Source organism: Desulfoluna sp. CLI2B, assembly GCF_056847375.1.
The window spans coordinates 514,214-629,556 of the sequence record NZ_CP186557.1 but is presented as its reverse complement, the minus strand read 5'-3'; the positions used below and the strand labels follow the sequence as shown (position 1 = coordinate 629,556).

The window sequence follows — 115,343 nt, the reverse complement described above, 5'->3', positions numbered from 1 at the left end:
GCTTCTGCTCCGCCAGCGCATCAACGACAGCGCCAGGGCCGTGATGCTCGCCTATGCCGTGGGCAGCGATCTTGACAACCTGGCCGCCCTCACCCCGGCTGTTCGCAAGGTGATCCACCCCGGGGATCCCAATGCCGTCCCCCCGGTGCCCCCTGTCCTGGAGAGCGACGACGAGTTCCGTCGGCGCCTCCAGATGGCCCCGGAGAGTTTTTCCGTGGCCGGGCCCGAAGGCGCCTATCTCTACACTGCCCTAAAGGTGCCCGGATGCCGGGACGCGTCCGTCACCAACCCCGGCCCCTGCAAGGTGGAGGTGACCGTCCTGGGCCGAGAGGGAGACGGCACCCCATCTGACGCAGTGGTTCAAGCGGTGGAAACGGCCCTTGCCGACGGCGACGTGCGGCCCTTGACCGACGAGGTCACCGTAAAAAAAGCAACCATTTTGCCCTACGCCATCCATGCCACGCTAGCCTTTTACGACGGACCGGACACCCAGGTGGCAACGGACGCAGCCCGGGATGCAGTGAAAAACTACGTGCAATCCCACCACCGGCTGGGAGACGGCATCACCCTCTCGGGTATCTATGCCGCCCTCCACCAGCCCGGGGTACGCAAGGTCACCTTGACGAGCCCCACAGCGGACATTCCTGCCCTCGCCCACCAGGCCGCCTACTGCACGAACCTGGAGGTAATCGCATGAGCATCCTGCCTCCCAACAGCACCCGGCTGGAACGGGCCCTGGACGCAGTGCTTGCTGCCCGGCTGGAGAGCCTGCCCGTGCCCACGGCCCACCTCTGGGACCCGGCCACGTGCTTAAAGGAAACCTTGCCCTGGTTGGCCTGGGCCCTGTCCGTGGACACCTGGGACCCTGCCTGGACCAAGGACCAGAAGCGACGGGTCATCCAAAACAGCCCGGCCCTCCACCGCACCAAGGGAACCCGACGTGCCGTGGAAGACGCCCTTTCTGCTTTGGGCTTCCGGGTGGAGGTGGAGGAGTGGTGGGAAAAGAACTCCGAGGAGAGTACCCCCGGCACCTTTGACCTCGTGGTGAAGGTACCCGCCGGATACGCCGTGGACACCGCCACCTACGATGAGGTGTCTGCCCTTGCCAACCGTGCCAAAAACGCGCGGAGCCAATTAGGAACCATTTCACTGATCCCCGAGGGCCTGACACAAAAGCCTCTGTTTTCGGCTGCCACGGCCTCGGGCATCGTCACCACAATCTATCCCTTGGGCCGCATCGGCTTGGGGGACGACGTCAGATAAAGGAGCATCATGTCAGATTTCTACACCCTGTGGACCGACGCTGGCCTGCAACAGATCGGCGCATCGGTTGCTCAGGATAAAAAATTCACCATGCCCACGGCGGTGGTGGGAGACGGTGGCGGCACCCCCGTGATCCCCACCAAGGGAATGACCGACCTTAAAAGCCCTGTATGGGAAGGCCCCATCTCCAGCATCACCCAAAGCCGTACAGACGCGAATACCTTTGTCTACGAGTTTGCCGTGCCCTCGGACGCGGGCCCCTTCACCGTCCGTGAGGTAGGCCTCAAGGACGAAACCGGCGCCCTCTGCATCGTCGGCAACTTTCCCGACACCCCAAAACCAGTGGCAGCAGACGGCTCTGTTCGGGACATGGTCATCCGCATTCCCGTCCATTTTGAAAACGCCGACAGCGTCAGCCTCACCGTGGACCCTCTAGTGGTGGCTAGCAACGGAGACGTGGACCGAAAAATCGCGGTTCACAACGAGCATGGGGAATCACACCGAGATATCCGGCAGGATCTTGCCGAAAAAACAGCACAGGCCACGGAAGACAATCGAGGCACGGCAGCCATTGCCTCCCAGGAGGAGGTGGATGCTGGCGAAGATGCGATAAAGATGGTTGTGCCTGAACGGCTTAAAGCGTGGTGGGAATCGGTAAGGACGTGGGGGAATATCAAAAACAAGCCGACAGTGTTTCCCCCCTCACCACACACCCACACACCAGACCAAGTGGGGTGTGGTGAGTTAAGAGGCTATGAAGCAGGAGATGAAATTATGCTCTCCTACGTGCCTAGCATCGAAGAAATGGACTCTCGTCGGTTGCTTGAGCGTAACGGCGCTTCGTTGCTCCGGTCTGACTATCCTGAATTATTTAAAAAAATAGGAACCATATATGGTTTCGCAGACTCAGACCATTTCAATTTACCGGATGACCGCGGCCTATTCCCACGCTTCTGGGACCATGGCGCAAATATTGACCCTGATATTGAGCAACGCCGTGATCGCGGTGATGGTGCTATTGGGGACCATGTTGGGACAATACAATATAGTATAAATAAGTCTCATATCCATGGTTTACCAACAGAGATGTCAGCAACTCCACAGTTAGGAAGTGAAGGCTGTTTTTGTGACACAGACCAAATTTGGAGACGTCGAACAGTTGTTAATAACGTAGCTTATGCTGAAAATGATTCTGTGCATGTCAACACAATGCATGATGGAAGAGGCGAATCAAGACCTATCAACAGAGTTAAATGGGGAGGTATTTTCTACTAATGTCTACGTTATATAACGCTCATCCAGAAACAGGCGAATACATGCAAGGGAATGAAACTCGACCAAACAAAAACCCCATGTATAACCCTGAAACACACAACCCGAATGACAAATACCTCTTCAACCCAAAAACCTCAACAATGATTCAACCCCTGACCACCCAAAAAAATGAAGTAAATGTCCTTCAAAACGGGACATGGGTAATTAAAAAAGATTTTCGAGGAGTCTCTTTTTGGAAAAAAGATGGCACCCACAACACCATCAAAAACATTGGTGAGCTCTTGCCTCCCGGGGTATTAACAACGCCCCCTTCATCGCATTTCCACCAAATCCACGACGGAACCGCCTGGATTGTCGACATACCCATGGTAGCCGAGTCAAGACGCCAGGAACGCGACACCAAGATTTCAGAGGCATACAGCCCCGCCATCCAACAACTCACACGCTGGATAGACAACAACCGGGAAGTCCCAGATGCCTTGGCTTACTACACCCAACAGCGGGACGCCTGGCATGCCTGGGCAGAGGCCCTGTGCGCCCTGCCGGACCAGCCCGGATTTCCCTGGCCCGAGGGTGAGGTACCCTGGCCGGAGCAGCCCCCCAGGCCGACCCCATACGATGCAACCAATAAAGGTTAACCGCCGGGTTACCGGCCCCCATTAGAGATATCAACACACAAGGAGACAAGCATTATGAGCGAAACATTCCTGCACGGCATCGAAACCATTGAAATCGACGACGGCACCCGGCCCATCCGCACTGTCAAGAGCGCGGTCATCGGCCTCATTGGCACGGCACCCGACGCCGACAATGCCCTTTTCCTGCCACGCCCGATCCCCGGCACGCCCAGGGCGGCAGCGCCCCTGGGGGACAAGGGCACCCTCAAGGCGGCCCTGGACGCCATCTTTGACCAGGCCGGTGCCATGGTGGTGGTGGTACGTGTGGACGAAGGCGCCGATGACGCAGCCACCCTCACCAATATCCTGGGCGATGCATCCACCGGCACCGGGGTCCATGCATTCCTGGCCGCGGAAAGCGTTGTCAAGGTAAGCCCCCGCCTCCTCTGCGCCCCCGGTTTTACCGGCACCCACACCGGAGATGATGCCAACCCCGTGGTGGCAGAGCTCCAGGGCCTGGCCGAAAAAATGCGGGCCGTGGTCATTGCCGACGGCCCCAACACAAACGCCACCGATGCCATCGCCTACCGGGAGACCCTGGGCAGCGATCGCGTGTTTGTGGTGGATCCCGGCGTCAAGGTGTGGGACCCCGCCACCAAGGCCAATGCGGTGCAGCCCGCTTCAGCCCGGGTTGCGGGCATGATCGCCAAGCGGGACGCGGAAAAAGGCTTCTGGTGGAGCCCCTCCAACCAGCCCGTCAACGGCATTGTGGGCACGGCGCGGCCCGTGGCCTTTCACATGAGCGACCCCGCCTCCGAGGCCAACCGCCTCAATGAGAAGTGCGTGGCCACCATCGTCCAGAAAAACGGCTACCGCCTCTGGGGCAACCGCACCACAGCCACCGACCCCATGTGGGCCTTCCTCTCCGTACGCCGCACCGCGGACATGATCTACGAGAGCATTGAAGAAGCCTTCCTCTGGGCCATGGACCGCCCCATGAGCGCCAACCTCGTTCTGGACATCCAGGAGAGCGTGGGCTCCTATCTCCGGCACCTCAAAGCCGTGGGCGCCATCCTGGGCGGCTCCTGCTGGCTCGACCCCGAGCTCAACAGCCAGGAACAGCTCATGGCGGGCAAGCTTTACCTCGACTTCGACATCGAACCCCCTGCACCCCTGGAGCACCTTACCTTCCGGGCCCACAGGGACAACGGGCACTACACCGAGCTGGTGAACCAGGTCCTTTCTGCCTCATAGCCAGGGGATATATCCCCTGGACCCCAGGTTCGCGAATGCTCCGTCCCTTCGCTTGTCGCGCCGTAGCCCATTGACGTTGAGCAGGTAACAATACCTTGCCATGGACGAAGGCGGATTCCTCAGGGACGTCACATTCGCTGACGGGCTTCGCCCGCGGAACATCACCGGTGGTGACATAACCGCGCAATCATCCATCACCCGACTCTGCCTGAATCAGATCGGGTCATAACCCCAACTCACACAGGCCCATCCCAACATCCCCGCAAAACGGGGCCGGGAGAGCCTTACCCAAACAAGGAGACACCTTATGTTGCCTAAAAAATTGAAAAATTTCACCGCCTTTGTGGACGGATCTCGGCTACGCAGGAAAGATTACCGACTGATTCGCCAAGCTCACCCTCAAAACCGAAGAGCTCCGCGCCGGCGGCATGGACGCCCCTGTTGAGGTGGACATGGGCATGGAAAAGCTCGAAGCCACCCTCACCTTTGGCGAGTACAGCGAAGCGATCTACAAAAAATTCGGCCTGGTGAACGGAAAAGCCGTGAGCCTTACCCTCCGTGGCGCTCGCCAGAACGATGAAAGTACTGATGAGATCATCATCAACCTCCAGGGCGGCTTCAAAGAGCTGGACGCAGGCTCCTGGAAAGCCGGGGACGATACCTCCCTCAAAGCCTCCGTGGCCCTTCGCTACTACAAACTCACCATCGCGGGCACAGTCCTCATCGAACTCGACGTGGAGAACATGGTCCGCAAAATCAACGGCGTGGACCAGCTCCTCGAACAGCGCCAGGCGTTGGGATTTAAGTAAATAATGTTAAACGCCTCCGGCGACCTTGCCGGGGGCCAACCTTTTGCCTGATTTATAAAAATCGGGTTTGCCAAACAGGTTTTACATATGGTGTCGGCTGTGCTGGTGAAACCGGCATACCCTGAACGGCAGCGCCCATGTATTCGTTTAAGGAGCGCCGCACCCAAAAAAAGCCGCACAGGAGTGCGGCGCTCCAACTACCTTGGCTCACCACGGGCCTTTTATGAATCCTGAAAAGCCGATGGCCGCCGGAGGACATCTCTCAAACCTGCGTCGGCCTCAATAAACACACGATTGAATCGACTCTATTTTTTTATAAGGAGACACCCATGAACACCACCACCCTCACCCTCACATTCCCCGTGACCCTCAACGGCATCGAAACCACGGCCCTTTCCATGAGACGTCCCAAGGTGCGGGACATGCTCATTGGAGAAAAAAAAGGCAAAAGCGACGCCGAGCGCGAAATCCACGTCTTTGCCAACCTCTGTGAAGTCACCCCGGACCTCATTCAGGAGCTGGACATGGCGGACTACGCCGAGCTCCAGAAAACCTACCAGGATTTTTTGTCCTAAGTCCGTCGGCAGCCAGAGCCCTCACCCTCGACATCGCCACCCACACAGGCTGGGGGTTGGGCGAGCTTCTGGAACTCGACGGCGAAGAGCTCCTGGCATGGCACCAGGCCCTGAGGGAAGCCCTGGAATAACGACTGGGCTTACAACAGCCTCCGGCGGCGAGGTGAGCCACCTCGAAAGCGGGTTGCCGTTGCGCTTTGTCCCTCGTTCCTCGGGCCAAAACGCAACGGCCTTCGGATCGGGCTTCGCCAAAAGCATGTTAACCCGGCAACTGAATACCCAACACAGGCCAACGTGAAATCGTTACACGACAGTCATGCGTCTAACCGCCGGGTTCATATAACTCGAAGCGATCTCCGGGCTAACCAAAGAAACCGACATAAACTTTACTGTTGGGCATGGGCGCAGGCCGTCAGCGAATGTGCAGGGGTGAGGAACGAACCCCGGAGCATTCGTGATCCTGGGCCTGCCCTGCTTACTGAGGAAAAACAGATGGAATCCACAGACACGCTCACGCTCCCCACGGGCACCTCGGCCGCACAGGCCATGGTGGCCGCAGGTGAAGCCGTGATTGATCAGATCAGCCGCGTTGGGCAAAGCCTTAAGGGGTTCTCCCTTGGCCTTTCCAGTACGCAAGGCGCCACCGGAAAGGCAAAAAAAAACATGCCGGGTGCCGCCCTTACGGCCACTCCCAAACAACCCAAAACGCCCGTGAGCGATGCCTTAAGCTCCCTGGCACCCATCATCACGGACCTGGGCAAGGCGGTGGCTCCCCTTCAAAAGACCGGAGAACTGGCACAGGAAGCCTGGGAAAAAGCCAAGGGCGGTGTAGGCTCGGCTTTCGCGGCCGTTAAGGCCCTCAAGGGAAATCCCAAAGACAACCAGACCAAAGCAGACACAAAGGCACCTGGAAAAGCCGCTAAAAAAAAACGGCAGAAAAAACCGGGGAAGGCAAAAAAAGAGGCCGGTGACGCAGACGGTCCAGCCAGGCCCGGCACAGCCCTTGAACGGGTCACAGCGGCGGCCTCCAAACTGGGATCGGCGTTTACGGACATCACGGAGAGCGCAGACACGGCGGTTGAAGCCTGGGACAGCGCAAACGAAGGCATGGACGCGGCGCAAAACGCTCTGGCATCCCTGCAAGAGGACTTGGGAGACTCCGGGGAAGCTCCTGACGGAAGCATCCTTCAAGGCATTCAAGCCACGGCAGGTTCCTTTCAATCAGCCCTGGGCTCCATCCAGGGGTTGGGCTCAGGAGAGCTCACCCTTCCGACGAGCCTTGCCCCCCTGACCACCGTGGTCACCGATTTCGGTGAAGGCCTGGAATCCCTCCAAGACAAAGCAGCCACCGCACAGGAGGCCTGGAACAGCGCCAAAGAAGGCGTGGATGCGGCCAAAAACGCATGGACGTCCCTGAAGCAGGGCTTTGGTAAAAAGCCCGCCAAGGACGGAGAGGATGCTGATAATACGGAAAACCAATCCGGCGCGCCTGGGTCCGTGTTCCAGGGCATCGGGACGGCGGCTTCATCCTTCCAGTCCGCCCTGGGTACTCTCAAGGGACTGGACACCGGTGACATCACCCTTCCAGCAAGCCTTGCCCCCCTTACCACCGTGGTCACTGATTTCGGTGAAGGCCTGGAATCCCTCCAAGACAAAGCAGCCACCGCACAGGAGGCCTGGAACAGCGCCAAAGAAGGCGTGGATGCGGCAAAAAACGCATGGGCATCCCTGAAGCAGGGCTTTGGTAAAAAGCCCGCCAAGGACGGAGAGGATGCTGAAAATACGGAAAACCAATCCGGCGCGCCTGGGTCCGTGTTCCAGGGCATCGGGACGGCTGCTTCATCCTTCCAGTCGCTCGGGCAATCCTCCAAGGGACTGGACACCGGTGACATCACCCTTCCGGCAAGCCTTGCCCCCCTCACCACGGTTGTCACCGATTTCAGCGAGGGGTTGGAATCCCTTCAGGAGAAAGCGGCAAGTGCCCAGGAAGCCTGGGACAGCGCCAAAGAGGGTGTGGACGCAGCGAAAAACTTGTGGGCTGGCCTGAAACAGGGACTTGGCGGATCGAAAAAGGGTGAAAAAAACGCTTCGGACAAGGCCGGTGGGAAAACCCAAAAAACACCCGGCGACCTCTTCCAAAGCGCCAAAAAAGCAACGGCCGCCTTTGAAACCACCCTCGGCCGCGTTGGCCAGATGGCACACATGGACCTCGGCCTCCCTGCCCAATTTGAACCCCTGCAATCGGTGCTCTCCAACGTGGGCAGCGGCATCGACGCCGTTCAGGAAAAAGCCGAAACCGCCAAGACCATCTGGGGAAACACCAAACAAGGGCTGGACATGGTGAAGACGGGTCTCACCACAATGTCCGGCATGGGCGGCCCCATCGGGGGCGTTGCCACCAAGCTCCTCTCCATGGGCTCGGGGGTCAAGGCCCTGGGGGGCACCTTCATCGGCTTTGCAGGCCGTGTGATCCCCATGATGGCCGGAGGCATCCGCGCCCTGTCCGCAGCTTTCATGGCCAACCCCATCGGCCTTGCCATCGCCGGGATCGCCATGGCAGCGGTGCTCATCATTAAGTTCTGGAAACCCCTGGGAGCGTTCTTCAAAGGGCTCTTTGGGGGCATTATGGGGTTAGTCAAAGGCGCCCTGGGCTGGCTCATGCCCACCTTCAAGGTCATCGGTGCTGTCTGGAAAACATTCTCAGGGCTTTTTTCCCGAAAAAAGAAATCCGAGAACGAGGAGCCCAAGGAGAAAGAGGCATCTCCCAAAGACAAAAAAAGCACTAAGGCTTCGAAAAAGACCAAACCGGGCACGGCCCTTGCCAAGAGCACCGGCGGAGCACGCGTCGGCAGTACCCCGAAACCGGGGAGCACGGCGCCCAAGCCCAAAACAGTTCAGAAGCCCAAGGGAAGCAAACGCAAAAATAAACCTGCAGTCCAAGACAAAAAGGCACAGGCCACCAGGAAAAAAAAAAAAAAACGGGACTCTGCCGGCGGCGGCCCCATCAACATCTATGTCTACGGCGCCGAAGGGCAATCCACACGGGAACTGGCCCGGGAGGTCCTGCGCCACCTGAAACGCGAACAGGCACGGAGGCTTTATGACTAAGAACCTGACCAAAGAGGAAAAAGAAGAGCAGCGCGTCAAAGAGCACCTGATGATGGCCCTGGGTGGCTACAAGTTTGCCGTGGACACGGCGGCCTATCAGGAACTCCGGCGCACTACCCCCTACACCTGGACCGAGAAGAGCCGAAGCGGACGACGACCGGCCCTGAAATTCACGGGCATGGGCAAGGAGACCATCGAGCTGTCCGGCACCATCTACCCCACCTACAAAGGAGGCCTGGGCCAGCTTGACGCCATGCGAAAAGAGGCAAAAAAAGGGAAACCCCTGCACCTGGCCGACGGATTTGGCAACACCCGAGGACGCTGGTGCATTGAAAGCATCGAAGAGACCCAGACCTTTTTTCTGCCCAACGGCATCCCGCGAAAACAGACCTTTCGCATGACCCTGTCCGCCTATGGAGACGACAAATGACCCATTACCAGACCAAGGACAACGACATGCTCGACGAAGTGGTGTACCGCTTCTACGGCACCACCTGCGGCACGGTGGAAGAGACCCTTGAAGCCAACCCCGGCCTTGCCGCCTGGGGCCCGAGGCTCCCTGCCGGGCTCACCGTAACCCTTCCGACCATCACCGGGCCCGTCACCGAGGCCCCCATCAGATTGTGGGAGTGATATGACACCGGACTACAGAATTGAAGCCAACGGCAAGGACATCACCGACACCGTCAAGGACCGGCTCATCTCCCTGGCCGTTCTGGACGAGGCCGGGCTGAGGTCCGACACCCTCGTTCTGGAACTGGATAACCGGGGCAACCGGGTGGTTCTTCCTTACACGGGGGCCCGCATCGAGGTGTGGCTGGGCTATGCGGAAAGCGGCATGGCGTCCATGGGCAGCTTCACCGCCGACGAACTCCGGGTGGAGGGCCCCGCCGAGACCCTCACCATTGTGGGCAACGCAGCTGACATGACCGAGAGCATCAAGGAGATCAAGGAGCGGTCCTGGCACGGAATCAGCCTGGGGGACCTGGTCCGTACCCTGGCCATGGAGCACGGCCTCAGCCCCCAGATCCACAGCAGCCTCGATAAAATCAATCTTGAGCATCTGGACCAAAACGAAAGCGATCTCCACCTTCTCAGCCGCCTGGCAGAACAATACGGAGCCATGACCAAAGCAGCCGCTGGGCGCCTTCTTTTCCTGCCCAGGGGAAAAGGAGCCACGGCCTCGGGGACGGCCATCCCTCCAGTGCGACTCACGGCAGAGAACCTCACCCGATGGTCCATGAGGCAGGTGGCCAGAAAGGTCTATCGCTCCACCCTGGCCTTCTGGCAGGACACGCATCGAGGGGCCAAGGGACACGCCCTGGTGGGTGCCGGGCATCCCCAGCGAGTGCTCACCGTGCCTGCCCCAACCTCCGAGGCCGCCTACACCAGGGCCCTGACCGCCCACCGCACAGGCCCGCAGCAGGAGACCACCCTCTCCCTGGAGTGCTCCGGCCGGTTCGACCTCATGGCCGGAACGCCCCTGGACCTGCGAGAGATCGGGCCGGGCATTGACGGCATGTGGGTGCTGGACCAGGTCACCCACACCCTGGACAGCACCGGGTACAACATAAGGGCCAGGGCGCGGCCCAAGGCGGCATGATGATGGGAATCAGGGATCCGGAATGACGCCCTTCGACCGGTGGAGAGGTTTTGTAACCATGTAGGATGGGCAAAGGTGGTGCCGTGACCATCGGGCACGGCATGCTCCTGGCACACCCGGCAACCGGAGAGGTGATTCCACGTATACCGATATGGGGTTCTCTCACGTCCCGATGGGATATGCATTAACGACACCGCTGGGATTTCGACCACACGATGGGCACGCTTCGCTTTGCCCATCCTACGAAGTGACGCCCTGCGACCGGTGGAGAGGTTTTGTAAACATGTAGGGTGGGCAGAGGTGGTGTCGTGCCCATGGGGCACGGCATGCCCCTGGTATACCCAGGAACCGGTGAGGGGACTCCACGTTTACCGATATGGGGTTCTCACGTCCCGGTGGGATATGCATTAACGGCACCGTTGGGATTTCGACCACACGATGGGCACGCTCCGCTTTGCCCATCCTACGAGGTGACGCCTGCGACCGGTGGAGAGGTTTTGTGAACAGGTAGGATGGGCAAAGGTGGTGCCGTGCCCATCGGGCACGGCATAAACCGAGCATACCCAGAAGCCGGTGAGGGAACTCCACGTATACCGATATAAGGTTACCACGTCCCGGTGGGATATGCATTAACGGCACCGTTGGGATTTCGACCCGACGATGGGCACGCTTCGCTTTGCCCATCCTACGAGGTAACGCCCTGTGACCGGTGGAGAGGTTTTGTGAACATGTAGGATGGGCAAAGGTGGTGCCGTGCCCATCGGGCACGGCGGTGCGGCGCTCCAAGACCTATGCCTCCCGGGGCTCGTCGTAGAATGTCTGGCTATCGAGGTCCTGCATGGTGCGGAGGGTGTAGGGGCCGTTTTTGGACTCTTCGAACCACTGTTCTGCCTTGGCACGGCAGGCGGGGCACACCCCGTTGGGGATGTGAACGCCGAAGAGGTGGTGGCCGGTGTCCGAGGAGGAGTCCACCTTGAGGGCGCCTTTGCACTCCCTGCACACGGTGATCTCATCAATCTGCATTTCATAGATCATGTCTGTGTCGTACATGATGTTGCGGCGACGGCTCACGGTCTTGTGGTTGCCCACGAGCTTGGCCTGCAGGGCCTCTCTCTGGCGCCAGGTGGAGAGGACGGCCTGACCGATCTGGCGCACCTGCCGGGTGACGTCGGGGGGCTGGGCAATGCGGGCGGCATCGAAACCCGGCTCTTTGATGCCGGTGTAGTCAAGGCCTGCAAGGGCCAGGATGATCCCGGTGTTGACATACGGGAGAGCCCCTTCGATGGAGTAGCCCCCTTCCAGAACGGCGATATCCGGGCTCAGCATGTCGGTGAGGTCGGCGTAGCCCCGGGCCGAAAAGTTCATGTTGGTGAGGGGATCGGAGAAGTGGTTGTCCTGGCCTGCGGAGTTGATGATGATCTCAGGCTTGAAATCCTCGAGGATGGGCATGACCACGTTTTCAACGGTCCAGAGGTACCCTTCGTCCGAGGTAAGGGGCGGCAGGGGAATGTTCACCGTGGTACCCAGGGCGTTGGGCCCGCCCAGCTCTTCGATGAAACCGGAGCCCGGATAGAGGGTCCGCCCGTCCTGATGAATGGATATAAACAGGGTGTCCGGGTCGTGCCAGAAGATGTCCTGGCTGCCGTCGCCGTGGTGGCAGTCCGTATCCACAACGGCCACGCGCCGCACCCCGTGCTTGGCCCTCAGGTACTCGATCATGATGGCTTCGATGTTGATGTTGCAAAAGCCCCGGTTGCCGTGGACCACCCGCATGGCATGGTGCCCGGGGGGACGCACCAGGGCAAAGCCTTTTTCCACGGCCCCTTCCATGACGGCCTTGGCCACGGTCACCGCTCCCCCTGCGCTGATGAGGTGAGATTCGGTGGTGACGCTCTCGATATCCGGAGCGCAGAAGTGCACCCGCCGGATGTCCTCATGGGTCACCAGGTCGGGCTTGAACTCGGTGATGCCCTCGATATCAAACAGCCCCTCTTCAAACACCTGGTCCTGGGTAGAGCCGCTCCTCCCGCTCCGGGTGGGTGGGATCGATGGCCCAGTCAAAGGCAGGAAAAAAGACCAACCCTGTTTTTCTGTCCGCTTTGATCATCATGCGTGTCCTTATAATATATGGACGGCTCGTAACGACGCCATCCTGCATCCTCAGTCCTTGCTACTCACCACCGGCTATATCGTACCCATCAATGAGCCCCGGCTTCACCTGGGCCCGCACCCGAATGTTCTTGCCCGTGGCGCGCATGTACGATGTTGAAGGCAATGCTCTCCACGATCTCGGTCTCCGGGCTTGCCGTACGGCTGCCTGCCTGGCGCGCCTTTTCCACCAGGAAATTCCTGGCCGTCTCTTCGGCATCATCCAGGGTGTAGTGATGGTCCATGGTTTTGGAGTAGTTCTCTTCGGGGATGAGGATCACCCCTTTTTCCGTATCGGCAAACAGAGTCACCTCGCAGGTGGTGCGGGCAAGAGCCGCCCCGATAGCGTTGGCGACGCCCCAGCGCGGAACGGGCCGCACGGCCTTGTCCGTACAGTCTGCAAGGTATCCGGAGAGGGCCTTGGCCGGGCCGCCGAGAAGAAGGATCTCCTCCGGGGCCACCCGGTACCCTTCCATCATCTCGTGGATGGTGTAGACCGGCTTGGCGTTGATCTCGGCCACGGCCTTGCGGGCATGATCCAGAATGGTGCGCCCCATGGTCTCCATGACCTTGCGGGCCGCATCCTCAGGGGAAAGACCCAAAGCCTCTCCCACGCGGCGCATCCCCTCCTCGGCCAGGGCAGGGTCCCCTTGGGTGCCGTCGGGGTCGAGGACCACCATGGCGTCCGTGGGGGTTGGCTCCGGACCGCCGAAGGCCATGGCAGGCCCAAGGCGCTGGGGTCCGATGATCACGGCCCCGTTGTCCACACGGACCTGACTGTCGCCGCCCAGGCCCACGGAGGTGCTCTTCAGGGAACGGATCAGGGTGCGCCAGGGTCCTACGGTGATGCCCAGGGGCTCCAGTACCGGAGCGCGCTTGACCAGGATGGCGATGTCCGTGGTGGTCCCCCCCACATCCAGAACCAAAGTGTCCACCGAATCCGAGGCCCAGGGAATGGATCCCATGACGCTTGCCGAAGGCCCGGACATCACCGACTCGCCGGGATGAATCATGGAGGTTTCCATCTCCATGGTGCCGCCGTCGGCTTTGAGGATATAGATGGGAATGTCGATGCCCTTTTCCTTGAGGCTGTCCCGGACGGACTCGTAGAAGCGCCGGTGAATGGCGTAGACCGATGCGTTTAAAAAGGTGGTGTGAATCCTGCGAGGAAAGTTAAGTTGCCCGGAGACGGTGTGGCCGGTGAAGACACGCTCGATCCCTTTTTTCATGAGGATCTCTTCCATGCGCTGCTCGTGGCCGGGGTTGCGGGTGGAAAATTTCCCCACCACCCCGACCGTTCGGATCCCTTTGGCAAGGAAGGCATCGGCAAGGGCCTCCACCGCGTCACGGTCCAGCCCCTCCACCACCCGCCCGCGATGATCCACAGACCCGGCAACGGTATGGTACTCCTCACAGCAACGGAACAGCATGGGGTCGAGGCCCGGCCCCCCCGCCACCACCATACCCACCGTTTCGAGTTTTCCAGTCACCACGGCGTTGGTGGTCAGGGTGGTGCTGAGCACGATGCGTTCCACCGATGCGGTGTCGGTGTCCCGGATCACGCTCTCCAGGCCGGAAAGGATGGATTCAAAAAGGTTCTCGGGGTCGGTGGGCACCTTGGTCTGCCGAATCAGCCCCTCCTTCCCGATAAGCACAACATCCGTGTGGGTTCCCCCCACATCCAGGCCGATAATCATGACTACCTCGTTTCTTTAGAAATTGGGGACTTCGGGGAGGCCAACGCCATTCGTGCCCACCCAGGCCGCTTGCCGAGCAGCGGCATCTAAGCGAACACAGGTGGGGTGGCCATGGTCCCAGGGTCTGAAATCACCGTACAGGGTCTACGGGTTCATCAGATCATGATGAGACGCAGCATCACCCGCAGGCATGGGCATCCATGGTATTGCGTCGGTGACGGAGCTCCCGGTAAGTCGAGCTGAATACTAACGTATCTATAGGAATATTCTTACGGTGTCAACACAGACTCAATCAATGATAAACCCTTGATTACGAACCATTTAGACTCGCACAGACAGAAGAGCCCTTGCCCCTGCGCGACAGTGCATATCTACCTCTGGCATCCTTGTGAAAGAACATGTTCCCCTTTTCCTCCCTGATTTTACAAAGCGCACAAACTATAAAAGCAAAAAGAACACCCAAACAGATCTGTGCTTCAATGATTTGATTTATCGATCAATAAGTTAGAAACCCAAGCACAGAGACCTTCCCCCGCCGCCCACACCTTATTTCGCACACAAATCAACTTTCCCCCTTTCTTTTTTCCATCATTTCCATTATCAGATAATAAAATATGTTTTATCCCGCAATCATTGATGCGCACACAAAAAACCCGATATCACAGAGCCTCCGACCTCTTCCGGCCAGGGCCCTCGGGTCTGAGCCGACGGCTCCGGCGCCCAATGAACCGGTTGTTTTCGATGGACCTACAATGCTTAACGGGGGTTATCATGTCTGTTGTAAAATGGGAGAAAAAGGACCGCACCGCCGTTGTCTGGATGGACAACGGCGCCAACACCCAGAACCTGGTTTTTGCCCAGGAACTGAACCGCTGCCTCGACGAGGCCATCGCCGATGAGGAGGTCACGGCCATCATCCTTACCTCCACGGACCCGAAATCCTTTTCTCAAGGGGTGGACGTCCAGTGGATGGGAGGCGCCTTTGCCGACGGAAAGCTCGATGACATCAAGGGCTTCATGTACGGCATGAACGATGTATTCACCAAGCTTCTGACCCTGCCGGTCCCCACCATCGCCGCCATCAACGGCCACGCCTTCGGCAACGGAGCCATCCTCTCCTGCGCCTGTGACTTCCGCTTCATGCGGGCCGACCGTGGCTATTTCTGCTTCCCCGAGGTGGACCTCGGCATCCCCTTCCTCCCGGGCATGCTCGCCTTCGTGAAAAAGGCCTTTGCCTTCGACCACTTCAACGACCTCTACCTCACGGGTCGCCGGGCCGGTGCACCCGAGCTCGCCGAGCGCAAGATGCTCGTCAAAGCCAGTGAGAACCCCGAGGCCCTCATGGAAGACGCCCTGGCCTTTGCCGCCACCTTCACCAAGAAGCGCGGTATCTTCAAGATCCACAAAGCGAGGAACCACAAGCAGATCCTCGACATCATGGAAGCCGAAGACAAAGAGGTCATCGAGTCCCTGGCCCTTTTCGTTACCGACTAGCCGACCACAGGAGCCGGCCCGTACAGGGCCGGCAACGCCATGCCCGTATCCATTTATACCCGCACATCCCGCATCGTCCTTGTCCTTTCCATTGCCGCCATCACCGTCTTGTCGCTGGTGCCGGTCCAGGGGAGCCTGGCCGTGAACATCTGGGACAAAGCCCAGCACGCCGGGGCCTATATCTACCTGGCCCTGCTGACGTGTGCCGCCACGCCGCTCCGGCGGCTCACCTGGCGTCACGCCGCCCTGCTCATGACCTACGGGATCTGCATCGAAGGTGCCCAGGCATTCCTTCCCTGGCGGAGTTTTTCCCTTTTGGACATGGTGGCCAACGCCTCGGGTATCGCCCTTGGCTGGGCCCTTTCGGCAGGCCTTCGCAGGGCGGGAGCACCGGGATTTGACCCCGAAAAAGAGCAAAGCCCCAACGGACGGAATTACCATCAATAATAGTGATGACTACCATCAAAAGCCCCCTCCCCTAAACACCCCATCCCACTCTGCGCATCCCCCCGGCCTGAAAGGCTTTTCAGCAACCCCTCCTTCCCATCGCCACCCCGGCGTTGATCGGAGAAGCCCCGCCCATCGAACCGCCCCGCTCGCAGTTCCCCGTCCCGAAGATCCCCTCTTCCCCTTTGAAATCATGCAACATACAGACACCGTTCCCCCGCGAAAGAGGTGTGCCGAAAACGTATCGCCGCTCCCTGCCGGGTGTGGGTATTTACTCGATATGTTTTGTTTATTCTTATTGACACGCTTTCATCTTTAAGAGTAGAAACACTATTGTCCTGAAAAGGACACTATGGTATAAATTTTTTCTTGGAATAGTTGTGAGCATAAGGTTTTCACGGATTATACCATTCATATAATGACTGATTTGCTCTTTTGTGTTGTGGGAGCACATCATCCTTTCCTGCCATAATCGACGGTAGAAACGACCAGTGGCTTGGGGCGGGAAAAATGACACGGAGGATAATGTAAGTATGGCTGAGGCAATCAAAATCGGCGGAGGCACCAGAAGTGCCTTCAAAGACAAGGTGATGGAGATCCTGCCCGAAGGTGGGAACCTCAACGCCTGTCTGACCTGCGGGCTCTGTGCCTCGGGCTGTCCGGCAACCGGACTGGCCGACATGGACCCCCGAAAGTTCCTGCGCATGGCGGCCCTGGGCATGGACGAAGAGATCGCGAAACACGACTGGGTTTGGATGTGCAGCATGTGCCAGCGCTGCGAGCGTATCTGCCCCATGGAGATCAACATCCCCCAACTGGTGTACAACGCGCGCAAGCTCACCCCGAGAGAAGAGCGACCCAAGGGTATCCTCGGCTCCTGTGACATGGCCGTAGCCAACGACACCTGCAGCGCCATGGGCTGTTCCCAGGAAGACTTCGAGTTCGTCTGCGAAGACGTCATCGACGAAGTCAAAGAGTCCCAGCCCATGTGGGAAGAGAAAGACCTCCAGGCCCCCATCGACAAGCAGGGCGCCGAGTTCTTCCTCAACCAGAACTCCCGTGAGCCCATGACCGAGCCCGAGGAGATGGTTCCCCTCTGGAAAATCCTCAACATCGTCGGCGCCGACTGGACCTACGGCAGCAAGGGCTGGGCCGGTGAGAACTACTGCATGTTCCTCTCCGATGACGAGAGCTGGAACAAACTCACCAGCACAAGCGCACAGAAGTGTAATGAATTGGGGTGCAAGACGTTCCTCAACACCGAATGAGGGCACGTTACCTTCTCAGTCCTGGCAGGACTGAAAAAATTCAACATCGAGCACAACTTCGAAGTCGAAAGCATCTACAACCTTTACGCCCAGTGGATCCGTGAGGGCAAGCTTCCCGTCAACTCCGACTGGAACAAAGAACTTGGCATCAAGTTCACCGTCCAGGATCCCTGCCAGATCATCCGTAAGTCCTATGGGGATGAAACGGCGGACAACCTGCGCTTTGTCGTTGAGTCCGTGGTCGGTAAAGAAAACTTCATCGACATGTACCCCAACAAGAGCAACAACTTCTGCTGCGGCGGCGGCGGTGGCTTCCTCCAGTCCGGCTACAAGGATGAGCGCCTCGCCTACGGCAAGATCAAAGATGCTCAGATCCAGAAAACCGGTGCCACATACTGCATCGCTGCCTGCCACAACTGCCACGCCCAGATCCATGAGCTGAGCGAGCACTACGGCGCGCACTACCACGTGGTTCACCTCTGGACCCTGATCTGCCTCTCCCTGGGCGTTCTTGCCCCCAACGAGAGAACCTACCTCGGCCCCGAGCTTCAGGACGTCAACGTTCCTGAATACATCGAGCCCGAGTTTTAATGGAGCCCCCTTTTAAGGGGAATCCGTTGCAGAGCCGATAATAAAAAGGCCGCCCGTTTCGGGCGGCCTTTTTTTATTTGGAAACCGCACAAACGCGCCCCACGCAGCCTCACACGGCCAAATCTCATCCATATACCCTTCACGCCTCCCATCCCCCCCCCCCCCCATACATAGGCCCTTCCATAATAAACGGCAAAAAAACCCACGAGACATAATCAAAGCCGAGTCCACCTGCAAGGGGAAGCGCCTCCTGCCATCACAGATCCGTGCCGATAGCCCCATCACCTTGCCCCACAAAAAAAGCTCCCCCTCCCGTGAACATAGACAAGGACACCACCACCCCCGGCCGGCACCGCTTGCACCCACGGACCGTTTTAGGCAACACGGCTTGCCGCCACAGGCCATCATGAGACCCTCGACGATTTCCGTATGATTTCCAGCTTCTGGTCAGCCAAAAATGCCGAAGAGCCAAGCCCTGCGGCTTTTTTTCCACTTTTTTATCAAAAACCCCTTGACCATTTGCTCCAAAATAGATTAAAAGCTTTTTGTCTCGACGCGGGATGGACACCATCCGCATCGAGTGCTAAATTAAAAATATGGCGATGTAGCTCAGTTGGTTAGAGCATGCGGCTCATATCCGCAGTGTCCGCGGTTCAATTCCGTGCATCGCTACCATTTATAGAGAAGCCGGTTAGTTTCCCCTCAAACTCTCCGGCTTCTTTTTTTAGAAAAATATGGCGATGTAGCTCAGTTGGTTAGAGCATGCGGCTCATATCCGCAGTGTCCGCGGTTCAATTCCGTGCATCGCTACCATAATTATAAAGAAGCCGGTGAGTTTCCCTCAAACTCTCCGGCTTTTTTTGTACCCGCCCCTTCACCCTGCCCACCACCGGTGGCCCCGGCGCGAAACGGCCCATCCCACGGCTTGATGCGCCCAGCGAATCCCCCCGGTTTACAGCTATTTCCCACTTCTTTCTTGAAATCAGCCCCAACCTTTATTAGTGTGGGGGCACACGACCCAGGCGATTTTAACCTTACCCACTGACATTGTTGAACAATCCGCTTTTACCACCATTAGGGCGTGATGATCACTATTTTCAGGATTTCAGTCACTCATGCGTATCGGTTTTAACCGCATCATTGAAGAGAAAATTCTAAAGGCCCAGGAAGACGGCAAACTCGATAATCTTCCCGGCCTCGGAAAGCCCCTGGAAATGGAAGATGACAGCCGGGTCCCCGAAGACCTGCGCCTTGCGCACAAGATCCTCAAAAACGCGGGCTGTGTTCCGCGGGAACTTGAAGACCATGTGGAGATCAGGCGCACGGAGGACCTGCTCCGGGAGAGCGACGACCTCTCGGAAACCTACCGTGCCATGAAGCGTCTCCGGCTGCTCAAGGCAAAACTCCTCCGCGACGGCCGCTCCCCGGCCATCTTCGATATCCCGGAAGCCTATCAAGAGGGCGTGCTCAACAGACTCAACAGAAAACAGAACGGTTAACGGGGCCACGGGCCCCTTTCAGGACAGATACACCATGAAGAAGTTGAACCTTGCAGTGATCTACGGAGGCACATCCCCCGAACGGGACGTCTCCCTTGTCAGCGGAAAAGAGGCCCTGGCCGCCTTGGACCAGGACCGATACACCATCCATGAGTACGACCCCAAGGACGGCCTTGACGCCCTTGTGCGTGACGCAGGAACCCTGGACGTCGCCCTCATCCTCCTCCACGGCTCCCCCGGGGAAGACGGCACCATCCAGGGCCTCCTCGACCTCTTGAAGATCCCCTACCAGGGTTCAGGCGTTCTGGGCAGCGCCATTGCCATGAACAAGGAGCTCTCCAAAAAGCTTTACCTCGACGCGGGGCTTCCCACACCCGAGGCCATCCAGGTCCGCAAGGGCGAGCCCTTTGACGCGGCAGCCACCGTGACAAAGCTCGGCCTGCCCCTCTTCGTCAAGCCTGCCTGCGGAGGCTCCAGCCTCGGCATGTTCCGGGTCTCTGAGGCCAATGAGCTGGCCGGAGCCGTCGCCAAGAGCCTTGCCTACGACGACACCGTGGTCGTGGAGGCCTTCATTGACGGACCCGAGGTCACCTGCGGCGTCCTCGGCAACGACGATCCCAAGGCCCTGCCCGTCATCGAGATCATTCCCGAAGGAGACAGCCCCTATTTCGACTACGAGGCCAAATACACCCCCGGTGCCACCACGGAGATCTGCCCGGCCCGCATCAGCGACGCCCTCACCGCCCGTGTCATGGACCTTGCCGAGCGTGCGCACCGCGCCCTTCACCTGAAGGGGTACAGCCGCACCGACATGATGATCAGAGGAGAGGACATCTTTCTCCTGGAGACCAACACCATCCCGGGGATGACCCGCACCAGCCTGCTGCCCCGGGCAGCCAAGGTCGCCGGTCTCTCCTTTTCCGCCCTCCTGGACCGGCTCATCGAGCTGGCCCTGGAGTCTAAGAACGGACAGCCGTAACAACGCCCAATTCATTTTAGGGAACGCATTGTCGTTTATTTAACCTGAGACATGAGAGGATATGGACATGAAGGTACTGGTTGTAGGCAGTGGAGGCCGAGAGCACTCCCTGGTCTGGAAGATCACCCAGAGCGCAAAGGTGGACGAGGTGTTCTGTGCACCTGGCAATGCGGGCATCGCCGACCTGGCGACCTGCGTCGACATTGCAGCGGACGATATCTCCGGGCTCCTGTCCTTTGCCCAGGATAACGAAATCGACTTTACCGTTGTGGGTCCTGAAGCCCCCCTTGCCGAGGGCATCGTGGACATCTTTGAGAAAAAAGGCCTGAAGGTATTCGGCGCTTCAAAAAAAGCCGCTCAGCTTGAAGCTAGCAAGGCCTTCTCCAAGAAAATCATGAACCGCTACGGCGTGCCCACAGCTACCGGGCGCAGCTTCACCTCTTATGAGCCCGCCGCCAAGTACATGGCCGAGTTCAACGGCAACGTTGTGGTTAAGGCCGACGGCCTGGCCGCAGGCAAGGGCGTCATCGTCTGCTCCACCCCCAAGGAGGCCGAGGCCGCCCTTAAAGAGATCATGCAGGACAAGGCCTTTGGCGAGGCCGGTGCCCGCGTGGTCATCGAAGAGCGCCTGGAGGGCGAAGAGGTCTCTTTCCTCGCCTTCACCGACGGCAAGACCGTCCTGCCCCTGCCCACCTCCCAGGACCACAAGCGCGCCTTTGACGGCGACAAGGGCCTCAACACCGGCGGCATGGGCGCTTACTCCCCGGCCCCCATCATCGACAAATTCATGCACGACAAGATCATGAAAGAGGTGATGATCCCCACCGTGGAAGGCATGGCCAAGGAGGGCATCCCCTTTAAAGGCGTGCTCTACGCAGGCCTCATGATCGACCGCGACCGCATCAAGGTGCTGGAGTTCAACGCCCGGTTCGGCGACCCCGAGTGCCAGCCCCTGATGATGCGCGTACAAAACGACATCATCGACCTCATGATGGCCACCACCGACGGAACCCTGGACCAGCACACCATCGACATCGATGAACGCGCCGCTGTCTGCGTGGTCATGGCCTCCGGCGGTTACCCCGGTGCCTACCGCAAGGGCAACGTCATCAAGGGCCTGGAAGAGGCCTCCTCCGCCAGGGACCTGGAAGTGTTCCACGCAGGGACGGCCCTTCGCGGCAACAAGGTGGTCACCTCCGGCGGCAGGGTCCTGGGCGTCACCGCCCTGGGCAGCGACGTCAAGCGAGCCATCAACAAAGCTTACAAGGCCGTGGACAAGATCTCCTGGACCAAGGCCTTCCACCGCACGGACATCGGCGGCCGCGCCATCGGCCACCTGGCCACCAAGCCCCGTGTGGGCATCATCATGGGCAGCGACTCCGACTACGAGACCATGAAGGGCGCCACCGAGATCCTCCGGAAATTCGGCGTGCCCTACGAGTTCATGGTGGCCTCGGCCCATCGCACCCCCTTTGTGGCCGCAGAATTCGCCATCAAGGCCCGTGAAAACGGCCTGGAGGTGATCATCGCCGCCGCCGGTCACGCCGCCCACTTGGCAGGCGTCATGGCCGCCCACACCACCCTGCCCGTCATCGGGGTGCCCGTGGACTCCTCGGCCCTCAACGGCATGGACGCCCTCCTTTCTACCGTGCAGATGCCTCCCGGCGTGCCCGTGGCCACCGTGGCCATCGGCAAGCCCGGCGCCAAAAACGCAGGCATCCTCGCCGTCCAGATCCTCTCCATCGGCGATCCGGTCATGGCCGACCTCATGGCCGAATACAAAAAAGACCTGGCCGCCGAAGTGGAAGCCAAGTCCGAAAGACTCAAGCAGAAGCTCAAGTTCGGATAAGTCGATCAAAAAGGCCTCCGGCACCTGCCGGAGGCCTTTTATCCGACCGTCTGCCCCACAGCATCACCTAATTCGTTGGAACACCTTCCCATGGGACCCTTCATTTCAGTCCAGACAGACCGCCCCGACCCGGAGATCCTGGCCAGGGCCGCCGACATCCTCACCGCAGGCGGCTGCGTGGTGATCCCCACCCTCTGCCTCTACGGCATGGCAGCCAACGCCTTTGACGAGGACGCCATACGAAACGTCTTCGCCATCAAAGAGCGCCCCCTGACCAACCCCATCCTCCTGCTCATCAAAGACCGGCAGGCCGTGGAGGAACTGGTCGCCGAGGTCCCCCCGGCCGCCGAAGCGCTCATGAAACACCTCTGGCCCGGCAAACTCACCCTGGTCTTCAAGGCCGCCCCCACCATCCCCGACCTCATCACCGCAGGAACCGGCAAGGTGGGCCTAAGGGTCCCCTCACACCCCGTTGCCCGCGCCGTGGCCCAGGCCGTCCCCTTCCCCGTCACCGGCACCAGCGCCAACATCTCCAAACAGGGAGGCATCGCCGATGTCCGAGACCTGGACCCGCGCATCGCCACCGGCGCCGATCTCGTCCTGGATGCAGGCCCCTTAAAGGGCGGCTCCGGCTCCACCGTGGTGGACGTCACCTGCACGCCCCCGAAAATCCTGCGACAGGGATCGACCCCGGCCGCCGCCATCCACGCTATTCTTGAAAAACTGCCCTCATTTTGATTGACAATCGAATCAAATTTACATAAAAAGCATTTCGTGTGCCGGAGTGGTGAAACTGGTAAACGCAGCGGACTCAAAATCCGCCGGGGGCGACCCCTTGTCGGTTCGATTCCGACCTCCGGTACCATAAGAATGCCAATACGATCCGCAGCATCTCAGGATGCTGCGGATTTTGTGTTTTAGGGCTTGGGATAACATTAGTGCCTTTCAAATAAATCCACACATTGGGCAACTCATCTAGGGTGCCTTTATACGACCCTGCTTTTTGGCCATGGTGACATTCTCCTTCCAGGAGGTTAATACCACAGCCAGGTCCACAGATAAATTTACACTCTCACGTCTTAATATTCTCATCATTGATAATTCAGCATTTGATATATATAGTTATCCGAAAAATGCTTGTCTACGGCAAAAAGCTGAGATTATTCCTCCACATTTAGTATTACAAACAGATTGAAAATCAGGAGAAAGAAGACATGACAGGTTTCGGACTTAAGGTCCTTGAATGTGACAAGACATCACACGCCGCCGCAATGGGAATCAACAAGGATGATTACATTATTTCTTTTAACGGTGAAATCATAAGCAATATTGAGTCATTAAAAGAAAAAATATCTACCAACGCAGATACAGACATCGTATATGAAATAATTAGAGACAACGAAAAACTTCAGATTAACGGAAAATCCAAACCACTTGGTGTAATACTTCAAAAACAACCCTTAAACCCCATTAAAACAGATCAAGCCACAGAAAAATTTGCACCAGAATATAAAACGGCACAAAACGTTTCAGAATTCATGTCAGGCATAGGCTGGATTGTTGCAGCGCTTGGCGGGATAGGGGCTTTTGTCTCTTTTTTTAGCGGGGTAATGCTTAGCATAATACCATGCCTTGGCCTATCTGTTTCCGGATTTTTTCTTGTTGCAGCTGGACAAATTATACGGGCAACCGTTGACAATGCCAATAGCACACGAGAGATTCTTAGCATTCTGAAAGAAAAAGCATAATCCCAACGTCAAGATCTACCGAGCGTAACCACAATGTATGAGGCCCCAAAAATCCTGAGACCGCTATTTTTATAGGGCATGGCGGTTAAGTTAAAAACACAATCGGTTCAATTCCGGCCCCCGGCACCACTAAATAAAAAATACTTCAAAAGCCTTATGCGAAAGCGTAAGGCTTTTTTTGTTTGATCTCACCTTATGCCCGGCAGGGCCGCCGGAGGCATTATTCTACTGAGCAATCACGATCTCACGCGGCTTGCCACTGGACGGCCTCGTCTGAGACAAAGCGGATGAACTCCTTCATTGCGGGTGTCAGCCATTTGTCTTTGTGATACGCGATCTTCAACTCGACGGGGTCGTGGGACTCCCAGGGCACATGCTTCAGCTCTCCGCGTGCCAGCTCGTCCTTGATCACAATGGTGGGCAAAAACGAGACGCCGATGTCGCAGAGCACGTACTTTTTGATCACCTCCACGCTGGCGGTTTCGATGACGTTGTCGGTTTGTATCCCCTTCTCTTCCAATAACCGCTGAAACACCTTCCGGTAGTTGCATCCCTTTTCCGTGTAGAGAATGACGTGTCTCTCTGAAGGCACGAGGTCGTCTGCCGGATACTGCCTGGGAAGAACGATGCTCATGGGTTCTTTGAGCAGCAGCTTTTTTGCAAGGTCGGGCTCCTCCACGTCCTGTTCCAAGAGCAACCCCAAGTCCAGGTCGCCCTCTTTGAGGGCGCGGCGCATCACCGGGCACAAGGTGTTCTGCATGATGATCTCTACCTTGGGGTATTGCGCTTTGTAGCGCTGCAAAACGGGCGAAAGCCGGTAGAGCATGGTGGATTCGGGAACGCCGATGCGAATGGAGCCCGAGGGCTCGTCTGTGTCATTTTTCAAGTTGCAGATGTCCTCGTAGCCGGCCAGCAGCACCAGGGAGTGGCGGTATACCTCGGCCCCAAAGGCGTTGAGCACCACCCGTTTGCCGAATCGATCGAAGACGGGTTGATCGTAATAGTCCTCAATGGCTTTCACATGGGAGGTGATGGAAGACTGGGCATAGTTGAGGGCCCGGGCGGCGTTGATAAAACTGCCCTGCTCTACGATGGCCTTCAGGGTCTGGAAATGTCGGATGTCCATAGGTCCCCCCTATAGAATGACAGGATAAAAAAGAGCCCCTATCCTTATCGGTTTTTCCGAACGTTTCAAGCGAAACATTCGTTTTTGAAGATACAGTGCCCTTTGGTAAGGTGGCGTCACTTTTTTGCGAAAGGAGGCACATGCCAAAGGAAAAAATGGGACCGCTGCAGTTGAGCGGGCTGATCACCGGAGCGGTGCTGGGATCGGGGGTCGTTGTACTTGTACCCATGGCCCAGGCAAGCCTGGGAAGCTGGTCGGTCACGGCCTGGCTCATCATGATGGCTCTGGGGGCTGTGTTTGCCGGGCTTTTTGCCAAGATGGCCTTGCACTATCCCGGCTCGGAGGGCGTGCCCATCGCCGTGCGCAAAGCCTTTGGGCAACGGGCCGGGCACCTGACCTCCGTCTATATGATGTGCGCGGTCTGTGTGGGGCCCGTTGCGGTGCTCATGACCGCAGCCGATGCCATGACGCGCACCTTTGGGTGGCCCCCCGATTCCCTGCCCGGCCTTTCCGCAGGGATGCTCCTTCTCTGCATGGTCCTGTTGATGAGACGGATCTCGGTTCTGGGGGGCGTAGCCCTTTCGGCCAGCCTGTGCATCGGCGTGATCCTCACAGCGGGAAGCCTTGCCACCATTGCCAAAACCCCGATGGCACCATGGCCGGATACTCCGTGCGATCTCTCCGCCATGGGGCGTACGCTGCTGGTTCTTTTCTGGGCCATCGTCGGATGGGAGGTGGTCGGCAACTACACCATGGACGTGAAAAACCCTAAACGAACGATTCCTCAAGCGACAATGATGGGGGTGGCGGGAATAAGCGGCATCTATCTTTTGGTGGCGTGGGCCGTGTTCACGTCATCAGCGAATCATCCTGTGGGAGAGAACGGCACCATGGTATCGGTGGCCCAGGTGGTACGGCCCCTTTTCGGGGTATCTGCCGAGGCTGTGGTCATGGTCGTGACATCCCTCCTCTGCATCTGCACGGTGCTTCTCATCGTTGGCGGGGTATCAAGGCTTGTGGCCACCCTGGCCCGGGAGGGGCACATGCCGGGATGGCTTTCCCGGTGCAATAAAAACGGGGTACCGGTGGCCGCTTTGGCCACCCTTTCCTGTTTTCATGGGGCGGATCTCCTTTTGCTCCATTTTAAATGGGTCTCTCTGGAACAACTCGTGGCGGTGGCAAACGTCTTTTTCCTGGCCAATTCCCTCATGGCCGTCGCAGCGGCCATTCGCCTTTTTCCCTCCATGGCCCTTCGCGTTCCCTGCCTCTTCCTTTTCACAGGATTCATCGCCTTGCTCTGCTTCTCAGCGATCTTGCCCCTCGTGGGACTGGCAGCCATCACGGTCTGTGTCGTATGCAACCATCCAAGCCCAATGGTGAAAAACGATGCCTCCGTCGGCGAGGTGAGCCAACTCGAAAGCTGATCGCCCTTGATTTTGATAAACCTGAATCGTAACACCCCATCAACCATGGTTTGCTGCAGCAACCTTGCAGCCAAACCCAATCAAGACACTGCCAACCACTTTTTCGATCACACTCTTTGAATGTTGGAACCGTTGCAACAAGATGGGATGGCTTAAAAAAACCGCCACGCCGGTGAACCACGCAACATGGGACAATGAGATGATCAGCCCGTAAACAAGTTGCATCCATATCGGCGTTTCAGGATGAACGACCTGTGTAAAAATACTCAAGAAAAAAATAGTGGTCTTGGGGTTCAGGGCATTTGTAACAAAACCGATTTTAAAGGCGGCCCCGTTAGACAATGCATTTCCAGCAGAAGGCTCATCCATGTCTATCAATTCTTTTGATGTAAGCGTCTTCCAACCCATGTAGATTAAATAGGCTGCGCCAACGTACTTGAGAACAGAAAACAGCACAATGGACCGTGAAATGATGAGGGCCAACCCGGCAATGGAATAGGTCACATGAATCCAGATGGCACAGCCGACCCCAAGAGCCGATAAAATACCTGCAGAGCGGCTGTGAAAAATACTGTTTCTTGTCACCATGACGAAATCTGCACCCGGGCTTATGGCCATGAACATGGCAATAACGCTCACCGAAATAAGTTCCGACAAATATGGCAGGGTTTCAATGCTTGCCATGTTCATAGTGCCTCCTGTTGATACAATCGTGCCTGAAGAGATAAAGAGGGCGCATGGGCCCCCTTTGGGTGATTTGGATTGGTATTGTAACCCAACCAACGTGGATATAATCACCAATTATTATGTCTTTATCAGGATAATTCAGGTATTATTACCGCCATGGATACCATTGACAGGAAAATTTTGCATGAGCTCAGACTCAATGCAAAAGTCACACATGCAGAGCTGGCAGATCGTGTGGGGCTCTCTGTTTCAAGTTGCCAGAGGCGCGTCAAGGCATTGGAAGAAAGGGGGGTTATCACCGGATACCAGGCCGTGATAAACCCGGAAGCCCTTTCTGAAGGGCTGGTGATCATCGTTGGATTGACCTTGGAGAGCCACACCCGAGAGGCACTCTATGACTTCCAGAAAGCCCTGGCCGAGGCCCCCGAAGTCAAGGAAATCTACCACCTCGCCGGCCAGTTCGATTTCTTCGCAAAGGTGGCGGTGAAAGATATCAACGCCTATGAAGACTTCCACCTCGATACCCTGGCCACCATTCCGGGCCTGGAACGGATCCATTCGTTCATGGTCATGTCCACGTTAAAAGCGCCTTAGTAAAGTTCCCTCCCTCCTGTATTCAGAAATCGCCTCCCCTCGTCCCCCCCCCACAACACCTGCAGCAAGTAAAAAAAACGTCGCGGCGATATTTCGTTACGCACTCTTGCTCCGGAGCCCTTCCATGGTGACCATACAGACTGACTGCGCCCGGCCAGACGGCCCGGAACAAGGCAGGATCCCGGCAATGAATACGAGGCAAAAGAGTGATAACGCCCCATAATTCTATACTCATTCGCAATTGACATTTTTCATTTTTCTTACTAAACAAGTACTACCAAACAGTCTCACCGTAACACACCTACCAAGCAGCCATTTTTGGAATCACACATCAAGCCAAAGCCGACCCTGTAGCGATACAGGTACGGAAAGCCACGGGTCTCGTGGGGAGACAGCCGGGTTGCCTTGAGCCAACCAAGGAGCAGCAACGATGCGAAAATTGTTAAAGGTGTTGTGCATGGCAGGTCTTATGGTTTTTCTCGGGATAAACGGGGCGTGGGCCTTTTCCATCGACTTTGAAAACGGGGTCGACGGCGCCAGGGTCCAAGGCATTGAAGGGATCGAGTTTTTAGATTTTTCGGGCAATGCGCCGATGTATGGCGACAGTCGCAAAGGGTATAACACCACCTCGGACGATCTCGGTTATGGGGATGGATTGTTCCACCACAACGGCAATATGTGGTTGTGGGCCGGCAGCGGAGCAGATGCCCGGGGCGTCAAGGTCGATTTTGCCAACGACAACGGCACCTGGTTCCAAACCGGCTACAGCTCCATGTCCGAGTTTTACATTGATGCCTACCTGACGGACGGGACCATGGTCACCGCCAAGGGCAACTCAAACACCGGCGGCCCCATGGATTTCTTGCGAATCGACGCAACAGACGGTACCTTCATCGATTATGTCGTGCTGCATGACAGCGGGAACATGTGGCTGGTGGACGACATGAGTGGCGATACCTCACTGGTGGCAAGCCCTGTGCCTGAGCCTTCCACCATACTCCTCCTGGGTTTCGGCCTTTGCGGCATCGCCGGGTTTCGCAGGAAAAAAAGCCATAAGCACTAAGCCATAAGGCCGGACCATCGATGGGTTGGCAATTCAACACCGATGCTCCGGCATATCAGGCATTGACGATACGCTCCGCAGCATCTCAGGATGCTGCGGATTTTTTGTCCTGAAGCCCTTCCCCCCCAAGACAGGATGCGGCCACCAGATCGTAAACGTCAGACACGGAAATGTCTTTCATGCAGCGGTTGTCGCGGCAGGCTTTCATGGCCTCGGTTTTGTAGCAGGGACTGCAGGGCAGGTTGGCCGAAATGATGTGTACGGTGTTGAACGGTCCCTGGTAAGGAGCGGTTTCACAGGCGGGCGTGGGACCGATAAGGGTAAACACCTCGGTGCCTGTGGCGGAGGCCACGTGGGCCGTTCCCGTGTCCGTGGCAACGAGCCCCACGGCCCCGTCGATCACCCCCACCAGGTCCACCACGGGTGTTTTGCCTACCAGGTCCACAACGCCTGCGGGAAAGGGCCTCAGTCGGTTAAAAAAATCGTCCTCGCCGCGGTTTCCCACAACCACCACCTGAATATCCCGACTCAGGGCATCAATCAGTTCCGCCCATGAGTCCTGCTCCCAGGCACGATGATTGACGTTTTTTTTGTGGTGATGGGAGTTGCTGGGGCTCACCACGAGATACCGATGGTCCAGTCCGTAAGTTGCTTTCACCTCCTCAACCGGGGTACCCACCAGAGAAGGCAAAGCGCGCCAAAGATGTTCGTCGTCGATGACATCACTGAAGATGCGTTTTAAGGCGTCCACCATGTGGATTCCCTTTGGAAAATGGGACTCCGTGCTGTGGAACCCCACCTTTTTCCCGGCACGAATCTTCTGCACCAACCCTTTGAACTGCTTTCCGCTGCCGAAATTTATGAGGAGATCGTAAGGGACCTTCCGGGAGGAGTTGACGACGTCGCGCTTTGCCGGATGGAGCCACACCGGCCATTTACAATGGTTCACCCCAAAAACCTTGTTCACCCGTTTGTCCAAAAAAAACAGGGCCCCGGGCCCGGACTTGCACACATAATCAATGCAGGTCCCCGGGCCGAACTGACGGGCCACCGCATCAATGACGCTGGTGGAACAGATCAAATCCCCAAGAGCACCGCATTGGATTACAAGAACGGTCTTCACACGCATTCGCCCTCCTCAAACTGGTCGTGGTGGCATTTTCTCAAAAGACAAAAATCAATTCCCGAAAAGATAACCGCTACGTACGACAGGCAACAAAAAGAGCTATTTCAGTTCGTAACACTACACACCCGCCGCACAGGCGGCAAGCCCCAAGTGAACCAACACAAAAAACGGCACCTGATTCCGTTGTGCTTCCGGCAGGTGTTTTTTTGAACGCCGCAGCACCATTCCGGTTACACGGCCTGCCCGTCCTCTTCTTTGCTCTGATGAGGGGGTATGATATCATTGAGCATCCAAGACACCGACAAATCATTTTTTCTGGAACCATCCGGCGTACCGCCCTTGGATATCCGTGCCATGCACCTGAAGCCACTGCCGACCGTTATCCCCCCTCCGTATTCGTCCTCAAGGCTCAGGTGGGCACACCATCCCCATCAAAAGCGAGGTTGCCATGAAACTGCAGGACAAACTGCACGCGTTAAAACAAGAGTTTGAGGCAAGCGCCCCCAAAGAGGCGTTGGAGATCATGCACCAGGCTACCCGGGACCTGGCGGCCTCCGATCTGTTGGACCGCATCCCCAAGGCGGGTATGCAGGCCCCTGCCTTTACCCTGTCCGAGGCCGCGGGACAGCCCGTGGACAGTCGAGACCTCCTGGCCCGGGGGCCCCTTGTGGTCACCTTTTACCGTGGAGCCTGGTGACCGTACTGCAACCTGGAGCTGGAAGCTCTGCAGGAAATCGTCCCGGCCCTGACCTCCCTGGGAGCCTCCCTGGTGGCTGTCTCCCCCCAGCAGGCAAAATTTTCCAAACCCCTGGCCAAGAAACTCGGGCTTACCTTCCCCATCCTGGCCGATCCCCAAAACACGGTGGCTTCGGCCTTTGGGCTGGTGCACAGGCTGCCCCTTCCACTCAGAGACATTTACCTGGGGTTCGGCATCGACGTGCCGCGGTTCAACGGCGATGACTCCTGGGAACTGCCCATTCCGGCCCGGTTCATTCTGGACCCCAGCGGAAAGGTCCTCAGCGCAGAAGCCCACCCGGACTACACCAGGCGTCCCGATCCCAGGGAGGTGATTTCCATCGTCTCCCCTGACGACTAACCCGGATAGTTCACGAGATTACGTTGGGACACAACGCGGGGGCACAGGCTTCAGCACCCCCGGGAGGAACACCATGAAACGACATGTAGAGACCCTTCTCTGGGGCCAGCCCATCACCGAGGGCGCGGGAGTCCGCCTTCACAGGGCCTTCGGATTCCTTGAAGCCCCCATGTTCGATCCGTTCCTGCTCCTGGACGACTTCCGGTCGGACAACCCTGAGGATTACACAAAGGGATTTCCCTGGCACCCCCACCGAGGTATCGAGACCATCACCTATGTGCTCAAAGGGGACGTGGAACACGGGGACAGCCTGGGAAACAGCGGCGTCATTTCAGACGGGGACGTGCAGTGGATGACCGCCGGGTCCGGCATCATCCATCAGGAGATGCCCCAGGGAGACGCCAGCGGTGCCATGCACGGCTTCCAGCTCTGGACCAACCTGCCCGCCTCCTACAAGATGATGCCACCCAGGTACCGTGAGTTCACGGCCGCCCGGATCCCCGAAACCCGGACCTCCGAAGGGTGCCGCGTCAAGGTCATCGCCGGGACCGCCGCAGGCATCTCAGGGCCGGTGACCGATGTGGTGACGGCACCGCTTTACATCGACTGCACCGTCCCCAGGGGCGCCTCATTCCGGCATGAGTCTCCCCAGGGCCACACAGCGCTGGTCTACGGTATTGAAGGAGCGGGGCGCATCGCAGGTACCGAGGTCCCGAGCCGGCACCTGGCCCACCTCTCCCCCGGAACGGACATTGAGGTGGAGGCACCGGACGAACCGTTCCGGTTCCTTCTCTTCATGGGCTGCCCCATCGGAGAGCCCGTGGCCTGGAAAGGCCCCATCGTCATGAACACACAGGAAGAGCTGGACCTGGCCTTTCTCGAGTACCGTAGCGGAACCTTCGTCAAGTTGTAAGCCAGGATGGCATGGGGTTACAGTGGCTGCACCGAGCTGTTTGCCTCCGGCGGGGTCCCCGGCCAGGAGAGGGTAAACCGGGCCCCGCCCAGGGGAGAGTCGTCCACCGTCACCGTGCCCTTATGGGCCACGGCAATACGCTTGACGATGGAGAGCCCCAGGCCGTAGCCCCCGGATTTCCTGTTGCGGCTGGTGTCCAGGCGGGCAAAGGGCTCAAAGATACGGACACGGTGGACTTCCGCAATGCCGGGGCCATCGTCGTCCACCAGAATGCGCACCATGCGATCCGTATTCACCACGGAGATACTCACCCGGGACGCGGCATGGCCCATGGCGTTTCGGATAAGGTTTCGCACGGCCCAAGCCATGTACTGGGGGTCGAACCACGACTCCAGGGGAACCTCCGGTACCTCCAGCTCAAGCCGTACCCCGTCGTTGGACTCCTCACAGGCAACGAGATAACGCAGCCAGGCGACCATGTCATGGGCCTCCGGCTCCACCCGACCGGTTTCCCGGTCGAACCGGGCATAGGTCAGCATCTCCTCCACCAAGGTCTCGATCTCTCCCACATCCCGTTCGATGCCGGAAAAGTAACGGTTCTGCTCCTCCTGCGTCTTGCCGGTCTTCACCATCTCCATGCCGAAACGGATCCGGGACAACGGGGTCCGCAGCTCATGGGAGACAGCGTTGGTCAGCTCCTTATGGGAGGCGATGAGGTTTTCGATCCGGTCGGCCATGGCGTTGAAGGTGAGCTTCAGGTGGGCCAGGCTTGAAAACCGGGAGGCCCTGGCCCGTGACGAGAAATCCCCCCGTCCGAAGGTCCGGGCCGCCTCTTCCAGCCTGGACAGATCCCTCCAGAGAAACAGCGACCAGACAAAAACAGGGATGGCAAGAATCACAAAAGCCACCACCACCATAAGAGACTCGATGAGCCTGATGTTCTCGGGCTCAGGCAACGGCCCCATGCACAGGCTGTACTGGCTGCCAGGAATCTTCTGCACCAGAATCTCCACATCTTCGTTGCCCGGAACGATCTGTCCTTCGTCATATGCCCCTCGATAGGCTTCGGGCAGGCGGACGGTTTTGTTTCGTTCCAGGGTGATGGGGTAATCAAAGGATTGGTTCAGCTCGTTAAGGAACCCCTGCCAGGAACTCTCGGGCATGGAGATAAGGTCTGCGACGATCAGGGAAAAAATCCCCCTGAACTCGGAGCGTTCCTCCTCGACTTCGGCCCCTTTCATCAAATGGTCGGCAATGGGGGTCAGCCCCAGGGCAATGGCAAGCAAAGAACAGACAATGAGCGCGTAGATGGTAAAGAAGATTCGTTTCACGGCAGCGGGCCTCCGTCCCCGCAGGTGGCACCATCAGCTTAGGGATTCTTCCCCCCAGGCGTCCGTCACAAAAAGATACCCGCTGCCCCACACCGTCTTGATGCGCTCCGGCTTTTCCGGGTTTTCTTCCAGCTTTCGTCGCAACCGGGAGATGCAGATGTCGATGGACCGATCGATGCCGTCATACTCCCGCCCTTTGAGTTCCCGGCTCAGGTCATCCCGGCTGAGGGTCTCCCCCCCGTGGGACGCAAGGACCCGGAGGGTGTCAAACTCCGTGGTGGAGAGCTTCACGTCCTGCCCGCAAAAGCTTACCGTCCGTGTACTCAGGTTAATCTCCAGCCCGCCGAAACGAAGATCCTTTGTGGCGCCCTTTGCCTCGGCCGAAGGGGGCGCCCCTTCGTACCTCCGGAACAGGGCGCGGATCCGTGCCAGGAGCACCCGGGGCTCCACCGGCTTCTTCACATAATCGTCGGCCCCCATCTCCAGGCCCGCCACCTGGTCCATGTCGTCTTCCCGTGCCGTGAGCATCAAAATAGGCCCCGGGTAGAGAGGCCTCACCTCGCGGCAGACAGACAGGCCGTCCAGACCGGGAAGCATCAGGTCGAGAATGACCAGGTCCGGTTGCGACGATGCGATGACGGAAACCGCCTCGTCACCGGCATGCACCTGGGTTACCGTGTACCCGTTCTGTCCGAGGTACTCACTGATCAACCCCGCCAGGGGAAGGTCGTCCTCCACGAGCAGCACCTCTTTGGCCCCCATTGTCCTCACATTGTCCTCCTATACATCATCCAAAAAAAACCTTTCGAAACCTCGTCTGTTGTGGGTCGAATCCAGCCCGCGCATGCTTACATCATCACTTATAGGGGATCAGGTCAAGGCGCGCCGGGGCTGATGCCTGCCTTGTATCCTCTGAGTCTATCATACGAAGCCGGACCCGGGGTGTACCTTTCCCGCGATCTCGGCAAGGCAGTCGATGAGAATCCAGGCCATGACCATGGTCACCACGGTGTGGCTCAAGAAATGGGCGCCTTTCATCATCTGGTAGCCCCCCATTACCCAGCCCAGGGCCATCCCCGCCCCCAGCCCGGCCATCTTTCGCCGCCTGTCCCCAAACAGGCGGGCCAGGGCCATGAGGGCAAAGCCCCCGGAGGCGTGGCCCGCCGGAAAACAGCGACCGGAATCACAGCGGGTGCAGGCCTCCGGATAGGGTTCAAAGGGTTTCACGTAGGGCCTGTCCCCTCCGTAACGCTCGATCTGGGACGGGCAATAGATGTTGGTCACATCCTTCATGGTGGCGATGGTCAGGGGGACCACGATAAGTGAGAGTATCACCGTCAACCACCGCTGCCTGACCCCGGGGCGTTCTTTGGCCACTCCGTCTTTCGTTCGAAAGGAGAGGCCGTACCGTGCCAGCAGGATCACCCCGAAGGCGATGATCATCCCCTTGATCCCTGTATAAAAAAGAAGGCGCGGGACAACGGCGTTGCGGTCCACCAGCCATGAGCCGGTCTCGAAATTGAACAGGCTGTCCTGGACCCAAAGGTCCAGGTCGGTCACTTCAAACAGGGCCAGGACCGCCACGAGCACCGCCGCACCCAGGGAAATGCGTCTTAGGAATCCCATTCCTGCTCCCCTGTGATACGCCGGGTCAACCCGTTTTTGTATAGCCAGGAGGCGGACTGATAGAAACTGATGGCGTCGGTGAGATCAGAGTCGTCAATGGCCGCACGCACCTGCTGTTTCGTCACCCGGTCGTACACATAGGCCTCGGTGCCCCCTTTGGGAAGCAGCACCGTAAGGCGATCCCCTTTCAGGTACCCCAGCTTCTGGTAGGTTCCCACAAAGGCGCGCTCCTCCTCGGGCTTCATGGCCAGGATGTCCTTGCCCAAAAACTTGCTGTCGTAATCCCAGTTCAACAAGGATAGAAGGGTCGGGGCCACGTCGATCTGGGAGCAGAGCTTGCTGACCCGCGCAGGCTCGATGGTCCTGGGGCTGTAAAGAATCAGGGGGATTTCATACTTGCGAAGGGGCAGGCTGGTCTTCCCGGCACTGCTGCCGCAATGGTCTGCCACAAAGACAAAGAGGGTGTCGTCGAACCAGGGCCTCTTGCGGGCCGCCTTCATGAACTCGCCCACGGCGTAATCCGTGTACTTCACCCCGCCTGCGCGCCCCGTCTTCACCGGAATGTCGATCTTGCCCTCCGGGTAGGTGTAGGGCCGGTGGTTGGAGGTGGTAAAGACAAAATTCATAAAGGGCTTGCCCGCGGCGTAAGAGGCATCGGCCTCCTTGAGGGAGCGGTTGAACAGATCCCCATCACAGACGCCCCAGACATTGGCAAAGGTTTTCTCCTCCTTGGACATATCGGTGCGATCCACAACCGAAAACCCGTTGTTGGCGTAGTAGTAGTTCATGTTGTCGAAATAGCCGTACCCGCCGTAGATCCACTTGGTGTCGTAGCCCCTTTCTTTAAAGAGGTACCCCAAAGAGAACATGCCCTCGTTGCCGGGGCGCTTCACGATGCTGCGGCCCGCCGTGGGCACCGTGGACAGGGTCAGGGCCTCCAGCCCCCTTACCGACCGGGTGCCCGTGGCGTAGAGGTTGTCGAAGAAAAGCCCCTCCCGCGCCAGCCTGTCCAGATTCGGAGTCAACCCCGCCCGGTTGCCGAAGATGCCCATGTACTCGGCGCTCATGCTCTCGATGGTCACAAGCATGATATTAAGCCGTTTTTCATCCCCGGGGTTGACCACCCTGCGGGTGATATCCTCGAGCGATTCGCTCAGATACTCCGCATTGTCGGTGGCCACCAGCTTCCGCAGGCGGGCGAGCATCTCGGTGGTGTCCCGCTGCTCGTAAAAACTGGCGTAATCCAGGTCATTGTTTCGAAAGGCCGCAAAGAGCTCGTACACCCCGTTTTTTGCCAGCTCGTTGTTAAACGTGTTCTCCGAAACACGGACCCTGGAGCTGTCCACCCCCAGAAAGCAGACCACCGGCACCATAAGGCACATGAACCCTGTTGCCGCACGGTGACGGAACGGGCACGGCGCCGCAAGGGCCCCCTTGAAAGCCCGGCTGCGGGCACAGAAAAAATAGATGAGTCCCGAGGGCACCAACAGGCCTGCCAGCATGGGATATACCGGGTAGGACTCCATGATGTTGCCGATGACCTCGGTGGTGTACACCAGGTAATCCACGGCAATAAAATTAAATCGCTTGCCGAACTCATCCCAGAAGAGCCATTCCGCCACCACCCCGTAGCAAAGGATATAAACACCCACAAAGAAAAAGAGGTGGACCACGGGCCGGTGAAACCGGTGCCGAAACACCCGGTCCGGGACGACCACGAAGTAGAGGACAACGGGAATAATAAAATAAAAGGCGGTGATGCCGTCAAAAACCAGGCCCACCCCATAGATGGCAACCAGCTGGTGAAACCCGAAGTCCACCTGGGAGGCGGAAAGGGTCATGAGAATCGTCCGGGTCACGGCGTTGACACCCAGAAAAACTCCGATGAAGAGGCCGAGCAGAGAAAAACGGTCGATGAACAAAGAGCGAACCCCTTGCCTCATCCGCTGAAACAACCCGGAACCATGGGATGGCGTCTGATTTGGTACAGAAGGATAATCGTTCATTTTTTGTGGCCTATGCGTCGTATGGAAGGTGTTTGGGAACACAAGCGATTCACGACTGTTTCCAAGGAGCCCCCTGCCGCCTTCAGCAGGTCGGTCATGCTGACGCATGACCACCCGGGCAGGGGTACGCTCCTTTGAAACGGTCATTCAACCCGATTTCTTCGGGTGTGTTCGCTGCAGGGACACCATGACGGATCAGGCCCTTTATGTCTGTTGGGGAAGTGTAACGGTCTGTTGCAAGCTGTGTGGCGGAACCGGTGGCAAGGGAAGCCCCACAGGCCAAGGTCCCCTTTTCACCGGCGGTTCGGCGTTTGTAGCAAAATGTACAGCTGGATCCCTCGCCCTTGAAATCAGCCCGGCCCCGGGCTACAGTCACCACACGATCCTGTTTTTCCCGACCCGAACCACCCATGAAAGGACCTTTGAAAGGCAAGCGCCATGACAGAAACAACACTCACCATCCCCGTCTCCGGCATTCACCTCAAAGCCGTGCTCCACATGCCAGACGCCGAGAACCCTCCGGTTGTCATCGGTTCCCACGGCCTCCTCTCCACCAAGGAGTCGGGGAAACAGCTTATCCTCGCCCGCTGCTGCAACGACTTCGGCGCCGCCTACCTGAGGCTGGACCACCGGGGGTGCGGTGAAAGCGAGGGTCGCTTCCTCGACACCACCCTCACCACCCGGGTGGAAGACCTCCTGGCCGCAGCCGAGGTCCTCCGGCACATGGGCCTTACCGACAACGGCCTGGCCCTTTTCGGCAGCAGCATGGGCGGGGCCACCTGCCTGGCAGCCTGGGAGCCCCTCGCAGGCCGCGGCTTTCCCCTCAAGGCCATGGTGAGCCTGGCCGCACCGGTCAACGGCACGGGAATCACCGAGGCGGCCATCTCCGCCCAGCAGGAGCTCCACGACGTGCCCCTCTCCTACTACAAGGAGAACATGGGCTTTGACATCACCGACGGCCTTGCCGGCATCCACCACATTCTCGTGGTTCACGGGGACTGCGACGAAATCGTCCCCGTGGACAACGCCCACAAAATCATGGCCGAAGCCGGAAACCCCAAGGAGCTCATCATCAACCCCGGCGGCGACCACCGCATGAGCGACGCCGACCACCAGGCCCGCTTCTTTCCCCGTGCCACTGCCTGGCTGAAAGCAGCGCTCCTGGAAACCTGAAACAAAAGGCTTAGACATGATGATCAAACGGATTCAGCAGGCGGCGCAAGCCAATGAGCACGGGCATGAGATGCTCTCCGAGGCGGAGGCCGGAATAATAGCCGATGAGGTGGGGCTGGCCGTGGGGAAGGTTTACGAGGCTGCCCTGGAGACGGGCATCTGGCCGGAGCGCTATGTGCGCAATGCGGGGAGTTTTACCTGCGACGAACAGAAGCAGCTCATGGGCAAGGTGGTGGCTGTGGCGGGGTGCGGCGGGCTTGGGGGGTACATCGCTCAGTTCCTGGCACGCATGGGGGTGGGAAGGCTCCTGCTCTTCGACCCCGATGTGTTCGAGGCCAGCAACCTGAACCGCCAGGTGTTTGCCACCGGGGAGACCCTGGGTTCAGGAAAAGCAGAGGCGGCCCGGGCAGCCCTGGCCGCCGTCAACCCCTCGGTATCGGTGACGGCCCACAGGCTGGACATCACGGGCGACGAAGCCCGCCCCCATCTCACCGGCGCAGACCTCATGGCCGACGGCCTGGACACCCTGGGGGACCGGGCCAGACTCTCGGAGCTGGCCCGGGGCCTGGGCATCCCCATGGTCCACGCCACCATCTCCGGGTTTGAGGCACGGGTCATGGTCCTCTGGCCCCATGGCCCCTCCTTTGGCGATCTCTTCGGGGCCGAGGCCGAATCCACAGCCGAAGCCGTTCTGGGCACACCGGCCGCCACCCCTGCGGTGGCAGCGGGCCTTCAATGCACTCAGATCATAGGGGCCCTTCTGGGTCACATCTCTTCGGGCCAGGCCACCATGGTGCACATGGACCTGATGTCCATGCGCTCCGAGGTGTTTCACTTCTGATCCGGCCCCGACCGGTTGACGGTGCGGGCAGGGCCGAGCCCAATTAAAAGGTGCAGAAAAGAGCGGTGCTCAGGTCAAAGAGGGTGATCTCGTCCGTGGAGCCCAGCCCGCGGCTGAACCCTGCCCCGCAGGTCAGCCCGAGATGATCCGTAAGGGGCACATCCACCCCCACCCCGAACCGGGCCACACCGCCTGTGCGGGAATCATCGGCTCCGGCGGCCACCTCGTCGGCCTCCAGCTTGAGAACCCCGATGCCTGCGGCAATGTACCCGGTGCTGTTGTCGCCCATGGAAGAGAGGTACCGCGCTCCTAAGGTAAGCATGGAGACCGAGGCGTCTCCGCGGGTCAGGTCGTTGTCCACCTCAAAATCAGAGGTCACGGCGCCGTAGATGTCCAGGTCCACGGACGGTGCCACACGGTACCCGACGTTGAGGTACCCTCCGGCACCGGCTTCCTGGCTCATGGAGTCGTAAAACAGGCTCGGGCCTGCGGAAATTCGAAAAGTGTGTCCCTCAGCGGCAAAGGCGCTCTGGCCCAGCAGCATGAGGACGGCTGTCATTGCAACAATCATTCGTTTCATCTTTAACATCCTTTAAACGTATCCAACCCCGTCAACGGGGTTTGTTGTCCGCTTGTGTCATCCCCGGGCAACATGCTCCGGGAACCAGTCATAAAAATCCCGCCCGTGCGGGAGCCTGAATACCGTCCTGCGGTGGTTCCGGGCGGTGGCGTCACCGCCGGAAATGCCGGGCACCGTGCCATCACGGCGGGTGGTCGATCCAGGCGTATATCGAATCCGAAAAAGAGTGGGCCTCCACGTTTTCACCTCTCCTGCCCTGCATGCGCTGTCCGGTCTGGCTCCGGCCCTCCGGAACTGTGAACTCACGCATTCTGGACACTCGTAAAAAAAGGCAATTTGTCAACTGCATTCAAGCTAACAATGAACTCCGGAAAATCAAGCGGTGCAGTCATACAACACGTCACAATCGACTGCAATAACAATACGCTGTACTGCTACAAAGAACAGCGTACAGGACATTGTACACGCGCCCCGATCCCTGTTAGGAAACACGGCCTGCACACGTTCCTTTGCCGGGAGAGCAACGCCCCGTAAGTCAAAAACCGGCCTCTCCTCCCGTCGCTGTGTCGCCCTCGCCAACGGACGAATGCCGAGGCGCCCCAGCGGCTTTAAAGCCCGCCTTTTTCCTGCCATGCGTTTTCCATAAACCGGGGTTTGCTGTTGCGAGCCGATGCAACGGCGTAGTATCATGGGTCATTGATTCAATGTAACACGTCCCGTCCATGTCGCTGCCATGCAGCCCATGCCGGACACTCTCCTTTCCGGGACTCCGCTTTCCCCTGCGCTCCTGCTTTTCAGGCTGGCCTCGTCCCTTTGACGCCTCCCTCTCCTGCCCCCGCTGCCCGCAGGTCCTTGCCCCGACTTTTCTCGCCCCTGCGATACCGCAGGCACGACCGGGACCGGTACATCTTGCGCAACGGCCCTGTGCAACGGGCCCCCGTCAAACCCTATCCAAAGGATACGGCTCATGAGACGAATTACCCTTTTATCTGCAGCCATTCTGGTAATGCTGGGGTCCACGGCCCTGGCAGAGAGCGGGCCTTCATTGAGGATATCCGCAGGCCCCACCATGCTCTTTGACCCATCAACCCAGGAGGCGGGCCTAGGCGGCCACGTGACCCTGGGGTACCAGGTGGCATCTGCCTGGGAAATTGAGCTCTACGGCGCAACCAGCGACCACTTTGAGATGGAAAACAACCTGACAAGGGGAGATGCATCTATCTCCCTGGTGACCCTGGGCGGGCGCTATCTCTCCTCCTTCAGCGGAAAAACCAGGGGCTTTATCGCCTTTGGGGCCGGGGTCATGGAAATTGAAGCCGAGGACGCGCCCTCCGGGGAGGACGACACCCAAAGCGGCGGAATCGGGCGGTTCGGGGTCGGCATCGACCACGCCTTCATCCCCAACCTGGGGGTCACCTTCGGCGCCGGGTTCAACCGGGGCTTCGGGGATACGGACGAGGTGGTTCTCTACGACCTGACCTTTTCTGTTTTCTGCGCGTTTTAAGCCCCCTGCCGGCTGACGCCCTCGACATGCACACCCTCTGACCCAGGAAGGCCCGACCGTGTCCCCCCACGGCCGGGCCTGACACACCTTTCTGCCCTCGCTATCAAATGCGGGAGCGCTGTCAGGGCACCCTTGCGCCTAAATAGTTCATATGCTAAACATACTTCTTTTCCTATACATCCCCCGAGCCAGCCCCACGTTCGTGCGCCCTGTCGCACAACCCGGTGCTCGCCCAGGGGGGCCACAGACAGGCCCGAACCGTCTTCGGTGACGCAGCCTGTGACGAGCCCAGCGAATCGATCCGCGAAATACCGGTGATGCCCGCTCACTGTTCGGGCTTCCCTATCGACACGAACCCAGAGCGACAAGCGCACTGACATACGTTCACTGAAAAGGCCCGACACATGACCCGTTTTGCCTCCTGCCTCTCGACCCTGCTTCTCGTCCTTTTTCTGTCCACCGCCCAATTCGCCTCAGCAGACGAAGACAGCGCCTCCCCCGACTTCGGCCCGGGGATCCTCAACATACGCTCCCAGTCCATCGCCCAGAGCTTCCGCCTGACCCTGCCCCTGCTTGTGCCCGGTGACATCCCCCGCGGCTGGCAGGTCTTCTCCCAGGCCACCTGGACCAATGTGTGGGCTGAAGACCCAACCTACCTCCTGGACTACGAAATGCTGGACACCACCCTTGGCTTCAGCTACGGCATCAGCGACCGCTTCGGGGTCTCGGTGGTCATGGACAGCAGGCGCTACTTCGGTGGGGAAATGGACGGGTTTATCCAGGGATTTCACGATTTGGCGGGAATCGGACAGAACGGCAGGGACAATTACAGCAAGGGCCGTTCCGCCATCACGCTCTTCGACCCTGCCACCGGAAACGTGGCGGAAGAGAGGTCCCCGGGGGACTTGAACAACACAGGGGTCAGCCTTTTACTCAACTACACCATGCTCCACAGCCACCCATTGCTGCCGGACGTCAACATCTACGGGGTGGCCCGGTACGCCTTTGAAACAGCAGATGTCATCTCACACGGAGACGAGGTGGACACAGGGGCAGGTCTTGGTTTCGCCAAGCAGGTGTTCTCCGGGATCCACGCTTACGGCATCCTCGGATACACCCTCTACGGCAGCCAGGAGGCGTCGGAAAAAGAGATCATCGACCTGAAAAGCTACCAGGTCACCGGCCTGTTTGCCCTTGCCTGGCAGGCCACCCCCAGGCTCAGCGCCGTGGGCCAGTACCTCTACTCCTCCTCGGTGGTGGAGAAAATCGGCGGGTTGAAGGAATCGTCCCACGAGGTCCACTTAGGGCTCAAGTACAAGGTCTCTCCCCGCACCGGCCTGAATGTCTCCCTTATCGAAAACATCATCACCATGGACAACAGCCCGGATTTCGGGCTTCATGTGGGCTGGTTCATGCGGCTGTGATCCCCGGGGCAGTGACAGGGGCAAAAAAGTCTGATTTGGCCTCTTTTTTGTCAATTCTGCCCCTTCCGCAAGCATGGTGCCTTTGCATATCATTCATTCTGGAATGGAGTCGTAAGCATTTGCCACCCCAGTGGTAACACACACCAGGGCAAGACATGTCAAAGGAGACACCATGGACATCTACGAACAACTTCGGCAACGACTGGCCACAAACCCTGTGGGTGCACCGCCCTCAGAGGCGTTTGATGAGATCCTGCGCATTTTGTTCACCCCCGATGAAGCAACACTGGCCCTGTCCCTCACCTTCCTCCCACAGCCCGTGGACCGGATTGCCGATAAAACAGGCCTATCAATGGAAACGGTTCGGGATACCTGTGAAACCATGGCAGACAAGGGCGTGATTTTCAGCCGCGAAAAAAAAGGAGACATGGGCTATTGCCTTCTCCCTGCAATTCCCGGCCTGTTTGAGTTCCCCTTCATGGGCGGCGGGGGCACCCCCATGCACGAGCGTCTGGGGACCCTGTGGGAGACCTACCACATGGAAAGCCAGGGCATGGAGTTCGCCTCAAGCCCGACGCCCCTGATGCGTGTCCTGCCCGTGGAAGAGTCGGTCACCGGCCACGACGAGGTCCTGCCCTATGAGGTCATTACCCGCATGATGGAGAAGAACCACACCTTTGCCCTGGCCGAATGCGCCTGCCGGGTCTCCAGAGGCGAGGAGGCCTGCGACAAACCCACCGATGTCTGCCTGCTCTTTGACGGCATGGCCCGCTTTCTCATCGACCGGAAGCACGCCCGGGAGATCACGCGGGAAGAGGCCCATGCCACCCTGCTCCGGGCTGAAGAGGCCGGCCTTGTACACACCACCAACAACAGCCAGGACCGCCTGAACCTCATCTGCAACTGCTGTGGATGCTGCTGCACCATTCTCACCTGCCGGACCAAGCTCGACGCCCCCCACCCCTTCTCCACCTCACAATGGTTTGCCCGGGTGGACGAAACCGAGTGCACGGGCTGCGGAATTTGTGCCGATGAGAGGTGCATGCTGGATGCCATCGACACCTCCGGGGACACCGCATCCATCGACGAGGAAAAATGCATCGGCTGCGGCCTGTGCGTCTCCTCCTGTCCCGCAGAGGCAATTGCCATGGAAAAACGGGCCACGCCCCCGCCGCTGCCCGAGACCGGCTCACAGCTGGGAAGCCAGGTCCTCATGGAAAAAGGTCGCCTTGAGGCGTTTATCGAAATGAATACCTGATCGAAAACACCCGGGCACGGGGCCAACGCATTTAAGAATCCAGTTGCCTCCGGCGGGTCGCTTTTTGAAAAAAGCTCCGCAAAAACGTTCCGGTGATCAAGGGGCTATGCAAATTTGCTGTGCCCCCCCAAAAAAAAGAACTTGTTAGTCAAACGTTTCAAAAGCTTGCCCTCCGGCAGGGCCGCCGGAGGCAAACATCGTCCCCTTCACCCAAAGGACTCCCATGGCACACATCACCCTGCTTGCCGCCACAGGCTGTGCGACCTCCTGCATCACCGGGGTCATTGACGCCCTGTCCATCGCCAACCGGTGGCAGGCCCTCTCCGGGGAAAACGGCTCCCACGGGCAGCCGCTTTTTCACTGGGACATTGTCTCCAGTAACGGGCTTACCGTGGAGGGAGAAAACAGGGTCCGCATCGAGCCGCACCGGGCCATGGACGATGTGACGGCAACCGATCTCATCCTCATCCCCGGATTCATTGCCCCCGCCCATGTCACCCAGAAGCCGCCTGCCGAACTGATCACCTGGATCCGGGACTGGCATACACGGGGCGCCACCATCGCCGCCACCTGCACGGGCTCTTTTCTCCTGGCGGAAACCGGCCTCCTTGACGGAAAGGAGGCCACCACCAACTGGGTCTTTGCGCGGTACTTCAAAAAGCGCTACCCCAACGTCAGGCTCCTGCCGGAGCGCCTTTTCACCAAAGACGACCGCCTGATCTGCACCGGGGCCACCTCCGCCTACATGGACCTTTGCATGTACCTGATCAAGACATTAGCGTGGAAAACTGCCACCTGTGCCAAGGGGCTGCTCCTGGACCCGAACCGGTCGAGTCAGTCCCCTTTTTTCATCTTCGACTACCACAAGGCCCATTCAGACCCCACGGTGCTCAAGGCCCAGGCCCTCATGGAAACCCACTACCCCCATCCCCTCTCCATGGAAGCCCTTGCCTCGGAGCTGGCCATCAGCCCGCGCCACTTTGTCCGACGGTTTAAAACCGCCACAGGGGAGACGCCCCTGGCCTACCTTCAGCGGATTCGCATCGAAGCGGCCAAACAGACCCTTGAAACCACCTCCGAGCCCATCGACGTCATCACCCGGCAGGTGGGCTACGAAGACACCAACTCCTTTCGCAAGCTCTTCAAGAAAAACACGGGGCTCTCCCCCAAAGAGTACAGGGACCGCTTCACGAGGCTTCGGAACTGACAGCCGGGGTCTCCTTCTCTCCGGTCATCCCGGCTTCGGCCATTCCTGAGGCAATCAGCCCACAGCACCCTTCGGGGTCTTCAAGGGGCAACAGGTGACCTGCCGACAGGTCTTCCAGAAAGACGCTCCCCGGGCTGACGCGCTGCCACTGAGCCCAGAGCGCCTCGGTAAAAAAGACCGAAGGCCTGGCCCGCAGGGCAACGCACGGCAGGTTGATTCCGGCGAGCTCTCCCATGACATTGGGGGGCTGGGTGTAGTTGTGGGCCTCCCACACCTTTGGAAAGGCCAGGGACCAGAGACCGTCTGCGGTTTCCGTGACACCGTGGGTGGCCATGGCCGCAAAGGCGTCATCCCCCAGGCCGCTGTACATCCGCTTTCCCCGGCAGTGGGCCAGGTAGGCGTCCCGGCTTTTCCAGGTATCGGTCTTTTTTAAGGTTCCTTTGGCTGGCTGGGTAAGGTTCATGGCGGCCTTGGGCAGGATGTTGGCAAGGAAAGCCAGGGTTCTGGAGAGCATGGCAGGCTCAATGAGAACCAACCCCTTGAACAGGTCGGGTCGCCTGGCCGCCGCCAGGATCGTGCAGGTGGCGCCCATGGAATGCCCCATGCCGATCACCGGGGCATCCACCGTCTGTTCCAGAAAGGAGATAAGATCGTCTGCGTACATCTGCCAGTCCCGCCGGACCGGAGGCGGCCCGACCTTGGGCCAGGTCGGTCGCAGGTCCAGGGTATGCAGGTTCACATGGCCGGTCAAACGGGCCAGCAACGGGGAGTAGACCCCCGTGGGAGGCCCGTCCGAGCGCGCGTCAAGGTGGGCCGTGGGGCCGGTGCCCCCGTGGTGGGTCCAGGTTGCGTTGGAAGGCAATGTCATGCGGGTCTCCATTGTTTGGTTACTGCCCCTCCCCCAAAGCCCCGCCGAAAACCGGAAGGGGCACTGCATTCCTGCCTCCGCCGGGGCTGTCAGGAGAGAACGTTCCAAAGGGGCTTAGCCCGGATATGTCACGCCTTGGGGCTGATATTCATGGTTATCTCGGCGGTGAATACCTCGATGCCTTCTGTATCCACGATGGAGACAGGCACCGTGATGTCGTTTTCCCCGCTCCAGTCAAGACCTGAGCCGTCTGCCACGGCTCGCAGGTCTGTCTTGGCCTTTTTGAGGTAACGGACGGACATCCCCACCGGAATCCATCGATGGGTCTCCGGAATGGAGACATCGGTCATGGTGCCCGCCACCAGTTCCGCGGCGTTGCACATGGCAATGGCGTGAACCGACCCCAGGTGGTTTTGCACCTTGGCCTGCTTTTTCACGGACACCTCGGCGTACCCCGGCCTCAAGTCCACGAACATGGGGTCGATGCTCCCGAAGTAGGGGGCAAACTGCACCACCCCGTCGGTGAAGGCTTTGTTTCCCATCTCATTGTACATCGTCAATGTTCCACTCATCATAACCTCCTCTCTCGTTGTCTGTGGCAAAAACTGCCCACCATTTATTTCACATGCGTACTATTTACTTCACATGTGAAATAAAAGTCAACCCAAGAGAAGGAGCCTGCCATGGGCTCCTTATGTTTGTCTCACATCAACACGCCTCAAGCCGGCAGGGCACAAAGCGGTGAAGCGGGGTACCGATGGGGTCCCGGTGGGAGCTCTTTGTCAGGTCGTTGACGTTGAACCCCGTGACCTGGCCGTTGTAGTTCAGGCCGAAACCGTGGGAGATCAGCGGCCTGCACATGAAGTTCATCTTGACCTCCAGCTCGCCCACGGCAGAGCCCGCCTCGGTGGTGACCCGCACGGAATCACCGTCGATCAGGCCAAGCGTCTCCGCCAGTGCAGGGCTTACGGCAATGGTGCAGCCGCGTTTTCCCTTGAGCCATTCGGGGTTGCGAAGCTGGGTATTCATGGTGGTCATGCGGTGGCGGCCCGCGTTGAGGACCAGGGGAAAGGCGTCGGTAAGGGCAAGGTCCCGGGCTTCGGTGTCGGCGTCAAGGGCCATGGCCTCGGCTTCCAGCTCGGCGATCACCAGCTCGATCTTGCCTGAAGGGGTCTTGACCTCGGCCAGGTTGCTCTCTGCATCCATGGTCCCCACCCAGAGCCCTTGGGGGGTGTCGAGGATCGTTTGAAAGATCCGGTCCCCCATGTCCATGCCGGTTTCAAACCCCAGGCGCGCGGCGTTTTTGCGAAATGCCTTGGGGGCCGTCATCATCATGCCCCAGAAACCGGCAAGGGCCGCACTGTCCCATGCTTCCCCCAGGGTCTTGCCCAGAATGAAGAGCATCTTGGGAAAATACTCGGGATGGGCCCCCACCCACGCCATGAGGGCGGCCCCAAAGGTCATGCGGTCCTTGTGGGCCGCCTTCATAACCTCTTCCGGAATCTCGGGGATGAGGCCCATCTTGTCGGCCAGGCGGGTGAAGATCTGGGAGGACTCCAGCTGGTCACCCTCGGGCTTGACCACGGGGCGGCGCATCTGAAAGTAGACGTTGGGAAAGCTCCAGGGGAAAAAGGTGCCGTCGTATGCTTCGTAAAAACTCCGGCAGGGAAGCACGTAATGGGCTTTTCGGGCGGTCTCGCTCATGACCATGTCGTGGACCACGAGAAGGTCCAGATGCTCGAAGGCCGTCTCCAGGGCCTTTGTATCGGGCCAGGAGCGCAAGGGGTTGCAGACGCTCACGATGGCGGCGCGGATCCGGTCCGGGTGGTCGGTAAGGATCTCTTCGGGCAGGGCGCAGGCGGGAAACGAGCCCGCGGCCGCAGGGGGCAGCCCGGAGACAGCGGTCTTCCACACCTTGGGGTTTCGCTCGTCCGCGTGGTAGCCCAGGGGCATGACCAGGCCGGGGATGATGTTGCCGCCCCTCTGGCCGAAGATCCCGCAGACGCAGCCCAGGATGTTGAGAAGGTAGGAGTTGAGGGTGCTGTGCCGTCCCATGAAAATCCCCAGGTCCGGGTGAAAGGCCCAACGCCTGGTGGTCATGAGCCAGCAGAGGTCAAAGACGGTGTCGTAGGAGAGCTCGCAGACGGTAAGGGCGGCCCGGGCGTCAAAGGCCTGGAACCAGGGTTTGACGGCATCCCACCCGTCGGTATGGGCCGAAAGGTAGGTCTCGTTTTCCCACCCCTGTTCCACAATGATGGCGACCATGGCCTTCACCAGCAGGGCGTCAGTGCCCGGCCTCAGGGCCAGGTGGATATCAGCGATGCGGGCGGTCTCTGATTTTCGGGGATCCACGGAGACCAGCAGGCAGTCCGGGTCTTTGCTGATGCCCTTGAGGACCAGGGGCGCCCGGGGCATCTGATGGCTCTCCATGCCGTTCCAGCCCCAGGCCACGAGCATCTCGGTTTCATGGTCGTCCGGACCGGTGAGAATATACTGCTTGCCGAACATCCGGCCCTGCACCCACCAGGTGCCGCTGAACTCCTGGCCCGCCGAGGTATAAAGGTTTTGGGAGCCCAGGCACTTCATCAGGCTCACCCCAAAGCCCGCCTCCATGTGGCCTCCCTGGGCGCTGGCCCCCATGTAGGCAAAGGACCTCGGCCCGTGGGCATCCACCGTGGCCGTGAGCTTCTCCGCGATCTCGGTCAAGGCCTGGTCCCAGGATACGGGAACAAACTCGCCCCCCACCTTTTTCAAGGGCTGGGTCAGCCGATCCGCCGGGTACTGGTGATACAAGACATTCATGCCCTTGCGGCAGGCATACCCCTGGCTGCGCGGGTTGTCCTTGTCCGGCCTCACCTTCACCATGCGGTTGCCCTCAACCAACACCTCCAACCCGCAGTTCTGCGCGCAAAGCACGCACCCTGTCTTGTGCCACGTCCCCATGATCGGCCTCCTTGATTGTCTGCTTAGTCTGAATCGCTGTTGTCCCTCCGGCGAGGGGGTGCCATGCAACGAAATACAAGCCGCGAAAACGAATAGGTCATGCATTGGGGAGGTGCCCCTTCACATGCGTTTCGCAAAGAATCGGGCTCTTGCCCCTTTTCCCCGGTCTTTCTTGGGAAAAAGGGCACCCCAAATGTACCCCCGGTGCACGCCGTCGAAAAGAGGCAGATACGACAAATAGCAGGCCATATCAGACAAGAAGGTCATCCTCCCCAGGGTCAACGCATGTAAACATTCAGTTGCCTCCGGCGGGTCGCTTTTTGAAAAAGCTCCGCAAAAATTTTCCGGTAATCGGTAATAAATAAAGAAGAGGAGCTATGCCCTGCAGGGACGCATCCTCAAAAAACAAAACCTGTGTGTCAAACGTTTGGGCCCCGGCAGGACAGGGCCATACGGAAATCGGGGCAGCCCGGGACCAGTTCGGGAGGTATGAAGGTGGAATCCTGCCGTAAACTGTTGTGATGTCCCGATGCTGCCCCGGTCGCTGCCGGAAGCGCGGTGCAAGGGCGCGCTCCCTGTCATGACCGGCCATGTTGGTGAGACATGCCCGGCCAAAGGGGGATCAGATGATCAGCCACTCCACGCCGAAGGAGATGTCCAGGGTCTCTTTCTCCATTTTAACGCCTTTTTCCGTGGTGTAGCTGTCGTAAAAATAGGGGGCCGCCGAAAGGCTGAAGGAGAGGGTGTCGCTGTGGCGGTACTTCACGCCTGCGGCCACGGTCTGGTACTCAAGCTTGGGGTTGACGTAGTAGTAGCCGGTTCGCTCCAGGTCGTCTTTGGGGTCGCATGTGATGTACCCCAGGCTCAGGGTCCACTTCGGGGTGGCGTCGTACTCCACCCCTGCGGCCACATAGTAACCGTTGCCCATGTTCTCCTCGGCGCCGCTCCGGTCGGCGTCCTTTTGCCATGCCACCACACCGTCGGCCGCCACTCGCCATCTCGGGGTAAGGCGATACATGACCCCCACAGCGGTCTGGGCGGGAAAATCAAGGCGCATCTTGGAGCCCTTGGAGGACCCGTTGAGCATGTTCAGGGCCCCCAGGAGCATGGGGTTGCCTTCAAAGGTGTCGATCTCATACTCCATCTTGGTCCGCATCTCGTGCCGCAGGGAGAGGGCCAGTCGATCCGTGGCTTTCCACGAGAGACCGAACACCGGAGCCGCCCCCGTGGCGTCCTGGGAGAGGTCCAGCACCTCCCTCCGTCAACCTCAACCTCCTGAATTCCGTAAAGCACGCGCACCCCGCCCGAAACAGCCAGGCTGTCGGAGAGCTGCCAGGAGACACCGGTTGTGAGCCCCGGCACCAGGTAGGTAAACTCCGTCTCCTTTTTCAGGATCGCGTCCAGTGGGTGACCGGGGATGAGGACAAAGCCGTCGTCATAGTCCACGATGCCAAGGCCGCCGAAGACGGCCGTTCCCAGGTACATGCCGAGGCGGCCTTTGCGGTAGACTGCGTTGGGAAGGGCAAGAAAGGAGGGGGTGGTGGTCTCGTAGGTGGTACCGTCGTAGGTATGCTGCCACTCTTTTAAGCAGGCTTTCACGGAAAGCCCCACATGAAAGCCATCTTGCAGCCAGGCCGTGCCGGCCGGGTTGTAAATGGCGGTATCCGAGGAGTCAAAACTGGCCGTACGGGCCGGCATCCGGGTAAAGTCGGCCGTGAGGCTCGACTGGTTGTCCACCATGCTTGCCACGGCAGAGGTCGTCATGAAAAAAACCGCCAGCACACCGCTTCCAACACGCAAAACAAAATCCTTCATACCTTCACGCTCCTTGAAATAGATGGGTTAACGCGCCACACAGAATCACTGTTTACTCACGTCAACCTATTTCAAGAACGATGCCAGCATTGAACACACTGAAAACATGACGCATTGGAAAGACTGGTTCTCAGGCCCTGCCAAATATGGCAACCCTTTCATCCCAAATATGGTGGATATCCAACATGATGGGGCTTGTTCAGGGCACTGTCGCATCCGGAGTGAAGGTTCCCGTCGTCTCTTCACGCCAGCGAATCCCGAAATCCACGCCGAGCTTTTTCATGCGGGCCCTCAGGGTATTGGGCTTGACCTGGAGGAGCTCGGCGGCGCCACCCCGTCCCTGGACCCTTCCGCCCGCTGCTTTCAGGGCCCTTTCCATGGCACGCCTTGTCACCACATCCAGGGGCTCCACGCGGAGCTTTTCCGCGGCCACAACCTCACAGGCATCCCCCACGGGAACCAGCCCGTCAAACAGGAGGCGCCCTCCGGGGCGAAGGATCATCTCCCGCTCCACCACATTTTGAAGCTCCCGCACATTGCCGGGCCAGTCATAGGCCACAAGCCGCCCCAAGGCGATATCGTCCACGGCGGCGGCCGCCGAGAGCTTCAGCTCCTGCTGCTTGACGCCCACAAAGTGGCGGACCAGGGCCGGGATGTCCCCTTTTCGCTGTCGCAGAGGGGGGACCGTGACCGGAAAGACATTAAGGCGAAACCAGAGGTCCTTGCGAAACGAGCCCTGTGCCACCATGGCCTCCAGGTCCCGGTGGGTGGCCGAGATCACGCGCACATCGACCTTTACCGGACGCACCCCTCCCACCCGTTCGATCTCCTGGTTCTGGAGCACCCGGAGAAGGCGAACCTGGGCCGCATGGGGAAGCTCGCCCACCTCATCAAGGAAAATCGTGCCCCCGCTGGCCCGCTCAAAGCGCCCCTTGTGGTCCTTGGTGGCCCCGGTAAAGGCGCCTTTCTCGTGTCCGAACAGCTCCGAGTCCAAGAGGCTGTCATGGATGGCCCCGCAGTTTACCTTGATAAAAGGACCGTCGCGTCGATCCGACGCGTTGTGGATGGCATTTGCCACGACCTCCTTGCCGACCCCGGTCTCCCCGAGGATCAGCACGGGGCTGTCGGTCCGGGCCACGCGGGCCGCCATACCCATGGCCTGCTTCAGCCCGCCCGTGGCACCGACCACCTCGCCGTCTGCATCGTCCCGGAGCTCGCATTGGAAAAACCGGCAGTCATCCCGCAAGGTCTCCTGATGCTCTAAAAGCACGAGGTGCTTTCGCCAATTGGCCATGGAAACGGAAAAGGGGGGCTGGAGAAGCGTGAGGAGTTCAATCTCCTGGTCGGAGAAGGTGACCGGCGCCGTGGAGGTCAGGATCAGGAGCCCCAGCAGCTCATCCCCCACGGTAAGGGTCATCAAAAGGCAGGACAAGTCGGGAATAAACCCGAAATGGCGACGGCAAAGGGTCTGGACAATGGGCTCTGCCGTGGAGAGGTCTTCGATGACCAGGACCGGCGGGCCGGTTTCCATGATCTCAAAGAGGCCGTCCCGCTCGGTTTTGGAGTAAACGGCCTCGTTCAAAAAGGGTATAAAGGGCTCGCCCTCCCGGTGGGAGGATGCCACCACCACGCCCCGCCCTTCGTCCTCCTTAAAATAGGAGACCGAAACGTGGTCAAAACGGATATGAGCCCTTGCGTACTCAAGGAAGGCGTCCAGGGCTTCCTGAATATCCAGGCTGCCGCAGATGCGCAGTGTCGCCTCGCGAAAAAATTGATTCTCGTCCACCGTTAAAACACACCTCCTCACACGAATTGTTCCACCCACACCCGTGGGACCCACGGATCATCGGTCTTTACCGTACAAAACCCGTGCCAGCAGCCGCCCGCGCGCCTGCACCGCCACGACTCCCGGTTTTAAGGCCACTCCCATATATCTCAGTTTTGCATGACAAATATGGGAGAACCACCATATATGGGAGCGCGTTTCAGGTGCGGGGTTTCAACGCCTTTCGATCCGCATCCCGCAGACCCCACAGAGAAAATGGACGGTAAAGCGCCCCTTTTCGTTTTCAAGGACCAGGGGCTCTGCCTGGTTCCCCCTGCCATTGCAGAGGCCCAGGGTTTCCCGGATGCAGTGGCGGGTCTCCATGACAGTGACCGCACCGTCCGGCTCCACGGCTTCAAAGGCGGGCTCCACGGAGGTTACCCCCCGTCGGGTGTAAAAGCTACGGGCCAGGGCATTGGCCACGTTGGCCTTGTAGGTGAGACGGGTCTCAGGAAAGGGCACCACGGGCCGGGCCGCCGGCTCTGAGTCCCGCACCGGAAGGGTATTGGCCTCGTCCAAGAGAAGGGCCACCACCTCGCGGCGCAGGCGGTTGATCTCGGAGACCGGGATGAACAACGGGGGAAGGTTGAGGGTGAGCCCACGAAGGTAAAAGGGGGTTCCTCCCAGCTTGGCAAGCTGGGTCTCCAGGGTCTTGCGTGCCTTCTCTTTGTCCCGGGCCGGGACCTGCTCCACACCGAACCAGTGGGTAACGCTGCGCCCGGTTTCATCGCCTGCGGCAATCCAGAGGCCGTCTTTGACCTCCTTGATGGACAGGTCCAGGGCAAGGCGCCGTTCGGCGCTCTCTTTTTCCAGGAGTTTCAGAAACGCATGGTCATAGTTGCGGTAGAGCACCGCCCCCTTGAACAGGCCGGTCTTGGCCACGGGCTGGCTGGGCCGGATAAGCCCTCCGTCCACACGGTTGGCCTTGATGCCCTTGAGGTTTCCCGATTGATCCAGAAAGCAGAGGCCGTCGCCGTTCACCACGGGAGTCCGCCCTTTGTCCGTTTTCAGGGTCACATGATCCTTTGCCACGTGCACCACGGTTCCCATGCGTTCCCCCATGGCCTTGGGCGTGTCCGGGGAGGCCACCTTTCCCCGTTTGCCCGAGAGATAATAGTCGGTCCCTCCGCGGAAAAAACTCTTCTCCGGGTTGGGGGTAAAATGGTGGGTCACCTTGCCGAAGGAGGCCCGGGTTGCCCCGGCACGACGCTCAAGCTCCCGGTCCAGGGCCTGTCGGTAATAGGCGGTGACATTTTTCACATAGTCCGCGGACTTGAGCCGCCCTTCGATTTTAAAGGAGGAGATGCCCGCATCCAGCATGGGCCCGATCTGGGCGGAACGGTCCATGTCCTTTAAGGAGAGAAGATGACGGCCTGTGCTGAGCACCTTGCCGGACGCCTCTTTCAGGTCCCAGGCAAGGCGGCAGGGCTGGCCGCAGGTTCCGCGGTTGGCGCTTCGCCCGCCCAGGGCGGCGCTCATCCAGCACTGACCGCTGAAGCTTACGCAGAGGGCACCGTGTACAAAGGCTTCCAGGGCAACCGTGGTGACGTCGGCGATGGCCCGGATCTCGGCCAGGGAGAGCTCCCGGGCGAGGATCACCCGATCGAACCCGGACTCTTCCAGGAGTCTTGCCCGCTCCGGGGTCCGGTTGTCGGTCTGGGTGGAGGCGTGCAGGGCAATGGGCGGCAGGTCCATCTCCAGAAAGGCCATGTCCTGGATGATGAGGGCGTCCACCCCGGCGTTCCAGAGGGCCACGGCCTGCTCCCGGGCAGCCTCCAGCTCCCCGTCAAAGAGCAGGGTGTTCATGGTGGCATGCACGGAAGCCCCGTAGAGGCGGGCGTGGGCGCACAGCGCCTCAATGTCGGCCAGGGTGTTTCCGGCGGCGGCCCGGGCACCGAATTTCGGGGCCCCGATATAGACCGCATCCGCGCCGTGGTTGATGGCTTCTTTGCCGCAGGCCAGATCACGGGCTGGGCTCAATAGTTCGATTCGTGTTTTATCCATGATACATCCTGAAAGGGTCAGACCATAAAAGGCCGAAGCCCAGAGCTTCGACCTTAATCTTATCTGTATACCAGATGCCGCGGGGTGGATTGCTGCACTTTTTATGGGCACTGCCCGCCGACCCGTTCCCTGATATCTTCGCATCTGTGTTCGCCGCCCATTTATGACTACCCCCATATTTCTTACCAAATAACTACACATTAAAAAAAGTCGACATGACAAACACAGCCACGCACTCATCTTAGCGCCCCCCAAACATTCCCCTAAGGACAAGGTTTCACGTCGAATACAGCCCTAAAAAAATCTCTACCCCTAACACGCCGTTATTTCATAACTCCATACCGACGCCTCAAAACAAGTCAATTTTTTCTCTCAAAACACGCGAAATCAGGTCGATATAAATAGTATCTTTTTTGACCATGAACATTCCGGAGAAACGCCATCGATGTTGAAACGAATGAAGTTAAGAGGAAAAATCGTCTTTCTTATCTCTCTCACAGCCTTTATCACCTTCAGTGTGTCCATTGCCGTCATGACGACAAAAACACACCGCATGGCAAAGGAGGACGCCCAAGCCAAGGGCACCGAGATGGCCTACCGCTACGCCAATGAGGTAAAAGTCATCCTGGAAGAGCCCATGGAAGGGTCCAAGGCCCTGGCCTACGCCTTCATGGGTATGAAAAAAGCGGGAAACATCCCGGACAGGGAGGTTCTGACCAACCTGCTCAAGGGGCTGGTGGAAAACGACGCCAACCTGGAAAGCCTCTGGGCCTGCTTTGAACCCGATGCCCTGGACGGTCGGGATGCCGAGTATGCGGGCTCCGCCCACCATGACGACACCGGCCGGTACATCCCCTACATCTTCCGCACCGGCGGAGCCCTCACCGTGGATCAACTCCGGGACTACATGATCCCGGAGACCAACAACTACTACGTCATTCCCCAGCGCACCGGCAGACCATACGTCACCCCGCCCACGGTCTACCACATTGGAGAGACGGGCATGGACGTGGTGCTCACCAGCATGGTGACCCCCATCAGGCACGGCGGACAAACCATCGGGGTCGTGGGCCTGGACATCGAACTCAAGGCTCTCTCGGACCTGGTCTCTGCCATCACGCCCTACGGCACGGGAAGCGCCGCCATCGTGGCCAACAACGGCACCTTTGCCGCCCACCCGGACAAAGAGCGCATCGGCAAGGCCATGGGGGAAGGGGACCAGTGGCGCAGCGCCATGGAAGCGGTGAAGGCCGGCAGGCCCTACACCTTCACCGACCACTCCGAGACCCTGGACACAGACACCCGGCAGATCCTCGTCCCCATTGAGGTCGGGACCACGGGCAGCCCCTGGTCGTTCCTCGTCACCCTGCCCATGGACAAGGTGATGGCAAACGCCCGAAGCATCCTCCTGACCAACATCACCATCGGACTCGTCTCCTTTCTTATTTTCGCCGCCGTGGCCTGGGCCATCGCCAACTCCATTGTGGCACGCATCAAGGAAAACGCCCTGATGATGAACGACATCGCCGAAGGCGAAGGGGACCTGACCAAACTCCTCCAGGTGCGATCCACAGACGAAATCGGGGAACTCTCCTCGGGCTTCAACCGCTTCATGGAAAAACTCCAGGTACTCATCCGGGATGTGGCCTCAGGGGTCGCCTCGGTGAGCGATGCCTCCACGGGCCTTTTGTCCATGTCCGAAGAGCTGGCCCAGAGCGCGGGGACCACCTCTTCCCGGACCACCCAGGTGGACCGGGCCACCCAGGACATGACCGACCGGATGGCGGGTGTGGCTGCCGCCATCGAACAGGCCTCTGCCAACATCGCCATGGTGGCCACGGCCACGGAGGAGATGTCCGCCACCATCGGCGAGATCGCCAAAAACACGGAAACAGCCCGGGGCATCTCCGCCACGGCCCTTGAACGCACCCACGGCACCTCCCAGGAGATGGAAGCCCTCCAAAGCGCTGCCGAAGAGATCGGCAAGGTGACAGAGACCATCACCGATATCTCCGAACAGACCAACCTCCTGGCCTTAAACGCCACCATTGAGGCGGCACGAGCCGGGGAAGCAGGCAAAGGGTTTGCCGTGGTGGCCCATGAGATCAAAGAGCTGGCGTCCCAGACCGCCGAGGCCACCCTGGGGATAAAATCCATTGTGGAAAGCGTCCAGTCCACGGCCACAACCTCCACCACCGGTATGCAGGAGATCACCACGGTCATCGGCGAAGTCAACGACATCGTCTCAACCATCGCAGGTGCCGTGGAAGAGCAATCCGCCGCCACCAGCGAAATTGCGGAGAACGTCAGCCAGGCCTCACAGGGTATTGCCGAGGTCAATGAAAACGCCGCCGGAATCAGCGCCATGGCCGGCGACATCGGCACAGCCGTTGTGGATGTCAACAAGGGGGCCGAAGGGGTGACCCACATTGGGGAATCCCTGCAGGCCAGCGCTGGGGACATGCGGGCCATGGCCGATCAGCTCGGCAGCCTGGTGGGGGTGTCTTAGGTGTCCTAAAAAAGCCGATGTCCACGGAGGCACCCAAGCATGACGGGGAGGCTGCGGTTCACGCCGCCTCCCCGCCTTGTTTCACGCCTTGCCCTTCATGGCCGCCATCACCTGTTTCTGAGCCTCCCTCTCCTCCCCTTTCAAATCAAAAAAACAACGCACACCCTTGGGATTAAAACAACCGTTGCAGGCCACGCAGGCGGCCTTGGACCGGTCCCCCAGCCGCCAGCGCTTCACAAGGCCCGGCTCCCGAATCAGGGGACGACACAGGGAAACGGCCTCAATGCCCTCGCCTGCCAAGGCAGCCTCAATGGCCTCAATGCGACGAAAGCCCCCCACACTGATCACCGGCGCCGACACTTCGGCCGCCAGCGCCTTCCCCGCTTCCAGGTGATAGGATTCATGCTTCATGGGCCTGCAGGGCGTCCAGGCCCCTGCAAAGGTTCCCCCGCTCAGTTCAATGGCATCGATGCCCCCGGCGTCCAGTTCCCTTGCCGCCACGAGCATTCCCCCAAAGGTCAACCCTTCCCCCTTTGTCTCGAAATCATCGCAGTTGAGCTTGGCCCAGACCGGGTAGGTTGAGCCGCAGACCCGCTTGATCTCCCGGAGGATATCCGAAAGGATGCGGGCGTTTTTCTCGGGGCTCCCTCCGTAGGCGTCTGTCCGCCGGTTGTACACAGGGCTCAAAAAGCGGCTCAACAGGTACCCGTGGGCAGCGTGGAGCTGGACCCCGTCAAACCCTGCGCTCTTTGCCCTCAAAGCGGCCTCTCCGAACTCCGCCACCAGGGTCTCGATCTGCCCTGCGGAAAAAGGTGTGGGCAGAATCCCGCTGACAGGGTCCACAACGGCCGACGGGGCAAACACCTCTCCGGAAGGGGCGTGATGCAGCTGTGATCCCACATGGGCCAGTTGCGCCACCACGCGACCGCCGTACCCATGCACGGCATCGGTCAGGGCCCTTAGCGCAGAAAGATCCGCGTGCGGGCCCATGGACACCGTCCGGGCAGAGGGGTTATCCGTAGAAGCAAAACAGACATAGCCCGTGATGATCAGCCCCACCTCCCCTTTGGCCAGGCCGGTGTACATCTCGGTCATGGCCGGGCTGACCCTGCCCCCGTCATCGGCCATGGATTCATAGGTGGCCGACCTGAACACCCTGTTTTTCACCTCGATACCGCCTATCGTTCCTTGTTGAAATACCTTCATGCTTATCGTCTCCTTTGTGTTTTCGGCCTTAACATTAGACCGGTCGTCTATTAATTAAACATAAAAAGCCTACGCCTGCCTTCTATGCGGGCTGACTCACACGCTTCGACGCAACAGGATACCTTGCCGCTAGGTGTCCATTATGGATTTAACCGCTCTGCCACAGGCAGTCCTGTAAATTTACAAGGCACAGATTTGACAAACAGCTCATACGATAACGTGTGAATGAATGTCGTTTTAAAGGCGGATGTGATTTGACCCGAGAAGCGAGGGGCAAAACGCATCCGCAACCAGCTTTCAAGGTGGCACACCTTGCCGCCGGAGGCAGGCTTTTCCTGCCCACTTTAACCATGAAAGGCATCGCTTTTATGCGCTTCATTCCTGTGAGGTGCCTTATGCCTTGGCGGGCCGAAACAGCTGGTCCAACAGGGCATCCATGACCCGGGGGAGATGCTCTGGGGCTCCGCCAATCTTCATCCCGAGGAGAGCCCCCTGCCAGGTGCTCCAGAAAATATCCGCAAGGGCCTGGGTGCTCAGTGTCTCCTCCCGGAACAGGTGCCGTCCTTGGGCCTCCTCGATCAAGGCCACCACCTGCTTCCGGAACATCTCGGTTCCGCGCTGCATGGCATCCCGGCAGGGGCCGTCCGCATCGCCAATCTCGGCGGCGAGGTTTCCCACAAGGCATCCCCTGAAGCCATGGGTTTGCGAGGCCCTCATAGAGAGCCCATACACACGGCGGAGCCCTTCCACGGGGTCGTCACCGGCAGCCTCCAGGCAGGCGTCCACCGACACCTTCATCCCCAGGCAGTATCGGACGACGACCTCCGCCACGAACTCTTCTTTGCTTTTGAAATAATTATAAAAAGACCCTTTGGGCACACGAGCTGTGTCCAGGATCCCCTTGAGGCCTGTCCCATGGTACCCGTGCTCCGCTATCATTGCCATGCCAAGCTCCAGCAGGGCCTCTCTGGTATGTTCGCTTTTTCGTGGTCGTGCCATATCTCCTTATTATGACCGATCGTCTACGAATGCAAGTTTTTTCCCGACCCCGCCTATCAGCCCTCATCTATTTTAGGGCTACCTAACTTTTTTCATATCAACCACACCTTTTCCCTTGACCGCACAACTTCATCTCTATATGATGTACCTCAAAAGATGAGCCACTCCCCCGGCTTCATCTTCAGGCCTCCCCGGCTTTTTCGTATCATCAAAAACAAACGGGGATGCCGTCCACATGGTAATCTCGAAGGCTCCCTATCCTTCGATTGATTATAGCCATTGCTTGGCAAATGCTTCCTTTCTCTCACCCAATAAAAAAGGCCCGCCACCCCGGCGGGCCTTTTTTATTCCAGCCGGCTTCCCTTGAGTCTTCATCTTCACGCCGTATAACCGAACCTGCATCACCGCACAAAAATCAAAGTGCGCACCGTAAAAAAGCAGGCCCGGAAAGGCGGTGGTCGTGGCAGGGAGGGTGGGCCGGAAGCCCGAGACGGTAGCATCCACAAAGCCTTGGTGTGGCCGCTCCGCTGCACCGGATACATCACGGGTCGAGTGCCCCGGAACCATGGTGGCAGCTTCTCCTTTTAGGCTTACCGAACTTTTTTCATATACATGATATTTTCTTCTTGACCCCAGATACATCTCCCTATAAGGTTGAGCACATCAGATGGGGCCATTCCCCCGGTCCTGACTGAAGGTTCCCCCAAACTGTCCAAAGAATCGGGGATGCCGATACTCCACATGATAATCCGTCGGAGGATTCCTATCCTCCGACAGATTATAGCCATAGCTTGGCAAACGCTTCCTTTCTCTCACCCAAATAAAAAAGGCCCGCCATCCCGGCGGGCCTTTTTTATTGCAGCCTGTCTCCCTTGCGTTTACATCTTCACGCCATAAAACCGGGAATACATCACCGGTACGAAAATCAGAGTGAGCACCGTGGAAAAAAGCAGGCCAAAGAGGATAGAGATGGCCATGGGCTCCCACATGATGCCGCCCCCCAGCCACAGGGGCAGCAGGCCCAGGGAGGTGGTGGCCGTGGTAAGCAGGATAGGCCGGAAGCGCTGGCAGGCGGCATCCACGATGGCCTGGGCCGGTTCCTTCTTCAGCTCCTCTTCTTCAATACGGATCCGGTCCAAAAGCACAATGGCATTGTTGATGACGATCCCCGCAAGGGAGATCACCCCCAGAAACGCCATGAACCCGAAATAGGAACCGGTAATGAGCATGCCGATGATGACCCCGATGAGCCCCAAGGGGATGGTCAGCAGAATGATCAGAGGCTTTTTAAGGGAGTTGAACTGCCAGATCAGCAGCAACACGATGATCACCCCGGACCAGGGAAGCTTTTCCACCACAGCGCCCATGGCATCGGAGCTGCCTTCGGCGTCGCCGCCCAGCTCGTAGTGGGTGCCTGCGGGCCACCCGGCGGAGGCCTCATCCAGCCAGGGGGTAATGGCTTTGAACACGGAGCTTGCCGTGGTGTCTCCCCTGACGTCGCAGGTGATGGTCTGGGTGACGTTCAGATCCCTTCTCAGGATCTTGCCGGACTGCCACTCGGTGGTGATCTCCGCCACCTGTGTGAGGGGGATGCTCTTGCCCGTGCTGCGGGAGGTGATGGAGAGGCCCTCGATCTCCTCCACGGAGAGGGTCCCTGAACGGTTCTCCCGCATGATGATGGGAATGGCGTCCTCCCCTTCCCGGTAGGATCCGGTGCTGGAGCCCGAGAGCTCCGTTTCCAGGGCCACGGCAATGTCCTGGTTGGTCAGGCCCGCCATCTGGGACTTGATGGGGTCCACCTTCACCACCAATTTTTTGGAGAGCAGGCCCCAGTCGTCGGAGATGTTGGTCGCCCCGGGGATCCTGGCCAGCTCCGCCTTCACGGTTTCGGCGATGCGGTAGAGGGTTTCGGCCTCCCTTCCGATGATACGGACTTCCACGGGGTCTGCCGAGCCGCCGCCGCTCACCAGCCGCGAGACCTTGTACTTGGCATCCGGCCAGGTGGCGAGGAAATAGGCCTCCAGGGCTTCGATCACCGGGGTGCTGGCCTCATCCGAGGTGGTGTTGATGAGGATATGGGCGTTGTTGGGACTGGCCTCCGGGGCCACGTATCCCAGGTCGTATTTCGGGGCGCCCTCCCCGGTGTAGGTGGACCAGCTCACCACCCCCTCCCCCTCGTTGCCGTCCGGTGCCATCTTCTCCTGAATGAAGTCGTTGACGCCCTGCACGACCTGCTGGGTCCTCTCGATGTCCGTGCCCATGGGAAGTTCCACGTTCACCGTCACCAGAGGCCGATCGCTGGGGGGCATAAAGACAAAGGGGATGAATCGAAACAGCCACATGCAGACCACGAAAATACCCACGATGCCCCCGATGGTCACCCAGGGACGCCTGAGGGAAAGCTCTAAGGCTGTTCGGTAGCGCCCGGCAAACCGGGTAAAGAGGCTCTCCTTCTCCCCTTCGGTTGAGACCCGGATGGCCTTGATGCACAGCAAGGCCACCATGGAGAGGGTGAGCAGCCAGGAGCAGATCAGGGCGATGGTGAGCACCACAAAGATCTGCCCCATGATCTCCCCCATCACCGACTCGGCCAGCCAGAAGGCCATGAAGGCCGCAGACGTGGTCAGCGAAGAGGTCAACAGGGGCACGGTAAGTTCCTTGGCCGAATCCACGGCCGCGTCCACCGGGGAGTCCCCCCCTTCCATCTTCACCATGATGGATTCACTCATGACAATGGCGTTGTCCACCAGCATGCCCAGGGCAATGATGAGGGAGGCCAGGGAGACCTTGTTGAGCCCCACCCCTGCAAAACTCATGAGAAGAAGGGTCGTCACCATGGTGGCCGGAATAAGGGATGCCACCACCAGACCGGTTCGCAGGCCCAGGAAGGCCAGCATGGTCAGCAGGACGATGACCACGGCCTGCACCAGGTTGCTGGTGAAATCGTTCACGGACTTTGCCACCACCGTGTCCTGGGAGGCCACCCGGAAAATCTCCACCCCGTAAGGGAGCTCCGCAAGCAGCTCGGCCACCTTGGCGTCCACCTGGCTGCCCAAAGAGAGGATATTGCCCCCTTTCATGAGGTTCACGCCGATGGCCAGGCCTTCCCGGCCGTTGATCTTGACGATACTCTCCCTGGGGTCGGTGTACCCCCGGGTGATATCCGCGATGTCCCCAAGCTTCAGGACACGCCCGCCGCTTGACGCCACCACGATTTCGGAGAGGTCCTCCAGGGACTGAAAGTTGCCGGTGGGCTCCAGGATGATGCGCCGCCCGTCGGCCAGGATGTCCCCTCCGGGAACCACGATGTTGGTGGCCGAGATGATCTCCTGGAGCGTGTTCTTGGAGAGCCCCACGGCGGCAAGCCGTTCATTGGAAAAGGAGACGTAGATCCGCTCCTCCTGGGCCCCCTGGATCTCCACCTTGGCCGAGGCCGGGAGCTTGATCAGCTCATCGCGCACGTCGTCTGCCAGGTCGCTGAGTTCCGCCGGGGTGTAGCCGTCGGCGATGATCCCCAGGATGATCCCGAACACGTCCCCCAGCTCGTCGTCCACCCGCACGTGGGACCCGTCGGGAAGCTCCGGCTCCACGGCCTCCACCTTGCGCCGGATGCGGTCGAAAATCGGCTGCAGGTCCGTGGTGGACTCCAGGAGGTTGATGTTGATGATGGAGATGCCGGTGCGGGACTCGCTGGTGATGTAATCCACCTCGGGGACTTCCTGCACGGCCTTTTCGATGCGGTCGCTGATAAGGTTCACCACCCGCTCGGGGGAGGCCCCGGGGTAGGTGGTGACCACGTTGATTGTCCGGATGAGGAACGGAGGCATATCATCCCGGGGAAGGCTCTTAAAAATAACGTAACCCCGGCAGAGCGACCAGAACGGTATACACCAGCACGCTGTTTTTAATGGCAAATCTTGTAATCATGGTCCATATCCTGCTGCCCGCGCCCAGTAGGGGGAGGGGCGGGCCAAGGGGTTAGTCGGAAAGCAGCTTCACTTTTTTGCCGTCGGTGGACCAGGATAGCCCGTTGTCACCACCTTCTCGCCGCCCTCAAGGCCGCTTAAAATCTCGAACCCGTGGGACATCATCCGGCCCACGGTTACCTGTTGCTTGGTCACCACGCCTTCCCCTTCCCCGGTCTTTTCAACGGTGTAGACGTAGTGGCCCGCGTAGTCCTTGGCCACGGCGTGGACCGGCACCATCAGGGCAGAGACCGCCCCTTCCCGCCCGAACCGGAAGACCACGGAAGCCGGCATGCCGGGCCGGATGTCCGCCCGGGGCCCTTCCATGACCAGGGTCACGGGGTAGGTGTGGGTCTCGGGGTCCGACTCAAAGGCCACCTCCGTGACCCGGCCGCCGAACTTTTTGTCCGGCATGGCGGGGTAGACGATGTCCGCGGTCTGGCCCTGGCTGATCTGGGCAATCCAGAGCTCTGGGATCCCCGCCTCCACCTCAATGGAGTCACCGGCCTGGACCACGGCCACCACCTGGCCGGAGGAGACGTTCTCATTGGCTTCCACCTCCCGGGCGGTGATGATGCCGTCCATGGGGGAGGCCAGGGTGTAGTAGGTCAGCTCCCGTTTCTGGAGCCGGACCGCACGCACGTCCACATCGTAGGCTGCCGACGCGTTGGCGTAGGTATCCCGGGCCTTTTCGTACTCACTGACCGGAACGTTGTTGTTCTCGTACAGGGCCTTTGTCCGCTGAAGGTTGGATTTGGCGTTGTCGCTCTGGATGCGGGATTTTTCCAGATCCACCAGGGCCTTTTCCAAGTTGAGCCTGGCATCCCTGTTTCTGCAAGAATGGCGCGGACTCCGTTGACCCGGTCCCCCACCCCGGCCTGCAGGGTCTCTATCTTGCCCCCGGTACGAAAGCTCATGCGCACCACGTCCCCGGCCTTGGTGATGCCGGAAAACCGCCGCTCCAGGTGGGTGGGAATCGGCGCCACCTCACGGTACTTCACCGCCCGGATCACTTCGGGTTCCTGCTGCTTATCGCCGCCGCAGCCGGTCATCGCGACCAAAAGCCCCGCAGCCACACCACATACGGCCTTCTTTTTCCATCCCATAAGGTCATCTCCCATGCTCACAGCCTCTCTGGCTGCAGGTCCTGATGATATATTCTGTGTTGATACGCAATGCCTGATCACTGATCGAACAAGGCCCGAATTCGCCCGGCAAAGGCTTCCGTCTCCGCAGGATCGGAGACCAGGGTCATTTTGCCCACGGTACGCTCAAGCTTCAAAAGCGCCCTCACCTGCTCGTAAATGGCGTTGGTGGCCTCAAGATCCGCCGTCAACGACGAGTTCTGGGCCTCCACCAGGTCGGTGAGGGAGGCCTTCCCCTTGGCGTAGGAGTCGGCGATGAGGTCCAGGCTTTTTTTGGCGTACTCGGCCGACCTCACGGCCTGTTCCCGGTTCACATAGCGTGTGATGGTGTCCAGAAGGGCCACCCGCACGGCAAGTTCGATCTCTTTTTCGGCCTTTCGCCTCTTCTCTTCCAGCTGGGCCAGTGTCAGCCGCTCCCTGGCAAGCTCCACACGATTCTCCCCCCCGGAAAACAGGGTCCAGGTGAGCTGGACCGAGGCGTCCCATCGTTCTTCATGGTAAAAAAGGGTGTCATCGGACCCGGCGCCCCCGCGATCCATATCCCGGACCCAGGTGCCTGCCGCGCTCACCGTGGGGACCCAGTTCTTTCTGGACAGCACCCCCGCACGGGTCTGCACCGCAGAAATATTGCTGGAAAGGGCCGCCAGCTCCGGGGCATTCTCGATGGCCTCCGCCACCAGAAACTCCAGGTACATTTCAAACCCCTCGGTGTTGTTCAGCCGCCCCTCGACACTTCTCACCAGATAGCTTCCGGCCATAAAATTATCCAGGCCGGCATCCAGGGCCCGGGTCTTCTGGTCGATGGGAACCCCCATGATAAGGTTCAGGTTCCGTGACGCCACATTGACATTGGACCGCGCCGTGAACAGCGAGGCCCTGGCCGTTGCCAGGCGGCTCTCCCAGCTGAACACGTCACCGGAGCCTGCGTACCCGGCCTCTTCGCGCTGCTTGGCGATGACAAGGTTTTTCCGGATAAGGGCCAGGTTGTCCATCTGGACCTTCTCTTCGGTGCGCGCCTTGAGAAGATCGGTGAAGGCCACAGTGGTGTCGAACACCGTATCCAGGACCAGGGCATGCCTGCTGTCCTGTTCGGCGGCCAGCAGGTCCTTCTGGCTGGAGATGTTGCCGATGGCCTCGTCGGAATAAATCAGCTGCTCCACCACGGCGCTGCCCGAGGTGGTGCGCTCGGCCTGGGTGTTGTTGGAGGTTGCGGCCACATCCTCATCGATGTCGTAGAATTCTCACCAGCTTCACGTCGGGAAGAAACGAGGTACCGGCAAGGCGAACAGCCTCTTTGGCCTGCCGGACATCAAAGGTGTTGATGCGCAGGTCCGGGTTGGCGATAAGGGCGCTGTTCACCGCTTCCGGCAAGGTGTAAAAGGCACCGCCTTCCTGAAGGTCTCCCATGAGCTCGGCCCCGGAGAGCATCTCAAAGGAGGGAGAAAAGCCAATGGCCCGCGCCGTCTCCATGTTGATGGTCAGGGCCACCTCAAAGTCCATGTTTACGGGAAGATTGGCCAGCCTGTCGCCCCCGACCCACCCGTCGATGTTCAGGGCCACCCGCCTGGCCACCCGGTTGTAGGTCCCCTCTGGGGAGGCAGAGGCCAGGACCCCTTGGCGCACATCCCGGAGGGTGGCACCGAAGGTGGGGATCTTCATCTCTTTCAAGGCCTGGACCAGGGCGGGGCGCCCCACCTCTTCCTGGGCCCCCATGTACCCCACGTACACGGCATCCACCCCGCTGAGTTCGGCCAGCACCTCGTTGACCCCCTTGTTGGACGCCACAATGCGGTACCCAGACTCGGGCTTCAGGGCCTTGTCCAGCTCCGCCTCTTTTTTCTGGATCACATCGACCACCGACGGATCAAAGACGATGCCCACTTCCTCAAAGGAGGTCAGACGACGAAACAGGAGCAGGTCCTCGGTGATGGAGTGGTTGAAATGGACATAGGTAAGGTTTGCGATGCCGGATCGGTCTTCGTCCCCGTCCCGGACCCCCTGGAGCACCGAATCCATGATGCCCACGGCAATCACGGGCTTGGTGTAGGGACCGGAGTCGGCAACCACCGAGGAACTCACCACCCCGATGGAGACAATGAGGTCCACCTCGGGGTCGGCCACCAGCTCCCGATAAAGCGCGCGCGCCTTATCGGCACTCCAGTCGATGGTCCCGCCCTTGCCCTCCCCCAGGGTGTAGGTGTACCGGGCACCGGCCAGCAGGTCCATCTCCTGGTGAACGAGCTCCAGGAACCGGGCCATGTCGCCGCTCGTATCGTCGGCGATGAGTCCCAGGGTGAGGTGGCGGGGCGCCAAGTAGCCAAACCGCATACCAGAAGCAGCACCACGATGAAAAATCTCTGTTTCACGTTATGGACTCCTTAACTTATCAAAAGACATTCCGATCAGTTATCAACCGCGTCGCAGGATAACCATTGTCCCCGGCCAATTCGCAAGGGTTCTCACTATTGTTATGCATGATCAGGTTACTTAAACGATGGTCATCCTATCTCAACTCACCTCTTGAGGCAACGTCCCCTGACCCGTAAGGCGCAGGCGAACCTCGACAATCCGGCGCATTAAAGATAAAATGACACCGTCATATGCCCGTTTCACACAGCAATGTCAACCGGGAGGAGACATCATGTCCGAAGAACAATGGAATCCGGCCTCACTCATGGAAGCCTCAGGTGCGTACTGGCAGAGCTGCACCATCCACACCGGGGTCAAACTCGGTATCTTCACCCTCATCGGAGGGGAGACCCTTTCGGCCCGGCAAATCGCGGATCGGATCCACGGCGACCCCCGGGGGCTTGGGATCCTTCTCAACGCCCTGTCCGCCATGGGGCTCCTTGCCAAGGCCGGGGAGACCTTCACCAACCCACCCTTTGCCCTGAAATACCTTACCCGGGAATCCCCGGACTACATGGGCCACATCCTCATGCACCACCACCACCTGGTGGCCTCCTGGGAACGGCTGGACGAGGCGGCCCTCACCGGTGGCCCGGTCCATCACGAGGAGACAAACCGCAGCGATGAAGAGCAGGAGAGTTTTCTGCTGGGGATGTACAACAACGCCTCCCTTTCGGCTCCGGCTGTTGCCGACGCCGTGGACCTCTCCAACTGCGCCACCCTTCTTGATCTGGGGGGAGGCCCCGGCACCTACGCCATCCAGTTCTGCAAAAAGAACCCCCAGCTCAGGGCCTGGGTGTACGACCTGGAAGGCACCGAGCCCTTTGCCGTGAGCATCATCGACAAGCACCTCATGGGAGACCGCGTGGGGTTTGTCCCCTTTGATTTCATCCGACACACCTTTGGCGACGCCGACCGCTTCGACGCGGCCTGGCTCTCCCATATCCTTCACGGTGAAAGCGAAGGCCAGGCCCTCTCCGTCATTGCCAAGGCCTCATCCGCCCTCCACCCCGGCGGCAAGCTCCTCATCCATGAATTCATTCTGGAAGACACCAAGGACAGCCCGCTCTTCCCGGCTCTGTTCAGCCTCAACATGCTGGCCGTCACCGACCACGGAAGGGCCTACAGCTATTCGGAGCTGGGATCGATGATGGAACAAAGCGGGCTCACCGCCATCCGCCGCATCGACTACGGAAGCCCCAAGGGCACCGCCGTCATCGAAGGCATCAAGGCCTGACCGCCCGCAAATCGCCGGACATCAGTCCCCGGTCACAAGTTTCTGGGCAAAAAGCACCGCCAGAATGGCCAGGGACTCGGCATCGAGCCAGGCCGACACATCCGAGGCAAACAAGAGGGTGCATGAGGCTGGGAACTCTTCGTCGGCATCATTGAAACGCAGGCCCAGGGGGATGCGGGGAAGAAGGGAAAAGGTGGCGGCCAGGTCGTAGCTTTCTGCCCCGGCGTCCTCCCTGCCGCCGAGCAGGGCGCACGCTTCCCTCAGCCCGGGCAGGTGTCCGGCGAATCGGTGTTGAATGGGTTTTAAGGCATTGTCGGAGAAATAGACAGCCAGGGGGCCGGAGCCCTCGACCTCCCGGTAGGTGATCCAGTCACCGCGGACGGGAAGCGCCTCCGGACAGCGGAGGATGTAGTTCATCAGGACGATGCTTTCGGAAAACCCCGGGGCCTTGCCCCCGGGCCCGACGACCCCGATGCGCGAGACCGACATGGAATCGTTGAGGAAGGAAAACACCAGGGAATCGTCGTGCACCGAGGCACCCAGGCGCTCTGCCCGGCTCAGGTAATCACACGTCGCAAGCTGCTTCAGGTACCAGCCGTAGGTCTTCTCAAACACCGTCAAGGAATCGCTCATTTCGCCTCCTCTCATCGCTGTGGGTGCCCACGGACGTTTTCCTCCGCGAAGAAAATCACCTCCACCATACAGGCCCCTCCCGGGCGCGCACAAGTCACTTTTTTTCCTGGTTCAAAAAGAGGGCACATGAAAAAGCGCAGGATTTTGGAGGGGCGTTCGTTGTATGTATAACCATGGTAGCTTGAAAAACGACCAAGAACCGCATGCCGCCGGCCACTGTTCAGGGCCACGCCCCCTTGCGACGCCAGCAGCCTGCAATACATTGACCTCAATCCGCTGAACCAGGCCAAAGCCCGAGGTGACCGCTATGGAACACCCTTTAGACGAAACCCTCCACGCCTATGTGGACAACGCCCTTGACAGGCAGGGTGAAAAAGCTGTCGAAGCCCATCTCTCCCAGTGCCTGCGCTGCCGCCGGGAAGTTGATGAGCTGGCCCTTCTTTTTGACGACCTCAAGGGCCTGCCCTCCCTCCCGCCGGACAGGAAGATGGTAACCCGGATCCTTCTTGCCCGACGCCGTGAGGAGGCAAGCCGCCCCGTCACCTTCAACCTCATCGGTGCTCTTTTCGGCCGCGTCGGCTGGGCGGCCGTGGCCGTGGGGCTCATGGCCGGAGGGCTCCTTGGGTATGCGTCCCTTACCACCCGGGGCCTTGACCGCCCCGCGTATGAGGCGGCCCAACCCCTGGCCCAGGAGGACCCCTTCCTCGGCTACCTGATCAGCGACAACGGGGATGTCCTATGAACCGACGAATTATTCTCCTTCTCCTGGCCTTCTCCCTCTGCCTCAACGCCGGATTTCTCGTTGCGGCCTTTGTGTGGAGCCCCCCTTCGGAGCACGGGGAGGCAAAGCACCCGTTCCGGGCGTACTCGCGTCACCTGGAGCTGCTGAAAGGCCTCGACCTTCCCGAAGCGACCCTTCGACAAGCCACGGACCTGCTCGAGACCTTCATGGAAAAGCGCACCAGGCTCATCGTGAAAAAACTCGACCACAAACTCGAGACCCTGGCCCGGCTTGAAAAAAACCCCGCCCTTTCCCGGGCGGATTTAAAGACGTTCCACGCGGAAGAAGAGCGCATCGAAGCCGACATCTCCGCCTCAACTATGAATTATTCTTTAAGCATGCGCCGCCTGTTGCCGCCGGACAAAATGGCCATGATGTACGCCAACGCTGCTGAACTGATTCGCCCGCACCGGGAGAGAATGGCCGCCTGGAAAAAGACGGCTCACTAAAGTCTTTGGACACCCCGTACCATGAACCTTGGAACACCGTGGAAAGCACTGGACGATGCCGACCTGATGAGGGCCCTTGCCCTTGAAAAGGAGCGGGCCTTTCGCGAGCTGGTGGAGCGCCATCAGCCCGGTCTCTACAGCTTTGCCCTGCGGTTCTGCAAGGTACGGGAGGAGGCCGAAGATGCCGTCCAGGAGACCTTTTTGCGCCTGTTCAGAAACCGGCACCGCTTCGACACCTCGGGCAGCGTGAAAGCCTATCTGTATAAGGTCTGCCGCAACCTGCTCATCGACGCGGCCCGAAAAAAGCGCCCCGAGCCCCTCAACGGCACCGTGGACATGGACCCCGGCCCTTCGGCCTTCGACACCCTGAGCCGCAAAGAGGGGCAGCACTCCCTCTCCCGTGCCCTGGACAACCTCCCGGAAAACCAGCGCACGGCCATGGTGCTGCGCCACACCCAGGAGCTCAGCTATGCGGAGATCTCAGAGGTCATGGGCCTCTCCCTCTCCGCCGTGGAATCCCTCCTCGTGAGGGCCCGGCGCAGCCTTCGCAAACGACTGCAGGCCTCGGCCGCTTAATTTTTTTCTTTTTTTAAGGATCCGCATGCCCCTTTTGTTTCGACATCTGCATTTCAAGGCCTGGCTGGCCGTCCTTCTCTTGACCGTTGCAGCCTGCACCCCCTTTGCGCCCCAGCAAACGGGCCCGGCTCCCCTTCCCCTTCCGGAGCGCTATACCCTCTACCCCCAGGACTCCCCTGCGGAAGGGAGCCGCTGGTGGCTCTCCTTTGACAATGAGGAGCTCAACGGGCTCATGGACGACGCCCTTTCAGACAGCCTCACCCTCCAGGAGGCCTGGGCCCGCCTGAAGCAGAGTGCGGCCCAGCACAAGGCCAAAGGGGCGGCCCTTTACCCGACCCTTTCCGGAGAAGCCGGGGCCGAAACAACATGGCGGGGAGGAGACGACACCACCGAGGAGAGCACAGATACCGTCTCCCTGGGCCTTGCAGCCTCCTACGAGGTGGACCTCTGGGGCCGCCTGAAGTCCCTGGAAGAGTCCGAACGCCAGCGCCTCCTGGCCAGCCGTGCCGACGTGGAGACCGCGGCGGTCACCCTCACCGGAGAGGTGGCGGAAACCTGGCTGGCGCTGGTGGCCATCCGAAACGAAATCGCCCTGGTGGAAGAACAGATGGATCTCAACAAGACCCTGCTCACCGCCCTGACGTGGCGGTTTGAAAATTCCCTGGTCTCTGCCGTGGATGTGTTGAGGCAAAAAAAGGTGATTGAGCGCCAGCTCTCAGAGCTGCCTTCCCTCAGGCTCCAGGAGAGCCGCCTTGAAAACAGCCTGGCCCTGCTCCTGGGCAAACCGCCCGGGGCGGCACCCGCTGTCCGTACCACCTCCCTGCCCGACCTGGGCCCCCTTCCGCCCACCGGGATCCCGGCGGACCTTCTGGCCATGCGGCCCGATGTCCGGGCCGCGGGCCTCAGGCTCAAGGCCGAGGAGTGGGAGATCTCAGCGGCCAGGGCAGACCGCCTCCCCGCCCTCTCCATCACGGGCAGGGCCCGATACACCTCGGACGGGGTGGACACCCTCTTTGACAACTGGCTGGCCAACCTCGCCGCCAACCTCACCGGCCCCATCTTCGATGCGGGCAAACGCAAAGCCGAGGTAGTAAGGGCCCAGGCCCAGGCAGAAGAGCGCCTGGCCACCTACCGCCGCACCGTGCTCACCGCCCTGTCCGAGGTGGAAAACAGCCTCGTGGGCGAGGTGCGACAAAAAGAGACCGTGGCAGCCCTCACCCGGGAGGTGGAAACCGCCCGGATCACCCTGCTTGAAGCAGAGACCCAGTACACCCAGGGGGTCTCCGACTACGTCAACCTCCTCGACGAGCTTAAGGACCTCCAGGAGCTTCAGAGAAAACTGGTCCAGGAAAAAGCCCGCCTCGTCAAAGAACGCGTCGCCCTGCACCGGGCCCTGGGCGGCAGCTGGCCCCAAGGCCTTGCCCCCGAACCGGCCCGTGACACCGCCACCGCCGAAGGTACCAACGAACAGACCAAGGGAGTTCCCACCGAATCATGATCCACACCCCTCAACCGAACCCAAAGGCCCCGTTGTCCCCTCTCCTTGTGCGTGTGGGCCTGCCCCTTTTCATCCTGGCAGCAGCCTTTCTCTTTGCAAGCCATCTCATGGAGACCAGGCCCAAGGCCGAAAAACGCCCCCGCACCTCCCTGCCTCCCCTGGTGCGCTGGGAAGAGACCCGGCTCAGCGACCACCCGGTGACCGTCACGGCCATGGGAACGGTGCGCGCCTCCTCCCAGATAGACCTCAAGGCCCGTGTCGGCGGCCAGGTGGAGTGGCTCGCCCCCGCCCTCGTGCCCGGGGGACGATTCAAAAAAGGGGACACCCTGGTCAAGCTTGACAAGGCCGACCTGGACATCTCCCTGGCCCTGGCCGGGGCAAAGCTCCAGCAGGCCCGGGCAGACCTCTCCCTGGAGCAGGGAAGCCAGGAAGTGGCCCGAAAAGAGCTGGCCCTCATGGAGACCACCATGGGGCACCGGGTAAAAGACCAATCCCTGGCCCTGCGGCTTCCCCAGCTTAAGATTGCCGAAGCAAACCTCGCCCTGGCCGAGGCTGACCTGGACAAGGCCCTTCTGGACCTGGCCCGAAGCGAGATCAAGGCGCCCTTTGATGGCATCGTGCTCTCCCGCAGCGCCTCCATGGGTACCCTGGTCACGGAGGGGCAGACCGTGGCCACCCTGGCCTCGGATGCGGTCTGGTGGGTGGAGGCGACCCTGCCCGTCTCAAACCTGGCCTGGCTGCGCATCCAAAAGGACAACGGCGACCAGGCAAGCCGGGCACGCATCCTGCCCCGCAGCGGCGGGGCATTTCAGGGACAGCTGCTGCAGGTCCTGGGCGATTTGAACGACACCAGCCGCATGGCCCGCGTACTCATTGAGGTGGCCGATCCCATGGAACAGGCCGCTGCCACGGGTGCCCCGCCACTGCTGCTCAACAGCTACGTCACCGCGGAGCTGGAGGGCTCGCCCCTCCGCGGCATCATCGCCCTGCCCGACCGGGCCCTCCGGGACGGAAACGAGGTGTGGGTGGCCGAAGGGGACACCCTGCGCATCCGCACGGTCCGCATCGCCTGGCGGGAAGGCTCCACGGTCTTCACGGACCGGGGCCTGGCCCCGGGGGAGCGCGTCATCCTCTCGGACCTCTCGTCCCCCGCCGACGGCATGAAGATCCGCACCGGAGAAAAAAAGACGCCCGCGGCCCAGCCGGGAGCCAACCAACTGAAAAGTCCGGCAAACAGCTAAGCACGAAACGTTTCAATGCATGCACTGGGCCATGGCAGGAACCAGCGTTCAAGGTGCCCACCTTGCCGCCGGAGAGACGTGATGGCTTTTCGTCTGTTTTCATTGTCCAACCACCCCCAACGATACACAGGTTTTTTTCATGACACACGATCCCAACAGAGACCCGGGCCGCGGCCCCATCGCCTGGATGGCGGGCAACGCCGTTGCCTCGAACCTTCTCATGGTGGTCCTGCTTGTGGGCGGCCTCATTGTGGGGGCTTCCATCAAGCAGGAGGTCTTCCCCGAGTTTGACCTGGACTTTGTCAACATCAGCGTCCCCTATCCCGGCGCCAGCCCCGAGGAGGTGGAACGCGGGGTCTCCCTGGCCGTGGAAGAGGCGGTCCAGGGTATCGACGGAGCGGCCGAGGTTACCGCCGTCTCATCCGAAGGGGGTGCCACCATCTCTGTGGAGGCCCTGGAAGGGGCCGACATCCAGCAGCTTTACCGGGACATCGAACGGGAGGTGGATGCCATCACCTCCCTTCCCGTGGACGCGGAGAATCCCAAAATCGCCATTGCGGCCCGCCACCGGGAGGTCATTTCCTTTGCCGTCTACGGGGACCAGAAGGACTCGGTGCTCAAAGAACGGGCCGAAGAGTTCCGCGCCCGGCTCCTGGAATCCCCGGCCATCACCCAGGTGAGCCTTGAAGACATCCGCGACCGGGAGATCCAGGTGGAGGTTTCCGAAGCCGACCTGCGTCGCTACGGCCTCACCCTGGCCGAAGTGGCCCGCCGCATCCGCGACGCCTCCGTGGACCTGCCGGGCGGCAGCCTGAAAACCGACGGGGGCGAACTCCTGGTCCGCATGAAGGAGAAACGCTACACCAACGAGGCCTATGCCTCCCTGCCCCTCATCACCCTTGCCGACGGTTCCCGCATCACCATAGGGGACGTGGCCACCGTGCGGGACGGGTTCGCCGAGACCACCCGATACGCCACCTTCAACGGCTCTCCGGCCGTCATGGTGGAGGTCTACCGGGTGGGGGAACAGACCCCCATCGATGTGGCCGAAGCAGCCAAAGCAACCCTGGAGCAGTTCAGGCAGACCCTGCCCGAAGGGATCTCCGCGGCCATGGTGCGGGACCTCTCCGAGATCTTCAAGCAGCGCGGGGAGCTGCTCATCAAAAATGCCTTCATCGGCCTGGCCCTGGTCTTCATCATCCTGGCCGTCTTCCTTGAGATCCGGCTCGCTTTCTGGGTCTCCCTGGGCATCCCCATCTCGTTTCTGGGGGCCTTTCTCGTGCTGCCCTTTTCGGATTTTACCATCAATATCGTCACCATGTTCGCCTTCATCGTCACTCTGGGCATTGTGGTGGACGACGCCATCGTGGTGGGGGAGAACATCTACCACAAACGGCAGCAGGGCATGGGCCTACTCCCGGCAGCCGTGGAAGGGGCCCGGGAGATTGCCAAACCCGTGGTCTTCAGCGTGCTCACCAACATGGTGGCCTTCATGCCCATCTACTTTGTGCCGGGGTTCCTGGGCAAGATCTTCAAGAGCATCCCCATCGTGGTGATGATCGTTTTTGCCATCTCCCTGGTGGAGAGCCTCTTTATCCTGCCGGCCCACCTGGGCCACAGCCGCAGGGAAGGTTTCGGAGGTTTCCTCAAGCCCCTGTCCGATGCCCAGAGCCGGTTCAGCAGCGCCTTCACCCGCTTTGTGGACCGCCGCTACGGGCCCCTGCTCTCCCTGTGCCTCCGGCATCGCTACGTCACCCTGGCCACGGGGGTTTTCATCCTGGCCGTCACCGGCTCCTGGGCCCTGTCCGGCCGCATGGGCATGGAGCTCTTTCCCCGCATCGAGTCCGACTACGCCTACGCCAACCTCTCCCTGCCCTACGGCACCCCGGCCGCCGAGGTGGACCGCATCGCAGGTCTTGCCGTTTCCGCGGCCAAGGAGGTGGTGGCGGACAACGGCGGGGAGGCTCTCTCCCGGGGGATCCTCACCCGCATCGACGAAGAGGAGATCCGCATCCGAATCCTCCTGACCCCGCCGGAGGTCCGCCCCATGAGTACCACCGAGGTGACCCGTGCCTGGCGCGAACGCGTGGGGACCCTTCCCGGTGTGGAGTCGGGCCTCTTCGAGGCAAACCGGGGAGGACCGGGCTCCGGCAAGGGGCTGACCATCGAGCTGCGGCACCGGGACACCGACACCCTGGAACGGGCCAGCCGTGAGCTGGCCGAGGAGCTGGCCCTGTTCCCCAACGCCCGGGACATCGACGACGGCTCCTCCACCGGCAAGATGCAGTTCGACCTGATCATGCGCCCGGAAGGCGAGCGCATGGGGTTCTCCGCCGAAGAGATCTCGCGGCAGGTGCGAAACGCCTATTACGGTGTTGAAGCCCTGAGGCTCCAGCGAGGCCGGGACGAAGTCAAGGTGATGGTGCGCCTCAAAGGGGAGGAGCGCAAAACCGAAGGGGACCTCTTCAGCCTGACCCTGCGTTCCCCCGAAGGCATGGAAGTGCCCTTGAACGAAGCCGTGGACATGAGCAGGGGACGGGCCTACACCACCATTTACAGACGGAACCAGAAACGCATCACCGATGTCACCGCCAACATCATCCCCGAGGCCGAGGCCGGACAGGTGGCCAGTGCCCTGGAAGACGGCGGCCTGGCCGACCTTGTGGCCGCCACCCCCGGCCTCACCTACGTCTTCCAGGGCAAGCAGGCCGACCTTAAAGAGAGCGTCGAGAGCCTGATCCAGGGCCTGCTCATGTCGCTGATTCTCATCTACGCCCTTCTGGCCGTGCCCTTCAGGAGCTACGCCCAGCCCCTGATCATCATGATCTGCATTCCCTTCGGCATCATCGGAGCGGTAATGGGGCACCTGCTCATGGGCTACTCCCTTTCGGTCATGAGCCTCTTCGGCATCGTGGCCCTGGCAGGGGTGGTGGTCAACGATTCCCTGGTCTTCATTGACTTTTCCAACCGAAAACGCCAAGAAGGGATGGCCGTGGTCGATGCGGTGAAGGCGGCGGGCATCCAGAGGTTCCGGCCCATCCTCCTCACCACCGTCACCACCTTCGGCGGCCTGGCACCCATGATCTTCGAAACGTCCAGACAGGCACGGTTCCTCATCCCCATGGCCATATCCCTGGGGTTCGGAATCGTCTTTGCCACCCTCATCACCCTGCTTCTCGTCCCCAGCCTCTATATGATCCTGGAGGACATCAAAGCACTTGTGGGCCGTAGCAAAGCATCAACAGACACCACCGGCGAAGAAATGCCGAGGTTGTAAGAGACCGGCACAGGCCCGTTTTTCCACAACACCACCAGACCAGAGGAATGACCAGACATGCTCACTCGGAAAACACACCTTTTTACGTTGCTGCGACACCTCCCCCTGACCTGCCTTCTCCTGGCCCTGACGGTCCCCGCTGCCTGGGGGGGGAATCCCATGAAGACACCCACCCCCGGCTTTCAGGGCGACATCACCCTCATGCCCGGAGTGATCCACGCCACCAAAGCCCTCAACGACGTCGGAGACGACAACGAGCGCATCGACAGCCTGGACCAGTCGGCCTCCTCGGAGACGGAGGCGATTCCCATCGTCCTGTGGCACCTCAACTACACCTTTGACAACCTCAAAACAGAGCTTTTCGCCGGTACCCCCACCTCCAATATTGTCAAGGGGACCTACTTCCTTGAAGTGGGCGCCCGGCACCGCCTGGACAACGGCACGGCCTTAAGCCTCGCCTGGATTCCCGAGCTTCCCCTCATTGACGACGAGGTGTGGAAAGATCCCTTCCTCACGGGGGCGGACAGGACAGAGACCGACCGGACCTCCCAGGGTGTCCAGATCAAGGCGGATTCCATCCTGGGGACCCCCTTCTTTGTGAGCTATGCCTTTGCCGTCAACGACATCGATGAAGAGGAGTCGGGCCAGTCCTTCATCACCGAAGGGGGAGACCCCTTAAGCAACGAAGAGCTCTCAAGCCTCAGGCGCTCCAGTGAGGCCCACTTCATCGAAGCGGGGCTGACCCTTCCTGTCAGCAGAGCCCTGATCCTGGGCGCCACCGCAGACGCCCTCCGCAACGAGGCCGACGGAAAGGCCCATCAGTTCGACCAGTTCGGGGGAAAACTCTCTGCGATCTTGCGTTTCCCCGCCTGCAAGGCATTTTCCACCGTCTCTTTCCACCAGGCGAACTACGACGGAACCCACCCGGTCTTTGACAAAAAACGGGAAGACACCTCTTACAGCGCCTCTCTGGGCCTTGAAGTGCCCCTGCCCGTGGAGAACCTGGCCTTCTCCCTGCTCATGAGATACGCCCGTACAGACTCCAACATCGACTTTTACGAGGGAGATGCCGTGATGGGCGGCATGGGCGTCAGCTATCGATTTTAGACATGATGCAACGGGGTTGCCCCTGACGGGCCGGGAAAAATCCATTTTGACAGGGCCTGCATTCCTGCTTTAAGATAATGGATTGTATACCCGGCCCGGCTGTTTCCCTTCGCCCTAACCCCTGATCAGGCAGGTGCCATGACTTATGCATACGATCCCATGAACCGATCCTTCTCTGTGATGAGCATCAACCTCCGTTTCGGCCTCGCCGACGACGGAGAAAACTCCTGGGAGCATCGGCGCAGGGCCTACGGCCCTCTGTTTACCGCCACGCGCCCCGATTTCATCGGCATGCAGGAAGCGAACAACTTCCAGACCCGGTACCTCGCCCAGCTCCTGAAGGACTACCGGTTTGTAGGGGTGAGGAACCCGTCGCCCACTACCTGGCAGAACAACCTGATTTTTTATCAGAAAGAGTGGACCTGCCTGAGGCACACCCACTGTTTCCTGAGCCACACGCCCCATGAGGAGAGCCAGCTTGAGGGAAGCCAGTGGCCCCGCCAGTGCGTCATCGGAGAGTTTGAACGGGACGACGAACGCGTGGTCTGCGTCACCACCCACTTCGATTTTGACGAGGGGGTCCAGAAACAGAGCGCGGACCTGATCCTGGGGTTCCTGAAAGATTTTCCCGGAGATGTTCCCATGGTCATCACCGGCGACTTCAACGCCCCGCCCGAAAGCCCCGCCCATGAGGCCTTTCAGTCCGGAGGGTTCAAAGACAGCTTTGCAGGCGAGCACTCCTCCACCTTCCACGGCTTCACCGGAAACGACCTGGGAAAACATATTGACTGGATTCTGTACAAGGGAGGATTGAAGGTGGTGGATGCAGAGGTGATCAAGCACCCCTTTGAAGGGATCTACCCTTCGGATCACTACCCCGTGGTGTGCCGGTTTACCTGATCCGGCAGAAGGCAACTGAATACGAACTGCCAAAAACAAAAAAACCGCCGAAATCGGCGGTTTTTTAATCAGACAAACGGGAAGAAAGAGGAAGAGCTGATATGATCCGTTCATGGCTCATGGCCATGACCTCTATACGACTCAGTTAGGCAGGATGGACAAGGCAGGACTCTCCCCCCGTCTTCAAAACTTTCCCGTTTTTTATTTTTTATTTCGGGGGAGGGAGTTGCAGGATATCGCGTCTATCCATTCCGCTCAGCTCAGCGTCCAACACCCTGCGAGGTCGGCTCCGAATCCGTTACAGATCCTCCCCCAAGACGGCCACCGGATCGACCGGTTATCTATTTGGTCACATCCATTCTCTGCTCAGCCCCATGCCGCACAACCAAAAAAATCAGTTCAGCACAACAGCGATCAGGCAATCCGGTAAGCATTGCGTCCCCTGAGACATCTCAGCCGGGGAGTAAATCAACAGCAATGTGCCCCCTTTTTCAAATGTGATTTATACAGACTGCCTGACAAAATCAACCCTCGTTGATGAGGTATTTAATGGGTATGATACATACCCACAGACTCGAAACCCCTTGAGTCCCGGGGTCCCCTGAAATTGTAAGGGTTTTCCCATCCCACGGCCCTGCCCCCGCCAAACCCGGAGCATACCCAAAAGTGACCGACGGTTATTCCACGGAAGCAGACGGCAGAGAGGTCGAAAGAAGGGCTCTCAGGTTTGTTTTCGAGTGGGTAAGCCCCAACTTCCGGCGGATATTTTTTCGGTGGGTTTCGATGGTCTTCACGGACAGGGAGAGGATATCGGCAATTTCTTTGTTTGTCTTGCCCTCCCGGATCAGGTTGGTGATCTCAATCTCCGACGGGGTCAGCTGGAGCTGATATGAGGGAGCCGTCCGCACCAGGGGCCGGGCAATGGTGCTGAGGTTGTTTTCCACCACCTCCAGATAGGCCACCTGGCGTGGCCCCAGCCGGGTGGCTTTAAGTTTCTCGATCCACGGATGGATCATCTCGCGGATGGTGAACAGGATCTCCTCTTCCAGGGCCTGTTTGTCTCCGCTGCGCTTTTTCAGGAGCACCTCCAGGGCGGTGTTCATCTCTTCAAGGCCAGCGCTTTTGCGTTGCAGCTCCTGTTCCCTGTTGCGAAGCGCCTCTTCCACAAGGGCCACACGGGTGACGTCCCGGACAAAGGCCACCACCCCCTCCCCCCGGCAACAACGCATCATGCGGGCTTCGTAGTACCGCTCTTCCCCCTCCAGCTCCAGGGAATACTCCAGGGTCTGGCGCTCACCGGTCCGGATGGCTGTTTCGCAGGCGGCGGTGATCTGCCGGGCCAGCTCCCCGGGGAGCACATCAAAGACACTCTTCCCCATGAAGCCCTCGGGTGACCGGTACAGGGGAAGTCCCATGGCGGCGTAATCCGTGAACACCCCATCCCGGGACAGGGTAAACATCAAATCGGGCAACCCCTTGATGAGTTGACAGCTCTCTTCAAGCTGCTGTTTCAGGCGCGCGTTCTCCCTTCGGAGCGCATCGAGTTCATTCATGGTCCCTGCCTTGCATGGTCCCCTTGCCCGCTGCCGTCCAGGGCGTCAGGGGAGTATCGGTTCAGAACACGTTCCGTAAACAACCGGGCTTGAGGCACCCCGGCCCGTCCGCCCTTATGTAGGCAAGGCCCTGCGGGCTGTCAAGCAGGACGTGCCGACAAAGCACACCATACCTGTGACACGCAAGGTGTTGCCCCAAGACGTTTCATGGCCCCGCACGAAAAGCCTCCCACAACAAAAACCCGCATCGGCCCTTTGCCGACGCGGGTTTGTCAATGCCAGTTCATCACGGGCAGCATCCCTACCTGGGGTGCCTGAGATTCCTCACACGAAGATCCCAGTTCCAGACGCTCACCATCCCACCCATCAACATCTTGTCCACGTTATGGACAAACATCGTATTGCCCCTGACCTTGCCCAGCACCTCCACATCCTGGCTCACCAGAACCTGCTTGGCCCCGCGCCTCATGTTGGAGAGAAAATAGGTGCTGCCGTCTTCGGCAACCAGCACGAAGTCCCGCTCCATGGAGACACGGGGGTCCTTGATGTCTGTGGGACAAACGGTTTCATTCACCACGCAGCTTGCCCCCATGATCTTCCCCTTGACCAGCATTATCTCGGCAAAGGCGGGGGACGTAGAAAAGATGGCCAGAATCGGCAGTACCAGGAAAAGCACATTCACTCGTCGGGTCATGATCTGTCTCCTTAGGTTGTTGGGGGTCTATAAGCCTACATGAGCGGGGCGCCTGAATAGGCGCTGGCCGCAGATGGATCACATCATGGGTTCCCTGAAAAACGCTGAAGAGAGGAAAGGGGCCGGGATAAAGTGCAGGAGGCCATCTGAATTACTCCCCATTATCACGAAAAGATCCCGTTATGTCAATTATTCCCGCAGGGTGAACTCACCCCGAAAAAGCGCCGCCCCCGGCTTTTAATTTGCCGGAGATGGTGGTATAGCCCTCTTTTGTAAGGACCGCACGGGACCCTATCGGTAGAGTTCCCGCCACCGGCACTTACGGGCACCATGCGCCTGACTTTTTTTGGTATGTAGGTAGCTTTATGAGTGTATTTGAAATCGCCATGCTGGTCTGTTTCGGTTTTGCCTGGCCCGCCTCCATCTGGAAGTCCTGGACCTCGCGGAACAACTCCGGAAAAAGCCTTCAGTTTCTCTGCATTGTCCTCGTGGGCTATGCAGCAGGCATCACCCACAAGCTTCTCTACAGCTTTGATGCCGTCATCGTCCTCTACGCCGTCAACGCCCTCATGGTCACCACCGACATTGCCCTGTGGTTCCGCAACGGGCGGCTGATGAAAGGGGACGCTGCCGCGGATTTCTCCGCTCAAGCCCCCCGCCCCCACGCCCATGGGTAAAAGCCCCCTTTACGGGACCCGTCACACCAAATAACGCCTCCCCCACGGTGAGGTCCACAGGGTGTCCTGTGCCCGCCCACTGCATTTTTTCTATACATCTTCCTCTTTTTTAGCTATTTACTATCGTTTGTTATATTAACACTGTTCATTAATCAAGAGATTCGTGCTTTATATTGATATTCGCGTCGACAGCAAACCACCTATTCACACCACATAAACGTATCAACATGTCACAGGAGGAAGATGTGAAAACGCAGAATGTTGTGATGGTCAGTGCCTGCCGAACCGCCATCGGCAAATTCCAGGGAGCCCTGAAAAACGTCTCGGCACGGGATCTTGCCGTGCATGTGGGCAAGGAAGCCGTCGCCCGTGCAGGCATCGACGTGGAAACCATCGACGAACTGGTCCTTGCCCAGTGCCTTCCCGGCCTGCAGGGTTCCCTGCCCGCCCGGCAGGTCTCCAAGCGCATCGGGTTCTCCGATGCCAGCAGCGCCGTCTCCATTAACCAGAACTGCGGCTCGGGGATGCGCGCCGTGGAGATTGCCGCCCACAGCATCATGCTCGGCAAAAACGACATCGTCATGGCCGTGGGCGCCGAGAGCATGACAGGCGCCCCGTACATGCTTCCCAAGGCCCGGTCCGGGTACCGCATGGGCCCCGGTTCCATTGAGGACTCCATGCTCTTCGACGGGCTGGTGGACGAACTGGCCGGGGGCCACATGGGCACCACCGCCGAAAACGTGGCGGAAAAATACGGGATCACCCGGGAGGAGTGCGACGAGCTGGCCCTCATGAGCCACACCCGTGCCCTGGACGCCATTGCCGCCGGCCATTTCAAGCGGGAGATCGTCCCCTATGAGATCGTCACGCGAAGGGGAACCACGGTCTTCGATACCGACGAGCATCCCATCGCCGGCAGCACCCCGGAGAGCCTCGCCAGGCTCAAGCCCGCCTTCAAGAAAGGAGGCGTGGTCACCGCGGCCAATGCCTCGGGCATCAACGACGGAGCCGCAGCCGCCATCTTCATGAGCGAGGCCAAGGCCAAAGAGCTCGGCATCCGCCCCCTGATGAAGCTCATCAACACCGCCTGTGCGGGCGTGGACCCCAAACTCATGGGCCTGGGGCCCGCCGTGGCAATCCCCAAGGTGTTGTCCGGCACGGACATGGGCTTTGAGGACGTGGAGTACTGGGAGATCAACGAGGCCTTTGCCGCCCAGTTCCTCGGCGTGGGCCGCATGCTCCGGGAAGACCACGGCATGGCCCTCTCCATGGACAAAACCAACCACAACGGCTCGGGCATCGCCCTGGGCCACCCCGTGGGCTGTACCGCCCTTCGGATTCTGGTGAGCCTCTACTACGAGATGGAACGCCTGGACCTCACCGTGGGCGGGGCCTCCCTGTGCGTGGGAACGGGCCCTGCCATCGCCTCCCTCTGGACAAGGGAAGTGTAAGGCCGTATAACGGATTCAGAAAGCATACATGAAAGGGCTCGCCGCTCACCCCCGCCTTCACCGCGCCACAGGGCCCGGCGACCCCACATGATATCCCCGGCAGCCGCCTTCCCCAGGGGCTGCCGGGGCCACATCATCAACACCCCCTTGCCCATGCATTTCTGGAGCCGCCTGTGAAAACCTTTGCCCTTTGGTTTGCGTCCTTTTTTATTTCTGATCACACCCGCACCACCGACCCGGATGTCCGGTCACGCTACGGGGTTCTGGAAGGGTGGGTAAGCATCGTGGGAAACGCCCTCCTGTTCGCAGTCAAGCTGGTCATCGGCCTCTCCGTGGGAAGCGCGGCCCTCATCGCCGACGCCATCCACACCCTCTCGGACTCCGCCACATCGGCCGTTGTCATAGTGGGGTTTACCATGTCCCGGAAGCCCTCGGACAGCGAGCACCCCTTCGGCCACGGCCGCATCGAGCCGGTGGCCACCCTCATCATCGCCATTCTCCTGTTTGTGGCCGGGTTTGAACTCCTCAAACACAGCATCACCGCCACCCTGAACCCCACCGTGGCCAAGGCGAGCTACGGAGCCATCGCCATCGTCGCAGGAACCGCCCTGTTCAAAGAACTCATGGCCCGCTTTTCCTTTGCCCTGGGGGACCTCATCGATTCGGCCATCCTCAAGGCCGACGCCCTGCACCACCGAAGCGACGCCTTCTCCACCCTGCTGGTGGTGGTGGCCCTGGGCGCCTCCCACCTTGGCTATGCCAAGGTGGACGGTATCATGGGTATCGGGGTCTCTCTGGTCATCTTCGCCTCGGCCTGGGGCATTGCCCGGGAAGCGGTGAACCCCCTCATCGGCGAAGCCCCCTCCCAGGCCTTTCTGGATGAAATCGAAGGGGCCTGCCGCAGCGTCACCGATGTACTGGGGGTCCACGACATCGTCGTCCACAACTACGGAGAAAACCGCATCGTATCCCTGCACATCGAGGTCTCCCACCACCTCTCGGCCCTTGCCATCCATGAGATCGCAGAGGATGTGGAAAAAGCCGTGGGCCGCATCACAGGCGGCATGGTGGTGGTCCACATGGACCCCATCAACCGGGACCACCCCCACTACAACACCGTGCTCACCGAAATCCAAAAGGTGGTGGCCGAAGACGAACGGGTCCTCACCTTCCACGATCTGCGCATCGTGGGGACCACCCTGGACCGCGGCACCATTTTGTTCAACATCACCCTCAACAACAGCGACCGCCCTGGGGATCAGCGCGAGGTCCTCAGGGAGACCCAGGAAAAAATTCAAGCCCGGTTCCCGGGCCTCGATCTCCTCATTAAAATCACCCCCATGTTCAGCTACAACCCCTAAAGGAGACGCTAAAATATGTCCACCATACCCGAACGACACGATATACCCGACGCTCACAAATGGGACCTGTCCCCCATGTTCGCCGACGACGCGGCCTGGGAGACCCTCTTCAGGGAAACCGAGGCCAGGATTTCAGGCTACAAAACCTACCAGGGCCGCCTGGGAGAATCGGCCTCGGTCCTCAAGGAGGCCATCGATTATGACCTTTCCGTCAACCGGTCCCTGGAGCTTCTCTACACCTACGCCCACCTGCGCAACGACGAGGACAAGACCAACCCCGACTACGACGGCCTCTTTCAGAAAGCCGTGAACCTGTACGCCCGCATCGCCCAGGCCTCCAGCTTCTTCACCCCCGAGGTCCAGGCCATCGACAGCGCCACCATGGAAGGGTTCCTTGCCCACAAGGAGCTGGCCGACTACCGGTTCTTCCTGGAGAAAATCCTGCGCTTCAAGCCCCACACCCGAAGCGAAGAGGTGGAGGAGCTGCTGGCCATGTCCGCCGAGGCCATGGCAGCCCCCTCCCGCATCTTCAGCCAGCTGGACAACGCGGACCTGCGCTTCGGCACCATCCAAGACGAGACCGGCACCCCCCACGAGCTCTCCCACGGGAATTTCATCGCCTTTCTCATGAACCCGAAGCGCGAGGTGCGGAAAAACGCCTTTGACACCTACTATTCCGCCTACGAGGCCCACAAGCACACCATCGGCGCCTCCCTTTCAGCAGCCATCAAAAAGGACCTGTTCATCTCCAAGGCCAAGCGATTCGACGCCACCCTCTCCCGTGCCCTGTTCACCGACAACGTGGACAAAGAGGTCTACACCGGACTCATCGACAGCGTGCGTAACGGCTTTGCCCCCCTCTTCGACTACCTGAACCTGAGGAAAAAAGCCCTGGGCGTCGATGCCCTTCACATCTACGACACCTATGTGCCCCTGGCCTCGGACGTCACCTTCCACATGGACTACGACGAAGCCGTGGAGGTCACCCTGGCCGCCCTGGCCCCCCTGGGCACGGCCTATGTGGACACCTTGAAAAAAGGGCTCACCGGCGGCTGGGTTGACCGGTATGAAAACCGGGGCAAGCGAAGCGGGGCCTACTCGTCTGGCTGCTACGACTCCAACCCCTACATCCTGCTCAACCACGACGCCAACAGCATCAACAGCCTCTTTACCCTGGCCCACGAAGCGGGCCATTCCATGCACTCCCACTACTCCCGCACCACCCAGCCCTACATCTACGGGGACTACACCATCTTTGTGGCCGAGGTGGCCTCCACCTTAAACGAGGCCCTCCTCGGCCGATACCTCCTGGAAAAATACAAGGGGGACAAAAAGATGGAGACCTACATCATCAACCGGGAGATCGACAACATCCGGGGGACCCTCTACCGCCAGACCATGTTTGCCGAGTTCGAGATGCGTATCCACGCCATGGCCGCCGACAACCAGGCCATCACCCTGGAAACCCTCACCGACCTGTACGCAAGCCTCCTTGCCGACTACTTCGGCGACACCCTTGTCGTCGACGAGGCCCTGAAGCTGGAGTGCCTGCGCATCCCCCACTTCTACTCCTCCTTCTACGTCTACAAATACGCCACGGGCATCTCCGCGGCCCTGGACATTGCAGGGCGCATCATCAAAGGAGAAGAGGGGGCGGTCTCCCGATACATGGAATTCCTCACCCTGGGGGGCAGCATGTTTCCTGTGGATGAGCTTCGCGTGGCCGGTGTGGACATGACCCGCCCTGCCCCGGTGAACAACACCATCGCCCATTTCGGGGGCCTGGTGGAGCGTTTAAAAGCCCTTCTGGCCTGATCCGTGTCACACAATCCCCCCCGGCCCCCGGGCCGGGGGCATTCCACGTCTCCCTGTTCCATCCCTGTGTTCCTTCTCGCATCCATCGGCATTTTCAGGTATAGTGTTTCTAATCATCCCTTTAAAAATCATCAGGGCCCGCCCCGTCACCCGCCACCGGCCAATGCGCCGAATGCCATGGGGGACAGCCCCATACGCCTGCGAAAAAACGCCATACCCAGCCAGGAGGTACCCATGGACGCCATCAAGCAGGAGCGCCGTTTCAACAGATCTGAAACACGCCAGGAATCCCTGACCAATCTTCTCAACTACACCAAAATTTACGGAGGGTTCGCCCACGCCATCATCCTGCGCAAGGGAGAAGTCGTTGCCCGCTCGGACCAGGCAGACCAGACACCGCGCATGAAGGACATCGCCCTGATCCTGGAAAAAACGGCCGGGTACCTCTCCAAGGCGGCCACCTATCCCGACATCCAGACCATCACGGCCCAGACCTCCAGGGGGGACAGCGTGGCCTGCTACTTTTTCAAGGCGGACAACGGGACCCCTTGCGCCATCGTGGTTCTCTCCAAAACCCGCATCCCCCCTTCCGCCGACAAAATCTTCGCCCGGGCCGCCAACGGCTACGAGCGCATCCTGCGGAGCACCACAAGCTGAAAAAAGCCCGTTTGCCGTGCTCCGGCCCGTTGTGCGGGGCCATGGCCGCCCCTCTGCCCCACCGCCTGTTCAGGCAACCTGCCCGTTTTCCCCTTTTTTTTCCAATATTCCCTCTTGAATCAAACCGCCCGAGTATGCTTTAAAGATGAGGCATTTACACGTCATGTTCGGTATCCCGATTCAAACCACCTCGCTCACACCGACCCACAGAGCCGAACCCACGGGACCAGGGAGACTTGTATGATAGAAGTAAACCAGGAACGCCGGATCAAACGCTCAAACAACCAGAGAGAAGCCCTCGACAACCTGCTGGACTACACGCGGCTCAAAGGAGGATTCAGCCACGCCCTTATCGTCGATGACGACGGAGAGCTGGTGGCGGCATCCACTCCCAGGGGCAACGCCGCATCCATCGGCCCCATGGCCTGGGTGCTCCAGCGGACCGCGGCCACCCTTTCAGCCCCGTGGACTTTACCCAGGCCGAAACCGTGATCATCCAGGTCTCCGAAGGCAACAGCCTGGCCTGCCACTTCATCCGGGGCCGGATCACCGGGGCCATCCTTGCCACAGGCCAGGGAAAGCTCCCCCCCTCCACGGAAAAAATCCTTGCCGGTGCCGCCGAGAGCTACCTCCGCATCATGACAAAACGCTGAAGGGTCGCTGGCCATCGTCTGTCCGTGCGCCGCAAAACATCCGTGTTTAAAGTCCCCGTCCTGTGATATAGGACCGATCAAAACCGTTTTTTCTTGCGACACAACCACCAGCAACCCCAGAGACAGACGCAGCAACCATGGAACAGCCCCCCTTACTGACGCCCATCGGCACCGTGCACTCCTGCTTCACCGAAAAATTCGGCGTTCCCCGGCAACCGGGCATCGTCGCCGAAGCCGTGGGGCACATCGAGCTCATCCCCCCGTACAACCGCGCCGAGGCGGTGCGTGAGCTGGAGGGGTTCTCCCACATCTGGGTAATCTTCTTCTTTGACCGGTCCACCCGGGGAGAGTGGAAGCCCACGGTGCGGCCACCACGCCTGGGGGGCAACAAAAAAATCGGGGTCTTTGCCTCCCGATCCAATTTTCGCCCCAACCCCGTGGGTCTCTCCGTGGTGCGCCTCCTGTCCGTGAGCGAGGAGAAGGGAAAAATCCTTATCCACGTCAAGGGCCTCGATATCCTGGACGGCACCCCGGTTCTGGACATCAAGCCTTACATCCCCTATGTGGACGCCGTTAGCGATGCCACCGGAGGATTTGCCGCCCACAAGCCCGAACCGAAGCTTTCGGTGAGCTTTTCCCCGGAAGCAGAACAGGCCCTGGCAAGGCTCTCGGAAACCGCCTACCCCAACCTCAAGGGGATCATCACCGGGGTGGTGGAGCAAGACCCCAGACCGGCCTATTACGACGCCCGGAAAAAAGATGCCTCCTTCGGCTTTTGCCTCTGGGACCTGAACATTCGCTGGAGCGCCGAAGGCACCCACGCCACCATCACGGAGATCACCCGGTGAGAGATCCTTTCCCATGGGACGATGACCACGACCCGGATGAGTCCCCGAAGCGGCCCCAGAAAATCACCGACATTGACTACAGCGAAAAGCGCCCCGGAAAGGCCGACATCTTTCTGAACGGGAAAAAAGCCTTCAGCATGAACGCCTTTGACGCCGCCCTTTTGGAGCGCGGCTCTGTCATGGACCCCGCCGAGGTCAAAAAAAGGGCCTTTGAAGACGAAAAGCAGCGCTGCTGGGCCAGCACCCTGCGCCTGTTGGGGGTTCGCTCCCGGAGCCGGGCCGAGCTCATGCGCCGCCTCCGGGAGAAAATTTGCACAGACGAGCAGAGCTCTCCCTTGACCGGGCCGAAAAGGCAGGCTTTATCAATGACGAGGCCTTTGCGCGGGAGTGGATCGACTCCCGCCTGAGAAACCAGCCCAAGGGGCGCTACCTGCTCAAGCAGGAGCTCCGGCTCAAAGGAGTCGATGAAGCCCTCGTCGACCGCCTTCTTGAAGAGGGCCTGGACGAAACCGCCGCCGCCCTCACCCTGCTCCGCAAAAAAGCATGGAAGTGGAAAAAAGCCGAGCCCGCTGTGTTCAAGCAAAAGGCCTATACCTTTCTGGCCGGCAAGGGATTTACCTTCGACATCACACGGGAAGCCGTCGACCAATTCCTCCGGGAGAAGGAAGAGGGAGAGCTGGAATAAGCGCTATTCCTACCCTTACTGTTTCCTCTTTTTGCTTTCAGCCCCACTCGGAATCCATGCCTATTTTCCTTGCTCTTTCACCCCTTGATTGGTATGCATGATGATTTGATCCACACAACGTGATGCGGGGTGGCGCCTTTCGTGCGCCTCAAAAATAGTACGGTCGGTAAAGAGCCAGGTGCCCGACTGGTGCGGCAACACGGTTTGACCCCGCGCAGAGCATAAAAGCGATTTTTACGGGTCCGAATATTTTCCCGGACCCGATTTTCACGGTTCAAGGGGGCAACAATGGAATTTGAAAGTGTTCTGGAGGTTCAAGAGAGGCTGGAGTCCCAGCGGTATATCTCCTCTCGGGAGATTGCAACGGTGGTCTACCTGGCCGTGGCCATGGAAAAACCCATCCTGGTGGAGGGTCCTGCTGGGGTCGGCAAAACCGAGCTGGCCAAAAGCATTGCCAAGGCCCTTGAACGGCCCCTGATCCGCATGCAGTGCTACGAGGGCCTGGACGAGTCCAAATCCCTGTACGAGTGGGAATACGCAAAACAGCTCCTCTACACCCAGATGCTCAAGGACAAGATCAACGACATCGTCTCGGATACCACCAGCCTGGCAGGGGCCGTGGATGAGATCGCCGCCCACGAAGACGCCTTCTTCTCGGAAAAATTCATCCAGACAAGGCCCTTACTCACCGCCATCAAGTCCGAAGAGCCCGTGGTGCTCTTGATCGACGAGATCGACAAGTCCGACCCCGAGTTCGAAGCCTTTCTTTTAGAGCTCCTCAGCGATTTCCAGATCTCCATCCCGGAGATCGGCACCATCACCGCCACCACCAAGCCCATCGTTTTTCTGACCTCCAACAACTACCGGGACATGAGCGACGCCCTCAAGCGACGCTGCATCCACCTCTTCATCGACTACCCCAACATCGAAACCGAGATGGACATCGTGCGCATCAAGCTCCCGGACATCGACGAGACGCTCCTGGAAAAAATCGTCACCATCGTCGCCAAGATCCGAGACATGGACTTGAAGAAAAAACCGTGCATCTCCGAGACCATCGACTGGGCCACCGCCCTTCTCACCCTCCAGATCGAAGACCTCTCCCCGGAGATCGTGGCCACCACCTTGAACCCGCTGCTCAAATACAAAGCGGACTACGAGCTGGTGAAACGAAACATCTCCGATCTGTTGCCCAATTAGAAACAGGTGATAGGTAATAGGTGGCAGACCGGCATTTTCCTTCGCTTCTGCGATGGGTATATCAATGACCGAATCACCGAGACAATAATAACGGGCGCAGCCCGTCAGCGCATGTGACGAACCTGAGGAACGAGGGGGAGGAGCATGTGCGAACCTGGGATGCAGGGGATGTATCCCCTGCCGCTGGAGGCATCCATGGTCAATCTGACATTACGATTTGTAAACTGTTGCCGGGCAGCGGATTTAAGGGTCTCCACCGCCGAGGTGCTGGATGTGGTCCGGCAGCTGGCCATTGTGGATCCCTTTGATGAGTTTCAGTTCTACACGGTGCTGCGGACCAACTTTGCCAAGAGCCACCGGGACCAGGACCGCTTTGACCGGCTCTACAACCTCTTTTTCCATGAGATGCAAAACGACCTCACCGGGGTGGAGGTCACGCCGGAGAGCCAGGGATTCGATGAGGTCGTCGCCCGCCTGGCCGAAGAGATGGAGGCCGACGGAGACGCCATGAGACAGGCCATCCTCGACTTCATGGCCGGAAAGCCCCTGGACTACCTGGACCTCATCAACAAGCTCCACACCCAGGAAGAGCAGGCCGCCACCGGCCTGAAGTCCAACATGACCCAGCTCTCCAGCCGCCTGGAGGTGATGCTCAAGATCAACCAGATGAAGGAGAAGGTGCTCCAGTTCCTCGGGGGCAACCACGCCGTGGTGGACGACTCGGTAAAGGCAAGCATCGAAGAGGAGTTCACCCGCCGCTTAGAGAGCGCCTACGACATCCTCACCAAGGAGCCCAAGACCAAGAACTCCGGCCTCAAGACCGTGGCCCACAACGAGGAGCACTACGACGAAATCGGCCAGGTCCCCTTCTCCTCCCTCTCAGACGACGAGATCGAAGAGGTGCGGGACGTGATCCGCCAACTGGTGAAAAAACTCGAAGAGATCGCCACGCTTCGCTACTCTGTGGCCAAGAAAGGGGAGATCGACGTCAAGAAGACCTTGCGCCGGGCGGGTAAATACCTGGGCATTCCCATCGAAATCATCCGAAAGGACAAGCCCCTTCGGAAAGGGAAAATCGTGGTGCTCTGCGACGTGTCGGGCTCGGTGTGGTCCACGGCCCGCTTCATGCTCAACATCCTGTATGCCCTGCAGGAGTGCTTCAGCAAGGTAAAGAGCTTTATCTTTGTCTCGGAGCTGGCCGAGGTCACCGACCACTTTATCGAAAAAGAGGTCAACGACGCTATCGAGGCCATCATGAAGGACGCCCCCATCAACTACTACGCCCAGACCGACTACGGCATGGCCTTCCAGACCTTCAAGAACGACCACCTCCAGGATCTGGACAAAAAAACCACCCTCATCATCATCGGCGACGCCCGCTCCAACTACCAAACGCGACCACATGAGCAACTCCGGGACAAGTGCCACCGCATCATCTGGCTCAACCCCGAACAGGAGAAACCCATCGAGCCGGAGAGGAACTGCAGATGTACACCTACAAAGCCCACTGCCACGAAGTCCGCGCCTGCGGCAATTTGAATCAGCTTGTCGATTTTATTCAGGAGTTGGTGCTTTAAAAAACAGGCAATAGAAGAGAGAGAAATAGGTTATAGGAGATAGGTTGTCGGTACGTGCGAATCCGGTCCAACATCCTGACGCCGACCGCCATGCGTCACACGGTAGGGTGCGGCTCCCGCACCGCCTGATACCACGAAGACCAACTGCGCGGCTACGCCCTCACCAGAACCACCGTGATGTTGTCCCGCCCCCCATGCCGGTTGGCAGCAGCCACTAACGCCTCGGCCTTCCACGCCATCTTTTTCTTTTTTCCCAGGATCCCCATAATCTCCTCTTCGGGCACCATGTCCGTCAAGCCGTCGCTGCACAAAAGGAGAAAATCGCCGTCTTCAAGGGATTCGGTATCCATGAAAAGATCGTCCTCAGTGATGGTTTCCCTTACCACCAGGGCCTTTGTGAGGACATGGCTCCGAGGGTGGGTGCGGAGCTCTTCCCTGGTAAGGGAGCCGTTTTTGTAGAGGGGCCAGATCTCGGAATGGTCTTCGGTGAGCTGGCGCAGGGTACCGTTTCGAAAAAGGTAGGCCCGGCTGTCGCCCATGGAGACGAGGCTCAGGAGCCCGTCCCGCACATGGGCGGCCACAAGGGTGGTGCCCATGCCCTTGTAGGCGTCATAGGCTTCAGCCAGGGCGTAAAGCCGTGCGTTGGTCTCGCAGGCCAGCTCCGCCAGGCGACGAACCGGCGGAATCTCTTCCTTGGGATCCCCATAAAAATCCCGGGCCAGCCACCCTGAAGCCAGGCTGCTGGCCACCTCTCCTGCCTGGCCGCCCCCCATGCCGTCACACAGAAGGTAGAGCCTGCCCCCCGCGTCAATTTTTTCCTCCGTGATCGCCCAGGTGGCATCTGCCTCGGGGATAAAAAACGAATCCTCGTTGTGGGTGTACTTTTTCCCGATATCGCTTTTGGCCGCATGGAGAGAAGCCTCTCCCTTCAAAAAAGAAAACATAACGCGTCCATCTCTCTGATCTGCCCACGGCCAAAAAAACCATAGGAAATCCGAACCATTCAGTCCCCGGCAGGGCCGCTCGAGGCAAACGGGTGCTGAACAGCAACAGCCCCTGTCTTCACCAACACCCCACGCCCCTATCTCCTATTACCTATTACCTACTTACTGCCTCACACCTTTTTCCCCCAGATATAGATTCCGTTCAGGGTTTTTTGGTCTGTGACGTACCTGCCTTTTCCCCAGCTGAAGTCGAGCTTGATTTTGAGGCTGATGCCGCACGGGGTGGTCTTTGTGCCTTTGAGTTCGGCCCTGAGCCACTTTCGCCCTTTGTAGCTGTCCGTGGTGGGCTTTTTGGCAACGGTGACCTCAAACCCGTTGTCTTTGAGAACCTTTAACCAGTCGTTGTAGGATTTGTCGTGGTCAAACCCCATGGCCACAAGGCTCTCGTGGAGCATGTCGCCTTTGCTGAAGGGCAGGTAATCCACCACGCCGGAGTCTTTGTCGTACCAGAAGTCGATGCCGTCCACGGTGTAGTAGAGATAAGGCTTGCCCGTGTCGTCGTCGATGCTTTTGCACTGCACACCCGCGGCCCGTAAGTCCCTTACCGTGCTGACGCCCAGGGTGATGCCGTTCATGGGAAAGAGGCAATCGTCCGTGTTTTTCTCCAGGGTCAGGTGAAGCTTGGTGTCGCCCTTTCCATCCAGGGTAACGGATCGTGAGGCAACCCTGTAGGTTTCGGCGCTGGCCACCACCGTGTAGCGCCCCGGTTCCATGCGCATGCCCGGCGTATAGGTCGCCTTGGTTCCCTTGATCCGAATATCGGCATGTTCAGGCGTGGTGGTCACGTAAAGGCGAGGCATGGCAACCAGGTCGATGGAGAGTGCCTCGGCTTTGCCGGCCGTAAGGGTCACCTTGCGCTCCACGGGCATGTGATTCTCAGCGGTCACCAGCACCTTGTAGACCCCGGCCTTGAGCCGGACCCCGGGGCTGTATTTCTCTTTGATACCCTTCAGGATGACCCGGGCGTCTTCGGGCTGGGTCGTCACGGTGAGGCTGGCGTAGGGCTCCAGGCGAAGACTCACACGCATCTCGCCGCCCCCTTCGGTGATCGCCACCGATGAGGACGCCGGGATATACCCGTCATGTGTCGCACGGATGTCGTAGGTGCCCGGCGTCAGCCGGATACCCGAGAAAAAGGCGGGGCGGATATTCGTGATCTTTACCTCTGCGCCCCGGGGCTCGGTCTCCACAAAGAGACGGCACCCATCCAGCAGGGCATCGGTGTCATAGGCCACAATCCCTTCGGCCCTCTCCGGGTACTTGCCGATGAGCTCGTTCCAGGCCGCGGCCTGAAGGCTTCGTCCTTCCTCGGTGGCAACCAGCCCCTTGTAGGTAGCGATGTCCTCTTCCAGGCGTTTTCTGGCCCAGGCCTCCTTTTCCTCAATGAGGGTGGCCATGGTTTCTGCCTTGGCTCTTTTCTCCTTGATCAGGCCCAGCATGGCCTTGGTGCTGTCCCCTTCAAGGGGTTGGCCCGAATCCATGCGGGCCTTCATGTCGCTCACCGCGGACGAAAGACTGGAAATCTCCTCCCGGCAGGCGGCAATCTTGACGTCCTGCTGCTCTGGAAAAGAGAGGGTTGCCATGTCCACTGCCCCTTGGGAGTTTTTTTTCTCCGCAACGGGATCCGACGGATCACCGCCGCCCAGGAGGGCAAATCCAGCAACTGCAAGGACAACCACAACGAGAACGGCTGCCACGAGACCGAGATTTTTCTTGCCTTTGGGTTCCTGAGACCCAGCGGCATCGGCGTCGCGTAAGGGCCCCGATGCAGGTGCAGGAGAGACCTCCTTGCCCTCAAGGGCTGCCAGCACCTCGTCAAAACTCCGAAACCGTTTCGAGTACTCCTTTTCCAGGCACCGAAGGACAAGGGCATTCATGGGCGCACTGGCCCCTTGCAGGGGCGGCACGGGTTCGTTGAGGATCTGATGCTCGATGGCGCCCTTGTGAAAGGGGGGATGGCCGGAGAGAAGCTCGTACAGAAGGGCCCCGAAGCTATAAATATCGGACTCACGCCCCACGTCCCGTCCCCTCACCTGCTCCGGTGCCATATAGAGAAGGGTCCCGGACGAACTGGAGTTGGCGATGCGGCTCATGGAACTTTTGACGGTTTCGGAGATGCCGAAATCCGTGACCTTGGGGGTGCCGTCCGTGGTGACGAGGATATTCTGGGGTTTGATGTCCTTGTGGATCACCCCCTTTTCGTGGGCGTAGGCAAGGCCCCGGGCGATGCCCTCGGCAACCTTTGCCACCTCGGCTTCCGGGAGCGTTTTGTCCGGGGCATCCATCTTCACCTCGGTAAGGCTCTTGCCGTCCACGAACTCCATGTCGATGTAAGTAACGGCCCCCCGGTCCTGGAACTCAAAAATTCGCACAATGTTGGGGTGGTTGAGCTTGGCCATGGTCACGGCTTCTTTGCGGATGCTCTCCATGGCCTCGATGTCCGAGGCCACGGCCTCGGGCAGCACCTTCAGGGCCTTGTCGCACTCCATCTTTCGGTCATGGACCCGGTACACCGCCCCAAAGCCCCCCTGACCGAGCTTTGCCTTGACTTCATAGCGATCATCGATCATATGCCCTTCAGGCAGCTGCTCCAGGTTCACCACGCCGTAGGCAGGGGCCCCTTTCACCACCGTCTTGTACGGATCCACCGCCCCGGTTCCGCCGCCGTCTCCCCCTGCCGCCGTGGATCCCACCGGCGTGCCACAATGGATGCAAAACTTTCCCCCAGCATCCAACTCCTTGCCACACGAAGCACAAAACGCCATCACCCCTCCAGTATCCCATATAAAGTTGACGCATCACTAGTACAAAAGAGCCTCCGGCGGCCCTGCCGGGGGCCAAACTTTTGAAAAGTTTGACAAACAGGCCTTGATAGCTTTGGCATGAATTCCAGCTATTTTGACTGTTCTAATTTTTCTGCTCACTCTCTTCGTTTTCTGCCCCTGCGGGGCAGAAAACGAAGAGAGTGAGCACCCGGAAAGTTTTTTGCGGAGCTTTTTTTCAAAAAAGCGACCCGCCGGAGGCAGCTTTTGGTACCAACGAGCCATAGAAGGTAAACTGTTTAGCCCCAGCACGATGCCCTATCCACCCGCTGTGATCACCCAGTTCACCGGCCAGTTCCCCCGATTTTTTTTGAGCAGCACCCCGTTTATCCCACGCTTTTCGTCGGTGTAATGGTAGCAGCCGTCGGCCACCTCGACCTTGTAATGATCGTAGGCCGGGTCCGGGGCAAGGGTCAGGAGTCCGTCGAGTTTTCGGATATAAAGGACCTGGTCCCCCTCATAAAGAATGGTGTACTGATTCCGAAGGGACTCAAAAGAGGCCGGATCGCCGTTCTTAAGGCACTCCTCCTCGTCCAGGATGGCCGTGAGGCGAAAGGCAAAAAGGCCCGGGCCTTTTTCCAGGGTAAAGGTGAAACTGCCCGCGATGTTGAACTCCCGGACGTCGTACAGGGGCACCTTGCCGATGCGATCGGGGCTGCGGTTGATGTAGGTGCCGTTGGAACTGGAAAGATCCTCCAGAGATCCTTTTGGGCCGTCGATGCGTCCATGGCGAGAGGAGACCCAGGCACAGGTGATGGGAATATCGTTGTCCGGCGCCCGTCCGATAGTGACCCCTTTTCCGGGCCGGAAACGGTAAGTGAGACCTGTCATCTTCTCCTTGATCACCAGCTCTCCGCTGTATCCCAGATCCCGGGCCACGGCCCCTTTCATGGCAAACCACTCATCCATGGAGCCGCCGCAGGACGAACAGATTTTCGCCTCGGCTCCGAGCTGCTGTCCGCACCAGGGACAAAAAAACAAAGCGCCCCTCTCTTTTTTGTAAAGGTCGCCCCCGCACCAGCCGCAAAATGCCGATTCTTTTGCCGCGGGCTTGCCGCAGCCGCAGCAGTACACCGGGTTCTCACAGACCGGCTCGGCAAAGCTCCCCACAATGGTCTTCATGGGTGCCTGGGCTCCGCAGGCCGTACAATACAGGTGAAGCGCCTCGACCTTTTCACCGCATGTCTCACAAAATTGACTCATGATATCCCTTATGGAAAATCCCCCGGCGGCCCTGCCGGGGACAACATTCCTGAAAAATTTGACACTCAGATTGGGGTGGTTTTATGAACATCCTCGCGGATGTTTACCCCCGGGAAACGAAGGGGAAAGCATCCGCAACCAGGGGCCCTGGCCGCCGGAGGCCTATATTTTCCACCTGCTATTGAATCCCTTTCATCATCGTTCCCGCAGCCTTGACAATGGGCTCGCGGCTTTTGCCGAAGGCATCCCACACGGCGCTTTCCGCTGTCACGCCAAACCCCTCCTGTGGGGAAAGCGTCTCTTTCCGGGTGAGGCTCTTGGCGGGAAGGGTGTAAAGCGAAAGGCCTGCACCGCACCTGGCCGCGTGCATGTTGGCGTAGCTGCCCACGGTGCCCCCGCCGCTGGGGTCCACCTCCACGGTCAGGAGGTAATCGGCGTTGAGGGCGTCCCCGTTAACGGAAGCGGGGGTCAGACCCTGGTCCACGGGAACAACGGTGAGTTTGCGGTTCAGGAGCAGGGAGGTGACGGCATCGGTGAGGCCGCTCACGTTCAGCCCCTTATCCGCGTGTTTGCAACGCACCAGAAGGGCCACGGCCCGTTTCCGGGTGAGGTCCACCTTCAGGGGGCGCATGGGGGAGAGGTCATAGGCTGAAAAATCGCCCAGGGCGGAAAAGTCGGGGGTCACCTTGAGAACCGCGGTTTTCAGGCTGGGATCCACACTTCCCACGGCCAGTTCGGCCTGGCCGTAGACTCCGGTGACGCCGGGGGCCACCTGCCCTTGTCCCTCGGCAAAGGAGACAGCCAGGGGAAGGTTGGTCACGGGCTGCCCGGAACCTGTGGCCCCTAAATACCGCGCCATGATCCGGGGCTGTTTTTCCAGGCGGCCTTCGGGGTCATAGAGAAAGGTGTCGTTAAGCAGACTCAGCTGGATGCGCCCGGTGATGCCTGCCACCCGGAAGGCCACGTGGTTGGACAACTCGTCGCGCAGCCCGTCACCGTCGATCTCGGCATAGACCGGCACCCGCCCGAAAAAGGCCTTCTGCATGGATCCGGCTTCAAGGAACTGCTTGAGGGCCCGCACGTGCTCCCCGTTTTTCAGGGCTTTTTCCGCCTGCCTCACCGCCTCCACCACCATCTCTTTTTTCTGGTTCAGGTCCTCTTTAACCTGCACCTCGTAGGCTTCCTTGGGGATAAACACCAGCACGGTGACGGTGCCGGTTTTTGGGTAATCGATGAAAAAATCGCTCTCCCGAACATTGGTGAGGACCTGGCTGGTGTAGGTCTCCAGGCGCTGGGTGATCTCCTGCTGCACCGCAGCCGAGGCCCCGGCCCCGCGTTTTTCGGTGATGAGCTGGAAATCAGACTCCACCTTCACGCGGATCTGCCGCGCCAGTTCCTCTCTGGCGCGGTTTTTCGCTTCAAGCTTTCCCTTGCCCAGGTCCGCCCCGATGTTGGCCGTGCCCTCACCGATATAAAGGGACGGCTCCTTTCTCTTTTCCGCGATGAACGCCCTGGCTTCGGCCCGCATGGCCTTGAGTCGGATGCGTTCCGCCGCGGCTTCGGCTGGGGGAACGTTATCCACCGCCCCCTTTTCCGGTGTCGGCTTTGCCCCGAGGCAACCCGCCAGAAGAAGCGCCATCATCACCATTGCCGTCATCCTGAATCCGGTCTTCATGCCGTCACCTCCTTGATCTCCAGGGTGTCCTCCACCCGGTACACGCTTTGTTCTGCGGGGAACACAAGGGAGGTCGGGGTGGCCACCCACACGGTCTCCCCTGATCGCCAGACCGTCATGCGGCCTTCTTTGCACCCTGCGCCGCTATCTGAAAACGAAAGGGCCAGCTTGCTCCGCACCAGGCAGAGGAAAGAATCATCTCCCTGGAGCAGGGCGCCGGTGACACCGTCCCCGTTTGCCTGAACGCACGACACATCAAAATTGATCACCCGGGAGAGGGTCAGCAGGTCTCCCTCGCTCAGGGTGGCCCCGCCTTCAATGGCATCGCCGTTGAGGTAGGTGCCCCCTGCGCTGCCCAGATCCGATGCCGTAAGCGTCCCCGTGTCCAGTGCCAGGGAAAGATGCCGCCTGCTGATCCTGCGGTCGGAAAGTACCACGTCAGGGGCAATCCCTTCATCACCGCGCCCCAGGGTCAACCGGTCACCGGTAACCACCGTCACCTTGGCACCTTGAGCTGTTTTTAAGGTAAAGTTCCGCCCGTGAGGTGTCGCCAACGCCCCGTTCATGGAGACGGCCTCGGGATACTGGGGTTAGACCGCCAGAAAATGTGCCAAAAGAGAACGCCCTCTGTCCAGGTCCCCTTGTCGAAAAGCCTCCTGAACCTCGATAAAAACGGCCCGGCAGCTGCCGCCCGCTCCTGTTCTTCGGCGGGAATAGTTAATGGCCAGGAGCCGGTCAAAGGAATTTTTCAGGTCCGCATGGTAGGGAAGCAGGCCTGCGATGTCGCGCTTTTCATCGGGCAGAAGGTACCTGCCGTTCTCCAGGGGCGCGGCAGAGGCCAGGCGCTGGGCCAGCTTTTTGGCCTCCACCCAGGCAAGCTGCGCTTTTTTGGGGTCCCCCCCCGTAAAGTCCACCAGCCTCTCCCTGAAGGCCTTGACGTCCGTGTCTTTGGAGAACACGGCCAGGTACTCGTCGGCAAGGTCCAGGGCAGCCACGTAATGGCCGTTTCGGATCAGCTCTTCCCGTTTTTCAATCTCGTCGATGAGGTATGCGTGGTAGGCCGCCTTTTTCTTTTTTGCCCCGCGGGCATAGAGCCCCCAGCCCAGAAGGTAGATAAGCAGCGCCACACCCAGGCATGCCAGGACGGTGAGCTGCCGTGCGGCCCGCGCCTTTTCCTCTGCCAGACCGGCAAGGGCCGTGTCCCTTAGTCGCGATGTGAGGGGTCGTCAAGGTGTCCGGCGCCATAAAGGAGACCGACACGTCAAAAAGCTTGCTCTGGAGTTTTTCATCGTTGACGGTCACCACCACCCGCCGGTCGTTGCCGCCTCCTGTCAGCACCTGGACCGAGCAGAGGGCCGAGTACCGGATTTTCATGGCCGCGTCTTTCTGGCTCCGTACGTGGGCGATCATCTCCCGGCCGGTGCCCATGGCACCCCAGAGTTTAAAGCGTTCATCCCAGCGCTTGATCATGGCCTCTTTTACGCCGTCATCTACGCAAAGCTGCCACCCGGTATGGCCCCCCAGGGCCATGCGCACATCCATGAGAAGATGGGGCAATCCCCGGGCATCCCCTGTTACGGCCTTGGGCGGAATGAGAAAACCCCGGCACTCCCGGCCCTCGGCCATGGCCCCTCTCCGGGAGAAGCTCCTCCATGGATTTGCGGTAGGAGGTGTGGTCCGGAATCGGGGCCACCTCTTTGTTCGTCAGAAAATGGTACCGCACCGGCTGCACTGACACGGCTGCCATGGCGGAAAGAAACAAAAGAGCAACTGCCCATCGAACGGTTTTCATGCCCTACTCCACATCATCGTAAAATGAAGGATCACACCCCAAGCCCTGAGATTTCATTGAAAAACGACTACGGCAAACCAATAAAATATCATTACAAACAGTTACCAAGAAATACTTGGACATTTCACAAATACAAACTGTAATTCACTGTTTACCGCTCGATTTTCTAACCCTTTGGGCAAGCATGATTTCTTCTAAATTTGAAACGCTACCCAGACAATTTTTTTGTTTAAGAAGCATAAATAAAGCGAATTTTCATTACCGCGTCAACACCGGAGATTAGCGTATCTCACCGTTTTTGATCAAAGTTCGGCCCGGGCCCCTGAAACCTCAGGCAGGGTCACCACCCGATCCAGCTTGCCGTTGGCGTAAACACTCACGCGGGCCCCTGCCAGGGAACCTTCACCGGAATAATTGTGAACAAAAAGGCGATAGGAGGCGCCTTTGTCGATGCGGTCCAGGGTGAGGGTCTCGGGACCGAGGCCGTCCATGTCGTCCCGGTCGAGGCGGGCAAGGTCCGGGACGGAGCGCATGTGCCTGTAGGAGATATGGAGGCTGGTGTCTTTGAGAAGATGAAGGTCTAAGTCTTTGGGTCTTTCATCCCACTGGAGCACAAAACGGACACTCGAAAGGGGGATTTTTCTGGATACCAGAAACCGCCGGTGGCGAATGGTGCCGGCCTCCACAGGAAGGGAGGCCTGAAAAGGGATGTAGCCGTCCTTGGAGAGGGCAACGCCGATGGACCCTTCGTCCATGGCCTCCACCACCTCTTCCGGCATGACGATGTAGCCTTTGGGGCCGGTGCGGAGGGTTCGTGCCTTATCGGGAAAAGAGAGGACCACTTCGGCCCCTGAAAGGGGACGGCAGCTCACGGCGTCTTTAAAGGAGAGGACCACGGCCCCTTCAATTTCGGAGAAGCCCTCCACCTCATGGCGTTCACGGTCATCCCAGCAGGAGCATTCAGCGGCAAAGGAAATCGCCGCGGTCATCCATAATGAACACAGAAATGCCATCCAGCCCATTGTCCGACTCATTGTCCCCCCTTCATTTTTAGAGTATCAGTGTGCGCGCATCACGTATCCTGAGAATCAAAACCAACCCACCCGTTTCCCTTACACCACAATGGGTCCCATTTACAGTGATTCCTGTCACATCACGCCCGGGTCACCCCCTCCCGGGGAACACCGGGCTTTTTTTTCTCGGGCCGCCCCTTGGGCCGCGGCTGGTTTCCCACCTTTTTCAACCAGTTTGACCCGGCTGTTCAGCCTGTGTTCATTCGCCTGTCCCCAGGGCCTATATTGGTATTGAGGAACCCATAAAATAGGTGTATATTGCCTTCCCATGTATACGTATCAAAAACAGAATCTCTATTATGCACAGGTACTTCCCGGTATTGAAGAGGAGCTGACGCGCGAGCTCTCGTGGCTTGGCGCCGAGGTGATCAAAACCGAATTCGGAATTCTGACCTTCACGACCGACAAGGCAGGGCTCTATCGCATCAACCTCCGGTCACGTCTCGCCACCCGCATCCTGGCCCCCCTGATCTCGTTCCGGTGCCCGGACGCCGATAAACTCTACCGGGCGACACGGACCATGGAGTGGCGCGATTTCCTCCGCCCCACCGGGTCTTTTGCCATTGTGGCCAACGTTTCGGAAACCGAGGCGTTCAATAACTCCCATTTTGCGGCACTCAAGCTCAAAGACGCCATCTGCGACTATTTCCGCGCACGCACCGGGGTTCGCCCGGATGTGGACAAAAAAGCACCGGATGTCATCTTTCACCTTCATATCCGCAAGGGCCGTGCCAGCATCAGCGTGGACACCTCCGGCGGCTCCCTGCACCGGCGCGGATACCGCACCCAGGGTGTGGAAGCGCCCATGCAGGAGACCCTGGCGGCCGCCATCCTCTCCATGACCGAATGGGACCTGGAGACCCCGCTGGTGGACCCCATGTGCGGTTCCGGCACCATCCTGTCCGAAGCCCACATGTTCGCCTGCGGCATCCCGGCAGGCTACCTGCGGAAGCACTTCGGCCTCTCCCGCCTTCCCAACTTCAACAAGAAGCTGTGGGAAGCCGAGCGTCAGAAGGCAACCCGGCGCATCCAGCCCCCGGAAGAGGGCCTGATCATGGGCAGCGATATCTGCAAAAACACGGTGGCCTCGGCCCGGGAGAACATGTCCAACCTTCCCGGCGGCGACCAGGTGCCCATCATCGCCAAGGACTTCCGGAAGCTTGAAATCCAGGAAGAGAGCCTCATCGTCTGCAACCCGCCCTACGGCATCCGGCTCGGCAGGGAAGAGGACATGAAACAGTTTTACAAAGAGTTCGGTGATTTTCTGAAAAACGAATGCAAGGGGTCCACCGCCTTCATCTACTTCGGAAACCGGGAGCTCATCGGGAGCCTGGGCCTCAAAGCTGAGTGGAAGCGTCCGCTCATGAACGGCGGCCTGGACGGAAGGCTCTGCAAATACAACCTGTATTGATGGATCGGAAGGTATGGCCAAGAAAAAACTGATGCGTTACGAGGAGATCCACAATTTTCCCAACGTCATCTACACGGAAATCGTGGACGCGGAAAACCGCATTGTCAATCGAAACTGGGACGATCACGCCTTTGCAAAGGCGCAGGAGACCGTGGTGGAGATCGGCTGCGGAAGGGGTGAGTACTGCATCGACCTGGCCCGGCGCAACCCCCACAAAAACTATGTGGGGGTCGATCTGAAGGCGGACCGCCTTTACATCGGAGCCCTGAAAGCCCAAGAGGAAGGACTCACCAACGTCATGTTCGTGAGGATCCGGGTGGAGTACCTCATCCCCTTTCTGGGGGACCAGAAGCTCTCCGAAGCCTGGATTACCTTTCCCGATCCGTACAACCGCACCGTCAACGGCCGAAAACGCCTGACGGCCGGATCGTTTCTGGACGTATACAGACACATCGTGGAGCCCGGAGCCCTGCTCCACCTGAAAACCGACGACCCCACCCTCTATGAGTTCTCCCTGGAGAGCCTCAGAACAAGTAACACTCCTCTTCCACACCAACGACCTCTCTACAGCGTAAGCGAGGACTTAGGCGACGCCACCGCCGTCCAGACCACCTACGAGAAGCGCTACATCAAAGAAGGTCGCCTCATCAAGTACATCCGATTCTGCCTGAATTAAACAAATGCCTCCGGCGGGCAGGGGATGATCCCCTGCACCCCAGGTGGCATCCCATAACAGGCGCCCCTGCGGAGCGCCTGTTATGGGATGCAAAACGTGTAAAATCTTTCACCGTTACCGATTATTCTCAGAGTCTCGCGTTGCATTGTTACGGCGTTGACCACGGGCGTAGCCCGTCAGCAAATGTGAAGTACCTGAGGAACGAAGGTACGGAGCATTTGCAAACCTGGGGTGCAGGGGCTGTAGCCCCAGCCCGCCGGAGGCACGCTTTTTGGTTTCCCTACGCAGGCATATCGAGAAGCACGCCGGTGAGGGCAGAAATGCTGGAGGTCGAGAGCGGGATTCTCTTGTTGTGCTTGGAGCAGAGTTTCTTCACGCTTCGACAGGCGTTGTGGCTGTTGCAGGTCACGGGGCAGACCACCATATCGCATCGACTCACCTGCTTTTCAAGGCATTTTCTCCCGCCGCTCATGGTGCCGTCGTGATACTCGAAGCCCAGGCCCTTGGCTTCGGCCACCCGCCTGTAGTGGGGCTCCATGCGGGAAAGGCCCCCCACCATCAAAATCCTTCGACTGCAGGTCTCCATCTCCGGGCAGGTGCTGCACCCCCGGCCTTCACAGGGCAACGGCGCAGGCCGTCCGATGGCAAGGCTCATCACCTCATCGGCCAGGGCCTTGTTTTCGCTTTCAATCTCCAAAACTCGGGTCTTGAGTTTGCGCTTTTCCCGCTCAAGCTTACGGGCTTCACGGGCCAGGGCGTCCCGCTCCCGCTCCCGCTCTTTCCGCTTGTCCCTCTCCTGCTTCAGCGCATCGGGATCCACAGAAACGGCTTTAGGTTCCAACCGGATCTCAGGGACCACCACTGACGCTTCGGCCTGTTTTGAAAGGGCCTGGCGAAGCTCCCGCACTTCATCGACCATCGCCTGCAGTTCGCGGCCCAGGCGTCGCCGTTCGCGCCTCTCGGTATCCAGGCTCTCCGTGAGTTCCTTGACCTTTCCCGCGCTTTTCACCTCTTTTTTCCGCGCCTCCAGAAGATCCGTTGCGGTGGTGTGCCCCATCATGTGGGCCTCCCCCACCACGGACACCAGCACATCTACGGCAAGGTTCTTTCGCATGGACACGCAATACAGCGCCTCGGCGGCCTCCCCGTTGGCGATGGCGGCCTTGAGAAGGGGCAGGAGCTCTTTTTCGGGAAGGGCCTTTACCTTGTCCAGAGCGTCGGCGAACTTGCGCTTTAATACAGCGTCCACGCGCCGGGCCACGGCCGTACCCGAGCCCACCTCCTCCATGATATCCCGGTGCACCTCCCAGGGTGCCAGGGCCTTGATCCGGCGACCGCATTTTTTCAGAATGCGCCGCCCCTCCTCGTCGCTGATTCCCAGCCCAACCACCGGGCATTTCAAGGACGTCGGTATATCCCAAAAGGATTGAAAAAGCACAGAGTCCTCGGTCTCCTTTGCCGCAGGTTCCATTCCAATTCCTTCCAGCAGGCCCTCAAACATTTTTTACCTCCTAAGAGTTTTAGGCAAACCAAACATTATATACAAAAAAAAAGGGAGCAGTCCCCTACTCCCGACCCCGATTCGTTGCTGCCCTCGACCTGAAGGCAGCAACGACTCTCACGGCATCGTTTATGCTAAAACATTTTTACGACGACCTTTTCGGCATCTTCCTTTCGCAGGTCCAGATGATATCCCATCACCTTGGCCCGGATCACCTCACCGGAATCATCAACGGCTTCCACTTCAATGATGTTCCCCACGTCCGCCCCGGACTCCTTGAGCTGCCGGGCCACGTTGCCTTTGCCGGCAATTTTGACGATAAGGCCCCGCTCTCCGCTGCCAAGGGAAGACAGGCTCTGGGTCACCCCGGAGTCAGGATCCAGCCCGCCCAGGTCCCTGAGTCCGCCGATGCACTGCTCCAGGCAGCCCTTGCACTCATCAAGGGGAGACTCTTTCTCACAGCGGGCGGCAAACTGGCCGAGCCACTCGGTACCGGCCCGGGGACACAGGTCAATGAACTCCATCAGGGAGATAATGCGGTCCAGGACAGAGCGAGAGACGGTGTGTTCCATCTTACACGCAGTTTCTTCGGCTTCAATGGGCTCGATAAACAGAACCCGGATGAAAAAATCTTTCAGGGCCTCATGGCGCCGAACCACGTCCCGTGCGTGTTTCTGACCTTTGGGTGTCAGGGTGATCAGGTCGTAGGGGGCGTAGTTGATATACCCTTTTTCAGCCAAAGCCCTCAGGGCGCCGGTGACCGACGAGCTGTTCACCCCGGTCTTTTTGGCAATATCTTTGGCACGGGCGGCCTGCTTTTCCGAGACAACGTGATAGATCGCCTCAAGGTAGTCTTCCAGGCTTGCACTGAGTTCTTCAATCTGCGACATCAGAGATTTAACCCCATCTGTATGGTTGATGCGTTTGTAAACAGTATTTTTTACAATAGGCATTTTTTTTCGTCTACCCGAATATAAATCAGGAGTCCCCAGGGCTGTCAAGGGGATTTTCCAGAATTTCCACCACGTGCAGCACCCGGATCCCGGATCCGGCCCCCCTGAGAAGGGCTTCGATCTGGGCCATGCACCCCGGGCAGGAGGTGACCACCACGTCGGCTCCGGTGGCCTCGATGCGTGCAAGGCACCCCTCTCCGATGGCAAGGGAAAGGTCGCGGTTCTTCATGCCGAAGCTTCCCCCCAGCCCGCAACACCCCTGCTCCATCTCCACCAGGGTATGGCCCGCCTTTTTCAAGAGCGACCGTGTATTTTCCGTATTTTTAAGGCTATGGCGCCCATGGCAGGGGTCGTGAACAGTGACGGTAAGCCCACCTGCCTCTTTTTCAAGCCCGGGGCCTTCCCCAAGCTGTGCCAGCAGGTCACTGCCGTCGCACACCGCCTCTGCGATGCGGTCCACCAGGGCAGCTTCGGCATCGGAGAGCTGCTCCTTTACTTTGGGCCAGAGATGCTTGATGGCGTGGGTACAGGTGGCGCACGGAGTCACCACATGGGTAAAATCCAGAGCAGAAAAAAGGTCGAGATGCCGCTTCACGGCCTGGAGAAAGGCCTCTTCATCCCCTTCGGTGAGAAAGGGGATCCCGCAGCATCCCTGCTCTTTGGGCACGTGAACCCGGGCCCCGGCATCGGTGAGCAGCCCCGCAAGGCCCTCACCCACAAAGGGGTAAACCTTGTCCACCAGGCACCCGGCAAAGAGAACCACCTCCGATTTCGGGGCGCCGGCCTCTTTGGCTGCAGGAGCACCGCTCTCGTTCGGGGTGTAGGTATCGGTGAAAAAGGGGCGCGTGATCTTCGGTACCGGATAGCGACCGGCAAGGGCCACCCGTGCATCCTCCGGCGAGGTGATCATGCGCCGCTGCACGGCCGCAAACCGTGCGGCAAGGGTGGCGGTGCGCTTCGGGTCGGCAAAGGCCTGACGAAGCAGGGCGCGCCTGGCGCCGGACAGCCGTGCGGCCTCGGCCAGGGCCTTTCTTGCCAGGAGAAAGGCATCCACCGTGGCCACCCCCCGGGGACAGGTGGCCTTGCAGCCGCCGCAGAGGGTGCACCGGTTCAGACGGGCCAGGGTTTCGGCCGGAGCATCAGTGAGATTTTCGTGAAGGGCCGTGATAAGGGCCAGCTTTCCCCGTGCCGAATCCCCTTCAAGGCCGGTGCGTTTGTAGACAGGACAGACCGCCTGACACAGGCCGCATCGGTTGCACAGGGACGCCATCTTCTCAGCGGCATCGGCCAGGGAGACCAGATCAATGCTCATGGGGCTTATTTTCCTGCAGGGTCCCGATGATGCGGGGAATGTATTTATCGGCCAGAGACGCGTCAAAGGTGCAGGCCGCAGCCCCGAAGTGACCGCCTCCGTTGAACTTCGACAGAAGGTGCCCGGCATGGACGTTGCACCCAACGTTGAAGATGCTGTGCCCCACGCTGAGCACCACACGGGTCCTGGCCCGGTCCACGTAGCGTATCTTCACGCTGACAACGGCGTCAGGGAACATGGCATAGACCAGAAAGCGGTTTCCCTCCGGTGCCTCTTCATAGCCCCTGAAATCGGTAATGGAGACCCCCTCTTTCACATGGGTGCAGGAGTTCAGATGCTCCCGGTACTCCTTGTTCTGGGCCACCACCGCTTCACAGCGACGCTTGACCTCAGGGTCGGCCATGACCTCATGGATGGGCCGTGACCGCAGCAGGCCCACCAGACGATCCCAGTAGGGGGCATCCTTCTGCTTGCGACCGAAGATGGTCATGGAGAGCAGCACGTACGGGTTGGACTCCGGAGTCTCCACCTCGTCCCGGGTCAGGTCCGCCGAGTCGATGCGGTCCGTCTCGCGGATGAGCTCGGAAAGGTCCGCGGACAGGCCGCGACGGTAGTAGTCCCAGACCAGGCCCGCAGCCGAGGGCACCACATCAAAGGAGCCTTCAAAGGGAGCTGTCACGCGGTTGGTGGCATGGTGATCAAACCAGAGGCTGCACCGGGGGTCAAAGGGCAGGTTGGCGATGACATCGCCGTGGCGGACCTCAACCTTGCCCTGCTGCATGTCGTTGGGTTCGACCCAGAGGGTCGGTTCGGTCAGGGCCAGGGCTTCTTCCAGCACGACGGCGCAAACCACCCCGTCAAAATCGGGTCGTGTAACGATTCGCATGGTGTTGTTTCCTGTTATGTTGTGGTGGCAGATCGTATCAGGTTTTCAGAAATTGCGGCCGCAAGGGTCCGGGGGCATCGCGTATTGCCGGGCAGATGGGCCCGGGTGCTGGACTGCACGTATCATTCCGTAGGCGGCCGGTCGGGCACCCTTCGTTCGTCACGCACCCAGACGATAAGGTAAAGGGCAATTCCCAGTACGACACCCACAATATCGCATAAAAAATCCACTCGGTCCATGGACCGCCGCGGGACAAAAAGCTGGTGCACCTCGTCGGCCATGCCGATAAGCACGGCCACCAGAAAGGCAAAGCACACGGCTCTGCGCCATGGGCAGGCAACGAACGCCCCTTAACACAAGGTACCCGGCCGCTGTGTAAACAAGCAGGTGGGCAACCTTGTCGTTGAAGGGACCCCTGGGCATGGGCAGGTGAACCAGGGAAGGAAGAAATATCAGCGCACAGAGAAGAAGCACGGCAAACCAGTTGCGCACCCCTTTTGACTCCGAAATCCTCATCGCTATCTCCCTTCCCATCATCCCAGTACAGGGGAGCCCGGTGTCCGGTGACATCACCGCCATCGGGCGTCCCACAGCTTAGCCGAATACAGGAACGCTTTCGTTTTTCCTGGCACGGATATCCGCTTTCACCACAGAGAGGAAGGCCTCACGGGAAACCCCGTAGGTGACCTTGCCGTCCAGGGTACGGACGGAGAAGACCCCGCCTTCCCGCTCTTTCTCGCCGATGGTGACAATGACCGGAACCTGTTCCAGCTGGGCATCGCGCACCTTGCGCTTGAGGCTCTCGCCCCGGGCGTCCACTTCCACGCGGAGCCCTTCGGCTTCCAGCTCTTTTTTCACCTGACGGGTGTAGTCCAGAAGGTCGTCGTTCATGGGCAGAAGGACCACCTGGACCGGAGCCAACCACAGGGGGAACCGTCCGGCGTAGTGTTCCACCAGAATCCCGAAGAACCGCTCGATGGACCCGAAGGCCACGCGATGGATCATCACGGGGCGGTGCTTTTCGTTGTCCGCACCGATGTAGGAGAGGTCGAACCGCTCGGGCAGGCTCATGTCCAGCTGGATGGTGCCGCACTGCCAGGTTCGCCCGATGGCGTCTTTGATGTGGATGTCGATCTTGGGTCCGTAAAAAGCGCCGTCCCCTTCGTTGATGACATACCCCTTGCCGTAAGCGTCCAGTGCGGACCTCAGGCCTTCGGTGGCCTTTTCCCACTGCTCGTCCGAGCCGATGGACTTTTCCGGACGGGTGGAGAGCTCCAGGTGGAAATCAAGGCCGAAGGTTCCGTAGATCCGCTCGTCGAGCTTCAGGACCCCCAGGATCTCATCGTGGATCTGCTCCGGGGTCATGAAGATGTGGGCGTCGTCCTGGTGGAAGGCCCGCACGCGGAAGAGCCCGGAAAGGGCCCCGGAAAGCTCGTGGCGATGCACCAGGCCGATCTCGCCGGCGCGGTAGGGGAGTTCCCTGTAGGAGGGGCTCTTCATGCGGAAGAGGAGCATGCCGCCAGGGCAGTTCATGGGCTTGATGGCGTAATCGAAGCCGTCTACGCTGGAGGTGTACATGTTTTCCCGATAGTTCTCCCAGTGCCCGCTGCGCTCCCAAAGGGCGCGGTTGAGCATGATGGGGGTCTTGGTCTCCACGTACTCGTCCTTGGCGTGTTCTTCGCGCCAGTAGTCCAGAAGGGCGTTCCACATGGCCATGCCCCGGGCGTGGAAAAAGGGCATGCCCGGCGCTTCGTCATGGAAGCTGAAAAGGTCCAGCTGGGTGCCGAGCTTGCGGTGGTCCCTCTTCTTGGCCTCTTCGATCATGTGCAGGTGAGCCTTGAGCTCCTTTTTGTCGAAGAAGGCCGTGCCGTAGACCCGCTGGAGCTGGGCCCTGGTCTGGTCGGCGCGCCAGTAAGCGCCGGAAACGCGCATGAGCTTGACAGCCTTGATCATTCCGGTGTGGGGAACGTGGGGCCCCCGGCACAGGTCCGTGAAGTCGCCCTGCTCGTACAGGGAGATGGTGCCCTCAAGGTCCTCGATGAGTTCGAGCTTATAGGGTTCGTCCTTGAAACGCTCCAGGGCCTCCTCTTTGGAGATCTCCTTGCGCGTAAAGGGGAGCTTGGCTTTCACGAGGCGGTTGATCTCCTGCTCGATGGCGGGGAAGGCCTCTTCGCCGATGGGCTCCATGTCGATATCGTAGTAAAAGCCCCCCTCCACCACGGGTCCGATGGTGAGGTGGGCATCTTTATAGAGGTTCGTGATGGCCTGGGCCATGACGTGGGCGGCGCTGTGCCGCATGATCTCGAGGGCTTCCGAATCCTTGGTGGTGATAAGACGGACCGCAGCGCCGTCCGCGACCTTTTCCGACAGGTCCAAAAGGTCCCCGTCGATCTCCATGGCCACGCAGGAGCGCGCAAAGCCTTCGGAGATTGAAAGGGCTATATCGCCCCCTGAGGGGGCCTCATTAAACTCTCGTTTGCTTCCATCCGGTAGAGTGATCTTAACCATATCCGTATCCGTATCGCCTCGAATTATAAAAGGAACCGCGCAACAGGCGATGCCTTGCCAATACCTTTAAATCCAGCGGGGTGCACGCACCACACTGAAAACAGGACTAATCTGTGAATTTAGGGCAATTCCCCGGGAGGGTCAAGACAAAAGCTCTTTCCCTCTCCCGGAAAGTGTATGGTCTTCCTTGGAAAAAAATGATACACAAACATAAATCAAACTCACTCGCACCGTCGGTGGGCCGGCGGTTGTGCTCAAGGTACCATGGCCTCCAAAACGTCTCGGGTTTTTGTCCGGGATCCATGCCGCGCAGCGCACCTTTTTGCCAAGCCGGTTCGGCATCACACCGAGGCCTGATGTGCCTGGATTTTTTTTCGCATGCCCAGCGCATGGAATGGCCGTCGAAACGAGCCCCGATTTTCCCATGACCGATATGATAGACAACCTCCATTACGTGGAGACCGCAGATGCCCTCAAGGAGGTCGCCGATGTGTTCCTGAACGCCGATTGTATCGGCGTGGACCTCGAAGCCGACTCCATGTTCCATTTCCGAGAAAAAGTGTGCCTCATCCAGATGGCTGTCGGTGATTTCATCGCCGTCATCGATCCCTTGAGCATCGAAGACATGGGCCCCATTGTCCCTGTTTTTGAGCGCCCCGAGATCCGCAAGATCTTCCACGGAAGCGACTACGATGTCCGTTCCCTTAACCGGGACTTCGGCATCACCATCCGCAACCTTTTCGACACGGAGCTGGCCTCCCGGTTTCTCGGCATCCCCGAAACCGGCCTCGGCTCGGTCATGAAACAGCGCTTTGGCGTGGAGCTGGACAAGACCTACCAGAAAAAGGACTGGTCCAAACGCCCCCTCACCGAGGGCATGATCAAGTACGGTGCCGGAGATGTCATCTACCTGCCCCGACTTGCCGCCATCCTCGACCGTGAGCTCGAAGAGAAGGGCCGCACCGAATGGGTGGAAGAGGAGTGCCTCCTGCTGTCCGGCGTCCGCCACCAGGACAACGGCGACGCCCCCCTGTTTACTAAGGTAAAGGGCGCGGGCAAACTCGACAGGCGCAGCCTGGCCGTCCTGGAAGAGCTGCTGAAACTTCGCCTTATCCTTTCCGAAAAGAAAGACAGACCTCCGTTCAAGGTGTTCAGCAACGCCTCCCTGCACACCCTGGCCAAGGAAAAGCCCACATCCACAAGGCGACTCAAGGCCTGCGGGGCGCTGTCTCCAAGACAGACCGCAGCCCACGGCGCCCAGATCCTCAAGGCGGTGGAACAGGGCATCGCCCTGCCCGAAGAGGAGCTGCCCAGGTACCCCAGGGGCAAACGACCCAGCTTCAACCCTGAGATCCCCAAGCGCATGGACGCCATCAAAAGCTACCGGGACGACATGGCCCACAGACTGGCCCTGGATCCTCCCATCCTGATCAACAAAGCACTGATGACCGCCATTGCCGTGCGTAACCCCGACACCGTGGATGAGCTTGATTCCATCGACGGACTGCGCCAGTGGCAGATCAGCACCTTGGGCCAGGGCATCATCACCGCCCTGCGCCAGGAAGCTTAAAAAGGCGGAGCCCGTCGCCGTCGGCTGCCGACCGGCGGGCCACCGGAGTAAACGTCACCCCACGACCCGATCACAGGGCGATGCCCGACATCGCCCGCATGAGGAACCCCATGGAACATCGCATCACCTTCACGTCTGAAGGCACCATCCTTGAAGGCATGCTCGAAACCCCCGGCACCAAACGCGGGGTCGTCATCACCCATCCGCACCCCCTCTACGGAGGCGACATGGACAACCCCGTGGTCCTTGCCATCACCGAGAGCTATCGGAAAGCCGGGTTTGCCACCCTGCGGTTCAACTTTCGGGGCGCAGGCAACAGCGAGGGGGACTTCGACGAGGGCCACGGCGCAGTCCGCGACCTCCTGGCCGCTGTCTATCGCCTGAAGTCCGAGGGCATTGAGGACGTCACCTGCGCCGGCTACTCCTTCGGGACCTGGATCTGCCTCTCCGCCTCCCTGGCCCACCCCGTCACCACCGACGTGATGGTGGCCCCCCCGGTCACCTTCCTCGATTTCCAGGCGACACCGTGCCACCGGGGCCCCAACCTTGTCATCTCAGGCACCCAGGACAGCTTTGCCGATTTCGAAACCGTCAAGGGCATGGTCCCTGCCTGGAACCCCGACGCCCGGCTCCACGTCATCGAGAGCGCCGACCACTTCTTCTCCATCCATTTAAATGAGGTGAGCCGCGCCATCGACGAGCACCTTTCGGGCGCATAAAAAGCTCCTTTTCTGCGCTTTGCGGGGCGGCCGTCGGACCGGCGCCCCGCAAGGCATTTAATACACGACAAAAAGCCCTCCTTATGTTACCCAGCCACGGGCCACATCGTCTTTTGTATTGTTCCCTCACAAAACACACTTTCTATTGACAAACACTGTTCCGCCCCCTTACAACAGAACATAGTACCCCACAAACATCACCCAACGAGCCACACTCTCACACCTCATTCATACATCGCCGCAGGTCCGCCGAAGCCCCCCAGCCCAATACAGGCTCACCCCTGAGCGGAGCCCCCTGGCCGACCCGCGCCAATCCCAAAGGAGAGCGGCATGACCACCCGCAAGGACACCGCCCTGCCCTGGAGCAGGGAGTACCGCATCCTGGGCATCCCGGAAACACTGGAGCCCTATCCCGACGCACCGGCCTACGCCATCCTCGATCAAGCGGCCCGGCGCTTTCCAAAACGAGGCCTGATCCAGATGGGTTCCCTGGTCACCTACCCCCGGGTTCGCGAAATGGCCCATCGCCTGGCCACGGCCCTGGCCGGGCTCGGCCTTGCCAAGGGCGACCGCGTGGCCACCCTGCTGCCCACCTCCGTCCAGTTTGTGGTGGCGGACTACGCCATCAGCCGTGCCGGCCTGGTCCACGTCCCCTGCTCCACCCTGGAGCCCGTGCCCCATCTTCAACAGAAATTCGACGCATGCACGCCGCGGGCCCTCATCACCCTGGACGACGCCCTGCCCCACGCCCGTGCCCTTGCCGAAACAACCGCATTGGAGCAGGTGATCGTCTCCAAACTGTCAGACTACTCCGCCCACCCCGCCCCTCCGGAACCACTGGCCGGGCTCCCGTGCCAGGGCCACTGGCTGACGCAGCTCATCGCAGAGACGCCCTGCGCCCCACCGGACCGGCCCATTGACCCGGAAAAAGACCTGGAGATGATCCTCTTCACCGGCGGGACCACCGGCGTCCCCAAGGGATGCATGCTTACCCACCGCAACATCTACTGCAACTCCCTGCAGAACAGCTGGGCCTTCGGACGCGTCAAAACGCTGCTCCGGGGCAACATCACCGCCCTTATCGGCCTGCCCCTCTTTCACTCATACGGCCATGTCATCATGCACACCATGACCCTGGAGGGCTACAACCAAATCCTCCTCCCCGACGCCAGGGACACCGAGGCCATGGTGAACATGATCCGCGCCCACCGCCCCCTGCTGCAGCTCGGGGTCCCGGCCCAGTTCATGAAAATGGCGGAAAAAGAGCTGAAAGGATTTGCCCTTCTGGGGGTTTCCGGCTCGGCGCCCCTGCCCCCGAGCACCCAGAAACAATTTGAAACCAAGGGCAAGGGAGCCATCATGGAAGGCTACGGCCTGTCGGAGATGTCCCCCAGCACCCACCTGAACCCCTCCCTTCTCCTGCGCATCGCAGGCGGGAGACTGCCCCAGCGCATTCTCACCGCCGTCCTGGGAATCCCGGGCCTCTGCCCTGCGCTCAACCGCGCCCTTGGGCTGCTGGGGCCCAGGGCCGTCGGCACCATGGTCACCCGGGCCATCGCCCTTCTCCTCAAATTCTCCCGACCGTCCGACACCGAAAAACCCGCCGTGGAAAAACCGGGGGCCACGGGCATCCCCCTGCCCGACACACGCGTACGAATCACCGACACGGCAACGGGTGAGCCCCTTGCCGATATGGATGATTTTCCGTCCGGGGTCCGTGGGGAGATGCTCCTTAAAGGCCCCCAGCGCATGAAAGGCTACTGGCCCGATGCGGGAAGCGGCATCGACGAGGCAGGCTATGTCCACACCGGCGATGTGGTCACCGTGGACCCCCAGGGCTACTTCCGCATCGTGGACCGCACCAAGGACATGATCAATGTCTCGGGTTACAAAGTCTACTCCCGGGAAGTGGACGACATCCTCTACAGCCACCCGGCCACAGAACACGCGGCAACCGTCGGGGTCCCGGACGGCAACCGGGAGGGGAGCGAACGGGTGATCATCTGCGTTCAACCCAAGCCAGGGTACAAGGGGCGGGTCACCCCGGAGGACTTCATCGCCTTCCTCAAAGAGCGCGTGGCCCGCTACGCGGTTCCCCGATCCGTCTTTTTTGTGGACGAAATGCCCCTGACCCCCGTGCAGAAACTGGACAAGAAAAAGATACGGGAGCTCGCGCGCGCCCACGCCCTGCGCATCACCCCTTGACATCTTTTTGGAAAGGGTGTTAATAAGGGTAGTTTTTTCGAGGCCGACACCGGCCTACCGATCCTTGCTCTGTCTTAAATAACAGGGCTTTACATCCATAAGGAGGTTACATGAGACGTTACGAAACCGTATTCATCCTCGATCCCGATCTGGGCGAGGAGGTCCGCAACCAGCGTTACGACAAGGTCAAAGAGATCATCGCTGCCTACAAAGGCGTCCTGATCGAGTTCGATGACTGGGGCGTACGCAAGCTGGCTTACGACATCCGCAAA

The 115,343-nt window shown here is 59.5% G+C and carries 96 protein-coding genes, 3 tRNA genes, 3 pseudogenes and 1 riboswitch (2 of these 103 running past the window's edge); of the genes and pseudogenes, 61 read left to right on the top strand and 41 right to left on the bottom strand.

Annotated elements, in window-relative coordinates; genetic code table 11:
- The 11 genes and pseudogenes from ACOYW2_RS03040 to ACOYW2_RS02990 form a co-directional block, all read left to right on the top strand.
- On the top strand, positions 1-697 hold the 3' portion of the coding sequence (locus ACOYW2_RS03040; RefSeq protein ID WP_482769352.1) for a baseplate assembly protein. 197 nt of this gene lie to the left of the window's left edge; 697 of the gene's 894 nt are visible here — the last part of the coding sequence; the start codon falls outside the window, past its left edge; its stop codon occupies positions 695-697.
- Entirely contained in the window at positions 694-1,263 is a 570-nt protein-coding gene (locus tag ACOYW2_RS03035; RefSeq protein ID WP_482769351.1) for a phage tail protein I, read from the top strand. The genes ACOYW2_RS03040 and ACOYW2_RS03035 overlap by 4 nt, the downstream gene beginning before the upstream one ends.
- 9 nt (positions 1,264-1,272) lie before the next feature.
- The gene (locus ACOYW2_RS03030; protein WP_482769350.1) at positions 1,273-2,538 is read left to right on the top strand and encodes a phage tail-collar fiber domain-containing protein; all 1,266 of its coding nucleotides are present in this window, start codon (positions 1,273-1,275) and stop codon (positions 2,536-2,538) included.
- Positions 2,538-3,176, top strand: a complete 639-nt coding sequence (locus ACOYW2_RS03025) for a tail fiber assembly protein (RefSeq protein WP_482769349.1) — start codon at positions 2,538-2,540, stop codon at positions 3,174-3,176. Before ACOYW2_RS03030 ends, ACOYW2_RS03025 begins: the two co-directional genes overlap by 1 nt.
- Positions 3,177-3,230: 54 nt before the next feature.
- The gene (locus ACOYW2_RS03020) at positions 3,231-4,409 is read left to right on the top strand and encodes a phage tail sheath subtilisin-like domain-containing protein (RefSeq protein ID WP_482769348.1); all 1,179 of its coding nucleotides are present in this window, start codon (positions 3,231-3,233) and stop codon (positions 4,407-4,409) included.
- 401 nt (positions 4,410-4,810) lie between these two features.
- Positions 4,811-5,218: pseudogene (locus ACOYW2_RS03015) on the top strand (phage major tail tube protein); the annotation flags it as partial.
- Between the two features lie 329 nt (positions 5,219-5,547).
- Positions 5,548-5,793 (top strand): phage tail assembly protein, encoded by a 246-nt coding sequence (locus ACOYW2_RS03010; RefSeq protein ID WP_180136728.1) that lies wholly within the window; start codon positions 5,548-5,550, stop codon positions 5,791-5,793.
- Between the two features lie 492 nt (positions 5,794-6,285).
- The gene (locus tag ACOYW2_RS03005; RefSeq protein ID WP_482769347.1) at positions 6,286-8,901 is read left to right on the top strand and encodes a phage tail family protein; all 2,616 of its coding nucleotides are present in this window, start codon (positions 6,286-6,288) and stop codon (positions 8,899-8,901) included.
- Positions 8,894-9,331 carry a phage tail protein gene (locus tag ACOYW2_RS03000; protein ID WP_180136730.1) on the top strand — a complete coding sequence of 146 codons (438 nt, stop codon included), beginning with the start codon at positions 8,894-8,896 and terminating at the stop codon, positions 9,329-9,331. The genes ACOYW2_RS03005 and ACOYW2_RS03000 overlap by 8 nt, the downstream gene beginning before the upstream one ends.
- Complete coding sequence (locus ACOYW2_RS02995; protein WP_482415172.1) at positions 9,328-9,534, top strand: tail protein X; 207 nt, start codon at positions 9,328-9,330, stop codon at positions 9,532-9,534. Before ACOYW2_RS03000 ends, ACOYW2_RS02995 begins: the two co-directional genes overlap by 4 nt.
- A 1-nt stretch (position 9,535) precedes the next feature.
- Entirely contained in the window at positions 9,536-10,504 is a 969-nt protein-coding gene (locus ACOYW2_RS02990; RefSeq protein ID WP_482769346.1) for a phage late control D family protein, read from the top strand.
- A 789-nt stretch (positions 10,505-11,293) separates the two neighbouring features.
- On the opposite strand, the gene ACOYW2_RS02985 is transcribed toward ACOYW2_RS02990, so the two are convergent.
- Together ACOYW2_RS02985 and ACOYW2_RS02980 are read right to left on the bottom strand one after the other, a co-directional pair.
- On the bottom strand, positions 11,294-12,505 hold the full coding sequence (locus ACOYW2_RS02985) for a histone deacetylase family protein (protein ID WP_482769345.1): 1,212 nt from the start codon (positions 12,503-12,505) through the stop codon (positions 11,294-11,296).
- A gap of 197 nt (positions 12,506-12,702) precedes the next feature.
- Positions 12,703-14,349, bottom strand: a complete 1,647-nt coding sequence (locus ACOYW2_RS02980; protein ID WP_482769344.1) for a hydantoinase/oxoprolinase family protein — start codon at positions 14,347-14,349, stop codon at positions 12,703-12,705.
- A 771-nt stretch (positions 14,350-15,120) separates the two neighbouring features.
- Here ACOYW2_RS02980 and ACOYW2_RS02975 point away from each other — a divergent pair.
- The 11 genes from ACOYW2_RS02975 (at position 15,121) to ACOYW2_RS02925 (ending at position 24,224) form a co-directional block, all read left to right on the top strand.
- Entirely contained in the window at positions 15,121-15,843 is a 723-nt protein-coding gene (locus ACOYW2_RS02975; protein ID WP_482769343.1) for an enoyl-CoA hydratase/isomerase family protein, read from the top strand.
- 39 nt (positions 15,844-15,882) lie between these two features.
- A complete protein-coding gene (locus ACOYW2_RS02970; RefSeq protein ID WP_482769342.1) occupies positions 15,883-16,290 on the top strand; it encodes a VanZ family protein in 408 nt (135 codons plus the stop codon).
- Between the two features lie 533 nt (positions 16,291-16,823).
- Positions 16,824-18,149 (top strand): (Fe-S)-binding protein, encoded by a 1,326-nt coding sequence (locus ACOYW2_RS02965; RefSeq protein WP_482769341.1) that lies wholly within the window; start codon positions 16,824-16,826, stop codon positions 18,147-18,149.
- A gap of 598 nt (positions 18,150-18,747) precedes the next feature.
- Positions 18,748-18,824 (top strand) — tRNA-Met (locus ACOYW2_RS02960).
- Positions 18,825-18,885: 61 nt separating this feature from the next.
- Positions 18,886-18,962: transfer RNA gene (locus ACOYW2_RS02955), tRNA-Met, on the top strand.
- A gap of 302 nt (positions 18,963-19,264) precedes the next feature.
- The gene (locus tag ACOYW2_RS02950; protein ID WP_482421633.1) at positions 19,265-19,648 is read left to right on the top strand and encodes a DnaJ family domain-containing protein; all 384 of its coding nucleotides are present in this window, start codon (positions 19,265-19,267) and stop codon (positions 19,646-19,648) included.
- A 34-nt stretch (positions 19,649-19,682) separates the two neighbouring features.
- Positions 19,683-20,627, top strand: coding sequence for a D-alanine--D-alanine ligase family protein (locus ACOYW2_RS02945; RefSeq protein ID WP_482769340.1), 945 nt, complete (start codon positions 19,683-19,685; stop codon positions 20,625-20,627).
- Positions 20,628-20,694: 67 nt separating this feature from the next.
- The gene (gene purD / locus ACOYW2_RS02940) at positions 20,695-22,476 is read left to right on the top strand and encodes a phosphoribosylamine--glycine ligase (protein WP_482415163.1); all 1,782 of its coding nucleotides are present in this window, start codon (positions 20,695-20,697) and stop codon (positions 22,474-22,476) included.
- A gap of 90 nt (positions 22,477-22,566) precedes the next feature.
- Complete coding sequence (locus tag ACOYW2_RS02935; RefSeq protein ID WP_482769339.1) at positions 22,567-23,214, top strand: L-threonylcarbamoyladenylate synthase; 648 nt, start codon at positions 22,567-22,569, stop codon at positions 23,212-23,214.
- Between the two features lie 40 nt (positions 23,215-23,254).
- Positions 23,255-23,341: transfer RNA gene (locus ACOYW2_RS02930), tRNA-Leu, on the top strand.
- Between the two features lie 349 nt (positions 23,342-23,690).
- A complete protein-coding gene (locus ACOYW2_RS02925) occupies positions 23,691-24,224 on the top strand; it encodes a hypothetical protein (RefSeq protein ID WP_482769338.1) in 534 nt (177 codons plus the stop codon).
- A gap of 244 nt (positions 24,225-24,468) precedes the next feature.
- Here ACOYW2_RS02925 and ACOYW2_RS02920 read toward each other — a convergent pair whose 3' ends face one another.
- Entirely contained in the window at positions 24,469-25,350 is an 882-nt protein-coding gene (locus ACOYW2_RS02920; RefSeq protein WP_482769337.1) for a LysR family transcriptional regulator, read from the bottom strand.
- Positions 25,351-25,490: 140 nt separating this feature from the next.
- Here ACOYW2_RS02920 and ACOYW2_RS02915 point away from each other — a divergent pair, with 140 nt between their 5' ends.
- A complete protein-coding gene (locus ACOYW2_RS02915) occupies positions 25,491-26,774 on the top strand; it encodes an APC family permease (protein WP_482769336.1) in 1,284 nt (427 codons plus the stop codon).
- Between the two features lie 39 nt (positions 26,775-26,813).
- On the opposite strand, the gene ACOYW2_RS02910 is transcribed toward ACOYW2_RS02915, so the two are convergent.
- Positions 26,814-27,464, bottom strand: coding sequence for a LysE family transporter (locus tag ACOYW2_RS02910; protein ID WP_482769335.1), 651 nt, complete (start codon positions 27,462-27,464; stop codon positions 26,814-26,816).
- A gap of 153 nt (positions 27,465-27,617) precedes the next feature.
- Between ACOYW2_RS02910 and ACOYW2_RS02905 the strand changes: the two genes are divergently transcribed.
- Together ACOYW2_RS02905 and ACOYW2_RS02900 are read left to right on the top strand one after the other, a co-directional pair.
- Positions 27,618-28,055, top strand: coding sequence for an Lrp/AsnC family transcriptional regulator (locus ACOYW2_RS02905; RefSeq protein ID WP_482769334.1), 438 nt, complete (start codon positions 27,618-27,620; stop codon positions 28,053-28,055).
- Between the two features lie 331 nt (positions 28,056-28,386).
- A riboswitch (cyclic di-GMP riboswitch) is annotated at positions 28,387-28,463 on the top strand.
- Positions 28,464-28,485: 22 nt separating this feature from the next.
- The gene (locus ACOYW2_RS02900) at positions 28,486-29,118 is read left to right on the top strand and encodes a PEP-CTERM sorting domain-containing protein (protein WP_482769333.1); all 633 of its coding nucleotides are present in this window, start codon (positions 28,486-28,488) and stop codon (positions 29,116-29,118) included.
- An 85-nt stretch (positions 29,119-29,203) separates the two neighbouring features.
- On the opposite strand, the gene ACOYW2_RS02895 is transcribed toward ACOYW2_RS02900, so the two are convergent.
- The gene (locus ACOYW2_RS02895) at positions 29,204-30,247 is read right to left on the bottom strand and encodes a glycosyltransferase family 9 protein (protein ID WP_482769332.1); all 1,044 of its coding nucleotides are present in this window, start codon (positions 30,245-30,247) and stop codon (positions 29,204-29,206) included.
- Between the two features lie 445 nt (positions 30,248-30,692).
- Between ACOYW2_RS02895 and ACOYW2_RS02890 the strand changes: the two genes are divergently transcribed.
- The 3 genes from ACOYW2_RS02890 to ACOYW2_RS02880 all read left to right on the top strand — a co-directional run bounded on the left by ACOYW2_RS02890 (position 30,693) and on the right by ACOYW2_RS02880 (position 32,253).
- On the top strand, positions 30,693-30,941 hold the full coding sequence (locus tag ACOYW2_RS02890) for a hypothetical protein (RefSeq protein WP_482769331.1): 249 nt from the start codon (positions 30,693-30,695) through the stop codon (positions 30,939-30,941).
- A 12-nt stretch (positions 30,942-30,953) separates the two neighbouring features.
- A complete protein-coding gene (locus ACOYW2_RS02885; protein WP_482770971.1) occupies positions 30,954-31,340 on the top strand; it encodes a peroxiredoxin-like family protein in 387 nt (128 codons plus the stop codon).
- A gap of 73 nt (positions 31,341-31,413) precedes the next feature.
- The gene (locus ACOYW2_RS02880; protein WP_482769330.1) at positions 31,414-32,253 is read left to right on the top strand and encodes a pirin family protein; all 840 of its coding nucleotides are present in this window, start codon (positions 31,414-31,416) and stop codon (positions 32,251-32,253) included.
- A 17-nt stretch (positions 32,254-32,270) separates the two neighbouring features.
- On the opposite strand, the gene ACOYW2_RS02875 is transcribed toward ACOYW2_RS02880, so the two are convergent.
- From ACOYW2_RS02875 to ACOYW2_RS02860, 4 genes are all read right to left on the bottom strand, one after another.
- Positions 32,271-33,584 (bottom strand): ATP-binding protein, encoded by a 1,314-nt coding sequence (locus ACOYW2_RS02875; protein ID WP_482769329.1) that lies wholly within the window; start codon positions 33,582-33,584, stop codon positions 32,271-32,273.
- Between the two features lie 33 nt (positions 33,585-33,617).
- Positions 33,618-34,346 (bottom strand): response regulator, encoded by a 729-nt coding sequence (locus ACOYW2_RS02870; protein ID WP_482770970.1) that lies wholly within the window; start codon positions 34,344-34,346, stop codon positions 33,618-33,620.
- Positions 34,347-34,505: 159 nt separating this feature from the next.
- Complete coding sequence (locus tag ACOYW2_RS02865) at positions 34,506-35,210, bottom strand: phosphatase PAP2 family protein (RefSeq protein WP_482769328.1); 705 nt, start codon at positions 35,208-35,210, stop codon at positions 34,506-34,508.
- Positions 35,198-37,132: an LTA synthase family protein gene (locus ACOYW2_RS02860; RefSeq protein WP_482769327.1), complete on the bottom strand. Its 1,935-nt coding sequence runs from the start codon at positions 37,130-37,132 to the stop codon at positions 35,198-35,200. Before ACOYW2_RS02860 ends, ACOYW2_RS02865 begins: the two co-directional genes overlap by 13 nt.
- A gap of 522 nt (positions 37,133-37,654) precedes the next feature.
- On the opposite strand from ACOYW2_RS02860, the gene ACOYW2_RS02855 reads away from it, so the two are divergent.
- Both ACOYW2_RS02855 and ACOYW2_RS02850 read left to right on the top strand, forming a co-directional pair.
- Positions 37,655-38,389, top strand: coding sequence for an alpha/beta hydrolase (locus tag ACOYW2_RS02855; RefSeq protein WP_482769326.1), 735 nt, complete (start codon positions 37,655-37,657; stop codon positions 38,387-38,389).
- 16 nt (positions 38,390-38,405) lie between these two features.
- On the top strand, positions 38,406-39,230 hold the full coding sequence (locus ACOYW2_RS02850; RefSeq protein WP_482769325.1) for a HesA/MoeB/ThiF family protein: 825 nt from the start codon (positions 38,406-38,408) through the stop codon (positions 39,228-39,230).
- Positions 39,231-39,273: 43 nt separating this feature from the next.
- Here ACOYW2_RS02850 and ACOYW2_RS02845 read toward each other — a convergent pair whose 3' ends face one another.
- On the bottom strand, positions 39,274-39,810 hold the full coding sequence (locus ACOYW2_RS02845) for an outer membrane beta-barrel protein (RefSeq protein WP_482415129.1): 537 nt from the start codon (positions 39,808-39,810) through the stop codon (positions 39,274-39,276).
- Between the two features lie 967 nt (positions 39,811-40,777).
- On the opposite strand from ACOYW2_RS02845, the gene ACOYW2_RS02840 reads away from it, so the two are divergent.
- The 4 genes from ACOYW2_RS02840 to ACOYW2_RS02825 all read left to right on the top strand — a co-directional run bounded on the left by ACOYW2_RS02840 (position 40,778) and on the right by ACOYW2_RS02825 (position 45,203).
- Positions 40,778-41,314 (top strand): outer membrane beta-barrel protein, encoded by a 537-nt coding sequence (locus tag ACOYW2_RS02840; protein ID WP_482415128.1) that lies wholly within the window; start codon positions 40,778-40,780, stop codon positions 41,312-41,314.
- Between the two features lie 404 nt (positions 41,315-41,718).
- On the top strand, positions 41,719-42,738 hold the full coding sequence (locus tag ACOYW2_RS02835; protein ID WP_482769324.1) for a DUF3187 family protein: 1,020 nt from the start codon (positions 41,719-41,721) through the stop codon (positions 42,736-42,738).
- A gap of 172 nt (positions 42,739-42,910) precedes the next feature.
- Complete coding sequence (locus ACOYW2_RS02830; protein ID WP_482769323.1) at positions 42,911-43,996, top strand: 4Fe-4S binding protein; 1,086 nt, start codon at positions 42,911-42,913, stop codon at positions 43,994-43,996.
- Positions 43,997-44,219: 223 nt separating this feature from the next.
- On the top strand, positions 44,220-45,203 hold the full coding sequence (locus tag ACOYW2_RS02825; RefSeq protein WP_482769322.1) for a GlxA family transcriptional regulator: 984 nt from the start codon (positions 44,220-44,222) through the stop codon (positions 45,201-45,203).
- Here the strand turns inward: ACOYW2_RS02825 and ACOYW2_RS02820 are convergent.
- The 7 genes from ACOYW2_RS02820 to ACOYW2_RS02790 form a co-directional block, all read right to left on the bottom strand.
- On the bottom strand, positions 45,184-46,071 hold the full coding sequence (locus ACOYW2_RS02820) for an alpha/beta fold hydrolase (protein ID WP_482769321.1): 888 nt from the start codon (positions 46,069-46,071) through the stop codon (positions 45,184-45,186). The genes ACOYW2_RS02825 and ACOYW2_RS02820 overlap by 20 nt on opposite strands.
- Positions 46,072-46,199: 128 nt before the next feature.
- On the bottom strand, positions 46,200-46,646 hold the full coding sequence (locus ACOYW2_RS02815; RefSeq protein WP_482769320.1) for a hotdog fold domain-containing protein: 447 nt from the start codon (positions 46,644-46,646) through the stop codon (positions 46,200-46,202).
- Positions 46,647-46,779: 133 nt separating this feature from the next.
- On the bottom strand, positions 46,780-49,014 hold the full coding sequence (locus tag ACOYW2_RS02810; protein WP_482769319.1) for a molybdopterin-containing oxidoreductase family protein: 2,235 nt from the start codon (positions 49,012-49,014) through the stop codon (positions 46,780-46,782).
- A 622-nt stretch (positions 49,015-49,636) separates the two neighbouring features.
- Positions 49,637-50,158 (bottom strand): hypothetical protein, encoded by a 522-nt coding sequence (locus ACOYW2_RS02805; protein WP_482769318.1) that lies wholly within the window; start codon positions 50,156-50,158, stop codon positions 49,637-49,639.
- A complete protein-coding gene (locus ACOYW2_RS02800; protein WP_482769317.1) occupies positions 50,104-50,829 on the bottom strand; it encodes a hypothetical protein in 726 nt (241 codons plus the stop codon). Before ACOYW2_RS02800 ends, ACOYW2_RS02805 begins: the two co-directional genes overlap by 55 nt.
- Positions 50,830-51,028: 199 nt before the next feature.
- Entirely contained in the window at positions 51,029-52,615 is a 1,587-nt protein-coding gene (locus tag ACOYW2_RS02795; protein ID WP_482769316.1) for a sigma 54-interacting transcriptional regulator, read from the bottom strand.
- Positions 52,616-52,828: 213 nt separating this feature from the next.
- Complete coding sequence (locus tag ACOYW2_RS02790; RefSeq protein ID WP_482769315.1) at positions 52,829-54,658, bottom strand: peptidase U32 family protein; 1,830 nt, start codon at positions 54,656-54,658, stop codon at positions 52,829-52,831.
- Positions 54,659-55,103: 445 nt separating this feature from the next.
- Here ACOYW2_RS02790 and ACOYW2_RS02785 point away from each other — a divergent pair, with 445 nt between their 5' ends.
- Positions 55,104-57,167 (top strand): methyl-accepting chemotaxis protein, encoded by a 2,064-nt coding sequence (locus tag ACOYW2_RS02785; protein ID WP_482769314.1) that lies wholly within the window; start codon positions 55,104-55,106, stop codon positions 57,165-57,167.
- An 81-nt stretch (positions 57,168-57,248) separates the two neighbouring features.
- On the opposite strand, the gene ACOYW2_RS02780 is transcribed toward ACOYW2_RS02785, so the two are convergent.
- The 7 genes and pseudogenes from ACOYW2_RS02780 to ACOYW2_RS02750 all read right to left on the bottom strand — a co-directional run bounded on the left by ACOYW2_RS02780 (position 57,249) and on the right by ACOYW2_RS02750 (position 66,810).
- On the bottom strand, positions 57,249-58,373 hold the full coding sequence (locus ACOYW2_RS02780; RefSeq protein ID WP_482769313.1) for an NADH:flavin oxidoreductase: 1,125 nt from the start codon (positions 58,371-58,373) through the stop codon (positions 57,249-57,251).
- 393 nt (positions 58,374-58,766) lie between these two features.
- Positions 58,767-59,372 carry a TetR/AcrR family transcriptional regulator gene (locus ACOYW2_RS02775; RefSeq protein ID WP_482769312.1) on the bottom strand — a complete coding sequence of 202 codons (606 nt, stop codon included), beginning with the start codon at positions 59,370-59,372 and terminating at the stop codon, positions 58,767-58,769.
- 270 nt (positions 59,373-59,642) lie between these two features.
- Positions 59,643-59,939 (bottom strand): hypothetical protein, encoded by a 297-nt coding sequence (locus ACOYW2_RS02770; protein WP_482769311.1) that lies wholly within the window; start codon positions 59,937-59,939, stop codon positions 59,643-59,645.
- A gap of 311 nt (positions 59,940-60,250) precedes the next feature.
- A complete protein-coding gene (locus tag ACOYW2_RS02765; protein ID WP_482769310.1) occupies positions 60,251-63,286 on the bottom strand; it encodes an efflux RND transporter permease subunit in 3,036 nt (1,011 codons plus the stop codon).
- 81 nt (positions 63,287-63,367) lie between these two features.
- Positions 63,368-64,153: pseudogene (locus tag ACOYW2_RS02760) on the bottom strand (efflux RND transporter periplasmic adaptor subunit); the annotation flags it as partial.
- 367 nt (positions 64,154-64,520) lie between these two features.
- Positions 64,521-65,699, bottom strand: coding sequence for a TolC family protein (locus ACOYW2_RS02755; protein WP_482421599.1), 1,179 nt, complete (start codon positions 65,697-65,699; stop codon positions 64,521-64,523).
- A gap of 4 nt (positions 65,700-65,703) precedes the next feature.
- Positions 65,704-66,810, bottom strand: a complete 1,107-nt coding sequence (locus ACOYW2_RS02750; protein WP_482769309.1) for a hypothetical protein — start codon at positions 66,808-66,810, stop codon at positions 65,704-65,706.
- A gap of 313 nt (positions 66,811-67,123) precedes the next feature.
- On the opposite strand from ACOYW2_RS02750, the gene ACOYW2_RS02745 reads away from it, so the two are divergent.
- Positions 67,124-68,128, top strand: coding sequence for a methyltransferase (locus ACOYW2_RS02745; protein ID WP_482769308.1), 1,005 nt, complete (start codon positions 67,124-67,126; stop codon positions 68,126-68,128).
- Positions 68,129-68,149: 21 nt separating this feature from the next.
- Here the strand turns inward: ACOYW2_RS02745 and ACOYW2_RS02740 are convergent, their stop codons facing one another.
- Positions 68,150-68,761 carry a DUF3786 domain-containing protein gene (locus ACOYW2_RS02740; protein WP_482421597.1) on the bottom strand — a complete coding sequence of 204 codons (612 nt, stop codon included), beginning with the start codon at positions 68,759-68,761 and terminating at the stop codon, positions 68,150-68,152.
- Between the two features lie 307 nt (positions 68,762-69,068).
- Between ACOYW2_RS02740 and ACOYW2_RS02735 the strand changes: the two genes are divergently transcribed.
- From ACOYW2_RS02735 to ACOYW2_RS02700, 8 genes are all read left to right on the top strand, one after another.
- The gene (locus ACOYW2_RS02735) at positions 69,069-69,503 is read left to right on the top strand and encodes an anti-sigma factor family protein (RefSeq protein ID WP_482421596.1); all 435 of its coding nucleotides are present in this window, start codon (positions 69,069-69,071) and stop codon (positions 69,501-69,503) included.
- Entirely contained in the window at positions 69,500-69,991 is a 492-nt protein-coding gene (locus ACOYW2_RS02730) for a hypothetical protein (RefSeq protein ID WP_482769307.1), read from the top strand. The genes ACOYW2_RS02735 and ACOYW2_RS02730 overlap by 4 nt, the downstream gene beginning before the upstream one ends.
- A 21-nt stretch (positions 69,992-70,012) precedes the next feature.
- Positions 70,013-70,567 carry an RNA polymerase sigma factor gene (locus ACOYW2_RS02725; RefSeq protein WP_180136770.1) on the top strand — a complete coding sequence of 185 codons (555 nt, stop codon included), beginning with the start codon at positions 70,013-70,015 and terminating at the stop codon, positions 70,565-70,567.
- A gap of 25 nt (positions 70,568-70,592) precedes the next feature.
- Positions 70,593-72,065, top strand: a complete 1,473-nt coding sequence (locus ACOYW2_RS02720) for an efflux transporter outer membrane subunit (RefSeq protein WP_482769306.1) — start codon at positions 70,593-70,595, stop codon at positions 72,063-72,065.
- A complete protein-coding gene (locus ACOYW2_RS02715) occupies positions 72,062-73,306 on the top strand; it encodes an efflux RND transporter periplasmic adaptor subunit (protein WP_482769305.1) in 1,245 nt (414 codons plus the stop codon). Before ACOYW2_RS02720 ends, ACOYW2_RS02715 begins: the two co-directional genes overlap by 4 nt.
- A gap of 139 nt (positions 73,307-73,445) precedes the next feature.
- Complete coding sequence (locus tag ACOYW2_RS02710; protein WP_482769304.1) at positions 73,446-76,583, top strand: efflux RND transporter permease subunit; 3,138 nt, start codon at positions 73,446-73,448, stop codon at positions 76,581-76,583.
- 57 nt (positions 76,584-76,640) lie between these two features.
- Positions 76,641-77,690, top strand: coding sequence for a DUF2860 family protein (locus tag ACOYW2_RS02705; RefSeq protein ID WP_482769303.1), 1,050 nt, complete (start codon positions 76,641-76,643; stop codon positions 77,688-77,690).
- 138 nt (positions 77,691-77,828) lie between these two features.
- The gene (locus ACOYW2_RS02700; protein WP_482415103.1) at positions 77,829-78,590 is read left to right on the top strand and encodes an endonuclease/exonuclease/phosphatase family protein; all 762 of its coding nucleotides are present in this window, start codon (positions 77,829-77,831) and stop codon (positions 78,588-78,590) included.
- A 677-nt stretch (positions 78,591-79,267) separates the two neighbouring features.
- Here ACOYW2_RS02700 and ACOYW2_RS02695 read toward each other — a convergent pair.
- Together ACOYW2_RS02695 and ACOYW2_RS02690 are read right to left on the bottom strand one after the other, a co-directional pair.
- Positions 79,268-80,143 carry a LuxR C-terminal-related transcriptional regulator gene (locus ACOYW2_RS02695; protein ID WP_482415102.1) on the bottom strand — a complete coding sequence of 292 codons (876 nt, stop codon included), beginning with the start codon at positions 80,141-80,143 and terminating at the stop codon, positions 79,268-79,270.
- Between the two features lie 301 nt (positions 80,144-80,444).
- Entirely contained in the window at positions 80,445-80,837 is a 393-nt protein-coding gene (locus tag ACOYW2_RS02690; RefSeq protein WP_482421591.1) for a hypothetical protein, read from the bottom strand.
- Positions 80,838-81,202: 365 nt separating this feature from the next.
- Here ACOYW2_RS02690 and ACOYW2_RS02685 point away from each other — a divergent pair, with 365 nt between their 5' ends.
- From ACOYW2_RS02685 to ACOYW2_RS02635, 11 genes are all read left to right on the top strand, one after another.
- Positions 81,203-81,514 carry a hypothetical protein gene (locus tag ACOYW2_RS02685; protein ID WP_482769302.1) on the top strand — a complete coding sequence of 104 codons (312 nt, stop codon included), beginning with the start codon at positions 81,203-81,205 and terminating at the stop codon, positions 81,512-81,514.
- A 245-nt stretch (positions 81,515-81,759) separates the two neighbouring features.
- Entirely contained in the window at positions 81,760-82,965 is a 1,206-nt protein-coding gene (locus ACOYW2_RS02680) for a thiolase family protein (RefSeq protein WP_482415099.1), read from the top strand.
- 173 nt (positions 82,966-83,138) lie between these two features.
- Entirely contained in the window at positions 83,139-84,326 is a 1,188-nt protein-coding gene (locus ACOYW2_RS02675; protein ID WP_482769301.1) for a cation diffusion facilitator family transporter, read from the top strand.
- A 15-nt stretch (positions 84,327-84,341) separates the two neighbouring features.
- Entirely contained in the window at positions 84,342-86,141 is a 1,800-nt protein-coding gene (pepF, locus tag ACOYW2_RS02670) for an oligoendopeptidase F (RefSeq protein ID WP_482415097.1), read from the top strand.
- A 234-nt stretch (positions 86,142-86,375) separates the two neighbouring features.
- Entirely contained in the window at positions 86,376-86,798 is a 423-nt protein-coding gene (locus ACOYW2_RS02665) for a hypothetical protein (protein ID WP_482415096.1), read from the top strand.
- Positions 86,799-87,038: 240 nt separating this feature from the next.
- Positions 87,039-87,290: a hypothetical protein gene (locus ACOYW2_RS02660; protein WP_482769300.1), complete on the top strand. Its 252-nt coding sequence runs from the start codon at positions 87,039-87,041 to the stop codon at positions 87,288-87,290.
- On the top strand, positions 87,287-87,451 hold the full coding sequence (locus tag ACOYW2_RS02655; protein WP_482769299.1) for a hypothetical protein: 165 nt from the start codon (positions 87,287-87,289) through the stop codon (positions 87,449-87,451). The genes ACOYW2_RS02660 and ACOYW2_RS02655 overlap by 4 nt, the downstream gene beginning before the upstream one ends.
- A 137-nt stretch (positions 87,452-87,588) precedes the next feature.
- Positions 87,589-88,299 carry a tRNA (N6-threonylcarbamoyladenosine(37)-N6)-methyltransferase TrmO gene (gene tsaA, locus ACOYW2_RS02650; RefSeq protein WP_482415094.1) on the top strand — a complete coding sequence of 237 codons (711 nt, stop codon included), beginning with the start codon at positions 87,589-87,591 and terminating at the stop codon, positions 88,297-88,299.
- A 310-nt stretch (positions 88,300-88,609) separates the two neighbouring features.
- Positions 88,610-88,984 carry a regulatory protein RecX gene (locus ACOYW2_RS02645; protein WP_482769298.1) on the top strand — a complete coding sequence of 125 codons (375 nt, stop codon included), beginning with the start codon at positions 88,610-88,612 and terminating at the stop codon, positions 88,982-88,984.
- Positions 88,985-89,272: 288 nt separating this feature from the next.
- A complete protein-coding gene (locus ACOYW2_RS02640; RefSeq protein ID WP_482769297.1) occupies positions 89,273-90,184 on the top strand; it encodes an AAA family ATPase in 912 nt (303 codons plus the stop codon).
- 195 nt (positions 90,185-90,379) lie between these two features.
- Positions 90,380-91,723, top strand: coding sequence for a vWA domain-containing protein (locus ACOYW2_RS02635; RefSeq protein WP_482769296.1), 1,344 nt, complete (start codon positions 90,380-90,382; stop codon positions 91,721-91,723).
- Between the two features lie 190 nt (positions 91,724-91,913).
- Here ACOYW2_RS02635 and ACOYW2_RS02630 read toward each other — a convergent pair whose 3' ends face one another.
- From ACOYW2_RS02630 to ACOYW2_RS02595, 8 genes are all read right to left on the bottom strand, one after another.
- Complete coding sequence (locus tag ACOYW2_RS02630; protein WP_482415090.1) at positions 91,914-92,705, bottom strand: protein phosphatase 2C domain-containing protein; 792 nt, start codon at positions 92,703-92,705, stop codon at positions 91,914-91,916.
- Between the two features lie 170 nt (positions 92,706-92,875).
- Positions 92,876-95,458, bottom strand: a complete 2,583-nt coding sequence (locus tag ACOYW2_RS02625) for a protein kinase domain-containing protein (protein WP_482769295.1) — start codon at positions 95,456-95,458, stop codon at positions 92,876-92,878.
- Between the two features lie 387 nt (positions 95,459-95,845).
- Positions 95,846-96,790 carry an FHA domain-containing protein gene (locus ACOYW2_RS02620; protein ID WP_482415088.1) on the bottom strand — a complete coding sequence of 315 codons (945 nt, stop codon included), beginning with the start codon at positions 96,788-96,790 and terminating at the stop codon, positions 95,846-95,848.
- A gap of 178 nt (positions 96,791-96,968) precedes the next feature.
- Positions 96,969-98,465 (bottom strand): hypothetical protein, encoded by a 1,497-nt coding sequence (locus ACOYW2_RS02615; RefSeq protein ID WP_482769294.1) that lies wholly within the window; start codon positions 98,463-98,465, stop codon positions 96,969-96,971.
- Entirely contained in the window at positions 98,462-98,965 is a 504-nt protein-coding gene (locus tag ACOYW2_RS02610) for an FHA domain-containing protein (protein WP_482769293.1), read from the bottom strand. Before ACOYW2_RS02610 ends, ACOYW2_RS02615 begins: the two co-directional genes overlap by 4 nt.
- 90 nt (positions 98,966-99,055) lie before the next feature.
- On the bottom strand, positions 99,056-99,592 hold the full coding sequence (locus tag ACOYW2_RS02605; RefSeq protein ID WP_482769292.1) for a hypothetical protein: 537 nt from the start codon (positions 99,590-99,592) through the stop codon (positions 99,056-99,058).
- A complete protein-coding gene (locus ACOYW2_RS02600; protein WP_482769291.1) occupies positions 99,495-100,091 on the bottom strand; it encodes a hypothetical protein in 597 nt (198 codons plus the stop codon). Before ACOYW2_RS02600 ends, ACOYW2_RS02605 begins: the two co-directional genes overlap by 98 nt.
- 468 nt (positions 100,092-100,559) lie before the next feature.
- On the bottom strand, positions 100,560-101,270 hold the full coding sequence (locus ACOYW2_RS02595; protein ID WP_482769290.1) for a YfaP family protein: 711 nt from the start codon (positions 101,268-101,270) through the stop codon (positions 100,560-100,562).
- A gap of 328 nt (positions 101,271-101,598) precedes the next feature.
- Here ACOYW2_RS02595 and ACOYW2_RS02590 point away from each other — a divergent pair, with 328 nt between their 5' ends.
- Positions 101,599-102,741: a THUMP domain-containing class I SAM-dependent RNA methyltransferase gene (locus tag ACOYW2_RS02590; RefSeq protein ID WP_482415084.1), complete on the top strand. Its 1,143-nt coding sequence runs from the start codon at positions 101,599-101,601 to the stop codon at positions 102,739-102,741.
- A 13-nt stretch (positions 102,742-102,754) separates the two neighbouring features.
- Positions 102,755-103,417 (top strand): tRNA (guanosine(46)-N7)-methyltransferase TrmB, encoded by a 663-nt coding sequence (gene trmB / locus ACOYW2_RS02585; protein ID WP_482769289.1) that lies wholly within the window; start codon positions 102,755-102,757, stop codon positions 103,415-103,417.
- Between the two features lie 280 nt (positions 103,418-103,697).
- Here trmB and ACOYW2_RS02580 read toward each other — a convergent pair whose 3' ends face one another.
- The 6 genes and pseudogenes from ACOYW2_RS02580 to thrS all read right to left on the bottom strand — a co-directional run bounded on the left by ACOYW2_RS02580 (position 103,698) and on the right by thrS (position 110,577).
- On the bottom strand, positions 103,698-104,918 hold the full coding sequence (locus ACOYW2_RS02580; RefSeq protein WP_482769288.1) for a DUF2325 domain-containing protein: 1,221 nt from the start codon (positions 104,916-104,918) through the stop codon (positions 103,698-103,700).
- Between the two features lie 134 nt (positions 104,919-105,052).
- A complete protein-coding gene (locus ACOYW2_RS02575; RefSeq protein WP_482415081.1) occupies positions 105,053-105,808 on the bottom strand; it encodes a metal-dependent transcriptional regulator in 756 nt (251 codons plus the stop codon).
- An 88-nt stretch (positions 105,809-105,896) separates the two neighbouring features.
- Complete coding sequence (locus ACOYW2_RS02570; protein ID WP_482769287.1) at positions 105,897-107,183, bottom strand: (Fe-S)-binding protein; 1,287 nt, start codon at positions 107,181-107,183, stop codon at positions 105,897-105,899.
- Entirely contained in the window at positions 107,173-108,069 is an 897-nt protein-coding gene (locus ACOYW2_RS02565; RefSeq protein ID WP_482415079.1) for an exopolyphosphatase, read from the bottom strand. The genes ACOYW2_RS02570 and ACOYW2_RS02565 overlap by 11 nt, the downstream gene beginning before the upstream one ends.
- A 122-nt stretch (positions 108,070-108,191) precedes the next feature.
- A pseudogene (locus tag ACOYW2_RS02560) lies at positions 108,192-108,398 on the bottom strand (VanZ family protein); the annotation flags it as partial.
- A gap of 265 nt (positions 108,399-108,663) precedes the next feature.
- Positions 108,664-110,577: a threonine--tRNA ligase gene (gene thrS, locus ACOYW2_RS02555; protein WP_482415077.1), complete on the bottom strand. Its 1,914-nt coding sequence runs from the start codon at positions 110,575-110,577 to the stop codon at positions 108,664-108,666.
- A 424-nt stretch (positions 110,578-111,001) separates the two neighbouring features.
- Between thrS and ACOYW2_RS02550 the strand changes: the two genes are divergently transcribed.
- From ACOYW2_RS02550 to rpsF, 4 genes are all read left to right on the top strand, one after another.
- Positions 111,002-112,147 (top strand): ribonuclease D, encoded by a 1,146-nt coding sequence (locus tag ACOYW2_RS02550; RefSeq protein ID WP_482769286.1) that lies wholly within the window; start codon positions 111,002-111,004, stop codon positions 112,145-112,147.
- 110 nt (positions 112,148-112,257) lie between these two features.
- On the top strand, positions 112,258-112,866 hold the full coding sequence (locus ACOYW2_RS02545; protein ID WP_482415075.1) for an alpha/beta hydrolase: 609 nt from the start codon (positions 112,258-112,260) through the stop codon (positions 112,864-112,866).
- Positions 112,867-113,196: 330 nt separating this feature from the next.
- A complete protein-coding gene (locus ACOYW2_RS02540; RefSeq protein WP_482769285.1) occupies positions 113,197-115,071 on the top strand; it encodes an AMP-binding protein in 1,875 nt (624 codons plus the stop codon).
- Positions 115,072-115,181: 110 nt separating this feature from the next.
- A protein-coding gene (gene rpsF, locus ACOYW2_RS02535) for a 30S ribosomal protein S6 (protein WP_482415073.1) crosses the window boundary here: on the top strand, positions 115,182-115,343 show its 5' portion. Its footprint extends 303 nt past the window's final position; the window shows 162 of its 465 coding nt (coding positions 1-162); it begins with the start codon at positions 115,182-115,184; its stop codon lies off the right edge, out of view.

What these genes read in the sequence shown, in the direction of transcription:
- ACOYW2_RS03035 (WP_482769351.1), top strand. Translation starts at nt 694, where the DNA reads ATGAGCATCCTGCCTCCCAACAGCACCCGGCTGGAACGGGCCCTGGAC.
- ACOYW2_RS03030 (WP_482769350.1), top strand. Translation starts at nt 1,273, where the DNA reads ATGTCAGATTTCTACACCCTGTGGACCGACGCTGGCCTGCAACAGATC.
- ACOYW2_RS03025 (WP_482769349.1), top strand. Translation starts at nt 2,538, where the DNA reads ATGTCTACGTTATATAACGCTCATCCAGAAACAGGCGAATACATGCAA.
- ACOYW2_RS03020 (WP_482769348.1), top strand. Translation starts at nt 3,231, where the DNA reads ATGAGCGAAACATTCCTGCACGGCATCGAAACCATTGAAATCGACGAC.
- ACOYW2_RS03010 (WP_180136728.1), top strand. Translation starts at nt 5,548, where the DNA reads ATGAACACCACCACCCTCACCCTCACATTCCCCGTGACCCTCAACGGC.
- ACOYW2_RS03005 (WP_482769347.1), top strand. Translation starts at nt 6,286, where the DNA reads ATGGAATCCACAGACACGCTCACGCTCCCCACGGGCACCTCGGCCGCA.
- ACOYW2_RS03000 (WP_180136730.1), top strand. Translation starts at nt 8,894, where the DNA reads ATGACTAAGAACCTGACCAAAGAGGAAAAAGAAGAGCAGCGCGTCAAA.
- ACOYW2_RS02995 (WP_482415172.1), top strand. Translation starts at nt 9,328, where the DNA reads ATGACCCATTACCAGACCAAGGACAACGACATGCTCGACGAAGTGGTG.
- ACOYW2_RS02990 (WP_482769346.1), top strand. Translation starts at nt 9,536, where the DNA reads ATGACACCGGACTACAGAATTGAAGCCAACGGCAAGGACATCACCGAC.
- ACOYW2_RS02980 (WP_482769344.1), bottom strand. Translation starts at nt 14,349, where the DNA reads ATGATTATCGGCCTGGATGTGGGGGGAACCCACACGGATGTTGTGCTT.
- ACOYW2_RS02975 (WP_482769343.1), top strand. Translation starts at nt 15,121, where the DNA reads ATGTCTGTTGTAAAATGGGAGAAAAAGGACCGCACCGCCGTTGTCTGG.
- ACOYW2_RS02970 (WP_482769342.1), top strand. Translation starts at nt 15,883, where the DNA reads ATGCCCGTATCCATTTATACCCGCACATCCCGCATCGTCCTTGTCCTT.
- ACOYW2_RS02950 (WP_482421633.1), top strand. Translation starts at nt 19,265, where the DNA reads ATGCGTATCGGTTTTAACCGCATCATTGAAGAGAAAATTCTAAAGGCC.
- ACOYW2_RS02945 (WP_482769340.1), top strand. Translation starts at nt 19,683, where the DNA reads ATGAAGAAGTTGAACCTTGCAGTGATCTACGGAGGCACATCCCCCGAA.
- purD (WP_482415163.1), top strand. Translation starts at nt 20,695, where the DNA reads ATGAAGGTACTGGTTGTAGGCAGTGGAGGCCGAGAGCACTCCCTGGTC.
- ACOYW2_RS02935 (WP_482769339.1), top strand. Translation starts at nt 22,567, where the DNA reads ATGGGACCCTTCATTTCAGTCCAGACAGACCGCCCCGACCCGGAGATC.
- ACOYW2_RS02925 (WP_482769338.1), top strand. Translation starts at nt 23,691, where the DNA reads ATGACAGGTTTCGGACTTAAGGTCCTTGAATGTGACAAGACATCACAC.
- ACOYW2_RS02920 (WP_482769337.1), bottom strand. Translation starts at nt 25,350, where the DNA reads ATGGACATCCGACATTTCCAGACCCTGAAGGCCATCGTAGAGCAGGGC.
- ACOYW2_RS02915 (WP_482769336.1), top strand. Translation starts at nt 25,491, where the DNA reads ATGCCAAAGGAAAAAATGGGACCGCTGCAGTTGAGCGGGCTGATCACC.
- ACOYW2_RS02910 (WP_482769335.1), bottom strand. Translation starts at nt 27,464, where the DNA reads ATGAACATGGCAAGCATTGAAACCCTGCCATATTTGTCGGAACTTATT.
- ACOYW2_RS02905 (WP_482769334.1), top strand. Translation starts at nt 27,618, where the DNA reads ATGGATACCATTGACAGGAAAATTTTGCATGAGCTCAGACTCAATGCA.
- ACOYW2_RS02900 (WP_482769333.1), top strand. Translation starts at nt 28,486, where the DNA reads ATGCGAAAATTGTTAAAGGTGTTGTGCATGGCAGGTCTTATGGTTTTT.
- ACOYW2_RS02895 (WP_482769332.1), bottom strand. Translation starts at nt 30,247, where the DNA reads ATGCGTGTGAAGACCGTTCTTGTAATCCAATGCGGTGCTCTTGGGGAT.
- ACOYW2_RS02890 (WP_482769331.1), top strand. Translation starts at nt 30,693, where the DNA reads ATGAAACTGCAGGACAAACTGCACGCGTTAAAACAAGAGTTTGAGGCA.
- ACOYW2_RS02880 (WP_482769330.1), top strand. Translation starts at nt 31,414, where the DNA reads ATGAAACGACATGTAGAGACCCTTCTCTGGGGCCAGCCCATCACCGAG.
- ACOYW2_RS02870 (WP_482770970.1), bottom strand. Translation starts at nt 34,346, where the DNA reads ATGGGGGCCAAAGAGGTGCTGCTCGTGGAGGACGACCTTCCCCTGGCG.
- ACOYW2_RS02865 (WP_482769328.1), bottom strand. Translation starts at nt 35,210, where the DNA reads ATGGGATTCCTAAGACGCATTTCCCTGGGTGCGGCGGTGCTCGTGGCG.
- ACOYW2_RS02855 (WP_482769326.1), top strand. Translation starts at nt 37,655, where the DNA reads ATGACAGAAACAACACTCACCATCCCCGTCTCCGGCATTCACCTCAAA.
- ACOYW2_RS02850 (WP_482769325.1), top strand. Translation starts at nt 38,406, where the DNA reads ATGATGATCAAACGGATTCAGCAGGCGGCGCAAGCCAATGAGCACGGG.
- ACOYW2_RS02845 (WP_482415129.1), bottom strand. Translation starts at nt 39,810, where the DNA reads ATGAAACGAATGATTGTTGCAATGACAGCCGTCCTCATGCTGCTGGGC.
- ACOYW2_RS02840 (WP_482415128.1), top strand. Translation starts at nt 40,778, where the DNA reads ATGAGACGAATTACCCTTTTATCTGCAGCCATTCTGGTAATGCTGGGG.
- ACOYW2_RS02835 (WP_482769324.1), top strand. Translation starts at nt 41,719, where the DNA reads ATGACCCGTTTTGCCTCCTGCCTCTCGACCCTGCTTCTCGTCCTTTTT.
- ACOYW2_RS02830 (WP_482769323.1), top strand. Translation starts at nt 42,911, where the DNA reads ATGGACATCTACGAACAACTTCGGCAACGACTGGCCACAAACCCTGTG.
- ACOYW2_RS02825 (WP_482769322.1), top strand. Translation starts at nt 44,220, where the DNA reads ATGGCACACATCACCCTGCTTGCCGCCACAGGCTGTGCGACCTCCTGC.
- ACOYW2_RS02820 (WP_482769321.1), bottom strand. Translation starts at nt 46,071, where the DNA reads ATGACATTGCCTTCCAACGCAACCTGGACCCACCACGGGGGCACCGGC.
- ACOYW2_RS02815 (WP_482769320.1), bottom strand. Translation starts at nt 46,646, where the DNA reads ATGATGAGTGGAACATTGACGATGTACAATGAGATGGGAAACAAAGCC.
- ACOYW2_RS02810 (WP_482769319.1), bottom strand. Translation starts at nt 49,014, where the DNA reads ATGGGGACGTGGCACAAGACAGGGTGCGTGCTTTGCGCGCAGAACTGC.
- ACOYW2_RS02805 (WP_482769318.1), bottom strand. Translation starts at nt 50,158, where the DNA reads ATGGAGTATGAGATCGACACCTTTGAAGGCAACCCCATGCTCCTGGGG.
- ACOYW2_RS02800 (WP_482769317.1), bottom strand. Translation starts at nt 50,829, where the DNA reads ATGAAGGATTTTGTTTTGCGTGTTGGAAGCGGTGTGCTGGCGGTTTTT.
- ACOYW2_RS02790 (WP_482769315.1), bottom strand. Translation starts at nt 54,658, where the DNA reads ATGGATAAAACACGAATCGAACTATTGAGCCCAGCCCGTGATCTGGCC.
- ACOYW2_RS02785 (WP_482769314.1), top strand. Translation starts at nt 55,104, where the DNA reads ATGTTGAAACGAATGAAGTTAAGAGGAAAAATCGTCTTTCTTATCTCT.
- ACOYW2_RS02780 (WP_482769313.1), bottom strand. Translation starts at nt 58,373, where the DNA reads ATGAAGGTATTTCAACAAGGAACGATAGGCGGTATCGAGGTGAAAAAC.
- ACOYW2_RS02775 (WP_482769312.1), bottom strand. Translation starts at nt 59,372, where the DNA reads ATGGCACGACCACGAAAAAGCGAACATACCAGAGAGGCCCTGCTGGAG.
- ACOYW2_RS02770 (WP_482769311.1), bottom strand. Translation starts at nt 59,939, where the DNA reads ATGGTTCCGGGGCACTCGACCCGTGATGTATCCGGTGCAGCGGAGCGG.
- ACOYW2_RS02750 (WP_482769309.1), bottom strand. Translation starts at nt 66,810, where the DNA reads ATGCGGTTTGGCTACTTGGCGCCCCGCCACCTCACCCTGGGACTCATC.
- ACOYW2_RS02745 (WP_482769308.1), top strand. Translation starts at nt 67,124, where the DNA reads ATGTCCGAAGAACAATGGAATCCGGCCTCACTCATGGAAGCCTCAGGT.
- ACOYW2_RS02740 (WP_482421597.1), bottom strand. Translation starts at nt 68,761, where the DNA reads ATGAGCGATTCCTTGACGGTGTTTGAGAAGACCTACGGCTGGTACCTG.
- ACOYW2_RS02735 (WP_482421596.1), top strand. Translation starts at nt 69,069, where the DNA reads ATGGAACACCCTTTAGACGAAACCCTCCACGCCTATGTGGACAACGCC.
- ACOYW2_RS02730 (WP_482769307.1), top strand. Translation starts at nt 69,500, where the DNA reads ATGAACCGACGAATTATTCTCCTTCTCCTGGCCTTCTCCCTCTGCCTC.
- ACOYW2_RS02725 (WP_180136770.1), top strand. Translation starts at nt 70,013, where the DNA reads ATGAACCTTGGAACACCGTGGAAAGCACTGGACGATGCCGACCTGATG.
- ACOYW2_RS02720 (WP_482769306.1), top strand. Translation starts at nt 70,593, where the DNA reads ATGCCCCTTTTGTTTCGACATCTGCATTTCAAGGCCTGGCTGGCCGTC.
- ACOYW2_RS02715 (WP_482769305.1), top strand. Translation starts at nt 72,062, where the DNA reads ATGATCCACACCCCTCAACCGAACCCAAAGGCCCCGTTGTCCCCTCTC.
- ACOYW2_RS02710 (WP_482769304.1), top strand. Translation starts at nt 73,446, where the DNA reads ATGACACACGATCCCAACAGAGACCCGGGCCGCGGCCCCATCGCCTGG.
- ACOYW2_RS02705 (WP_482769303.1), top strand. Translation starts at nt 76,641, where the DNA reads ATGCTCACTCGGAAAACACACCTTTTTACGTTGCTGCGACACCTCCCC.
- ACOYW2_RS02700 (WP_482415103.1), top strand. Translation starts at nt 77,829, where the DNA reads ATGACTTATGCATACGATCCCATGAACCGATCCTTCTCTGTGATGAGC.
- ACOYW2_RS02695 (WP_482415102.1), bottom strand. Translation starts at nt 80,143, where the DNA reads ATGAATGAACTCGATGCGCTCCGAAGGGAGAACGCGCGCCTGAAACAG.
- ACOYW2_RS02690 (WP_482421591.1), bottom strand. Translation starts at nt 80,837, where the DNA reads ATGACCCGACGAGTGAATGTGCTTTTCCTGGTACTGCCGATTCTGGCC.
- ACOYW2_RS02685 (WP_482769302.1), top strand. Translation starts at nt 81,203, where the DNA reads ATGAGTGTATTTGAAATCGCCATGCTGGTCTGTTTCGGTTTTGCCTGG.
- pepF (WP_482415097.1), top strand. Translation starts at nt 84,342, where the DNA reads ATGTCCACCATACCCGAACGACACGATATACCCGACGCTCACAAATGG.
- ACOYW2_RS02665 (WP_482415096.1), top strand. Translation starts at nt 86,376, where the DNA reads ATGGACGCCATCAAGCAGGAGCGCCGTTTCAACAGATCTGAAACACGC.
- ACOYW2_RS02660 (WP_482769300.1), top strand. Translation starts at nt 87,039, where the DNA reads ATGATAGAAGTAAACCAGGAACGCCGGATCAAACGCTCAAACAACCAG.
- tsaA (WP_482415094.1), top strand. Translation starts at nt 87,589, where the DNA reads ATGGAACAGCCCCCCTTACTGACGCCCATCGGCACCGTGCACTCCTGC.
- ACOYW2_RS02640 (WP_482769297.1), top strand. Translation starts at nt 89,273, where the DNA reads ATGGAATTTGAAAGTGTTCTGGAGGTTCAAGAGAGGCTGGAGTCCCAG.
- ACOYW2_RS02635 (WP_482769296.1), top strand. Translation starts at nt 90,380, where the DNA reads ATGGTCAATCTGACATTACGATTTGTAAACTGTTGCCGGGCAGCGGAT.
- ACOYW2_RS02630 (WP_482415090.1), bottom strand. Translation starts at nt 92,705, where the DNA reads ATGTTTTCTTTTTTGAAGGGAGAGGCTTCTCTCCATGCGGCCAAAAGC.
- ACOYW2_RS02620 (WP_482415088.1), bottom strand. Translation starts at nt 96,790, where the DNA reads ATGAGTCAATTTTGTGAGACATGCGGTGAAAAGGTCGAGGCGCTTCAC.
- ACOYW2_RS02615 (WP_482769294.1), bottom strand. Translation starts at nt 98,465, where the DNA reads ATGAAGACCGGATTCAGGATGACGGCAATGGTGATGATGGCGCTTCTT.
- ACOYW2_RS02600 (WP_482769291.1), bottom strand. Translation starts at nt 100,091, where the DNA reads ATGGCCGAGGGCCGGGAGTGCCGGGGTTTTCTCATTCCGCCCAAGGCC.
- ACOYW2_RS02595 (WP_482769290.1), bottom strand. Translation starts at nt 101,270, where the DNA reads ATGGCATTTCTGTGTTCATTATGGATGACCGCGGCGATTTCCTTTGCC.
- ACOYW2_RS02590 (WP_482415084.1), top strand. Translation starts at nt 101,599, where the DNA reads ATGTATACGTATCAAAAACAGAATCTCTATTATGCACAGGTACTTCCC.
- trmB (WP_482769289.1), top strand. Translation starts at nt 102,755, where the DNA reads ATGGCCAAGAAAAAACTGATGCGTTACGAGGAGATCCACAATTTTCCC.
- ACOYW2_RS02580 (WP_482769288.1), bottom strand. Translation starts at nt 104,918, where the DNA reads ATGTTTGAGGGCCTGCTGGAAGGAATTGGAATGGAACCTGCGGCAAAG.
- ACOYW2_RS02575 (WP_482415081.1), bottom strand. Translation starts at nt 105,808, where the DNA reads ATGTCGCAGATTGAAGAACTCAGTGCAAGCCTGGAAGACTACCTTGAG.
- ACOYW2_RS02570 (WP_482769287.1), bottom strand. Translation starts at nt 107,183, where the DNA reads ATGAGCATTGATCTGGTCTCCCTGGCCGATGCCGCTGAGAAGATGGCG.
- ACOYW2_RS02565 (WP_482415079.1), bottom strand. Translation starts at nt 108,069, where the DNA reads ATGCGAATCGTTACACGACCCGATTTTGACGGGGTGGTTTGCGCCGTC.
- thrS (WP_482415077.1), bottom strand. Translation starts at nt 110,577, where the DNA reads ATGGTTAAGATCACTCTACCGGATGGAAGCAAACGAGAGTTTAATGAG.
- ACOYW2_RS02550 (WP_482769286.1), top strand. Translation starts at nt 111,002, where the DNA reads ATGACCGATATGATAGACAACCTCCATTACGTGGAGACCGCAGATGCC.
- ACOYW2_RS02545 (WP_482415075.1), top strand. Translation starts at nt 112,258, where the DNA reads ATGGAACATCGCATCACCTTCACGTCTGAAGGCACCATCCTTGAAGGC.
- ACOYW2_RS02540 (WP_482769285.1), top strand. Translation starts at nt 113,197, where the DNA reads ATGACCACCCGCAAGGACACCGCCCTGCCCTGGAGCAGGGAGTACCGC.